102 protein-coding genes and 2 tRNA genes (1 of these 104 running past the window's edge) are annotated in these 115343 nt (G+C 71.5%); 70 read left to right on the top strand and 34 right to left on the bottom strand.

What is annotated here, in order from left to right:
• On the top strand, nt 1-2067 hold the 3' portion of the coding sequence (gcvP, locus tag IFT36_RS02315) for an aminomethyl-transferring glycine dehydrogenase (RefSeq protein ID WP_249408433.1). The gene continues 753 nt to the left of window position 1, outside the view; only the last 2067 of its 2820 coding nucleotides appear in the window; the start codon falls outside the window, past its left edge; its stop codon occupies nt 2065-2067.
• 279 nt (nt 2068-2346) lie between these two features.
• On the opposite strand, the gene IFT36_RS02310 is transcribed toward gcvP, so the two are convergent.
• Nucleotides 2347-3174: a CPBP family intramembrane glutamic endopeptidase gene (locus tag IFT36_RS02310; protein WP_374058365.1), complete on the bottom strand. Its 828-nt coding sequence runs from the start codon at nt 3172-3174 to the stop codon at nt 2347-2349.
• 288 nt (nt 3175-3462) lie between these two features.
• Here IFT36_RS02310 and IFT36_RS02305 point away from each other — a divergent pair, with 288 nt between their 5' ends.
• The 6 genes from IFT36_RS02305 (at nt 3463) to IFT36_RS02280 (ending at nt 11555) form a co-directional block, all read left to right on the top strand.
• Entirely contained in the window at nt 3463-5085 is a 1623-nt protein-coding gene (locus tag IFT36_RS02305; RefSeq protein ID WP_056048711.1) for a peptide ABC transporter substrate-binding protein, read from the top strand.
• A gap of 149 nt (nt 5086-5234) precedes the next feature.
• The gene (locus tag IFT36_RS02300; RefSeq protein WP_043595472.1) at nt 5235-6164 is read left to right on the top strand and encodes an ABC transporter permease; all 930 of its coding nucleotides are present in this window, start codon (nt 5235-5237) and stop codon (nt 6162-6164) included.
• On the top strand, nt 6154-7107 hold the full coding sequence (locus IFT36_RS02295; RefSeq protein WP_056048708.1) for an ABC transporter permease: 954 nt from the start codon (nt 6154-6156) through the stop codon (nt 7105-7107). The genes IFT36_RS02300 and IFT36_RS02295 overlap by 11 nt, the downstream gene beginning before the upstream one ends.
• Nucleotides 7104-8861: a dipeptide ABC transporter ATP-binding protein gene (locus tag IFT36_RS02290; protein ID WP_123571558.1), complete on the top strand. Its 1758-nt coding sequence runs from the start codon at nt 7104-7106 to the stop codon at nt 8859-8861. The genes IFT36_RS02295 and IFT36_RS02290 overlap by 4 nt, the downstream gene beginning before the upstream one ends.
• A gap of 146 nt (nt 8862-9007) precedes the next feature.
• Nucleotides 9008-10918 (top strand): translational GTPase TypA, encoded by a 1911-nt coding sequence (typA, locus tag IFT36_RS02285; RefSeq protein WP_043595466.1) that lies wholly within the window; start codon nt 9008-9010, stop codon nt 10916-10918.
• 121 nt (nt 10919-11039) lie between these two features.
• Nucleotides 11040-11555 (top strand): hypothetical protein, encoded by a 516-nt coding sequence (locus tag IFT36_RS02280; protein WP_200412320.1) that lies wholly within the window; start codon nt 11040-11042, stop codon nt 11553-11555.
• A 73-nt stretch (nt 11556-11628) separates the two neighbouring features.
• Here the strand turns inward: IFT36_RS02280 and efeB are convergent, their stop codons facing one another.
• From efeB to efeU, 3 genes are read right to left on the bottom strand one after another with little or no spacing between them, the layout of a single operon-like run.
• Nucleotides 11629-12918, bottom strand: coding sequence for an iron uptake transporter deferrochelatase/peroxidase subunit (efeB, locus tag IFT36_RS02275; RefSeq protein ID WP_200412332.1), 1290 nt, complete (start codon nt 12916-12918; stop codon nt 11629-11631).
• Nucleotides 12915-14111 carry an iron uptake system protein EfeO gene (gene efeO, locus IFT36_RS02270; protein WP_056048703.1) on the bottom strand — a complete coding sequence of 399 codons (1197 nt, stop codon included), beginning with the start codon at nt 14109-14111 and terminating at the stop codon, nt 12915-12917. The genes efeB and efeO overlap by 4 nt, the downstream gene beginning before the upstream one ends.
• A complete protein-coding gene (efeU, locus tag IFT36_RS02265) occupies nt 14108-15007 on the bottom strand; it encodes an iron uptake transporter permease EfeU (protein WP_056048699.1) in 900 nt (299 codons plus the stop codon). The genes efeO and efeU overlap by 4 nt, the downstream gene beginning before the upstream one ends.
• Before the next feature lie 175 nt (nt 15008-15182).
• Between efeU and IFT36_RS02260 the strand changes: the two genes are divergently transcribed.
• Genes IFT36_RS02260 through IFT36_RS02245 form a run of 4 tightly spaced genes read left to right on the top strand, consistent with a single transcriptional unit; the run spans nt 15183 to nt 19275 of the window.
• Nucleotides 15183-16529, top strand: a complete 1347-nt coding sequence (locus tag IFT36_RS02260) for a PIG-L family deacetylase (RefSeq protein WP_192122741.1) — start codon at nt 15183-15185, stop codon at nt 16527-16529.
• Nucleotides 16526-16852: a ferredoxin gene (gene fdxA, locus IFT36_RS02255; RefSeq protein WP_043595461.1), complete on the top strand. Its 327-nt coding sequence runs from the start codon at nt 16526-16528 to the stop codon at nt 16850-16852. Before IFT36_RS02260 ends, fdxA begins: the two co-directional genes overlap by 4 nt.
• A 10-nt stretch (nt 16853-16862) precedes the next feature.
• Nucleotides 16863-17963, top strand: coding sequence for a succinyldiaminopimelate transaminase (gene dapC / locus IFT36_RS02250; RefSeq protein WP_056048692.1), 1101 nt, complete (start codon nt 16863-16865; stop codon nt 17961-17963).
• A 16-nt stretch (nt 17964-17979) separates the two neighbouring features.
• Complete coding sequence (locus tag IFT36_RS02245) at nt 17980-19275, top strand: citrate synthase (protein WP_082460573.1); 1296 nt, start codon at nt 17980-17982, stop codon at nt 19273-19275.
• A gap of 99 nt (nt 19276-19374) precedes the next feature.
• On the opposite strand, the gene dapD is transcribed toward IFT36_RS02245, so the two are convergent.
• The gene (gene dapD / locus IFT36_RS02240; RefSeq protein ID WP_056048688.1) at nt 19375-20349 is read right to left on the bottom strand and encodes a 2,3,4,5-tetrahydropyridine-2,6-dicarboxylate N-succinyltransferase; all 975 of its coding nucleotides are present in this window, start codon (nt 20347-20349) and stop codon (nt 19375-19377) included.
• 76 nt (nt 20350-20425) lie between these two features.
• On the opposite strand from dapD, the gene dapE reads away from it, so the two are divergent.
• From dapE to IFT36_RS02225, 3 genes are all read left to right on the top strand, one after another.
• Nucleotides 20426-21499 carry a succinyl-diaminopimelate desuccinylase gene (gene dapE / locus IFT36_RS02235; RefSeq protein ID WP_056048684.1) on the top strand — a complete coding sequence of 358 codons (1074 nt, stop codon included), beginning with the start codon at nt 20426-20428 and terminating at the stop codon, nt 21497-21499.
• A complete protein-coding gene (locus IFT36_RS02230) occupies nt 21484-22755 on the top strand; it encodes a hypothetical protein (RefSeq protein ID WP_307785000.1) in 1272 nt (423 codons plus the stop codon). Before dapE ends, IFT36_RS02230 begins: the two co-directional genes overlap by 16 nt.
• Nucleotides 22756-22838: 83 nt before the next feature.
• Nucleotides 22839-23009, top strand: a complete 171-nt coding sequence (locus tag IFT36_RS02225) for a DUF3117 domain-containing protein (RefSeq protein WP_071256769.1) — start codon at nt 22839-22841, stop codon at nt 23007-23009.
• Between the two features lie 158 nt (nt 23010-23167).
• On the opposite strand, the gene IFT36_RS02220 is transcribed toward IFT36_RS02225, so the two are convergent.
• Complete coding sequence (locus tag IFT36_RS02220) at nt 23168-23794, bottom strand: O-methyltransferase (protein WP_159827108.1); 627 nt, start codon at nt 23792-23794, stop codon at nt 23168-23170.
• Nucleotides 23795-23863: 69 nt separating this feature from the next.
• On the opposite strand from IFT36_RS02220, the gene IFT36_RS02215 reads away from it, so the two are divergent.
• Nucleotides 23864-24271: a Sec-independent protein translocase family protein gene (locus tag IFT36_RS02215; protein ID WP_056048676.1), complete on the top strand. Its 408-nt coding sequence runs from the start codon at nt 23864-23866 to the stop codon at nt 24269-24271.
• A gap of 117 nt (nt 24272-24388) precedes the next feature.
• Here the strand turns inward: IFT36_RS02215 and IFT36_RS02210 are convergent, their stop codons facing one another.
• The gene (locus tag IFT36_RS02210; protein ID WP_200412319.1) at nt 24389-25303 is read right to left on the bottom strand and encodes a LysR family transcriptional regulator; all 915 of its coding nucleotides are present in this window, start codon (nt 25301-25303) and stop codon (nt 24389-24391) included.
• 188 nt (nt 25304-25491) lie between these two features.
• On the opposite strand from IFT36_RS02210, the gene IFT36_RS16715 reads away from it, so the two are divergent.
• Nucleotides 25492-25614 carry a hypothetical protein gene (locus IFT36_RS16715; protein WP_255350805.1) on the top strand — a complete coding sequence of 41 codons (123 nt, stop codon included), beginning with the start codon at nt 25492-25494 and terminating at the stop codon, nt 25612-25614.
• 175 nt (nt 25615-25789) lie between these two features.
• Here the strand turns inward: IFT36_RS16715 and IFT36_RS02205 are convergent, their stop codons facing one another.
• Genes IFT36_RS02205 through IFT36_RS02195 form a run of 3 tightly spaced genes read right to left on the bottom strand, consistent with a single transcriptional unit; the run spans nt 25790 to nt 28839 of the window.
• Complete coding sequence (locus tag IFT36_RS02205) at nt 25790-26956, bottom strand: Mrp/NBP35 family ATP-binding protein (protein WP_307784999.1); 1167 nt, start codon at nt 26954-26956, stop codon at nt 25790-25792.
• Entirely contained in the window at nt 26949-27530 is a 582-nt protein-coding gene (locus tag IFT36_RS02200) for a DUF1003 domain-containing protein (RefSeq protein ID WP_056048668.1), read from the bottom strand. Before IFT36_RS02200 ends, IFT36_RS02205 begins: the two co-directional genes overlap by 8 nt.
• On the bottom strand, nt 27517-28839 hold the full coding sequence (locus IFT36_RS02195) for a magnesium transporter MgtE N-terminal domain-containing protein (protein ID WP_056048665.1): 1323 nt from the start codon (nt 28837-28839) through the stop codon (nt 27517-27519). The genes IFT36_RS02200 and IFT36_RS02195 overlap by 14 nt, the downstream gene beginning before the upstream one ends.
• A 71-nt stretch (nt 28840-28910) precedes the next feature.
• On the opposite strand from IFT36_RS02195, the gene IFT36_RS02190 reads away from it, so the two are divergent.
• The 4 genes from IFT36_RS02190 (at nt 28911) to IFT36_RS02175 (ending at nt 31792) form a co-directional block, all read left to right on the top strand.
• Nucleotides 28911-29411 carry a YflT domain-containing protein gene (locus IFT36_RS02190; RefSeq protein WP_056048662.1) on the top strand — a complete coding sequence of 167 codons (501 nt, stop codon included), beginning with the start codon at nt 28911-28913 and terminating at the stop codon, nt 29409-29411.
• Nucleotides 29412-29428: 17 nt separating this feature from the next.
• A complete protein-coding gene (locus tag IFT36_RS02185; protein WP_192122739.1) occupies nt 29429-30070 on the top strand; it encodes a hypothetical protein in 642 nt (213 codons plus the stop codon).
• A gap of 118 nt (nt 30071-30188) precedes the next feature.
• The gene (locus tag IFT36_RS02180; protein ID WP_200412318.1) at nt 30189-31016 is read left to right on the top strand and encodes a YcnI family copper-binding membrane protein; all 828 of its coding nucleotides are present in this window, start codon (nt 30189-30191) and stop codon (nt 31014-31016) included.
• Entirely contained in the window at nt 31013-31792 is a 780-nt protein-coding gene (locus IFT36_RS02175; protein ID WP_277959686.1) for a copper resistance CopC family protein, read from the top strand. The genes IFT36_RS02180 and IFT36_RS02175 overlap by 4 nt, the downstream gene beginning before the upstream one ends.
• 77 nt (nt 31793-31869) lie before the next feature.
• On the opposite strand, the gene IFT36_RS02170 is transcribed toward IFT36_RS02175, so the two are convergent.
• On the bottom strand, nt 31870-33390 hold the full coding sequence (locus IFT36_RS02170; RefSeq protein WP_200412317.1) for an aminopeptidase P family protein: 1521 nt from the start codon (nt 33388-33390) through the stop codon (nt 31870-31872).
• 46 nt (nt 33391-33436) lie between these two features.
• Nucleotides 33437-34468 (bottom strand): endonuclease/exonuclease/phosphatase family protein, encoded by a 1032-nt coding sequence (locus tag IFT36_RS02165; protein WP_200412316.1) that lies wholly within the window; start codon nt 34466-34468, stop codon nt 33437-33439.
• A gap of 83 nt (nt 34469-34551) precedes the next feature.
• Here IFT36_RS02165 and IFT36_RS02160 point away from each other — a divergent pair, with 83 nt between their 5' ends.
• Complete coding sequence (locus IFT36_RS02160) at nt 34552-35406, top strand: PHP domain-containing protein (RefSeq protein ID WP_192122736.1); 855 nt, start codon at nt 34552-34554, stop codon at nt 35404-35406.
• 155 nt (nt 35407-35561) lie between these two features.
• Here the strand turns inward: IFT36_RS02160 and IFT36_RS02155 are convergent, their stop codons facing one another.
• Nucleotides 35562-37013 carry a DEAD/DEAH box helicase gene (locus IFT36_RS02155; protein ID WP_192122735.1) on the bottom strand — a complete coding sequence of 484 codons (1452 nt, stop codon included), beginning with the start codon at nt 37011-37013 and terminating at the stop codon, nt 35562-35564.
• A gap of 84 nt (nt 37014-37097) precedes the next feature.
• Here IFT36_RS02155 and IFT36_RS02150 point away from each other — a divergent pair, with 84 nt between their 5' ends.
• Complete coding sequence (locus IFT36_RS02150; protein ID WP_082460613.1) at nt 37098-37817, top strand: ferritin-like fold-containing protein; 720 nt, start codon at nt 37098-37100, stop codon at nt 37815-37817.
• Between the two features lie 106 nt (nt 37818-37923).
• On the opposite strand, the gene IFT36_RS02145 is transcribed toward IFT36_RS02150, so the two are convergent.
• Both IFT36_RS02145 and IFT36_RS02140 read right to left on the bottom strand, forming a co-directional pair.
• Complete coding sequence (locus IFT36_RS02145) at nt 37924-38220, bottom strand: hypothetical protein (RefSeq protein ID WP_056048642.1); 297 nt, start codon at nt 38218-38220, stop codon at nt 37924-37926.
• Between the two features lie 2 nt (nt 38221-38222).
• Nucleotides 38223-38447 carry a DUF3107 domain-containing protein gene (locus IFT36_RS02140; protein ID WP_043595511.1) on the bottom strand — a complete coding sequence of 75 codons (225 nt, stop codon included), beginning with the start codon at nt 38445-38447 and terminating at the stop codon, nt 38223-38225.
• Between the two features lie 131 nt (nt 38448-38578).
• Here IFT36_RS02140 and IFT36_RS02135 point away from each other — a divergent pair, with 131 nt between their 5' ends.
• Together IFT36_RS02135 and IFT36_RS02130 are read left to right on the top strand one after the other, a co-directional pair.
• Nucleotides 38579-41770 (top strand): UrvD/REP family ATP-dependent DNA helicase, encoded by a 3192-nt coding sequence (locus tag IFT36_RS02135; protein WP_200412315.1) that lies wholly within the window; start codon nt 38579-38581, stop codon nt 41768-41770.
• Entirely contained in the window at nt 41767-45120 is a 3354-nt protein-coding gene (locus IFT36_RS02130) for a UvrD-helicase domain-containing protein (RefSeq protein ID WP_374058364.1), read from the top strand. Before IFT36_RS02135 ends, IFT36_RS02130 begins: the two co-directional genes overlap by 4 nt.
• Here IFT36_RS02130 and IFT36_RS02125 read toward each other — a convergent pair.
• Complete coding sequence (locus IFT36_RS02125) at nt 45111-46112, bottom strand: phosphotransferase (RefSeq protein ID WP_056048636.1); 1002 nt, start codon at nt 46110-46112, stop codon at nt 45111-45113. The genes IFT36_RS02130 and IFT36_RS02125 overlap by 10 nt on opposite strands.
• Before the next feature lie 74 nt (nt 46113-46186).
• Here IFT36_RS02125 and nudC point away from each other — a divergent pair, with 74 nt between their 5' ends.
• The 3 genes from nudC to IFT36_RS02110 all read left to right on the top strand — a co-directional run bounded on the left by nudC (nt 46187) and on the right by IFT36_RS02110 (nt 49597).
• On the top strand, nt 46187-47119 hold the full coding sequence (gene nudC / locus IFT36_RS02120) for an NAD(+) diphosphatase (protein ID WP_200412314.1): 933 nt from the start codon (nt 46187-46189) through the stop codon (nt 47117-47119).
• Nucleotides 47116-48828 carry an ATP-dependent helicase gene (locus IFT36_RS02115; RefSeq protein ID WP_200412313.1) on the top strand — a complete coding sequence of 571 codons (1713 nt, stop codon included), beginning with the start codon at nt 47116-47118 and terminating at the stop codon, nt 48826-48828. The genes nudC and IFT36_RS02115 overlap by 4 nt, the downstream gene beginning before the upstream one ends.
• 256 nt (nt 48829-49084) lie before the next feature.
• On the top strand, nt 49085-49597 hold the full coding sequence (locus IFT36_RS02110) for a hypothetical protein (protein WP_200412312.1): 513 nt from the start codon (nt 49085-49087) through the stop codon (nt 49595-49597).
• Nucleotides 49598-49640: 43 nt separating this feature from the next.
• On the opposite strand, the gene IFT36_RS02105 is transcribed toward IFT36_RS02110, so the two are convergent.
• Complete coding sequence (locus tag IFT36_RS02105) at nt 49641-51035, bottom strand: zinc-dependent metalloprotease (protein WP_123571542.1); 1395 nt, start codon at nt 51033-51035, stop codon at nt 49641-49643.
• 122 nt (nt 51036-51157) lie between these two features.
• On the opposite strand from IFT36_RS02105, the gene IFT36_RS02100 reads away from it, so the two are divergent.
• The 5 genes from IFT36_RS02100 (at nt 51158) to IFT36_RS02080 (ending at nt 57587) form a co-directional block, all read left to right on the top strand.
• Nucleotides 51158-52270, top strand: coding sequence for a YlbL family protein (locus IFT36_RS02100; protein ID WP_123571541.1), 1113 nt, complete (start codon nt 51158-51160; stop codon nt 52268-52270).
• Nucleotides 52271-52424: 154 nt separating this feature from the next.
• Nucleotides 52425-55316: a UPF0182 family membrane protein gene (locus tag IFT36_RS02095; RefSeq protein ID WP_056049181.1), complete on the top strand. Its 2892-nt coding sequence runs from the start codon at nt 52425-52427 to the stop codon at nt 55314-55316.
• 136 nt (nt 55317-55452) lie between these two features.
• Nucleotides 55453-55526, top strand: a tRNA-Met gene (locus IFT36_RS02090).
• A 103-nt stretch (nt 55527-55629) separates the two neighbouring features.
• Nucleotides 55630-56724 (top strand): glycerate kinase, encoded by a 1095-nt coding sequence (locus IFT36_RS02085; protein ID WP_200412311.1) that lies wholly within the window; start codon nt 55630-55632, stop codon nt 56722-56724.
• Nucleotides 56721-57587: a carbon-nitrogen hydrolase family protein gene (locus IFT36_RS02080; protein WP_200412310.1), complete on the top strand. Its 867-nt coding sequence runs from the start codon at nt 56721-56723 to the stop codon at nt 57585-57587. The genes IFT36_RS02085 and IFT36_RS02080 overlap by 4 nt, the downstream gene beginning before the upstream one ends.
• Here IFT36_RS02080 and IFT36_RS02075 read toward each other — a convergent pair.
• The gene (locus tag IFT36_RS02075) at nt 57573-58772 is read right to left on the bottom strand and encodes an aminotransferase class I/II-fold pyridoxal phosphate-dependent enzyme (protein ID WP_123571723.1); all 1200 of its coding nucleotides are present in this window, start codon (nt 58770-58772) and stop codon (nt 57573-57575) included. The two genes, IFT36_RS02080 and IFT36_RS02075, sit on opposite strands and share 15 nt — an antisense overlap.
• A 144-nt stretch (nt 58773-58916) precedes the next feature.
• Between IFT36_RS02075 and IFT36_RS02070 the strand changes: the two genes are divergently transcribed.
• The 6 genes from IFT36_RS02070 to IFT36_RS02045 all read left to right on the top strand — a co-directional run bounded on the left by IFT36_RS02070 (nt 58917) and on the right by IFT36_RS02045 (nt 65334).
• Nucleotides 58917-60656: a S1C family serine protease gene (locus IFT36_RS02070; RefSeq protein ID WP_200412309.1), complete on the top strand. Its 1740-nt coding sequence runs from the start codon at nt 58917-58919 to the stop codon at nt 60654-60656.
• Nucleotides 60657-60831: 175 nt separating this feature from the next.
• Nucleotides 60832-61875 carry a glycosyltransferase family 2 protein gene (locus IFT36_RS02065; protein ID WP_200412308.1) on the top strand — a complete coding sequence of 348 codons (1044 nt, stop codon included), beginning with the start codon at nt 60832-60834 and terminating at the stop codon, nt 61873-61875.
• A gap of 6 nt (nt 61876-61881) precedes the next feature.
• Nucleotides 61882-62688, top strand: coding sequence for a CDP-alcohol phosphatidyltransferase family protein (locus IFT36_RS02060; RefSeq protein ID WP_200412307.1), 807 nt, complete (start codon nt 61882-61884; stop codon nt 62686-62688).
• Complete coding sequence (locus IFT36_RS02055; RefSeq protein ID WP_159828665.1) at nt 62685-63572, top strand: glycosyltransferase family 2 protein; 888 nt, start codon at nt 62685-62687, stop codon at nt 63570-63572. The genes IFT36_RS02060 and IFT36_RS02055 overlap by 4 nt, the downstream gene beginning before the upstream one ends.
• A 52-nt stretch (nt 63573-63624) precedes the next feature.
• Nucleotides 63625-64929 (top strand): hypothetical protein, encoded by a 1305-nt coding sequence (locus IFT36_RS02050; protein ID WP_200412306.1) that lies wholly within the window; start codon nt 63625-63627, stop codon nt 64927-64929.
• Nucleotides 64930-65028: 99 nt separating this feature from the next.
• A complete protein-coding gene (locus IFT36_RS02045; protein WP_056048603.1) occupies nt 65029-65334 on the top strand; it encodes a helix-turn-helix domain-containing protein in 306 nt (101 codons plus the stop codon).
• 50 nt (nt 65335-65384) lie between these two features.
• On the opposite strand, the gene IFT36_RS02040 is transcribed toward IFT36_RS02045, so the two are convergent.
• The 5 genes from IFT36_RS02040 to IFT36_RS02020 all read right to left on the bottom strand — a co-directional run bounded on the left by IFT36_RS02040 (nt 65385) and on the right by IFT36_RS02020 (nt 68966).
• A complete protein-coding gene (locus tag IFT36_RS02040; RefSeq protein WP_200412305.1) occupies nt 65385-65666 on the bottom strand; it encodes a hypothetical protein in 282 nt (93 codons plus the stop codon).
• Nucleotides 65667-65819: 153 nt separating this feature from the next.
• Nucleotides 65820-66623 (bottom strand): EcsC family protein, encoded by an 804-nt coding sequence (locus IFT36_RS02035; protein WP_235452818.1) that lies wholly within the window; start codon nt 66621-66623, stop codon nt 65820-65822.
• Between the two features lie 9 nt (nt 66624-66632).
• Nucleotides 66633-67394, bottom strand: coding sequence for an ABC transporter ATP-binding protein (locus tag IFT36_RS02030; RefSeq protein WP_159827051.1), 762 nt, complete (start codon nt 67392-67394; stop codon nt 66633-66635).
• Nucleotides 67394-68191, bottom strand: coding sequence for an ABC transporter permease (locus tag IFT36_RS02025; protein ID WP_173152684.1), 798 nt, complete (start codon nt 68189-68191; stop codon nt 67394-67396). Before IFT36_RS02025 ends, IFT36_RS02030 begins: the two co-directional genes overlap by 1 nt.
• 61 nt (nt 68192-68252) lie before the next feature.
• Nucleotides 68253-68966, bottom strand: a complete 714-nt coding sequence (locus IFT36_RS02020) for a phosphocholine cytidylyltransferase family protein (protein WP_200412304.1) — start codon at nt 68964-68966, stop codon at nt 68253-68255.
• 264 nt (nt 68967-69230) lie between these two features.
• On the opposite strand from IFT36_RS02020, the gene IFT36_RS02015 reads away from it, so the two are divergent.
• From IFT36_RS02015 to IFT36_RS02005, 3 genes are read left to right on the top strand one after another with little or no spacing between them, the layout of a single operon-like run.
• On the top strand, nt 69231-70643 hold the full coding sequence (locus IFT36_RS02015; RefSeq protein ID WP_123571532.1) for an ABC transporter ATP-binding protein: 1413 nt from the start codon (nt 69231-69233) through the stop codon (nt 70641-70643).
• Nucleotides 70619-72184, top strand: a complete 1566-nt coding sequence (locus tag IFT36_RS02010) for an ABC transporter permease (protein WP_123571531.1) — start codon at nt 70619-70621, stop codon at nt 72182-72184. The genes IFT36_RS02015 and IFT36_RS02010 overlap by 25 nt, the downstream gene beginning before the upstream one ends.
• 25 nt (nt 72185-72209) lie before the next feature.
• Entirely contained in the window at nt 72210-72470 is a 261-nt protein-coding gene (locus IFT36_RS02005; RefSeq protein ID WP_056048588.1) for a DUF3039 domain-containing protein, read from the top strand.
• Nucleotides 72471-72483: 13 nt separating this feature from the next.
• Here the strand turns inward: IFT36_RS02005 and IFT36_RS02000 are convergent, their stop codons facing one another.
• Nucleotides 72484-73734 carry a nicotinate phosphoribosyltransferase gene (locus IFT36_RS02000; protein ID WP_207114073.1) on the bottom strand — a complete coding sequence of 417 codons (1251 nt, stop codon included), beginning with the start codon at nt 73732-73734 and terminating at the stop codon, nt 72484-72486.
• A gap of 105 nt (nt 73735-73839) precedes the next feature.
• Here IFT36_RS02000 and murI point away from each other — a divergent pair, with 105 nt between their 5' ends.
• The 3 genes from murI (at nt 73840) to IFT36_RS01985 (ending at nt 76136) form a co-directional block, all read left to right on the top strand.
• On the top strand, nt 73840-74694 hold the full coding sequence (gene murI, locus IFT36_RS01995) for a glutamate racemase (protein ID WP_056049161.1): 855 nt from the start codon (nt 73840-73842) through the stop codon (nt 74692-74694).
• Nucleotides 74695-74766: 72 nt separating this feature from the next.
• On the top strand, nt 74767-75513 hold the full coding sequence (gene rph / locus IFT36_RS01990) for a ribonuclease PH (RefSeq protein WP_043595412.1): 747 nt from the start codon (nt 74767-74769) through the stop codon (nt 75511-75513).
• Entirely contained in the window at nt 75510-76136 is a 627-nt protein-coding gene (locus tag IFT36_RS01985; RefSeq protein WP_200412303.1) for a non-canonical purine NTP pyrophosphatase, read from the top strand. The genes rph and IFT36_RS01985 overlap by 4 nt, the downstream gene beginning before the upstream one ends.
• Before the next feature lie 62 nt (nt 76137-76198).
• Here the strand turns inward: IFT36_RS01985 and IFT36_RS01980 are convergent, their stop codons facing one another.
• The 3 genes from IFT36_RS01980 to IFT36_RS01970 form a co-directional block, all read right to left on the bottom strand.
• The gene (locus tag IFT36_RS01980) at nt 76199-76906 is read right to left on the bottom strand and encodes a DedA family protein (protein ID WP_056048583.1); all 708 of its coding nucleotides are present in this window, start codon (nt 76904-76906) and stop codon (nt 76199-76201) included.
• Nucleotides 76907-77075: 169 nt separating this feature from the next.
• Nucleotides 77076-77157, bottom strand: a tRNA-Leu gene (locus IFT36_RS01975).
• A 55-nt stretch (nt 77158-77212) separates the two neighbouring features.
• Entirely contained in the window at nt 77213-78463 is a 1251-nt protein-coding gene (locus IFT36_RS01970) for an MFS transporter (RefSeq protein ID WP_200412302.1), read from the bottom strand.
• Nucleotides 78464-78502: 39 nt separating this feature from the next.
• On the opposite strand from IFT36_RS01970, the gene mnmA reads away from it, so the two are divergent.
• The 10 genes from mnmA (at nt 78503) to IFT36_RS01920 (ending at nt 90112) form a co-directional block, all read left to right on the top strand.
• The gene (mnmA, locus tag IFT36_RS01965) at nt 78503-79633 is read left to right on the top strand and encodes a tRNA 2-thiouridine(34) synthase MnmA (protein WP_123571527.1); all 1131 of its coding nucleotides are present in this window, start codon (nt 78503-78505) and stop codon (nt 79631-79633) included.
• Nucleotides 79634-79643: 10 nt separating this feature from the next.
• Complete coding sequence (gene ligA / locus IFT36_RS01960; RefSeq protein WP_200412301.1) at nt 79644-81995, top strand: NAD-dependent DNA ligase LigA; 2352 nt, start codon at nt 79644-79646, stop codon at nt 81993-81995.
• 125 nt (nt 81996-82120) lie between these two features.
• Nucleotides 82121-83557 carry an alpha/beta hydrolase gene (locus IFT36_RS01955; RefSeq protein WP_200412300.1) on the top strand — a complete coding sequence of 479 codons (1437 nt, stop codon included), beginning with the start codon at nt 82121-82123 and terminating at the stop codon, nt 83555-83557.
• A gap of 106 nt (nt 83558-83663) precedes the next feature.
• Nucleotides 83664-83963, top strand: a complete 300-nt coding sequence (gene gatC / locus IFT36_RS01950) for an Asp-tRNA(Asn)/Glu-tRNA(Gln) amidotransferase subunit GatC (protein WP_043594160.1) — start codon at nt 83664-83666, stop codon at nt 83961-83963.
• A 2-nt stretch (nt 83964-83965) separates the two neighbouring features.
• Nucleotides 83966-85516, top strand: a complete 1551-nt coding sequence (gatA, locus tag IFT36_RS01945) for an Asp-tRNA(Asn)/Glu-tRNA(Gln) amidotransferase subunit GatA (RefSeq protein ID WP_200412299.1) — start codon at nt 83966-83968, stop codon at nt 85514-85516.
• Nucleotides 85516-87015 carry an Asp-tRNA(Asn)/Glu-tRNA(Gln) amidotransferase subunit GatB gene (gatB, locus tag IFT36_RS01940; RefSeq protein WP_056048565.1) on the top strand — a complete coding sequence of 500 codons (1500 nt, stop codon included), beginning with the start codon at nt 85516-85518 and terminating at the stop codon, nt 87013-87015. The genes gatA and gatB overlap by 1 nt, the downstream gene beginning before the upstream one ends.
• Nucleotides 87016-87052: 37 nt before the next feature.
• Nucleotides 87053-87850 carry a hypothetical protein gene (locus IFT36_RS16315; protein ID WP_200412298.1) on the top strand — a complete coding sequence of 266 codons (798 nt, stop codon included), beginning with the start codon at nt 87053-87055 and terminating at the stop codon, nt 87848-87850.
• Nucleotides 87843-88679 carry a DUF3097 domain-containing protein gene (locus IFT36_RS01930; protein ID WP_200412297.1) on the top strand — a complete coding sequence of 279 codons (837 nt, stop codon included), beginning with the start codon at nt 87843-87845 and terminating at the stop codon, nt 88677-88679. The genes IFT36_RS16315 and IFT36_RS01930 overlap by 8 nt, the downstream gene beginning before the upstream one ends.
• Nucleotides 88680-88815: 136 nt before the next feature.
• Entirely contained in the window at nt 88816-89661 is an 846-nt protein-coding gene (locus tag IFT36_RS01925; protein ID WP_200412296.1) for a spermidine/putrescine ABC transporter substrate-binding protein, read from the top strand.
• A gap of 52 nt (nt 89662-89713) precedes the next feature.
• Nucleotides 89714-90112: a DUF3054 domain-containing protein gene (locus IFT36_RS01920; RefSeq protein ID WP_082460565.1), complete on the top strand. Its 399-nt coding sequence runs from the start codon at nt 89714-89716 to the stop codon at nt 90110-90112.
• A gap of 10 nt (nt 90113-90122) precedes the next feature.
• Here the strand turns inward: IFT36_RS01920 and IFT36_RS01915 are convergent, their stop codons facing one another.
• Nucleotides 90123-91823, bottom strand: a complete 1701-nt coding sequence (locus IFT36_RS01915) for a discoidin domain-containing protein (RefSeq protein WP_200412295.1) — start codon at nt 91821-91823, stop codon at nt 90123-90125.
• Between the two features lie 83 nt (nt 91824-91906).
• A complete protein-coding gene (locus IFT36_RS01910) occupies nt 91907-92233 on the bottom strand; it encodes a DUF7882 family protein (RefSeq protein ID WP_056048554.1) in 327 nt (108 codons plus the stop codon).
• 191 nt (nt 92234-92424) lie between these two features.
• Here IFT36_RS01910 and IFT36_RS01905 point away from each other — a divergent pair, with 191 nt between their 5' ends.
• From IFT36_RS01905 to IFT36_RS01885, 5 genes are all read left to right on the top strand, one after another.
• Nucleotides 92425-93141: a DedA family protein gene (locus IFT36_RS01905; protein ID WP_056048551.1), complete on the top strand. Its 717-nt coding sequence runs from the start codon at nt 92425-92427 to the stop codon at nt 93139-93141.
• Nucleotides 93142-93184: 43 nt separating this feature from the next.
• Complete coding sequence (locus IFT36_RS01900) at nt 93185-94099, top strand: hypothetical protein (RefSeq protein ID WP_307784998.1); 915 nt, start codon at nt 93185-93187, stop codon at nt 94097-94099.
• A 90-nt stretch (nt 94100-94189) separates the two neighbouring features.
• A complete protein-coding gene (locus IFT36_RS01895; protein WP_043594173.1) occupies nt 94190-95200 on the top strand; it encodes an SDR family oxidoreductase in 1011 nt (336 codons plus the stop codon).
• A complete protein-coding gene (locus tag IFT36_RS01890) occupies nt 95197-96660 on the top strand; it encodes a phytoene desaturase family protein (protein ID WP_159827008.1) in 1464 nt (487 codons plus the stop codon). Before IFT36_RS01895 ends, IFT36_RS01890 begins: the two co-directional genes overlap by 4 nt.
• Before the next feature lie 108 nt (nt 96661-96768).
• Nucleotides 96769-97224 carry an SRPBCC family protein gene (locus IFT36_RS01885; RefSeq protein WP_056048541.1) on the top strand — a complete coding sequence of 152 codons (456 nt, stop codon included), beginning with the start codon at nt 96769-96771 and terminating at the stop codon, nt 97222-97224.
• Nucleotides 97225-97307: 83 nt separating this feature from the next.
• Here the strand turns inward: IFT36_RS01885 and IFT36_RS01880 are convergent, their stop codons facing one another.
• Complete coding sequence (locus IFT36_RS01880; RefSeq protein ID WP_200412294.1) at nt 97308-98990, bottom strand: long-chain-fatty-acid--CoA ligase; 1683 nt, start codon at nt 98988-98990, stop codon at nt 97308-97310.
• A gap of 123 nt (nt 98991-99113) precedes the next feature.
• Between IFT36_RS01880 and IFT36_RS01875 the strand changes: the two genes are divergently transcribed.
• The 3 genes from IFT36_RS01875 (at nt 99114) to lepB (ending at nt 101706) form a co-directional block, all read left to right on the top strand.
• The gene (locus IFT36_RS01875; RefSeq protein ID WP_200412293.1) at nt 99114-99932 is read left to right on the top strand and encodes an SDR family oxidoreductase; all 819 of its coding nucleotides are present in this window, start codon (nt 99114-99116) and stop codon (nt 99930-99932) included.
• A 128-nt stretch (nt 99933-100060) separates the two neighbouring features.
• A complete protein-coding gene (locus IFT36_RS01870) occupies nt 100061-100978 on the top strand; it encodes an oxygenase MpaB family protein (protein ID WP_200412292.1) in 918 nt (305 codons plus the stop codon).
• Nucleotides 100979-101064: 86 nt separating this feature from the next.
• Nucleotides 101065-101706 (top strand): signal peptidase I, encoded by a 642-nt coding sequence (lepB, locus tag IFT36_RS01865; protein ID WP_307784997.1) that lies wholly within the window; start codon nt 101065-101067, stop codon nt 101704-101706.
• Between the two features lie 54 nt (nt 101707-101760).
• Here lepB and IFT36_RS01860 read toward each other — a convergent pair whose 3' ends face one another.
• Together IFT36_RS01860 and IFT36_RS01855 are read right to left on the bottom strand one after the other, a co-directional pair.
• Nucleotides 101761-103455: a long-chain-fatty-acid--CoA ligase gene (locus tag IFT36_RS01860; protein ID WP_200412291.1), complete on the bottom strand. Its 1695-nt coding sequence runs from the start codon at nt 103453-103455 to the stop codon at nt 101761-101763.
• 86 nt (nt 103456-103541) lie between these two features.
• Complete coding sequence (locus IFT36_RS01855) at nt 103542-104099, bottom strand: TIGR03086 family metal-binding protein (protein WP_056048524.1); 558 nt, start codon at nt 104097-104099, stop codon at nt 103542-103544.
• A 111-nt stretch (nt 104100-104210) separates the two neighbouring features.
• On the opposite strand from IFT36_RS01855, the gene IFT36_RS01850 reads away from it, so the two are divergent.
• Both IFT36_RS01850 and yidC read left to right on the top strand, forming a co-directional pair.
• Nucleotides 104211-104507: a DUF6412 domain-containing protein gene (locus tag IFT36_RS01850; RefSeq protein WP_056048521.1), complete on the top strand. Its 297-nt coding sequence runs from the start codon at nt 104211-104213 to the stop codon at nt 104505-104507.
• Nucleotides 104508-104585: 78 nt separating this feature from the next.
• A complete protein-coding gene (gene yidC, locus IFT36_RS01845; protein WP_200412290.1) occupies nt 104586-105329 on the top strand; it encodes a membrane protein insertase YidC in 744 nt (247 codons plus the stop codon).
• A gap of 54 nt (nt 105330-105383) precedes the next feature.
• Here the strand turns inward: yidC and IFT36_RS01840 are convergent, their stop codons facing one another.
• Nucleotides 105384-105935 (bottom strand): YceI family protein, encoded by a 552-nt coding sequence (locus tag IFT36_RS01840; protein ID WP_054144994.1) that lies wholly within the window; start codon nt 105933-105935, stop codon nt 105384-105386.
• A 171-nt stretch (nt 105936-106106) separates the two neighbouring features.
• Nucleotides 106107-107111 (bottom strand): aldo/keto reductase family protein, encoded by a 1005-nt coding sequence (locus IFT36_RS01835; RefSeq protein WP_056048517.1) that lies wholly within the window; start codon nt 107109-107111, stop codon nt 106107-106109.
• 183 nt (nt 107112-107294) lie between these two features.
• Between IFT36_RS01835 and IFT36_RS01830 the strand changes: the two genes are divergently transcribed.
• From IFT36_RS01830 to IFT36_RS01805, 6 genes are all read left to right on the top strand, one after another.
• Nucleotides 107295-108734 carry a glycosyltransferase gene (locus IFT36_RS01830; RefSeq protein ID WP_200412289.1) on the top strand — a complete coding sequence of 480 codons (1440 nt, stop codon included), beginning with the start codon at nt 107295-107297 and terminating at the stop codon, nt 108732-108734.
• 85 nt (nt 108735-108819) lie between these two features.
• A complete protein-coding gene (locus IFT36_RS01825) occupies nt 108820-109431 on the top strand; it encodes a GtrA family protein (RefSeq protein WP_200412288.1) in 612 nt (203 codons plus the stop codon).
• Nucleotides 109432-109446: 15 nt separating this feature from the next.
• Nucleotides 109447-110937 (top strand): glycosyltransferase, encoded by a 1491-nt coding sequence (locus IFT36_RS01820; RefSeq protein WP_233568480.1) that lies wholly within the window; start codon nt 109447-109449, stop codon nt 110935-110937.
• Nucleotides 110934-112940 (top strand): ArnT family glycosyltransferase, encoded by a 2007-nt coding sequence (locus tag IFT36_RS01815; protein ID WP_200412287.1) that lies wholly within the window; start codon nt 110934-110936, stop codon nt 112938-112940. Before IFT36_RS01820 ends, IFT36_RS01815 begins: the two co-directional genes overlap by 4 nt.
• A gap of 98 nt (nt 112941-113038) precedes the next feature.
• Nucleotides 113039-113905: a DUF4397 domain-containing protein gene (locus tag IFT36_RS01810; protein ID WP_056048509.1), complete on the top strand. Its 867-nt coding sequence runs from the start codon at nt 113039-113041 to the stop codon at nt 113903-113905.
• Nucleotides 113906-114037: 132 nt separating this feature from the next.
• On the top strand, nt 114038-115207 hold the full coding sequence (locus tag IFT36_RS01805; protein WP_192122702.1) for a glycosyl hydrolase family 8: 1170 nt from the start codon (nt 114038-114040) through the stop codon (nt 115205-115207).
• Nucleotides 115208-115343 lie beyond the last annotated feature (136 nt).

Below are 115343 nucleotides of genomic sequence, written 5' to 3'. Positions count from 1 at the left end.
ATGGGCTTCGGCGGTCCGCACGCGGGCTACATGGCCGTCCGCACGGGGCTCGAGCGTCAGCTGCCCGGGCGCCTGGTCGGGGTCTCGCAGGACGCCCTCGGGCAGCCCGCCTACCGCCTCAGCCTGCAGACCCGCGAGCAGCACATCCGTCGCGAGAAGGCCACGTCGAACATCTGCACCGCACAGGTGCTGCTCGCCGTGATGGCGTCGATGTACGCGGTCTACCACGGCCCCTGGGGGCTGCGGCACATCGCGACGCGCGTGCACGGCCACGCCTCCGACCTGGCGGCCGCCATCGGGGCGAGCGAGCTCGAGCTCGAGCGGGACTCGTTCTTCGACACCCTCCAGGTCTTCGTCCCGGGTCGGGCGGCCGAGATCGTCGCCGCGGCACACGCTCGGGGCTACCTGCTGCACGCCGTCGACGACGACTGCGTCCGTCTCTCGTTCGACGAGACCACGACGCGGGACGACGTCCGGGTCGTCGCCGAGGTGCTCGGCGTCGACCTGCTCGACGATGCCGCGCCCTCAGGCCTGCAGGAGGCGCTGCTGCGGACGAGCGACTACCTCACGCACCCGGTCTTCCGCACCCACCGCAGCGAGACCAGCATGATGCGCTACCTCAAGCACCTGGCCGATAAGGACTACGCGCTCGACCGCGGGATGATCCCGCTCGGCAGCTGCACGATGAAGCTCAACGCGGCGACCGAGATGGCCGCGGTCACCTGGCCCGAGTTCGCCGGCGTGCATCCGTTCGCCCCGGCCGACGACGTGGCAGGGTACCTCGACCTGATCGGTCAGCTCGAGGGATGGCTGGCCGAGGTCACGGGCTACGACACGGTCTCGCTGCAGCCCAACGCCGGCAGCCAGGGCGAACTCGCGGGTCTCCTCGCGATCCGCGGTTACCACCTGTCGAACGGCGACGGCGAGCGGACGGTGTGCCTGATCCCGCAGAGCGCGCACGGCACGAACGCGGCCAGCGCGGTGCTCGCGGGCATGCGCGTCGTCGTGGTGGCCTGTGACGAGGGCGGCAACGTCGACCTCGACGACCTGCGCGCCAAGGTCGAGCAGCACGCGGCCCAGCTCGCGGCGCTCATGATCACCTACCCGTCGACGCACGGCGTGTACGAGCACGACATCGTCGCCCTCACCGACGCCGTGCACGCGGCCGGAGGCCAGGTCTACGTCGACGGGGCGAACCTCAACGCCCTGCTCGGGGTGGCGCGCTTCGGCGACTTCGGCGGCGACGTCTCGCACCTCAACCTGCACAAGACCTTCTGCATCCCGCACGGTGGGGGCGGTCCGGGCGTGGGCCCGGTCGCGGCGAAAGCCCACCTCGCGCCCTTCCTGCCCGGTCACCCGATGGCCCAGCAGGCCGACCGTCGCACGGGTTCGGCCCCCGCGGCCGAGGGGGACCGTCTCGCCCACGCCGGCGTGCCCGTCTCGAGTGCTCCGTACGGGTCGCCGAGCATCCTGCCGATCAGCTGGGCCTACGTGCGCATGATGGGCACCGAGGGCCTCACCCGGGCGACCGGGGCGGCCGTCCTGGCGGCCAACTACGTCGCCGCCCGCCTCCGTGAGCACTTCCCCGTGCTGTACGCGGGCGAGAACGGCCTCGTGGCGCACGAGTGCATCCTCGACCTGCGGCCGTTGCGCGACGCGACCGGGGTCACCGTCGACGACGTGGCCAAGCGCCTCATCGACTACGGCTTCCACGCCCCGACCATGTCGTTCCCCGTCGCGGGCACCCTCATGGTCGAGCCGACCGAGAGCGAGGACCTCGCCGAGATCGACCGCTTCGTCGACGCGATGATCGCGATCAAGGGCGAAGCCGACGCCGTGGCGGCTGGTCGGTACACCGCCGAGTCGAGCCCGTTGCGCGGTGCGCCCCACACGGCCGAGTCGGTCGTCGTGGGCGAGTGGACCGCCGAGTACGGCCGCGAAGAGGCCGTGTACCCGGTCCGCTCGCTCGTGCGCAGCAAGTACTGGCCGCCGGTGCGTCGCATCGACCAGGCCTACGGTGACCGCAACCTGTTCTGCAACTGCCCGCCGGCCGAGGCGTTCGCCTAGATCGCGTCGGGCGCCGACCGCGCCTCGGACGGGAAACCGCCAGCACCCGATCCCGTCGAGTGCTGGCGGTTCCCTCTGGGTCCCTCGGGCGTCGGCCGCCGAGTGTCGCGGAGGGCATTCACGTAGCGGCGACCGTCCCGATCGACGCCCGGGGGACAGCTCACGCTGTGTGGCTAGCTCGGGGTGCTCCGACCCGTGGGTACATCAGACTCGCCCCCCGAACGAGTGTCAAGACCCAGTTCCGCCCGCGAGCGTCCCCGGACGATCCCTCCCGGTGCGTCAGGACGGCAGCCCGAAGAGGGTGGGGAAGGTCGTCGCGGCCCACGGGTAACCCACGAAGACGGCCGCGTCCATCAGGACGTGCGCGACGACGAGCGGCAGCACCCGGCCGAACCGTACGTAGAGCCAGCCGAAGGCGACGCCCATGACCACGTTGCCGACGAAGGCGCCGAACCCCTGGTAGAGGTGGTAGCTGCCGCGGAGCAGGGCCGCCGTCACGATGATCGACCACGTGCGCCAACCGAGGTCGCGGAGGCGCGCGAAGAGGTACGCGACGACGATCACCTCCTCGGTCACCCCCGCGCGCAGCGCCGAGAGCAGCAGCACGGGGACGGTCCACCAGTGCTCGCCGAGGTTCGTCGGCACGACGGTGACCGTCAGGTCGAGCGCCTTGCCCACGAGGTAGAGGCCGATGCCGGGGATGCCGATGGCGAGGGCCAGCCCGACGCCGCCGAGGGTGTCCCGTCCGGCACGCGAGAAGTCGACGCCGAGACGTCCCAGGTGGGGTCGCTCCTCGCGCCACAGCAGGAAAGCCACGAGCACCACCGGCACGAGGTCCACCGCGACGCCGAGCACCTGGTAGGCGAGGTCGAAGAACTCCCGACTGCTCAGTGGTGAGTTCAGCGTGGCGGTCTGCTGCGAGAGGGCGGTCTGCTGGGTGAGCCGGTTGACGATCGAGAGCACCGAGTACACGGCCGACGTGCCGAGCGAGAGGCCGAGGACGATCGCGATCTCGACCCGGAGGCGCGCTCGGGTCAACGGGGCCGGGCGCGGTGCGAGGGCATCACGTGGCGTCACGGCGGAGGCGGGGTCCTGGGGGCGGCTCACGGGGGCGATCGTACGGGACCGGCGTGAGTGGGCCGACCCGCGCCTCCTGCCGTGGCGGAGAACAATACCTGCCAGGTGGCGGATTTCTCGCAGCCGATTCATGCGAACTTCAGGCCCTACGCGCAACGAACCGGGTGCCGACGCAACGATCCGGCGAGTTGGTTTCCGTCGTGTAACCGTTGACGTCGGGGTTTGGTGATGCCCGAACGGGGTGCCTAGGCTCACACCATCCAACGCGGCACGGCCCCTGGGCACAGTGCTGCGTCCTTTCCCGCATCAGGAGGAACATTGAAGAAGACGCGCATGGGCCTGTCGGCCGTCGCCGTCGTGGGGACGGCAGCACTCGTCCTCACCGGTTGCGCCAGCGGCAGCGGGGACGACGACACGTCGTCCGGTGACGCTACCGCGATCATCAAGACGAACGGCACCGAGCCCGAGAACCCGCTCGTCCCGTCGAACACCACCGAGACCGGTGGTGGCCGCATCGTCACCTCGATCTTCGCCGGTCTCGTCAGCTACAACGCCGACGGCACCACCAAGAACGAGGTGGCCGACAGCATCGAGAGCGACGACGCCACCGTGTGGACCGTCACGCTCAAGGACGGCTGGAAGTTCACCGACGGCACCGACGTCACGAGCGAGTCGTTCACGAAGGCCTGGAACTGGGCGGCGAGCTTCGACAACGTCGCGAACTCGTCCGGCAGCTCGTTCTTCGAGAACTTCAAGGGCTACAGCGACACCGAGCAGAGCGACCTCGACCTCACCGTCGAGAGCCCGACCGAGTTCACGGTGACGCTCAACACCCCCGAGGCCGACTTCCCGCTGCGCCTCGGCTACTCGGCCTACTCGCCGCTGCCCGAGTCGTTCTACGCCGACCCCGCCGCGTTCGGCGAGAACCCGGTCGGCAACGGCCCGTACATGCTCGACGGTGAAGGCGCCTGGACGCACAACCAGGGCATCAAGCTCAAGACGAACCCCGACTACGACGGCAACCGCAAGCCGAAGAACGGCGGGCTCGACATCAACTTCTACACCTCGCTCGACTCGGCCTACGCCGACGTGCAGGGTGGCAACCTCGACGTGCTCGACCAGATCGGCCCGGCGGCGTTCCAGACGTACCAGAGCGACTTCCCCGACACGAACGTCAACCAGCCCGCCGCGGTCTTCCAGGGCATGACGATCCCGCAGTACCTCGCTCACTTCGGTGACGACGAAGAGGGCGACCTGCGTCGTCAGGCCATCTCGATGTCCATCAACCGCGACGACGTCACGAAGGTCATCTTCCAGGGCACGCGGACGCCGGCCAAGGACTTCACCTCGCCCGTCATCCCCGGTTACACCGACGAGCTCGAGGGTGAGAGCGTCCTCTCGTTCGACGCCGACAAGGCCAAGGACCTCTGGGACCAGGCCGACGCGATCTCGCCCTACGGCGACACCACGTTCACCATCGGCTACAACTCCGACGGTGGACACCAGGAGTGGGTGGACGCGGTCACCGCGAACATCTCGAAGACGCTGGGCATCAAGGCCGAGGGCAAGCCCTACCCGACCTTCGCCGAGTTCCGCACCGACGCCTCGGGTGGTGCCATGACCGGCGCCTTCCGTTCGGGTTGGCAGGCCGACTACCCGTCGCTGTACAACTTCCTGTACCCGACGATGGCCACCGACGGCAGCTCGAACGACGGCAAGTACTCGAACCCCGAGTTCGACGACCTGCTCGCCGAGGGCAGCGCCGCGAGCGACGTGGACGACGCGAACGCCTCGTACCAGAAGGCCCAGGAGGTCCTGCTCAAGGACCTGCCGATCATCCCGCTGTGGTACGCGAACGTCAACGGCGTCTGGGCCGACACGGTGAGCAACGTCGAGTACGGCTGGGACTCCGTGCCGATCTACGAGAACATCACCAAGTAACCAAGTAAGGTCGTCGCTCACGCGCTCGACCGACGCTCGACGGGGTCCGGGCAGTGTTCGCACTGTCCGGACCCCTTCGGCGGGCCCACCCACCTCTCCCTCCACACGATTGCGATAACGATGCACGCGCAGACGTCCGAGGAAGCCTGATGCTCTGGTACACCGGACGCCGGCTCCTCCAACTGATCCCCGTCTTCTTCGGGGCGACGTTCCTCATCTACTTCATGGTCTTCGCGCTGCCCGGTGACCCCGTGGCGGCGCTGTTCGGCGACAAGACCCCGTCGCCGGCCGTCATCGAGGCCATCCGCGCCGAGTACAACCTCGACCAACCGTTCATCGTGCAGTACCTGCTGTACATCGGCGGCCTGTTCACCGGCGACCTCGGCACGACCTTCTCCGGGCGCCCCGTGGTCGACGAGCTGATCCGCGCGTTCCCGATCACGTTCCGGCTCGCGATGCTCGCCCTGCTCTTCGAGGCCGTCGCCGGCATCGTCGTGGGCCTGATCGCCGGGCTCCGCAAGGGCAAGCTCTTCGACACGAGCGCCCTCGTCGTCAGCCTGCTGCTCATCTCGGTGCCGACGTTCGTCATCGGCTTCCTGCTGCAGTACGTCTTCGGCATCCAGCTCGGCCTGTTCCGCACGACGGTCAGCTCGCAGGCGCCCTGGGACGAACTCGTCCTGCCGGCCATCGTGCTCGCCTCGGTGTCGTTCGCGTACATCGTCCGCCTGACCCGCGCCTCCGTGTCCGAGAACTCGAGCGCGGACTTCGTGCGCACCGCGTCGGCGAAGGGCCTCACCCGTGGCCGCGTCGTCACGGTGCACATCCTGCGCAACTCGCTCGTCCCCGTGGTCACCTACCTCGGCGTCGACATCGGTTCGCTGATGGTCGGTGCCATCGTCACCGAGGGAATCTTCAACATCCAGGGCGTCGGCGGAACCGTCTACCGGGCGATCACGCTCGGCGAGGGCCCCACCGTCGTCTCGTTCGTCGCCGTGATGGTGATCATCTTCATGATCGCCAACCTCCTCGTCGACCTGCTGTACGCCCTTCTCGACCCGAGGATCCGCTATGCCAAGTAACGACTCGTCGGCGTTGTCCGCCGACCACTTCGTCGCCGATCTCGACGAGACGCCCGTCAAGGCCGTCGACGCGATCGACGAGTCCGAGAAGCCCCGCAGCAGCTGGAACGACGCGTGGGACGCCATGAAGCGTCGCCCGACGTTCTGGATCGCGGCGTTCCTCATCGTCGTCGTCATCATGGTGGCGCTCTTCCCGGGGCTGTTCACCAGCGTCTCGCCGACGGCAGCCGACCTGCCCCGCAGCAACGAGGGCCCGTCGGCCGGGCACCTGCTCGGTTTCACCTTCCAGGGAACCGACGTGTTCGCCCGCATCGTCTGGGGCACCCGTGCCTCGTTGACCGTCGGACTGCTGGCGACGATCATCGTCACGATCGTCGGCATCGTCATCGGGTCGCTCGCCGGGTTCTACGGCGGATGGCTCGACGCGATCGTCTCGCGCCTGGGCGACATCTTCTTCGCGATCCCCACCGTCCTCGGTGCCATCGTGTTGATGTCCATCCTGCCGACCAGGACGCCCCTCACCGTGGCCCTCGTGCTGTCGGTGTTCGCCTGGCCCCAGATCGCGCGCGTCATGCGTGGTTCGGTCCTCAGCGCCCGGGCCGCCGACTACGTCACGGCCTCCGCGGCGCTCGGCGTGTCCCGCTTCCGCATCCTGGTCCGACACGTCGTGCCGAACGCCATCACCCCGGTCATCGTCGTGGCGACCGTCTCACTCGGCACGTTCATCGTGGCCGAGGCGACGCTGTCGTTCCTCGGCATCGGGCTGCCGCCGAGCACCATGTCCTGGGGCAACGACATCAACGCCGCACGCAACTCGCTCCGCGTCGCGCCGATGCCCCTCTTCTGGCCCGCAGCGGCGTTGTCCGTGACGGTGCTGTCGTTCCTCCTCATGGGCGACGTCGTGCGCGACGCCCTCGACCCGAAGGCGAGGGCACGTCGATGACCGACACCTCAACCCGACCCGAGACGGCGGGCACCGCGTCGTCCTCGACGCCCCTGCTCGAGATCAAGGGCCTGAAGATCGGCTTCAAGACGCAGGCCGGGTACGTCGACGCCGTGCGCGGGGTCGACCTGACGATCCGCCAGGGCGAGAGCCTCGCGATCGTGGGCGAGTCCGGCTCGGGCAAGTCGACGACCGCCACGTCGATCATCGACCTGCTGCCCGGCACGGGAGAGGTCACCGGCGGCCAGATCCTCTTCGAGGGCAAGGACCTCACGAAGGTCAGCGCGTCCGAGATGCAGGCCATCCGTGGTCGCGACATCGGCTACGTGCCGCAGGACCCCATGTCGAACCTCAACCCCGTCTGGAGCATCGGCTTCCAGGTCGAGGAGGCCATCCGGGCGAACGGCGTCGCGACCGGCAAGCAGGCCGTGCGCCAGCGAGCCATCGACGTCCTGAAGGAGGCCGGGCTCAACGACGCGGGCGACCGCCTCAAGCAGTTCCCCCACCAGTTCTCGGGCGGCATGCGCCAGCGTGTGCTGATCGGCATCGGCCTGTCGTCGCGGCCCAAGCTCCTGATCGCCGACGAGCCCACCTCGGCCCTCGACGTGACCGTCCAGCGCCGCATCCTCGACCACCTCGAGACCCTGACCCGCGACTACGGCACCTCGGTGCTCTTCATCACGCACGACCTCGGCCTCGCCGCCGAACGGGCCGAGAAGCTCGTCGTCATGTACAAGGGTCGCGTCGTCGAGTCGGGGCCGTCCAAAGAGATCCTCGCCAATCCTCAGCACCCCTACACGCAGCGACTCGTCGCCGCCGCTCCTTCGCTGGCCAGCCAGCGCATCCAGTCGAGCATCGCACCCACGCACTCCCACGGGCTCGCGATCTCCGACGAAGGCGCCGACGACGCCGAGCTCATCGCTCGCGCCCGTCAGCGCGAGGAGGCCGGCAAGAAGGACTCCGAGTACATCTCGGTGACGAACCTGTCCAAGGTCTACAAGATCCGCCAGGGCGGCTTCAAGACGACCGAACTCCGGGCCGTCGACGACGTGTCCTTCTCGATCCCGCGGGGCACGACGATGGCACTCGTGGGCGAGTCCGGTTCGGGCAAGTCGACCGTGGCCAAGCTCGTGCTCCAGCTCGAGTCGATCACCTCGGGCACCGTCGCGGTCGGCGGCCAGAGCGTCGGGGCGCTGAAGGGCCGCGAGCTCTTCGACTTCCGTCGTCGCGTCCAGCCGGTCTTCCAGGACCCCTACGGTTCGCTCGACCCGATGTACAGCGTGGGCAACACCATCGCCGAACCGCTCGTCACGCACGGCATCGGCGACCGGGCCAGCCGTCAAGCCCGCGTCCGCGAGTTGCTCGACCAGGTGTCCCTACCCGCGTCGACGGTCAACCGGTACCCGAACGAGCTCTCCGGTGGTCAGCGCCAGCGCATCGCCGTCGCTCGGGCGCTCGCCCTCAAGCCCGACGTCATCGTCCTCGACGAGGCGGTCTCGGCACTGGACGTCCTCGTCCAGGGGCAGATCCTCGACCTGCTCACCGACCTGCAGACCGAACTCGGGCTGACCTACCTCTTCATCACGCACGACCTCGCCGTCGTCCGCCTCATCGCGGACAACGTCAGCGTCATGCAGAAGGGTCGCGTCGTCGAGGCCGGCACCACGGACGACATCTTCGCGAACCCGGCGCAGCAGTACACCCGCGAACTGCTCGAGGCGATCCCCGGCGCGAACTTCGAGTTCGGCCGGTAGTCGACCCGCGCCTCCTGGTGTCGAAGGGGCCCCTCCGCCGTGCCGAGAGCACGGCGGAGGGGCCCCTTTACCACGTGCCGTAGACTATTCCCGCCGGGCTCCGACCCGACCACTTCCCCCTCTCTCTTCTCGTAAGGAATACATCCATGGCGACTGCCATCCGCAGCGACCTGCGCAACGTGGCGATCGTGGCCCACGTCGACCACGGCAAGACGACCCTCGTCGACGCCATGCTCAAGCAGACCAACTCGTTCGACGCGCACTTCGACACCGAAGACCGCATGATGGACGGCAACGAGCTCGAGCGCGAGAAGGGCATCACGATCCTCGCGAAGAACACCTCGGTGCTCTACAACGGTGCCCACGCGACCGACGGCCCCATCACCATCAACGTCATCGACACCCCCGGCCACGCCGACTTCGGCGGCGAGGTCGAGCGCGGCCTGTCGATGGTCGACGGCGTCGTGCTGCTCGTCGACGCGTCCGAGGGCCCTCTGCCCCAGACGCGCTTCGTGCTGCGCAAGGCCCTCGCGGCCAAGCTGCCCGTCATCCTGCTGGTCAACAAGACCGACCGCCCCGACGCGCGCATCGACGAGGTCGTCGCCGAGAGCCAGGACCTCCTCCTCGGTCTCGCCAGCGACCTGAGCGAAGAGGTCGACGACCTCGACCTCGACGCCATCCTCAACGTCCCCGTGGTCTACGCCTCGGGTCGCAACGGCGCCGCGTCGACGAACAAGCCCGACGACGGCTCGCTGCCCGACAACCCCGACCTCGAGCCCCTCTTCGAGGCGATCCTCACGCACGTGCCGGCACCGCGCTACGACGACGAGCACCCCCTGCAGGCGCACGTCACCAACCTCGACGCCTCGCCGTTCCTCGGTCGTCTCGCGCTCCTCCGCGTCTTCCACGGCACCCTGCAGAAGGGCCAGACGGTCGCCTGGGTCAAGTCCGACGGCTCCGTCCAGAACGCACGGATCACCGAGCTGCTGATCACGAAGGCCCTCAGCCGCTACCCCGCCGAGAGCGCGGGCCCCGGCGACATCGTCGCCGTCGCCGGCTTCGACACCATCACCATCGGCGAGACGCTGTCCGACCCGGACGACGTGCGCCCGCTGCCGACCATCACGGTCGACGACCCGGCCATCTCGATGACCATCGGCACGAACACCTCGCCGATCATCGGCAAGGTCAAGGGCCACAAGCTGACCGCCCGCATGGTCAAGGACCGCCTCGACCGCGAACTGGTCGGCAACGTCTCGCTCAAGGTCCTCGACGTCGGACGTCCCGACGCGTGGGAGGTCCAAGGTCGCGGCGAGCTCGCGCTGGCCATCCTCGTCGAGCAGATGCGCCGTGAGGGCTTCGAGCTCACCGTCGGCAAGCCGCAGGTCGTCACGCGTCGTGACGAGAACGGCAAGCTCCAGGAGCCGTTCGAGCACATGACCATCGACGTGCCCGACGAGTACCTCGGCGCCGTCACGCAGCTCATGGCCGCCCGCAAGGGCCGCATGGAGAACATGGCGAACCACGGCTCGGGCTGGGTCCGCATGGAGTTCATCGTCCCCTCGCGCGGCCTGATCGGCTTCCGCACGCAGTTCCTCACCGACACGCGCGGCACCGGCATCGCCAACGGCATCAGCCACGGCTACGGCCCCTGGGCCGGCGAGATCTCGACCCGCACCAACGGCTCGATCATCGCCGACCGCTCCGGCGTGGTCACCCCCTTCGCGATCATCAACCTGCAAGAGCGCATGTCGTTCTTCGTGCAGCCGACCGAAGAGGTCTACGAGGGCATGGTCGTGGGCGAGAACTCGCGCGCCGACGACATGGACGTCAACATCACCAAAGAGAAGAAGCTGACCAACATGCGTCAGTCGACGGCCGACAACTTCGAGTCGATGACGCCCTCCAAGGTGCTCTCTCTCGAAGAGGCCCTCGAGTTCGCCGGTGACGACGAGTGCGTCGAGGTCACCCCCGACGCGATCCGCATCCGCAAGGTCGAGCTCGACGCCAGCGCCCGCCAGCGCAGCACCGCTCGCCTGAAGAAGCAGAACGCCTAAGCAGCACCGCTCCACCGCACCACCCATCGAGGAGGCGGTCCGCACCACTGCGGGCCGCCTCCTTCGTGCATCGTCGGCACGTTCCACGCCCGCCCTCAGCGACCGCGGTTAGCCTCGCGGGGTGCTGATGCAGAAGACGACCCTCGCCCGCTCCGCCGCCACGCTCGCGCTGGCGGCCGGCCTCGTGACCGGCCTCACCGCCTGCGGCGCGGGCTCGCCCGTCGACAACATCGTGGGTGGCGCGGTCGACAGCGGCATCGAGAGCCTCAAGGGCACGGCGCAGAAGGCCGTCGAGGACGCCGCCGGGGAGGCGCTGAACGGTGCCGGCATCACGACCGACGGCACCCTGCCCGCGAGTTTCCCGACCGAGGTCCCGCTCGTCCCCGGGACGACCCGCGGTGGGGGAGCCGGTCCCGACGGCACCGGCTGGGTGGCCCAGATCGCGGTCTCGGGTGCCGACCAGTTCACCGTCGCCCAACAGCAGCTCGAGGCCGCCGGGTTCACGGCCTCCGGGGTCGACACCGACGCCGAGAGCGGCTTCGGCACGTTCACGGGTTCCGCTTACCGCGTCGTGCTCACCGTCTCGACCGACAGCGAGGGCCAGGCGAACGCCACCTACGTCGTCACGTCCGTCTGAGCGACCGCGGCGCATCCCGACGGACTGTGCGAGTCCCGCGGGTCTCGGCGAGTCCCGGGGCCCGACGGTCGCGTCAGGCGAAGAGGGTCTCGCCCACCCAGCCGTCCTGCGACGCCCCCGGCGGAACGGCGAAGATGCCCGATCCGACGTGCTTCACGTACTCGTTCATCCGGTCGTTCCGCGACAGCGCCTGCTGGATGGGCACGTACTGTCGCCGCGGGTCCCGGTTGAAGGCGATGAAGAACAGCCCGGCGTTGAGGCGGCCGAGTTCGTCGTTGCCGTCGACGAAGTTGTAGCCGCGGCGCAGCAGCGTGGCCCCGTCGTTGTTCTGGGGGTGCGCCAGGGCGACGTGCGAGTCGGGTGCGATGGCCGGCCCGCCACCGGTCGGGGCGGACGCGGCGAAGTCGGGGACCGTGAACTCGGTGCCGCCCGAGAGCGGAGCCCCCTCGCCCTTGTCCCGACCCACGACCGTTTGCTGCTCGGCCAGCGAGGCGTGGTCCCACGTCTCGATCGTCATGCGGATCTTGCGCGCGACGAGGTACGAGCCGCCGCTCATCCACCCGGCGCCGTCGGACGCGGTCGCCCAGACGCCGTCCTCCACCGCGGTGACGTCCTCGGCCTTGACGTTGGCCGTGCCGTCCTTGAAGCCGAAGAGGTTGCGGGGCGTCGTCTGGCCACGGGTCGTCGACGAGGTCCGACCGAATCCCAGCTGCGACCACCGCAGGGAGGCGCGGCCGAAGGCGATCCGCGAGAGGTTGCGGATCGCGTGCACCGCGACCTGCGGGTCGTCGCTGCAGGCCTGTACGCACAGGTCGCCGCCGCTCGCGGCCGCCACGAGCTGGTCGCCCGAGAAGTGGGGCAGGTCGACGAGGGCCGGAGGCCGCTTCGAGGCGAGCCCGAAACGGTCGGTGCCGTCGCTCGTGGTGAACAGCGACGGACCGAAGCCGATCGTCACGGTCAGCCCGGCCGCGGGCAGACCCGTGGCCTCGCCCGTGTCGTCCGGCGGCGCCAGGGGGCTGCCGCCCGTGGCGCCCGTCGGGCTGACGTCGAGGCCGGCCGTCAGCCTCGACGCGGCGTAGCTCCAGTCCTTCAGCAGCTCGACGAGTTCGGCGCGGGAGACCCCGTCCGCCACGTCGAACGAGGCGAAGTGCAGGCGGTCCTGCGCGGCGGTGACGATGCCCGACTGGTGCCGACCGAAGAACGGGTACGACGCCGAGGCCCCGGAGGACCCGTCGGCGTGGGCCTGCACGGCTCGGTCCGTGCCGATCCCGACCCCGAGGCCGAGGACGCCGGCTCCGACGCCCGTCCCGACGAGCCCCAGCAGACCGCGGCGCGAGAGGCCGCCTCCCTCCGTCACCGTCAGGCGACCAGCGCGGAGGTCAGCTCGCTGAGCGGCTCGCTGAGGGCGTTGACGGCATCCGACAGCTTCTTCTTGTCGGCGTCGGTCAGGTCGGTGTACGACGGGTACCCCGTGTCGAGGCTGCCGTATCCCGCGAGCAGCGTCTCGACCTTCGTCAGCCGGTCGTCGATGGAGGTCGCCAGCTCGGGGTCCTTCTGGTCGACGATGTCGCGCACGCCGTCGAACGCCACCCGGGCGCCCTCGAGGTTGCCCTGGAAGTCGTAGAGGTCGGTGTGCGACCAGATCTCTTCCTCGCCGGTGATCTTGCCGGTGGCCACCTCGTCCATCAGGCCGACCGCGCCGTTGGCGATCGCGTCGATCCCGACCGTGAAGTCGTCCGCGGTGACCTCGTCGTAGAGGTCCTTCGTGTCGCTCGTCAGCAGGCCGGCGTAGTGGGCACGTTCGTCGGCCGTCAGGGGGACGTACGCCGCGCCTCCGTTCTCGGACGCCGCGGGCTGCCAGAGGTCCTTCTCGATGCGGTGCCATCCGGTCCACTCGGTGCCGGCTTCGACGTCGGCCTCGCGGAAGTCGATCTTCGGGTCGAGGTCGCCGAACGACTCGGCCACCGGCTCGATGCGCTCGTAGTGCGCCCGCGCCGACGGGTAGAGCGACCGGGCCTTCTCGTCGTCGCCGGCGGTGTACGCGGCGAGGAACTCGTCGGTCGCCGTGACGAGCTGCCCGGTCTGGTCCTTCACGTAGCCCACGTAGGCCGTCGCCGCGGCGTCGATCTGCTGCTTCTCGCTGCCCGTCGCCTCGACGGCCGCGCCCGAGTCGGTCACCGTGAAGGAGGCGCGGACGCCTTCTCCGACGAGTCCCGGGACGCAGGCGGTGTAGTAGTCGCCGGCCGGCACCGAGACCGTCATCGAGCCCGTCGTGCCGGGGCCGATGTTCTCCTTCTCGCTGATGATGCGGAGACCGTCGTCGGCGAGCAGTTCGAACTCGCTGTTGTCGCTGCCGGTGTTCGTCATGGTGAACGTGACGGGGCCGCTCGGGACCGAGGTGGTCGAGAGCGAACACGTGTCGTCGGAGCCGTCGACGGTCACGGCGGTGGCCGCGGAGGAGCCGGCGGGAGCGTTCGCGACGCAGCCGGTCAGGGCCAGCGCGAGGGCGGCGACGCCCGAGGCGACGGCGAGGGGGCGGAGGGGGCTGGCGATCATCGTGATGCTCCTGCGGTGCGGGGTGACGGGGTGGTCGAGGGGACGGACGTGCCGAGGGTCGCGGACGAGCCGGACGGGGTCGTGGTGCCGGGTCGACGTCGGCGGGTCGCCCGCACGAAGAGGGGGACGACGACGGCGAGGTAGGCGAGCCAGACGACGACCTGCAGCCAGCTCGGCGTCGGGGTGAAGTTGACGAGCCCCTGGAGCAGGGTGCCGTACCAGCTGGTCGGCGGAACGGCAGCGCTCACGTCGAAGGCCAGGGAGGCACGGCCCGGCAGCACGGACGCCTCCTGCAGGTCGCCCACCCCGTAGGCGAGGACGCCCGCCGCGACGACGACGAGGAAGTAGCCGGTCACCCGGAAGAACCGGGCGACGTCGAGGCGGACCACGCCACGGTAGATCGCCACCTGGACGGCGACCGCCGTGACGATGCCGAGGAGCGCACCCACCAGCGGCGTCGCGCCGCCGCCGGTCGACTGCACGGTGGCCCAGACGAAGAGAGCGGTCTCGATGCCCTCGCGACCGACCGAGAGGAAGGCCAGCGCGACGACCGCCCAGGCGCCGCCCCCGAGGGCTCGCTCGAGGCCCGACTCGAGTTCGCCGCGCAGGCCGCGCGCGGTGCGGGCCATCCAGAAGACCATCCAGGTCACGAAGCCCACGGCCACGATCGAGAGACCGCCGCCGATGATCTCCTGGGCTTGGAAGGTCAGCCCGTAGGTGCCGAAGGTGAGCACGGCGCCGAGGCCGAGCGAGAGGACGACCGCGGCGCCCACGCCCAGCCAGAGGCGGGGGAGGACGTCGCGTCGGCCGACCTTGACCACGTAGGCGATGAGGATGCCGACCACGAGAGCGGCCTCGAGGCCCTCTCGGAGTCCGATGAGGTAGTTGGCGAGCACGGGGACGGCTTTCTCGGGGGAGTGGAGCTCGTCGTCGAGCAGGATGAGGATCAGGGACGCGGTCGACCGGTCGGACCGCAGAGGGACCGAACGGACTGGTATGGTTAGGCTAACCTCACTAAGGGCACCCTGAGCCAGACCGACAGTAGTGCGGCGCGGCATATCCTGTCCAGTGATGAACTCCTCCGCCTCGCCGACGCCCGCGTCGCCCTCGACCGCCGGCGACCCTCGGCTCGAGCGCGTGCTCTTCGTCCACGCCCACCCCGACGACGAGACCATCACCACGGGTGGCACCATCGCCGCGATGGTCGAGGCCGGTGCCGCGGTCACCGTCGTGACCTGCACCCGGGGCGAACTGGGCGAGGTGATCCCCGACGACCTCGCCGCCCTCCGGGTCGACCAGGCCGCCCTCGCCGTCCACCGAGAGGGCGAGATCGCCGCCGCCATGCGAGACCTCGGCGTCGACGACCACCGGTTCCTCGGTTCGGCCGGTGCCCGCACGCCGGGGCTCCCCGAACGGGTCTATCGCGACAGCGGCATGGTCTGGCGGTCGGACGGCGTGGCCGGGCCGACGCCCGACCTGCACCCCGCCGCATTCTGCGCCGCCGAGTTCGGCGAGGTCGTGAGCGACCTGTCGGCCGTCGTCCAGTCCGTGCGCCCGACCGCGATCATCAGCTACGACGAGGACGGCGGGTACCACCACCCCGACCACGTCCGGGCCAACCGGGTCGCCGTACGTGCCGCCCGCCTCGTCGGCGTGCCGTTCTTCGCGATCGTGGCCGGTGCCGAGTCGGCCGTGGGGGCGGAGGCCGAGGCCCTCGCCACCGACGACACCGTGCTGACGACCGACACGCGTCACGTGGCTCCTCGCAAGCTCGCCGCACTCCGCGACCACCGCAGTCAGGTCGAGGTCGTCGACCTCCCGGGTGGCCGGGCCGGCATCCGGTTCCCCCACGGTGCCGTCGAGCCCGTGACCGTCCGCGAGTCGTTCCGCTTCGTGCCCGAGCCGACGGTGGACGAGGGCGATTCCGAGATGGCCCGGATGACGACGGGCGGACGCGTCGTCGCGCTCGTCCTGGCGCTCGCCGCCGGGGCCGTGTTCGGCACCATCGGCACCGTCATGCATCAGTCGACGATCACCGTCGCCGGCTCGCCGTTCTGGTCCGGGCTCGTGCTCGCGTTGCTCATGAGCCTCACGCTCCTCGCCGGTCTCCGCTCGGTCTTCGGCTCGCGGGCGGTGGCCGGGGCCGCCGCCGTCGGTCTCATCGGGGCGCTCGTCGTCCTGTGGCAGGCGAGTCCCGGGGGGTCGATCCTCGTGCCCGACAACACGCCCGCCCTGGTCTGGCTCGGCGGAGTGTTCCTGATCTGCCTCGTGGTGCTCGGGTGGCCGCGATTGCGGGGCCCGGCCGCCGGGGGAGCGACGCCGCCCCGCGACGCGGCCCGCGCCTCCTCGGTCGAGGCACAGCCGGCAGACGATAAGCTGGACGCCCTGCCCGACGCGAAGGGAACCCCCCAGACGTGACGTACGTGATCGCACTTCCCTGTGTCGATGTCAAAGACCGTGCCTGCATCGACGAGTGCCCCGTCGACTGCATCTACGAGGGCGAACGCTCGCTCTACATCCACCCCGACGAATGCGTCGACTGCGGTGCGTGCGAGCCCGTCTGCCCGGTCGAGGCCATCTACTACGAAGACGACCTGCCCGACAAGTGGGCCGAGTACTACAAGGCCAACGTCGAGTTCTTCGACGAGATCGGCTCGCCCGGTGGCGCGGCCAAGGTCGGCGTCATCGCCAAGGACCACCCCGTGATCTCGGCGCTGCCCCCTCAGGGCGCCGGCGCCTAGGACGGCCCCCGTGGCGCTCGACCTGCCCGAGTTCCCCTGGGACGCCCTGGTGCCGTACGCGGCCACCGCCCGGCGCCACCCCGGAGGCATCGTCGACCTCAGCGTCGGTTCGCCCGTCGATCCGACGCCCGAGGTCGTCCGTGAGGCCCTCGCGGTCGCGACCGACGCCCACTCGTACCCGCAGGTCGCCGGCACCCCGGCCCTGCGGTCGGCCATCTCGGAGTGGTACGCGCGCCGCCGAGGGGTGACCGGACTCGGCGACGCGAACGTCCTGCCGACCATCGGCTCGAAAGAACTCATCGCTGGCATGGCTCTCTGGCTGGGCATCGGTCCGGGCGACACGGTGGTCTACCCGACGAACGCCTACCCGACCTACGCGCTCGGCGCCGCCCTCGTCGGAGCGACGGCCCTCGCCTCCGACGACCCGGCCGAGTGGCCCGTCTCGACGAAGCTGGTCTGGTTGAACAGCCCGGGCAACCCCGACGGGGCCGTGCTGGGCTTCGAGGCTCTCCGCGCCGCCGTTGCCCGTGCGCGTGAACTCGGTGCCGTGATCGCCGGCGACGAGTGCTATGCCGAACTCGGGTGGACGGGCGAGTGGGCCGACCGCCCCACGCCCTGCATCCTCGACCCACGCGTGGTCGGCGACGACCTCCGCGGCGTCGTCTCGGTCTACTCGCTCAGCAAGCAGTCGAACCTCGCCGGGTACCGCGCGGGCTTCGTCGCGGGCTGCGACCACGTGCTCGGGCAGCTCCTCGCCGTGCGCAAGCACGCGGGCCTCATGCCGCCGGCCCCGGTGCAGCAGGCCATGGTCGTCGCCTTGGCCGACGAGGCCCACGTGGTCGAGCAGAAGGCGCGGTACGCGGCCCGCCGAGCGCGCCTCCTGCCCGCTCTCGAGGCAGCGGGGTTCCGCATCGACCGCAGCGAGGCCGGCCTGTACCTCTGGGCCACGCGGGACGAGGACGCCTGGGCCTCGGTGTCCTGGCTCGCCGAGCGTGGCGTGCTCGTCGCCCCGGGGTCGTTCTACGGGCCCGCCGGTGATCGCCACGTCCGCGTGGCACTCACGACGACCGACGAGCGCATCGACGCCGCCGTGGGGCGACTCGGCGGCTGACCGCTAGGCTGACCGGGTGACTGACACTGCCAACGACGCCCAGAAGGCCACGCTGCAGTTCCCGGGGGGAACAGCCGAGTTCCCGATCGTCGCGAGCACCGAGGGTGCCTCGGCGATCGACATCTCGACGTTCACCAAGCAGACCGGTTACACGACCCTCGACACGGGCTTCGTGAACACCTCCAACGCCCGAAGCACGATCACCTACATCGACGGTGATCAGGGCATCCTGCGCTACCGGGGCTATCCGATCGAACAAGTCGCCGAGAACTCGACCTACCTCGAGACGGCCTGGCTGTTGATCTACGGCGAACTGCCCACCCCCGACCAGCTCGCCGACTTCGACGCGCGCATCCGGCGGCACACGCTGCTGCACGAAGACCTGCGCCGCTTCTTCGACGCCCTGCCGCACAACGCCCACCCGATGTCGGTGCTGTCGAGCGCGGTCGGCGCACTGTCGACGTTCTACGAAGACAGCATGAGCGTGCACGATCCCGAGCAGGTCGAGCTCCAGACCGTCCGACTGCTGGCGAAGCTGCCGGTCATCGCGGCGTACGCACACAAGAAGAGCCTCGGCCAGGCGTTCCTCTACCCCGACAACTCGCTCAGCTTCGTCGACAACTTCCTCAAGCTGAACTTCGGCACGATGGCCGAGCCGTACGAGGTGAACCCCGTCCTGTCGAAGGCGCTCGAACGCCTGCTCATCCTGCACGAGGACCACGAACAGAACGCGTCGACCTCGACCGTGCGTCTCGTCGGCTCGACGCAGGCCAACATGTTCTCGTCGATCTCGGCGGGCATCAGCGCCCTCTACGGGCCGCTGCACGGCGGGGCCAACGAGGCCGTCCTCAAGATGCTCGCCGAGATCCGCGACAGCGGCCAGGGTGTCGAGCGATTCGTCGAGCGGGTCAAGAACAAAGAGGCCGGCGTCAAGCTGATGGGCTTCGGCCACCGGGTCTACAAGAACTACGACCCGCGCGCCAAGCTCGTCAAGGAGAGCGCCACCGAGGTGCTCGAATCGCTCGGCGTGAAGGACGACCTGCTCGACATCGCGATGGAGCTCGAGGGCATCGCCCTGGCCGACGACTACTTCGTCGAGCGCAAGCTCTACCCGAACGTCGACTTCTACACGGGCGTCATCTACAAGGCGATGGGGTTCCCGCCCCGCATGTTCACGGTGCTCTTCGCCATCGGTCGCCTCCCCGGCTGGATCGCCCACTGGCGCGAGATGAACACCGACCCGACGACCAAGATCGGCCGCCCCCAGCAGTTGTACCTGGGCGCGACCGAACGCGATTGGCCGCAGCGCTAGTCCGCCGGATCGATCGGCACGACGCGAGGGGGTGGGCACGACGCCGGGTTCAGACCTGGGGTCGTGCCCACCCCTTTCGTCGTGGTGCTCGTCGAAGACCTATGCGTGCAACTGCGAGTTGAGCGTGATGCCGTGGCCCTTGCGGGGCAGCACCTCGACGGCGCCGGTCAGCGAGTTGCGGCGGAAGAGCAGTCCGGGCTGGCCCGAGAGCTCGACGGCCTTGACCGTCTGCGGCGAACCGTCGTTGGTCGGGGTGCCGCCCACGACGACGACCTTGGTGCCCGCCGTCACGTAGAGCCCGGCCTCGACGACGGTGTCGTCGCCGATCGCGATGCCGATGCCGGCGTTGGCGCCGAGCAGGGCGCGGGCGCCGATCGTCACCCGCTGGGTGCCGCCGCCCGACAGCGTGCCCATGATCGAGGCTCCGCCGCCGATGTCGGACCCGTCACCCACGACGACGCCCTGGGAGATGCGGCCCTCGACCATCGACGACCCGAGCGTGCCCGCGTTGAAGTTCACGAACCCCTCGTGCATGACCGTGGTGCCGGGGGCCAGGTGGGCACCGAGCCTCACCCGCGACGCGTCGGCGATGCGGACGCGGTCGGGCGAGACGTAGTCGAGCATGCGGGGGAACTTGTCGATGCCGGTCGCGACGATGCCGGCACGCTGCAGCCTCGGACGGAGCCGTGCGAAGTCGTCGGGGTGGACCGGCCCCGCGTTCGTCCAGGTGACGATGGGCAGGTGCGCGAACACGCCGTCGAGGTTGACCGTGTTGGGCTCGACGAGGAGGTGGCTCAGCAGGTGCAGTCGCAGGTACGCGTCGGGCGTGGACGCAGGAGGCGCGCTCAGGTCGATCTCGACGGTCACCGGGACGAGGTCGACCGCGCGGCGCTCGTCGGGTCCGGCCGCGTCGGCCAGCTCGGCCGGGACGATCTCGGGGTCACGGTCGGCCGGGAGGGTGCCGAGCCGGGGGGAGGGGAACCAGGTGTCGAGCGTGGTGCCGTCGTGCGAGACGGTCGCGAGGCCGTACCCGTAGGCGTGGGTCGGGGCGGTGGCGGTGGCGTCGGAAGTCATGGACCCGAGCGTATCGGCAGCCGCCGACGGACCGCTTCGGAGGTGACCCGTGCCCTGGCCCCGTAAACTCGCCCGCATGGCACCGATCGACCTCTCCGTCTCGCCCGTGGACGTCACCAGGCAGCTCTGCGACATCCGATCGGAGTCGGGCGACGAACGCCTCGTCGCCGACGAGATCTGGTCCACGCTCGACGGTTGCGACCACCTCGAGTTGTTCCGTGACGGCGACGCGATCGTCGCCCGGACCCGGCTCGGCCGGGCCTCGCGGGTCGTCATCGCCGGTCACATCGACACGGTGCCGATCAACGACAACGTGCCCACGCGCTACGAGACCGAGGACGGGGTCGACTACCTCTGGGGTCGCGGCACCGTCGACATGAAGGCCGGCTGTGCCGTTCACCTGAGGCTCGCGGTCGAGTTGACCGAGCCCGGCGTCGACGTCACCTGGGTCTGGTACGACCACGAAGAGGTCTCCGACGCCCTGAACGGCCTGGGCCGCCTCGCGCGGGCCCGACCCGACCTGTTGGCCGGCGACTTCGCCGTCCTGGGCGAACCGAGCAACAGCGGGGTCGAAGGGGGCTGCAACGGCAACCTGCGCGCCGAGATCCGCACCTTCGGCGCCCGCTCGCACAGCGCCCGCTCGTGGGTCGGCGACAACGCCATCCACAAGGCCGCGCCGATCCTCGACGTGCTGGCGGCCTACGAGGCGCGAGAGGTCGAGGTCGACGGGCTCGTCTACCGCGAGGGCCTCAACGCCGTGGGCATCACGGGCGGCGTGGCCGGCAACGTCATCCCCGACGAGTGCATGGTGCACGTCAACTACCGGTTCGCCCCGAGCCGCAGCGGCGACGAGGCCGTCGCCCACGTCCGCGAGCTCTTCGAGGGCTTCGACGTCACGATCGTCGACCTCGCCCCCGGGGCCCGGCCCGGTCTGGACGCCCCGCTGGCACAGCAGTTCCTGCGTGCCGTGGGCGGCGAGGCCAAGCCTAAGTACGGGTGGACGGACGTCGCGCGGTTCTCCGCGCTCGGCGTCCCCGCGGTCAACTACGGTCCGGGTGACCCGATGCTGGCCCACCACGACGACGAGCGGGTGCCCGTGCAGCAGATCCTCGACAACGAGCGCGGACTGCGGGCGTGGCTGACGGCCTGACCGTCGACGACGCGAGTCGCGCCTCCTCGTCCCCGTCGACGCGGCACGATCCCCGACGACCGACCTCGGCGTCGCGGCGCCTCCTGTTGCGCTACCGGCTCACGCCGTGGTGGGCCCGGGTGCTCGTGGTGTTCGTCCTGTCGCGCGCCGTCAGCACGATCGCGCTGCTCACCTTCGCCGGTGCCCAGCAGGCCAACGCGTGGACCCTCGCGAGCCCGGACTACGGCAGCTTCGCCACGATCTGGGACGGTCACTGGTACAACATCATCGCCGTGGTGGGGTACCCGCGCGACCTCCCCATCACCGGCGACGGCCACGTCGGAGAGAACGCCTGGGCGTTCATGCCCGCCTACCCGTTCGTCGTCCGTGGGCTGATGGGCCTGACGGGCCTGTCGTTCGCGGCGCTGGCCGTCGTCGTGTCTGTCGCCTGTGCCGCGGGGACGGCCCTGTTGTTCTACCGCCTCATGCGGCACGCGCTGCCCGAGTCGACCTCGTTGTTCGCGGTCGTCCTGTTCTGCGTGGCGCCCCTGTCGCCGCTGCTGCAGGTGGCCTACGCCGAGTCGATGTTCCTGCTGCTGCTCTGCGCGAGCCTGCTCATGCTGGTGCGGCGGCAGTACCTGGCGATGCTGCCGGTCGTGCTGATCATGTCCTTCACGCGGCCCGGAGCCCTTCCGCTCGCCCTGGCGATCGGTCTCCACGGGGTGCTGCGCTGGTGGCGCCGGCACGACGATCCCTTCCCGGTGCGCGAGCGCGTCCGGGTGGCGGTGTCGACGGCGGCCACGGGCGTGTTCGGCGTCGCCTGGCTCGTCGTCGCCGGCGCGGTCACGGGGGTGCCGGGGGCGTACACCGAGACCGAACTCGCCTGGCGGGCGCCCTACATCGGCTTCGGACCGCTCGTGCCGTTCACCCCGTGGGTCGACGGGGCGAACTGGTGGTTTCCGGGTGGTTCCGGCATCGCCCTCCTCGTGGTCACGCTCGTGGCGTTCGGAGCCCTGCTGCTGTCGCCGTGGGCACGCCGGACGAGCACCGACCTGAGGCTGTGGGGCGTCGCCTACGGGCTCTACCTGCTGGCGGTGTTCTTCCCGCAGTCCAGCACCTTCCGGCTCCTGATGCCGCTCTTCCCCCTGCTGGGCGTCCTCGCGGTGCCGCGCTCGAAGGTCTACCGGGCGCTGCTCGTCGCCGTGTTCGTGGCGGCACAGTGGGTGTGGCTCTACTACTGCTGGTGGGTGAACGGGTACGACTGGACGCCGCCGTGATCGGCCGGGGAACGGCGTCGTTTAGGTCGGGGGCCCGAAATCACGGATAATGGGACCAGCAACTTGCGAAAGGGGACTATCTGATGGCAGCCATGAAGCCGAGGACCGGCGACGGGCCTATGGAAGCCGTTAAGGAGGGCCGTCTCATCATCGTGCGTGTTCCGCTCGAGGGTGGGGGACGCCTCGTGGTGTCGGTCAACGACGACGAAGCCAAAGAGTTGCACGACGCCCTCGCCGGCGTCGTCAGCGCCTAGTCGGCCGCCTCCTTAATAACCCCGGACGCCCCGCCCGCCGCACCTGCGGCGCGCGGGGCGTCCGTGCGCGTGCCCGCCTCCGTGCGCGTGCCCGCCTCCGTGCGCTGGCTACCGCGCCGGTTGCCTGCTGCACGGGCAGGGAGCCCGGCGGGGGAGCGTCACCGCTTGATCAGCGAGAGCAGCCCGTCGCCCGCCGTCGAGAGCGAGCTGATCACGGCCGGTGAGGTGGACACCTCGGTCAGCAAGGTGCGGAAGCCCGTGGTCGTGCTGTCGCGGACGGCGGGATTGGCCACCCGTCCGTGCCAGAGTGCGTGCGCGACGAGGACGAGTCCGCCCGGGCGGGCGAGGCGCAGGCCGTGCTCGACGTACTCGATGACCGAGCCGGGGTCGGCGTCGACGAAGACGATGTCGTACGAGTTCTCGTTCATCCGGGGCAACACGTCGGCGGCACGGCCGGCGATCATGCGGAAGCGGCTGGCAGGGATGCCCGCCTGCAGGTAGGCGTCCCGGGCGGCCTGCTGGTGCTCGATCTCGCGGTCGATGGTCGTCAGGACGGCCGCGGGGGCGCCCGAGAGCAACCAGAGCCCGCTGACGCCCAGGCCCGTACCGACCTCGATGATCGACGAGGCGTTCGAGGCGGCGGCGACGACCGCGAGCTGGGCGCCGACCGCCGGCGAGACGGCCTCGACCCCGACCTCCAACGAATGCTGTCGAGCCTCGGCGATCGCGTCGCTCTCGGTGACGAGTTCTTCCGCGAACTTCCAACTTGACTCTATCTGCGACACACCCACTCCTCGAAAGGCCAACTCTAGGGGGTTCCCCGAGTCGTCACCGGTTAGTCTGCTTGCGTGTCCATGTTCGGTCTGACGTTCGACAAGCTGCTCATCATCGGTGTGCTCGCGGTCTTCCTGCTCGGTCCCGAACGACTGCCCGGCTACGCGGCGAAGCTCGCCCAGCTCGTCCGGACGGTGCGCGACATGGCCAACGGCGCGAAGACGCGCATGCGCGACGAGATGGGCCCCGAGTTCGACGATGTCGAGTGGCAGAAGCTCGACCCCCGTCAGTACGACCCGCGGCGCATCATCCGCGACGCCTTGCTCGACGGCACGGATGGCGCCCCCAAGCCCTCGGCGCCGAGCATGGCGACGGCCGGTGCCGCCGCCGCGGCTGTGTCCGCAGGGTTGCCGGGGGGTCGTTCCCCCGCGCAGGTGGTGCCGCTCGCGACGGGCGAGGTGCCGCCGTACGACTCCGAGGCGACCTGACCCGCCTGCGGCACCGCGCCTCCTGACCTCGTCGCCCGCCTCGTGGTCTGCCGTCCCGTGGCTCCTCGCCCCCAGCTCCTCACTCGGTTGCCACGCGGCCCGCGGGCGGCGTGGTGGTCAGACGCCTCCGTGCAGTGCCGCCACGCGTGAGGCCTCGGCCCTGAGCGCGTCGACGACCCGTCGCACCGAGGGACGCTCGGCCCGGTCGCGCCGCATCACGGCGGACACCCAGCGCACGGCCCGGATGCTCTCGAGCGGCACGAGCACCATGTCGTCCCGGGCGTCCTTGGCGGTGAAGCGCGGCAGCACGGCGATGCCGAGGCCGGCCCCGACGAGCGACTCGGTCACCTTGGTGTCGCTGAAGCGCTGGGCGACGCGGACGGGGCTGCCGGTCACGCGCTCGATCTCGCGGTAGACCCACTCGAACGGGAATTCGTGCGGGACGCCGATCCAGTTCTCGCCCTCGAGGTCGCCGGGTGCGAGCGAGGCGCGACCGGCGAGACGGTGGTCGGCGGGCAGGGCGATGTCGAGGGGCTCGGTCAACAGGGGGACGGTGACGAGTCCGCGTCCGGGCCACGGCTTGTCGTCGGACGAGTGCGCCACGACGACGTCGTGGTCGGCGGCCAGCTCGGGGAACTCGCGGATCGACGGGTCGTGGTCGCTCGCGACGACCACCAGGCCGGGGGTCTCGGCCACCGTGCGCAGCAGCCCCGGCAGCAGCATCTGTCCGCCCGTGGGGAAGGTGGCCAGCGTGACCTCGCCCTGGGGGGTGGCGACGAAGTCGTCCCAGACCGCCTGGGCTCGCTCCAGTGCCACGGCGACGTCGGTGGCCGTCTGGGCCAGCACGCGCCCGGAGCCGGTGAGCACGATGCCGCGTCCCACCCGCTCGGTCAACGCCACGCCCGCCTCGCGCTCGAGCACCTTGAGCTGCTGCGAGACGGCACTCGGGGTGCGGTGGGTGGCCCGGGCGACGGCGGCCACGCTGCCTCGTTCGGCGAGTTCGCGGAGCAGTTCGAGACGCTTGACATCCATGTAGCAAATCTACGCTGTTTCGGTAGAAACGTGAGATTGATCTACCGCTTCTCGGGGCGCATCATTGAAGAGTCCCCGGAGCGCGTCGTAGCGCTCCCGAGCTCCGGTCGACCTGGTCCCGGGCTCGGTGGCGAATCCATCCCACCACGCAGAATCGCGCGTCGAACCGCGCCAGAAAAGAGTCCCCCATGCTCACCGGAATCATCGTCCTCGCCATCGCCGCAGTCGTCGGAATCGCCGGCTCGCTCGTCTCGGTCGCCCGAGACGGTTTCCGCGCCATCCCGACCAAGACCTACAACCGCTGGTCCTAGTCCGCTTCGCGGTGGTCGGCGCGTCTCCCTCCTGAGCGTGCCGTCACCGTGTGTGCCGCCTCCGTGCTGGGGTGCGGCACGAGCACGTCGCCGCCCCTCGGGCGAGACGCTGTGACGAAAGGGCACCTCGCCACGCGAGGTGCCCTTTCTGCACGTGCGGGGTGCTCGACCCCGGTCAGGTGACGCTGAGTCCGAGCTTCCGGCCGGCCAACCCCCGGGCCCGCACCGCCAGTCGGCCCGCCAGCTCGTCGATGGCCGTGGCCGCAGGATCGTCGGGAGCGGCGAGCACGACCGGTACGCCGTCGTCGCCCCCCTGGCGCAGGCCCAGACTGAGCGGCACGCTGGCGAGCAACGGCACCTCGGCCTCTTGACCGGACGACAGTCGGCGGGCGGTCTCGACGCCACCACCGGAGCCGAAGAGCTCGAGGACGCTGCCGTCGGCCTGGGGCAGACCTGCCATGTTCTCGACGACCCCGAGCAACCGCTGACCCGTCTGGCGTGCCACGAGCCCGCTGCGCTCGGCGACGTCGGCGGCGGCCGGTTGAGGGGTCGTGACGACCAGCACCTCGGCGTGCGGCAGCAACTGCCCCACCGAGATGGCGACGTCGCCCGTCCCGGGCGGCAGGTCGAGCAACAACACGTCGAGGTCGCCGAAGTACACGTCGGTCAGGAACTGCTGGATCGTCCGGTGCAGCATCGGCCCGCGCCAGGCGACGGCGGTCGAGGCGTCGTCGACGAACATGCCGATCGAGATGACCTTCACGCCGTGGGCGACGGGCGGCAGGATCATGTCGTCGACGCGGGTGGGCTTCACCGAGGCGCCGTCGGGGCCGACGAGGCCGAGGAGTCCGGGGATGCTGAAGCCGTACACGTCGGCGTCGACGACGCCGACGGCGAGACCCCGGGCCGCGAGGGCGACCGCGAGGTTGGCGGTCACGGTGGACTTCCCCACCCCGCCCTTGCCGCTCGTGACGGCGTACACGCGCGTCAGCGTGTCGGGGCCGAACTGCATGCCGCGCGCCGCCCGGCCCGCCCGCAGCTTCTCGGTGAGGGCGTGTCGTTCGTCCTTGGTCATGACGGTCACGTCGACGGTAACGTCGGTGACGCCGGTCACCGAGGCCGTGGCCTCGCGGACGTCGCGTTCGATCGTGTCGGCTGCCGGGCACCCCACGATCGTGAGCTTGACGGCCACCGTCGCCGCGCCTCCTGCGTCGACGACGACGTCACCGATCATGTCGAGTTCGGTGACGGGCTTGCGGATCTCGGGGTCGAGCACCCGCGCGAGCGCGCGACGGACGTCGTCCGGCGTCGCGGGGCGGGTGGCGGCGACCGGCTCAGCCACGGTGGTGGCCGTCGCGCCGGGCGTCGCGTCGTGACGACGAGGAGGTGCGGGTCGGCTCGACCGCGGGGCTCTCGTCGTCGTCGCGCCGGTCGAGCTCGTCGAGCAGCGAGCGGAGCTCGGCTCGGATGAAGTCCTTGCTGGCCATGTCGCGGATCGCGATCCGGAGCGCGACGACCTCACGGGCCAGGTACTCGGTGTCGGCCAGGTTGCGTTCGGCGCGCTGACGGTCCTGTTCGAACTGCACGCGGTCGCGGTCGTCCTGCCGGTTCTGCGCGAGCAGGATGAGGGGAGCGGCGTACGACGCCTGCAGCGACAGGATCAGCGTCAGGGCCGTGAAGCCGATGGCGGCGCTGTCGAAGCGGATGTCGATCGGGGCGACCGTGTTGTAGATCATCCAGACGACGCAGAACAGGGTGAGGGCGATCAGGAAGTAGGGCGTGCCCATGCCCCGGGCGATGGACTCGGTCGCCCGACCGAAGCGGTCGCTGCTGACCCGCTTGCGCCCGGGCAGCACGCGGGGGCGCAGACCCTTGGGGGCGTCGAGGCGGACGTCGTTGCGGTTATCGCGGGCCATCGTCGCTCCTCGTGCTCTGGCCGATCGCGGGGCGACGGGCGCGGCCACGCGGTCGGCTCGGGGTCAGCGGTTGGTCGGGGTCCTGACTGCGCCAGTCGTCCGGCAGGACGTGGTCGAGGACGTCGTCGATGGTGACGACGCCGACGAGGCGGTGCGCCGAGTCGACGACGGGGACCGAGACGAGGTTGTAGGTCGCCATGACCCGCGTGACCTCGAGGGCCGTGGCGTCGACGCGGACCGGTTCGGTGGTCTGGTCGAGGATCGTGCCCAGGCGCTCGTTCGGCGGGTAACGGAGCATCCGCTGGAAGTGCACCATGCCGAGGAACCGGCCGGTGGGCGGTTCGTAGGGTGGCAGGACGACGCAGACCGCCGCGCCGAGCGCCGGGGCCAGTTCGTGACGACGGATGAGGGCGAGGCCCTCGGCGACCGTGGCGTCGGCCGAGACGATGACGGGCTCGGTCGTCATCAGTCCGCCGGCGGTGTCGGAGTCGTAGCTGAGCAGCATGCGCACGTCGTCGGCCTCGTCGGGCTCCATCAGCGTGAGCAGCTGCTCGGTGCGTTCGTCGGGCAGCTGGGCGATGAGGTCGGCCGCGTCGTCGGGCTGCATCTGGTCGAGGACGCTCGCCGCACGGTGGTCGTCGAGGCCCGTGAAGATCTCGACCTGCTCGGCCTCGGGCAGCTCTTCGAGCACGTCCGCGAGGCGGTCGTCGGACAGTTCGCCGGCGACCTCGAGCCGCCGCTCGGGCGTGAGGTCGAGCAGGGTGTTCGCGAGGTCCGCTGGCACGAGGTCGGAGTACGCGGCGATCAGGTGCTCGGCGCTCTGCGCCTCGCCCGGTCCGGCCTCCTCGACGACGTCGTCCCACGCCGCGAACGCCGTCGGCGCCTTGACGAACGGCGACGGCGACGTCTTGGGCTTGCGCAGGAAGAGCTGGCCGACCTCCCAGTCGCCCTCGCTCACCTCGTCGATCGCCACGTCCTCGATGGTGGCGTGGCCGCCACCGTGCCGGAACGACACGCGACGACCGAGCAGGTCGGCGATGACCCGGGTCTCGCCGCCACGCTGCTCGAAGCGGCGGAGCGTGATGACGCCGTTCGTGATGATCTGGCCCGAGCCGATGCTCGTGACGCGTCCGATCCCCACGAAGACCCGGCGCTTGCCGGGGACCTCGACCACGAGGCCCACCACGCGCGGCGCCCCGGTGCGGCGGTAGACCACCAGCACGTCGCGCACCTTGCCGACCTTGTCGCCCGCAGGGTCGAAGACGGAGCAACCGGCCAGCCGGGCGACGAAGACTCTGGTTGCACTCACGCGTCCAATTTAGTCGCTCGCGGGGTCGCCGCCGACGGGTGCCCGGCAGGGGCACCGTGTTTAATGCTGGGATGACGAACCCGGGCCCCGTGGGCCGCCGCCCGCCGATGGTGCCCACCCTGCCGCGGGGCGACGTCCTCGGCACCTACGACACGTATCCCGAGGCGCAGCGCGTGGTCGACCGGCTGTCACAGGCCGAGTTCCCGATCAAGCGGCTGGCGATCATCGGCAACGACCTCAAGACCGTCGAACGCGTCACCGGTCGCCTGAGCTACGGGCGTGCCGCGCTGGCCGGGGCCGTGACCGGACTCTGGCTCGGCGTCTTCTTCGGGCTCGTCATGCTCGTCTTCGCGACCGAGACCGCCACCGCGGCCACCGTCGGGGCGGCGGCCCTGCTCGGAGCCGGCTTCGGCATGCTCTACGGCATCGTCAGCTTCGCGATCACCCGTCGCCGCCGTGACTTCACCTCGACGCACCAGGTGCTCGCGTCGAACTACCAGATCGTGGTCGACCCCGAGGTCTCCGGGCGGGCGCACGAGATCCTCGCGCGTCCCGAGACCCCGCGCCGCTGACGTACCCTGGTGTCGACATGGCACCCCGCGACCCCTCCACGACGGCCACCCGGGCCGAGCGCTTCGCGCGTGGTTGGCTGACCGCCGGTGCGTCGACCCTGGTCGCGGCCTTCTCCCACGTGGCCGGCGGTGGCATGGAGCCCGGACTGCTCGGCGTCGTCCTCGCCCTGGCCGTGGCCGTGCCCGTCTCGATCGCCCTGGCGGGCGTGCACCTCTCGACCGTGAGGCTCGCGGTCGCGGTCGCGCTCAGCCAGGTCGCGTTCCACCTGCTGTTCTCCCTCGGAGCCTCGGACGGCGGGGGCGCCTCGGCGACGGGCGGGCACCACTCCGCACTCGTGATCTCGACGATCGCCGACGGCGCCGCGTCCGGTGGCGGCGTCGGCCAGGCCATGGTCATGGGTGGCCCCGCCATGTGGCTGGCCCACGCGCTCGCGGCCGTGGTCACGATCGTCGCCCTGCGGCGTGGCGAGGGCGCCGCGTGGGCCCTCGTCCGACTGGCCATCCGCGGTCTGGCCGTCGCGCGCCTCCTGACCGCCGGGCACCGGCCCGAGGCGCCCGTCGTCCGGCGCCCGCCGACTCCGGTCGGCGTCCGTCCGCGCCCGCCCGGCCGACGACACCTCACGGCCCGACCCCGTCGCGGTCCGCCCTGCCCTGCCTGACCCCGCACACCGCCGACCTCCGTCGCCGGTGACCCCGTCGGACGCGCCCGTCGCGCCGTCGGGCCCCATCGTCATGCACCGCAGACCGATCGCACTCGCGATCGAGAGGACCAGATCCATGAACCGCAGCACCAACCCCATTTCCGTCGCGTCCCGCCGTCCCCGGTCGTCCGCCGTCGTCGCCCGTTCGGCAGCGGCCCTCGGCGCCGCCGCCCTGCTCGCGTTGGCCGCGCCCCTCGCGGCCTCGGCCCACGTCCACGTCGAGCCCGGTCAGGCCGAGGCCGGGTCGTACGAGACGTTGACCTTCAAGGTGCCGAACGAGTCGGCGACCGCGGGCACCGTCGGGCTCGTCGTCGACCTGCCCACCGACACCCCGTTCACCTCGGTGTCGTACGAGCCCCTCCCGGGGTGGACCACCGAGGTCACCACCAGCACGTTGCCCGAGCCGGTCGAGCTCGACGGCACGACGATCACCGAGGCGCCGACGCAGGTGACCTGGACGGCCGAGGGCGACACGCAGATCGCACCCGGACAGTTCCAGCAGTTCGTCATCTCGGCCGGTGCGGTGCCCGACACCGGGTCGATCGCGCTGCCGGCCCACCAGCGCTACTCGGACGGCACGGTCGTCGACTGGGCCGACGCGACTCCCGCCTCGGGAGAAGAGCCCGAGCACCCCGCACCGACCCTCTACGTCAACGACGCGCCGCCGGCCGACGAGCACGCCGGCCACGCGACGGACGACGACACGACGACCGCGGGCGTCGGCACCTCCGGCGACTCGGCGTCGGGCTCCGGCGACGGCGCGGTCGGACCGCTCTCGATCGGCCTGGGCATCGGTGGTCTCGCCCTGGGTGCGCTGGCGCTCGTCGTCTCGGTCGTGGCGCTGACCCGTCGGCCCCGGGCGACCGCGTCCCGCACCTCGACGAACGGCGGGGTGGACGCGTGACGGCCGCACGCTCGCGGACACCGCGCCTCCTCGGCGTCCTCGTGACGGCCGGGCTGGGTGCCGCGGTCGGTGCCCTCGCCCTCGTACCGGCGGGATCGGCCGCTGCCCACGACTACGTCGTGAGCAGCGCGCCGGCCGCGGGCTCGACCGTCGACTCGTCCCCGGCGACCGTGTCGATCACGTTCAACGACGTGATCCTGGACCTCTCGGGCACCGGCAGCTCGAACGTGCTCGAGGTGACCGACGCCGCCGGCCTGCACTACGAGGACGGCTGCTCGACGACCTCGGGACCGACGCTGACGACCGGTGTCGCGCTCGGGTCGCCCGGCGCCTACACGATGACCTACCAGGCCGTCTCGGCCGACGGCCACACCGTCTCGGACGCCGTCCCGTTCACCTACGCCCCCGCCGCGGGCACCGCGGAGGGGGCGGGCTCGCCGACCCGTCCGAGCTGCGGCAGCGCAGGAGGCGCGGCTGGCGGTGCCGGCGCCCCTACCGGTGACGAGACCGAGGCGGCCTCGCCCTCGGCCTCGTCCGAACCCGAGATGACGACCATGGCGACCCCGGGTGACGACACCGTGGCGACGCCGTCGGCTGCGCCCGAGTCGGGCTCGGTGAACGCCGGACTCGTCATCGGCATCGCGGTCGCGATCGTCGTGCTGGCCGCCGCCGGTGTGGTCGTGGCCATCGTCACCGGCCGGCGACGTGACGGGACACCGTCCGAGACCGACGACACGTCGGCCCCGGACGGCGACTCGTCGTCCGACGGTCGATGACCCTGCCTCGCTGATCGGGGTGTGAACGGGCGAAGGGCCCCGGGTGCGATGCACCCGGGGCCCTTCGGTGTCGGACCTCAGTCGCGGGAGATCCACGCCTCGACGTCGGCGACCGTGCGGGGGATGCCCACCGAGAGGTTCTCGGCCCCGTCGGCGGTCACGAGGATGTCGTCCTCGATGCGCACGCCGATGCCGCGGAACTCCTCGGGCACGGTGAGGTCGTCGGGCTGGAAGTACAGGCCGGGTTCGATCGTGAACACCATGCCGGGCTCGAGCACGCCGTCGAGGTAGAGGTCGCGGCGGGCGGCGGCGCAGTCGTGCACGTCGATGCCGAGGTGGTGGCTCGTGCCGTGCACCATGTAGCGACGGTGGTACTGGTGGTCGGGCTTCAGCGACTCCTCGGCGGACACCGGCAGGAAGCCCCATTCGGCCGTCCGTTCGGCGATGACCTTCATGGCCGTCGCGTGGATCTCGCGGAACGCGATGCCCGGACGCACGATCGCGAACGCCGCGTCGGCCGCCTCGAGCACGGCTTCGTACACGAGACGTTGCACGTCGGTGAACCGGCCCGAGACGGGCAGCGTGCGGGTGATGTCGGCCGTGTAGAGGCTGTCGAGTTCGATGCCCGCATCGATGAGGATGAGGTCGCCGTCGCGGACGACGCCGTCGTTGCGGGTCCAGTGCAGGACGCAGGCGTGGTCGCCCGACGCGGCGATCGTGTCGTAGCCGACCGTGTTGCCGTCGGCGCGGGCCCGACGGTTGAAGGTACCCTCGACGAGCCGCTCGCCGCGCGGGTGCGCGACGATGTCGTCGAAGTCGGCGATCACGTCGGTGAACCCCTTGCCCGTCACCGTCACGGCCTGGCGCATCTGCGCGACCTCGTACGCGTCCTTGACGAGACGCAGCTCGCTCAGGTCACGGGCCAGGTCGGCGGAGGTCGCCCGCTCGCGGGGGCGGTCGTCGTCGGAGGTCACGACGGCCGTCGTCCCCGCCGAGACGGGGGACTGCTCGGCGGCGGCCTCGACGACGGCGTCGAGACGGCGGGTCAGGTCGGGGTCGGCTTCGCGGACGACGAGGGTGCCGGCGTCGATGGTGCCGACCACGGCCTCGAAGTCGGCCAGGTCACGCGTGGCGAGACCCAGGTCGGCGGCGACCTGCGTCAACGAGGGGCGCGGGCCGATCCAGAACTCGCCGATCTCGGGGTTGGCGTAGAACTCGTCCGAGTCGCGCCCGGCGCTCGCCCTCAGGTACAGGGTGGCGTCGTGGCCCTCGGCCGTGGGCTCGAGCACGAGCACCGAACCGGGCACGGTGTCGGAACCCCAGCCCGTCAGGTGCGAGAACGCCGAGTGCGCACGGAAGGGGTAGTCGCAGTCGTTGGACCGGACCTTGGCGGAGCCGGCCGGCACGACCAGGCGGGTGCCCGGGTGCAGCGCGGACAGCCGCGCGCGACGGTCGGCGGCGAACGGCGCCTGCTCACGCGGCTCGGGGAGGACGTCGGGGCGGTCGGCCCACTGCGACGAGATGTAGTCCTTGAACGTGTCCGACCCGGGGGTGGTGGAGCGGTTGGTGGTCGCGCGCGGCGCCTTCTGATCTGCCATGCCCACCATTCTCCCGCCAAACGGGCCGGACGCCCAGTCGGTGGGCTCAGGCTCCCGTGCGACTGAGCTGGGCGACGACCGCCCGGTGGTCGCTGCCGGCGTCGTCGAGCTCGGTCACGACCCGGAAGCCGGTCGGCAGCCACTGCTCGGTGGCCATGACGTGGTCGATCGGCGCACCGAGGAGGGGAGGGACGTCGGTCGGCCAGGTCCCGACGCCGGCGTTCGCCGTCGCCTCGGCGGCGTCGCGGCAGGCACCGAGCGCCCCACCGTCGGTGCCGAGCCCGGCCATGTGGTCGAGGGTGGCGTTGAAGTCACCCGCCATGATCACGTCCCCCGACCGGCAGACGTCGGCGAGGTACCCCAGGCCGGCACGCCACTGCCCCATGTGCTCGGGCGTCGGCGACACGGGATGGGCGGCGACGATCGTGGGGCCCTCGCCCGACACGGGTGTCGCGACGACCGTCGGGAGGACGGGCGTCGTCCGTGCGTCGGTGGTGCCGTCGTCACCGATCGCGACCTGGTAGTCGCCCAGCGCGGCACTGATCAGGAGGGTCGTCGAGCGGCCGCTCGCGATCTGGTCGTAGGCCACCGTGTGCACCCACATGGGCTTGCCGGCGGCGGCCATGGCCTCGGCGACGGCGACGCCGACCTCCTGGCGGGTCTCGGGCAGGGCGATCACGTCGGCACCGACCTCGGTCGCGAGGGCGACGACGGCGTCGGCCCCGGTCGCCGCGCCGAGGGTGTTCCACGACAGCACGGTGACGTCGGTGGGCGTCTTCTCGACGAAGTCGGTGCGGCCCAGGCCGCGAGCCGTCACGACGCCCGCCGAGAGGACGCCGAACACGAGCAGCAGCACGGCCGCGCTCGCCGTGAGCGACCGGATCGGCCGTGCGACCAGGCCCAGCACGAGCAGCAGCACCACCAGGACGATCGCGACGGCCCCGGCGACGAGGCGGAACGACACCACCTGACCGACCGGGAAGACGCGCTGCAGCCCGACGGCCTGGGGCCAGAGGGCGGCCAGGAGCACCGCGGCGACGGCGAGGACGAAGACGAGGGCGACGAGACGACGGATCATGGCCCCTGGAGCCTAGGGGAACCCCCGACCGCACGTCGGGCGCCGCACGGACGGCTCGGATGCGCGCCGCCTACGATGGAGGGATGCCCACGCGCCTGGTCGACCTGCACACTCACTCGAGCGTGTCGGACGGCACCGAGGCGCCCGCCGCGCTGGTCGCGTCGGCCGTGCGCGCGGGGCTCGACACCGTCGCCCTGACCGACCACGACAGCACGGCCGGGTGGTCCGAGGCCACGGCCGCCGTCGCCGGCACCGGTCTCACCCTCCTCCCCGGCATGGAGCTCAGCACCCGGCTCGGACTGAACAGCGTCCACATGCTCGGCTACCTCTTCGACCCCGCCCACCCGGGCCTCGTCGCCGAGACGGCCCGCCTGCGCGACAGCCGTCTGCACCGGGCCGAGCGCATCGTCGAGCGCATCGCCGCCGACTACGACCTGACCTGGGGCGACGTCCTCGCCCAGGCCAGCTCGGGGGCGACCCTGGGACGGCCGCACATCGCCGACGCCCTCGTCGCCAAGGGCTACGCGCCCGACCGCAGCGCCGCCTTCGCGGGCATCCTGCACTGGCGGTCCGGGTACTACGAGCCGCACGAGGCACCCAGCCCCCTGATCGGCGTCCGCCTGATCCGGGAGGCCGGGGGCGTCCCCGTCATCGCCCACCCGGCGACGCGGGGTCGCGAGCCGAACGTCTCCAGCGAGGGCTTCGAGGCCCTCGTCGACGCCGGGCTGCTCGGCGTCGAGATCGACCACCGCGAGAACACCTCGGCCGGCAAGGCGCGACTGCTCGAGCTCGCCCGACGGTACGACCTCATCGTGACCGGGTCGAGCGACTACCACGGCGACGGCAAGCCCAACCGGTTGGGCGAGAACACCACGGCTCCCGGACAACTCGACCGGATCGTCGACGCGGCGACCGGGTGGGTGCCCGTCCGGGGCTGAACCGGCCCGCGCCTCCTCGTCCGCACGGCTCCCTGCCGGGCGATGACGTGCCGGACGGCGGCGTTCCGGACGGTGACGTGCCGGACGGCGACGTGCCGGACGCACGAGACCCCCTCGCCGCGGACGGTCGAGAGGGTCTCGCGCTGGATCGGTCGTCAGCCCTGCGGCTGTGACGACGAGTCGCCGGCGGGACGACGGCGACGGTTGCGGCTGCGCTTGCGCGGGGCCTCACCCGTGCCCTCGCCGGCCGAAGCCGCCGCGTCGGGCGCCTGTGCGGCGCCGCGGCCCGTGGTCGAGGGCTCACCGGAGGCCCGCACGGGAGCGTCGCCACGACCGCGACCGCGACCCCTGTCACGATCGCCCTGGGGGCCGCCGGTGCGCTCGCGCGAGCCGACCGAACCCGCCTTGACAGCTGACAAGGAGCTCGCGCGCAGGCGTCCCTTCGTCCCGGCGGGGATGTCGAGGTCGGCGAAGAGGTGCGGGCTCGACGAGTAGGTCTCGACCGGCTCGGGCTGGCCCATGTCGAGGGCCCGGTTGATCAGGGCCCACTTGTGCAGGTCGTCCCAGTCGACGAACGTCACGGCGATGCCGGTCTTGCCGGCGCGGCCGGTACGGCCGGCGCGGTGCAGGTAGGTGTCGTGGTCGTCGGGCACGGTGTGGTTGATCACGTGCGTGACGTCGTTCACGTCGATGCCTCGGGCCGCGACGTCGGTCGCGATCAGGATGTCTTTCTTGCCCGCCTTGAACGCGGCCATCGCGCGCTCGCGCTGCTCCTGGTTGAGGTCACCGTGGACGGCCGCCGCGTTGAAGCCGCGGTCGTTCAGCTCTTCGACGAGCTTGGCGGCCGCGCGCTTGGTCCGGGTGAAGACGACGGTCTTGCCACGCCCCTCGGCCTGGAGGATGCGCGCGATCACCTCGTCCTTGTCGAGCGAGTGGGCCCGGTAGACGACGTGCTTGATGTTCGCCTGCGTGAGGCCCTCGTCGGGGTCGGTCGCGCGGATGTGGATCGGCTTCGACATGAACCGGCGTGCCAAGGCCACGATCGGGCCGGGCATGGTCGCCGAGAACAGCATGGTGTGACGGGTGGCCGGCACCTGCTGGAAGATCTTCTCGATGTCGCTGAGGAAGCCCAGGTCGAGCATCTTGTCGGCCTCGTCCAGCACGACCTCTTGCACCTCTTTGAGGTTCAGGAGGCGCTGGCCGGCCAGGTCGAGGAGGCGCCCGGGGGTGCCCACGACGATCTGCGCGCCGGCCTTGAGTTGCTCGACCTGGCCCTCGTAGGCCTTGCCGCCGTAGATGCTGACGATCTTGGTCGCCCGGTTCGAGGTGGCGAGCTCGAGGTCGTCGGCCACCTGGACGCAGAGTTCGCGGGTCGGGACGACGACGAGCACCTTGACGCCGGGGGCCGGGTCGAGGCCGATGCGCTGGATGATCGGGAGGCCGAAGCCGAAGGTCTTGCCGGTGCCCGTCTTGGCCTGGCCGATGATGTCCTGCCCGGCGAGGGCGAGGGGGATGGTCTGCGTCTGGATGGGGAAAGGTTCGAGGATCCCCTTCGACGCCAGAGCGTCGACCATGTCGGGGTCGATCGCGAGGTCAGTGAATGTCAAAGTGTTGCCCTGTCTCATATAGGGGGATGCGTCGAGTTTAGCCCGTCGCGACGGGCGGCCCCTCGGACCCCGTAAGATGTGGGCGTGGTGTCCTGGCCCGGTCGAGGTGCGAAACGCGGCGTCCCGTCCCTGCAGTGGCCGCGGCCCGCGGCGAAGCCGACCCCCGCGGCCCGGGTCGAGCTCGACCAGTTCACCCCCGACCTGTTGGTCTTCCTGGGGCACGCGGCCTACCTCGAACTCGCGCTCTTCGAGACGCTGGGCCGCTCGTCGGCCTTCGCCCCCGACGTCCGTGCGAAAGAGACCACCGGCCGCATCGCCGAGACGACCTTGGCCCGACACCGCGGCCTGGTGGCCGAGATCGAACGGTCCGGCCACGACGCCACCGAGTCGATGGAGCCCCACATCGCCGCCATCGACGAGTTCCGGGCCCGGACCGGAGGCACGGACTGGTACGAGGCGATCGTCGCGGACTACGTCGCGGCCGGCCTGCTCAACGACGTCTTCGTGCGGTTGGCGGCCGGACTGCCGGCGGACCACCACAAGCGGATCGTGGCGGTGCTCGAGGCCCACGACGATGCACCGCTCGTGGTGCGAGAACTCTCCGCGGCCATCGAGGCCGACCCGCGGCTCGCGTCACGGCTGGCCCTCTGGGGGCGCAGGTTGGTGGGAGACACCCTGTTGGTCGCTCGCGCCGCGGTGTCCGCGTCGCACGTGTCCGCCGACGACGAGCGTCTCGAACCCGTCTTCACAGAACTCATCGCCGCCCACACGCGCCGCATGGACGCCCTCGGACTCACCGCCTGAGCGCTGACCGCTGGTAGTCCTTCGGCTGGCGGGACCGTTCTCGGCGACCTGGCGTGGCCGCCCTGGGCGACCGGCCGTGCATCGAGGGCATGGCGGAGGCGCGGCGTCAGGAGGCGGAGCGCACCAGGCGGGCGAAGTGCTCGCTGTCGTGAGCCCGGCGGCGGGCCGCCGCGACACGGCAGACCACGAACGCGACGACGGCGGGGAGGACGAGTGCTGCCACCCAGATCCATCCGCCGTCGGCGGGCCATCCGGCCCAGGTCAGGACCTCCCACACGATCGCCGCCACGACGGCGCCGGACGCGGGCGCGAGCAGGACGCCGCGGGTGTCGCCGTCGGGCAGCGCGTAGTGGAGGACGAACCCGAGGATGGCGCCACCCAGGACGACGAAGAGGAGTTCCACGACTAGCTGACGAACCCGACCTTGCGGCTCTCTTCGCTGCCGACCTCGACGTAGGCGAGCGATGCGGTGGGGACCAGGTAGGTCTTGCCCTTGGAGTCGGCGAGGGTGACGTACGACTTGCCGCCGTCGAGCGCGTCGCCGACGACCTTCTCGACCTCGTCGGCGGTCTGGGCCGTCTCGAAGCTGATCTCACGGGGGCTGTTGGTGATGCCGATGCGAATGTCCACGAGGTCACGATATCCGACCTCGCCGTCCCGGCTCTGCACGTTCTCTGTCGGCGCACACGGGGTGGCCCGTCGGGCCGTCGACGGTCCACGCGACCGACCTCGATGTCGGTGCCAGCCGGTAGCGTCGGGACATGGCCTCGACCGTCTCACCGCCCCTCTCGAGTCCGGCCCGAGCCTCGGTGCCGCCGGTGCTCGACGACTCGCAGCGGGCCGTGCTCGACCTGGCCGACGGGCGGTCGGCCGCGGTCCTGGGTGCCCCGGGCTCGGGCAAGACCCGCACGCTCGTCGAGTTCGTGGTCGACCGCGTCGAAAGGCGCGGTTGGGGTCCGGCCGCCGTCATGGTGCTCGCACCGACGCGCTCTACGGCGACGACGCTCCGTGACGTCATCGCGTCGAGGCTCACCGTGCCGACCCCGGGGCCCCTGGCCCGCACCGTCTCGTCCCTGGCATTCGACGTGGTCGGCCATGCGGCGCGGCTCGTCGGCCTGCCCACGCCGACCCTGCTGACGGGCGGCGACCAGGACAGCATCGTCCGTTCCCTCCTCGAGGGGCACGAGGTCGACGGCACGGGCCCGTCCTGGCCCGAGGGGCTCGGCCCGACCGTTCGTCGACTCCGCGGCTTCCGCACCGAACTGCGCGAAGTCCTCATGCGGTCGACCGAGCACCGCATCGGGTCCGAGGGGCTCCGACGAGCCGCCGAGAGGGCCGACCGGCCCGAATGGGCGGCGGTGGCCGACTTCCGCGACGAGTACCTGAGCGTCCTCGACGCCGCACGGGGGCGGCACCTCGACTCGGCGGACCTGGTCGACTACGCCGTCGCCGCCCTCGACCGCGGCGAGACCTCCCCGGTCGTCGAGGGGCTGAGGGTCGTCCTCGTCGACGACGCGCAAGAAGCGACCGAGTCGACCCTGGCGCTGCTCCGCGCCCTGACGCGGCGGGGTGTCGCCGTGGTCGCGTTCGGCGACCCCGACCTGTCCACCAGCGCATTCCGCGGGGGCACGCCCGACGTGCTCGGTCGTCTCGGCCCTCGGCTCGGCCTGTCCGACGTCGAGACCCTGTACCTCTCGACGGCCCATCGGCACCAGCCTCCGTTGCGTGATCTCGTGCAGCGGGTCACGTCGCGCATCGGGACGGCCGGTGCCGGGCGCCAGCACGCCGCGGTGGCGGCTCCGGCGCTCGAGCCCTCCGAGGCCGGGGGAGCGGCGGACTCCGTGGCGGTCCCGATCGTGACCGTCCGGGCCGACAGTCCGAGCCACGAAGTGGCGTCGGTGGCCCGCCTGCTGCGCGAGCACCACCTGGTCCGCAGGGTGCCGTGGTCGCGCATGATGGTGGTCGTCCGCAGCGGTGGACAGGTGGCCGGAGTCGCCCGGGGGCTGCAGCTCGCCGAGGTCCCGACCCGCACCTCCGTCGCCGGACGCGCGGTGCGCGACGAACACGCGGCCCGCCACCTGCTGCTCGCCGCCGCCGTCGCCGTCGGTCGCGACGAGCTCACCGTCGAGCTCGCGACCGAGCTGCTGCTGGGGCCGCTCGCCGGCTTCGACGCGTTGTCGCTCCGACGCCTGAGGCTCGCCCTGCGAGCCGACGAGCTCGGCACGGGCGGCGTCCGCTCGGCCGACGACCTGCTCGTCGAGGCGCTCGAGGGGGCCGGTCGCTTCGTCACGATCGACTCGAGGTTCGCGGCCCGAGCCGGGCGTTTCTCGACCAGTCTCGACGCGGCCCGCCGTGCAGCCGCGACCGGCGCGAGCATCGAAGAGGTGCTCTGGGGCCTCTGGGAGCGCAGCGGACTCGCGGCCGAGTGGTCGGCCCAGAGCGACGGTCGCGGCATCGTCGCCGCCGAGGCCGACCGTCACCTCGACGGTGTCGTCGCCCTGTTCACGGCCGCCAAGCGCTTCGTCGAACGCACCCCCGAGGCACCCGCCGGTGCCTTCCTCGACTCGCTGCTCGGGGCCGAGGTACCCGAGGACACCCTCTCGCCGCAGGCGACGGCCGAGACCGTGCTGGTGTGCTCGCCGTCGAACGCCGTGGGCATCGAGGTCGACGTGGTCGTCGCCGCTCGGCTGCAGGACGGCGTGTGGCCGAACCTCCGGGTCCGGGGCGGCCTGCTCGCCCCCGACGAGCTGGTCGACCTCGCCGAGCGCGGCCTGCTCCGCGGTGGTCCGGTCGACGACCACGAGGACGAGCCGGCAGCCCCCTCCGACGCGCGGGCCACAGTTCTGTCCGACGAACTACGCATGTTCGCCCTCACCGTGTCGCGGGCCACCCGACAGGTCGTGCTCTCCTGCACCTCGAACGACGACGAGGGGCCCTCGCCGTTCTTCCGGCTGCTGCCCGACGGCTGCCCCGAGGCACCCACCGGGCACCCCCTGTCGCTTCGAGGACTCGTGGGGCACCTCCGTCACGTGCTCGTCTCGTCGCCTCACGGACCACGGGCCGACGACGCGGTCGACGCGTTGGCCCGACTCGCCGGCGAAGGCGTGGCGGGGGCGTCGCCGGACGACTGGTACGGGTTGCTCGACCCGAGCACCGTCGAGCCGCTCATCGACCTGGAGGCTCCCGAGGCCCACGTGCCGGTCTCGCCGTCGCAACTCGGGTCGTTCGAGGAGTGCCCCCTGCACTGGTTCGTCGACCGGTTCGGCGGGTCCCCTCCCAACGCGGCGATGGGTCTCGGCACGGTGCTGCACGACGTGATGGAGCACGCCGAGGGCACCGACGTCGACTCGCTCTGGCAGTCCGTCGAGGGGCGCTGGCCCGAGCTCGAGTTCGAGTCGGCCTGGATCGCAGAGGCCGAGAAACGCCGGGCGCGCGACATGACCGAGAGCCTCTCCTCCTACCTGCGGGACTTCGAGGCGTCGGGCGGGAGCCTGCTCGGCGCCGAGTCCACCTTCAGCCTCGACATCGGGCCGGCGCGTCTGCGCGGGTCCATCGACAGGGTGGAGCGCACCCGCGAGGGCGCCGCCGTGATCGTCGACCTCAAGACGGGCCGGTCGGCCCCGACGTCGCCCCAGGCCGTCGCCGAACACCCCCAGCTGGGCAGCTACCAGGTCGCCCTCGCCGATGGTGCCGTCGAGGCCGTGCCCGAGGGCACACCTCCCGGCGGGGCGAAGCTCGTGATCGTGTCGTCGGGCGTCCGGGGCAAGCTCTACCGGGAGCCCGCCCAGGGGGCGTTCGACGGCGACCGACTCGCGGCCTTCCGTGCCCGAGTCGTCGACGCGGCCGAGCACATGGCGGGCCGGGTGTTCGTGGCCCGCCTCGACGACCACTGCGAAGGGCGGCACGGCGGATCGTGCCGCATCCACGTGGTGGGCGAGGTGAGCGGCTCGTGACGGCCGGAGGCCGCGCCGCCGACGGGGGTGGCGCCGCGGGCACGCGTGACGGGGTGGACGGTCGTGGCGTCGACGGCACGACGCGCGCCTCCTCGTCCCGGCTCAGAGCAGCCGAGATATCCGAGGCGCTCGGGCTCCCCACGCCGACCCCCGAGCAGCAAGCCGTCATCGAGGCCCCTCTCGAACCCGCCCTGGTCGTCGCGGGCGCCGGCAGCGGCAAGACCGAGACCATGGCCAACCGCGTGGTGTGGCTGCTGGCCAACCGTCTCGTCGGCGTCTCGCAGGTGCTCGGCCTGACCTTCACCCGCAAGGCCGCCGGCGAACTCGGTGAGCGGATCGAGCGGCGCATCGGCCAGCTCGCCGCCGTCGGACTGCTCGGCGACGAGGCCGATCCCTTCGACGTGCCCACCGTCTCGACCTACAACGCCTTCGCCAACGCGATCTTCCGCGACAACGCCCTGCGGGTCGGTCGAGAGAGCGAGTCGCAGGTGCTCGGCGATGCGTCCGCCTGGCAACTGGCACGCTCACTCGTCGTGGGCAGCCACGACGAGCGCCTCGCGGGGCTCGGTCGAAGCGTCGACGGCATCACCGAGGCCGTCCTCCGCCTGAGCCACGCCCTCAGCGAGAACGTCACCGGGCCCGAGCCCGTGGCACACCTGGCCGACCGGTTCCTCGACCTCGCGAGTCTTCCGTCGACCAAGGGCAGCGCCTACAAGTCGGTCGTCGACGCCGTCGGCGCGGTGTCGGCGCTCCCGCCGCTGCTCGACCTAGCCGTGGCCTTCGCCGACGAGAAGGCCCGTCGGGGCCTCGTCGAGTACTCCGACCAGGTGGCCCTGGCCCTCGAGGTGTGCGACACGGCGCCGAACGTCGTGGCCGAGTTGCGCGACCGCTACCGCGTCGTGTTGCTCGACGAGTACCAGGACACCAGCGTCGTGCAGACCACCTTGTTGTCCCGCCTCTTCGAGGGCACCGGGGTGATGGCGGTCGGGGACCCCCACCAGTCCATCTACGGGTTCCGGGGTGCCAGCGCCGCGAACCTCGGACGGTTCCCGGTGGACTTCGGAGCCCGGCCCGATGCGGTGTTCAGCCTCTCGACCAGCTGGCGCAACGCGTCACGAGTGCTCGACGCCGCGAACACCGTCGTGGCCGAACTCGCGCGGTCCTCCGGGGCGGTCGTGGGCGAGCTGCGAGCCCGGCCGGGTGCGCCCGAGGGGCGCGTCGAACTGCTCTTCGACCAGACGCTGCCGGGCGAGGCCGACCAGGTCGCGGCCTGGCTGCAGAGCGAGCTGGCCGTGCCCACGATCGTCGACGGCGAGCCCGCCCGCCGAACGGCGGCGTTGCTCTTCCGATCGAAGAAGACCATGCCCGTCTTCGTCGAGGCCCTCGCCGCTCGCGGCGTCAGGTACCACGTGCTCGGCGTCGGTGGTCTCCTGCAGCGGCCCGAGGTCGTCGACCTCGTGTCCTGCCTCCGGGTGCTGCACGACCCGTCGGCCGGTTCCGAGGCCATCCGTCTGATGGCCGGTGCCCGATGGCGGATCGGCGTTCGAGACATCGCCCGGTTGCGCGACGTCGCCTCGTGGCTCTTCTCGCACGACCACGCCCAACAGCGCCTCGACGACGAGGTCGCCGCCGGGTTCCGGGCGTCGGTCGCCGCGGGTGAGCACGGGTCGATCGTCGACGCCCTCGACTTCGTGGCCACGGCGCCCGTCACGCATCGGCAGCTCTCCGAGTTCAGTGACGAGGGGCTCGTCCGCCTGAGGCGGCTCGGCTCGCAGCTCGCCTTCCTCCGGGCCCGCACCGGTCTCGATCTCGTCGACCTGGTCACGCTGGTCGAGCACGAGATGCTGCTCGACGTCGAGGTGGCGGCGGCCACCGGCGCGCCGTCGGGGGGCGCGTGGCTGCAAGCCTTCGAAGACGAACTGGCAGGGTACGTCGCGACCGACGAGAACGCCGGCCTCGGAGGCTTCCTGTCGTGGCTGGCAGCCGCCGAGCGGCGTGACGACATGGGTCCGCGGTCCGAGCAGGCCGAGCGGGGCACCGTCCAACTCCTGACCATCCACGGCTCCAAGGGGCTCGAGTGGGACGTCGTCGCGGTGCCACGACTCGTCGAGGGCGAGTTGCCCGGCACCTCCCGCGAAGGCGTGGGGTGGCTCGGTTTCGGCGAACTGCCGTACGAGTTCCGCGGCGATGCCGCCGAGCTGCCCGTGCTCGGCTGGCGGGGCGTGGCCGACCAGAAGGAGTTCGACCAAGCGCTGAAGGCGTTCAAGGACGAGTTGGTCGTCCGGCACCAGGCCGAGGAACGGCGGCTGGCCTACGTCGCACTCACCCGGGCCCGAGACGCCCTGCTCGTGAGCGGCTCCTTCTGGACGAGTGCCGTCCGCCCCCGCCCTGCCAGCCGGTTCGTCGTCGAATTGGCCGAGCGTGGGCTCGTGCCGACCGGTGACCTCCCCGAACGACCCGACGACGACGAGAACCCCCTGGCCGCCGCATCCCGAGAGCTCAGCTGGCCGCTCGACCCCTTGGGGCAACGCCGCGCGGTGGTCGAGGACGCCGCTGCACGGGTCACCACGGCCGTCGACCGGCGCTCACGAGACGAGCCCGCCGACACGCAGCAGCCAGGCACCGCGTCGAGATGGTCGTCCGACATCGACCTGCTGCTGCTCGAGCGCGACGCCGCGCGAGCGGGCGCCGGGGCGGTCCCCCTTCCCCAGCGCATCCCGGCCTCGAGGTTCAAGGACTACGTCGACGACCCCGCCGCGGTCGCCGCCGCGCTCCGTCGTCCCCTGCCCGAACGGCCCTACCGGGCGACCCGCCTCGGCACGCTGTTCCACGAGTGGGTCGAAGAGCGCTTCCGGCCGACGGGTCGTGCCGAGACCCTCGACGCCTGGGGTGACGAGAGCGATCTCGACGACGAGCGGGTCGGCTCACCCGGGTCGGGGCCGATCGATCCCGACGACGCGAGGCGGTTCGAGCAGCTGGTGACGACCTTCGAGCGCTCGGCCTGGGCGTCTCTCGAACCGACGGACGTCGAGCTCGAGATCCACCTCCCCCTCGGCAGTCGCACCGTCATCTGCAAGATCGATGCCGTCTTCGAACGCGACGGCCGGTTCGAGGTCGTCGACTGGAAGACGGGCAAGGCACCCACCGACGACGCCGACCTCGAGCTCAAGCAGCTCCAGCTGGCGCTCTACCGCGAGGCCTACGCGCGATTCAGGGGTGTCCCGGCGGACACGATCGACGCGGTCTTCTACTTCGTCGCCGACGACGTGGTGCTGCGGCCCCGGCACGTGGCCGACCGCGACGAGCTCGTCGAACTCTGGCAGCGGGTCGAGGCGTCGACTCAGACGTGACGGCGCTCGGTGGCCTCGAGCAGGTCCTCGACGCCGTCCACGTCCAAGGCCGCGGTCGAGCCCGAGCCGATGCCGGCCCGTCGGTCACCGGGCAAGGAGTCGACCAGCTTCGTCATCATCTCGACGGCGTCGTCGACCACCGACGTGTTCTTGGTGCCGGTGCCGTGCAGCAGCCACTTCGCCAGGTCGAGTTCGCGGTAGAGGGTCGCCCGGTGCCGCAGCTGGTGGTCGCTCGTGCCGCGAGCGGTGTTGTAGGCGTCGAACGCCGTGTCGACCGCCGTCGGGCTCGGGGCACCCAGCAACCAGGCGAGGTCACGGGCGGGGTCACCGACCTGGAGGTCGTGCCAGCCGAGCACACCGCTGACCGTGTCGCCGAGGACGAGCACCGAACCGGCGTCGAGGGAGCCGTTGACGACCGTGGGCTGGAACTGCCACAGCACCGAGTCCTGGATCGCGGCTTCCCATCGCTCGAGCAGCGCGGCCGGCAGGAGGCGGGTCGAGGCCGCACGATCGACCAAGGCCGCCGACGAGCGCATGGCCTCGAACGGGGTGTGACTGATCAGCCCGGCGTCGGTCACGAAGCTCGTCGGCAGCGAGTGGATCGCCGCCACGGCACGGCCGAGTGCCGTCGGGAGGTCGCTGGTGGCGGTCAGTCGCGAGATCGACAGGTGCTCGCCGGGGACGACGTCGTAGACGATGCCGCGAGTGCGGCCGATCGGGGCCTGACCCCGGTAGGCCGGCACGTCGAACGAGAGCCGCCCTCGGACGCCTGCGCTCAGGGCACGGAGGGCGACGAGATCGGCCGACTGCTCGGCCTCGGCCCGTTGCGAGCGAGGGACGCGGACGATGCAGTGCTCTCCGCCACGGCCGTCGACGAGTGCGGAGTCGAAGTCGCCGCCCGTCTCGCTGCCGTGGCGTGACGCACGCGTGACGTCCAGGTCCGCGACGGCGGCCGTGGCCAGCGCGGCTAGAGTGAGATGAGATCTGGCCATGCCCTCAGGGTAGGCCGCCGCACGCGATGCCCTGCCGTGCGCCACGCTGTCAACTCGCGATGATTGGTCGTCCGATGTCCTCGCCTCTCACGTCCCGGCTCCCGCTGTCCCGACACCAGGTCGACCGGGACTACCTCACCCGTGAGCGTGACGGAGTCGTCGACGAACTGCTCGCGTCGGAGGTGACCCGTGTGCTCCCGGTCTGGCGGGGGCGGACGTTGATGGCCTCCCCGGATTCCCTCGCGCTCCTGCCGGCTGCCGCGGTGCCGGCCGCCGACGACTACGTCTACCTCGGTGTCTCGAAGGACCCCTCCGCCGTCGAGCCGGTGGGCACACCCCTCCTCGCTGCGCTGCTCGACGACGAGCGCGCGCGGTCGCTCTCGTCCGACGACTCCGCCTGGGGCAGTCCTCGCGTCTCGGGAACGGCGTTGAGTGACCGGGACGCGGGCCTCGCCGTCGAGGCCGTCGCCGTGGCGAACTGGCACGACTCGCACCGGTTCTCGCCGCGCACCGGCCGCCGCCTGGTCACCGACAAGGCGGGCTGGGTCCGTCGCGACCCGGACGACGGCCACGAGGTCTTCCCCCGGACCGATCCTGCGATCATCGTCGGCGTCACCGACGCGGACGACCGACTCCTGCTCGGCTCGAACGCCCTGTGGGAGCAGAACCGGTACTCGTTGCTCGCCGGCTTCGTCGAGCCCGGCGAGTCCCTCGAGCACGCGGTGCAGCGCGAGATCTTCGAGGAGTCCGGCATCAACGTCGTGTCGCCTCGATACGTGGGCTCGCAACCGTGGCCGTTCCCGGCGAGCCTCATGCTCGGCTTCCGGGCCGAGGTCGACGCCGACGACCCGGGGATGCTCACGCCTGACGGGGCCGAGATCCTCGACCTGCGCTGGTTCAGTCGTGACGACCTGGTCGCCGGCCTGGGCGAGATCGTCCTGCCCGGACGGACGTCCATCGCCCGGGCGATCATCGAGGACTGGTTCGGCGGCGAGATCGACCAGTGACCGAGGCCGCCGACCTGATCGCGGGGCTCGACGAACAGCAGCGCCGTGCGGCGTCGAAACTGCTCGGCCCCGTGTGCCTCCTCGCGGGTGCCGGTACGGGCAAGACCCGTGCCATCACCCATCGCATCGCCTACGGGGTCGCCACCGGCGTGTACGCCCCCAACCGCGTCATGGCGCTCACCTTCACCTCACGCGCGGCCGCCGAACTGCGCGGCCGTCTGCGTCACCTGGGCGCCGGGGGAGTCTCTGCACGGACCTTCCACGCCTCGGCCCTGTCCCAGCTGTCGTACTTCTGGCCGCAGACCATGGGTGGTCAGATGCCGCGGCTCCTCGACAGCAAGGCCAAGGCGCTCGCCCACGCCGCCGAGTCCCTGAGGCTCAAGATCGACACGGCGGCGTTGCGCGACCTCGCGGCCGAGATCGAGTGGCGGAAGGTCTCTCGGCTCACCCTCGAGGACTATGCCGAGGCGTTGCCGAGCAGGTCGTTGCCGCCGGCCATCAGCGTCGAGAAAGCCGTCGACCTGCACCGTGCCTACGAGGCCGTCAAGGACGAACGGCGACAGCTCGACTTCGAGGACGTCCTGCTCGCGACGGTCGGCATGCTCGAGCTCGAGCCGCGGGTGGCCCAACAGGTGCACGAGCAGTACCGCTTCTTCGTCGTCGACGAGTACCAGGACGTCTCGCCCCTCCAGCAGGACCTGCTCGACCTGTGGCTCGGCGGCCGGAACGACCTCTGCGTGGTCGGCGACGCCAGTCAGACCATCTACTCGTTCGCGGGTGCGTCCTCGGACTACCTGCTCGGGTTCGGTTCACGATATGACGACGCCACGGTCGTCCGTCTCGAGCAGAACTACCGCTCGTCGCGGCAGATCGTCGACACGGCGAACCAACTCATGCGGGGCCGTCCGGGTGCCCTGCACCTCCACCCGGCCGTCGAGACGACGGGCCCGGTGCCGCCCGTGACCGAGTACGCCAGCGATTCGGCCGAGGCTAGGGGCATCGCCGAGACCATCGCCGACGAGATCCGGTCGGGAGTCGCGCCGGAGGAGATCGCGGTGCTGTACCGGGTCAACGTCCAGGCGGCGGCGATCGAGCGCGCACTCGCCGACGTCGGCGTGTCGACCCGCATCCACGGCGCGACGCGCTTCTTCGAGCTCCGTGAGGTGAAAGAGGCCCTGATGATGATGAAGGGCGCGGCGGTGAGCATCGTTGGCGAGCCGCTCTTCAAGACCGTCAGCGACGTCCTCCGGTCGCTCGGCTGGACCCAGGACGCACCCGACCAGAGAGGCGCGATCCGCGACCGCTGGGAGTCCTTGAACACGATCATGGGCCTGGCCGAGGCATCACCCCCCGGGACGACCCTCCGCCAGTTCGTCGACGAGCTCTTCGCCCGCCAGGCCGGTCAGCACGAGCCGACCATGGCCGCGGTCACCCTGGCGACGTTGCACTCCGCGAAGGGCCTCGAATGGCGCAGCGTCTACCTGATCGGCCTCAGCGAGGGCCTCGTCCCGATCAGCTACGCGAAGGACGACGCGGCGATCGACGAGGAGCGCCGCCTCTTGTACGTCGGCGTCACGAGGGCGCGTGAGCGGCTCCGGTTGTCGTGGAGTCGCTCGGGGCAGGGGCGCGGCGGCGAACGGCGGGTGAGCCGGTTCGTGGAAGAGCTGCGCACCCGCACTCCGGGTGCGGCGGCACGTCCGCGCGAGTGACCAGCCCGTCGGCGATCGAGATCGACTCGACCTCGGAGTCCTCGGGGGCGCCGTCCGCGCCGGTCAGACGGGACCACAGCCGGCGGGCGGCTCTCGTGGCGACCTCATGGACGGACAGCAGCGGAGGCGCGGTGAGGGGACGGGCGCTCAGCTGACCGGCGATCGCGGGCCAGGCACGGTCGGCCTCGCCGGCGTGGAGGTCGAGACACCGGGCGCAGGCCGTCGAACCGGGCACCGTCACGGGGCCGATCCGCGCGTGACGATCGCCCACGCGTACGACGAGGTGCGTCAGGTCGGACCTCACCCACTCTCGGACGACCCCGGGGTCGAGCACGTGCCCGCCGACCAGGACGCCCGTGGCGTGCCGCGGCGGAGCCAGGTCGGCGTCGGCCCGTCGGACGTCGGCACCGCAGGAGCCGAGGAGGCGCGCGACGGCATCGGCGACGGGGCCCGGCCCGCCGACGACGACGGTCGGCGGGACGACCGACCGGGTGTCGCCGCCCAGCGCGGGTCGCAGGCGCTCGACGGAGGCTTCGACCGCGGCGCGATCCAGGCCGAGGTGGGCGACGAGGGTGGGCAGGCCCCCCGCGCCGTGCCCCGCGGCGAGGGCCGCGACCACCCGCTCGTCGAGCCTGCTGACCGGACTCAGGACGAGCGTGGGGCGGTCGACGCCGACCTGGAGGGTCGACGGATCGCGCCAGACGACGGGGATGCGGGGATCGAGGACGAGGGGCATCGTCCGATCATGTCGTGGGGCCGGGGCGGATGAGGAGTTGTCCACAGGTCCGCCCGGGCCCCGGTGACGGTGTCCGTCAGGACCGGGGGGCGTCCTGGTCGGGCCCGGACTCGCCGGGCTCGGTCGCCGAGCCGTCGTCCCCCTCGCGGGGGCGGTCGTCGGTCGTGTCGTCGAGCAGGTCCTGGATCGCCTGGTCGACGTCGTCGAAGGTGGGCACGTCCGACGTCAGGCGGGCCACGAGGGCCTGCGGGTCGTCGACGTCGGCGCTGGTGGGCACGATGTCCGGGTGCGACCAGAGGTCGTCTCGGCGCTCGGCACCGACGGCGTCGGTCACGGTCTGCCAGAGGACGGCCGCCTCGCGGAGGCGCCGCGGCCGCAGTTCGAGGCCGACCAGGGTGGAGAAGGCCGACTCGGCAGGTCCGCCGGCGGCCCGGCGGCGGCGGACCGTCTCGGCGATCGCCGCGGACTTCGGGAGGCGCGCCGTGGCCTGGGCGGTCACCACGTCGACCCAGCCCTCGATCAGGGCCAGGGTGGTCTCGAGCCGGGCGAGGGCGGCGAGCTGCTCGTCGGTCTTCGGGGGGATGAGGGCCCCGCTCTTCATGGCTTCCTGGAGTTCGCCGGGGTTCGAGGGATCGAAGTCCACCGCGAGTTCTTCGAGCCGGGAGGTGTCGATGCGGATGCCCTGGGCGAACTCTCGGATGGACGAGATGAGGTGCAGGCGCAGCCATCGGGCGTGCCGGAACAGGCGGGCGTGCGCGAGTTCGCGGACCGCCAGGTAGAGCTGTACCTGGTCGGCCTCGATGTCGAGGCCCTCGCCGAAGGCGGCGACGTTCTGGGGGAGCAGCGCCGCCTGCTGCTCGTCGAGGAGCGGGATGCCGACGTCGCCGCCGGACACGACCTCGGTCGAGAGCTGGCCGACGACCTGTCCGAGCTGCATGGCGAAGAGCGTGCCGCCGACGCTGCGCATGACCTGGCTGGCCCCGGCGAGCATCGAGCGCATCTCTTCGGGAGCCTGCTCGCTGAGCACGCCGGTCAGGGAGTCGGCGATCGACGTGGCCACGGGCTCGGCGAGCTGGCTCCACACGGGCATGGTGAGCCGGGCCCACTCGGCGCGGGTCACGAGGCGGGGCGTGGCGGTGAGCTCGGCCACGAACGTGACGTCGTCGAGCCACAGCGCGGCGACGTGGAAGGCCTGCTCGAGGGCGGCGGTCTCGGCCGCGGTCGGCACGACGGCGCTCTGGGCGCCCACGGCGGTCGCCTGTTCGGTGGCGATCGACCAGTCGATGCCGTCACCGCTGCTGTTGACGGCGTTCTGCAGCTGACTCATGAGTCGCGCCACGAAGGCCGGGTCGTCGGGCAGCCCGGCGGCCCCGGCGAGCTGCGACGGATCGATCTCGGAACCGCCGGACAGGAACTGCCGCAGCATGTCACGGAACTCGTCCTCAGGCCCGCGCGGCGAATCATCGGTCATGCTGACTACGCTAGCTGCTGGCCGCACGAAGATCCTGGGATTCGGCCACCGCTCCGGGGGCGTCGCTCCGCTCGTGGCGAACGCGACCCGCGCCTCCCCGGCCGATCCCGAAAGGACCCTCCGTGGCCTTCTTCACGCCCCCGCGCACCGCCCCCTCGTCAGCACGCCGAGCGAGCAGGTTCGGCTGGCCCCTCCTGGGTGTCGCCGTCGTCTCGGCCGTGGTCCTGAGCCTCCTCCCGGGGCCCTACCTGATCGAACAGCCCGGCCCCGTGTTCGACACCCTGGGCAGTGCCGAGTACGAGGGTTCGTCCCAACCCCTGATCACCGTGTCGGGCCACGAGACCTACCCCACCGCGGGCACCCTCGACCTGCTGACCGTGAGCGTGCAGGGCAACCAGGACGTCCGGCCGGGCTGGGTCGACGTCGTCCGCGCGTGGGCGGACCGTAGCCGTTCGGTCATCCCGGTCGAGGCCGTGTACCCGTCGGGGGTGTCGAACGACCAGGTCGACGAACAGAACGCCGTCGACATGCAGAACTCCCAGAAGTCCGCGATCGCCGCGGCGCTGATCCACGAGGGATACGCCGTCCCCAGCGCCGTGACCGTCAGCCAGGTCTCCGAGGGGAGCCCTGCCGAGGGCGTCCTGCGCGAGGGAGACGTCCTGGTCAGCGTCAACGGCACCAGTCTCGCCACCGATGCGGACGTGGACGTCCTCCGCGGCCTGGTGGCGGCGAACGGGGCGTCGACGCCGGCGGAGGTGGTCCTCGAACGCGCGGGGACGAGCATGACCGAGCAGGTCACCCCGCAAGAAGTCGACGGCACGCCGCTCCTCGGCGTCGGGGTCAGCGTGGACTACACGTACCCCTTCGACGTCACGCTCAAGCTCGACCAGGTCGGCGGACCGAGTGCCGGCATGATGTTCGCGCTCGGCATCATCGACAAGACGACACCCGGCGAGCTCACCGGCGGCGCGAAGGTCGCGGGCACGGGCACGATCACGGCCTCGGGCGAGGTGGGTGCCATCGGCGGCATCCGACAGAAGCTCTACGGCGCTCGCGACGCCGGGGCGACCGTCTTCCTGGCACCGTCTACGAACTGTTCCGAGGTCGTCGGGAACGTGCCCTCCGGGCTGGACGTCTACTCGGTCGCCACGTTGGACGATGCGGTAACGGCGCTCGAGACGGTCGCGGACGGCGGCGACACGTCGTCCCTGGCCACCTGCACGGCCGGTCGATAGCGTTCGTGCAGCCCGCGCAAAGCTGAGAAGGGGACGCTGGGTCGGCCAGGCTCGACACGTAGGATGGCCGTCCACGTCCCCGTCAGCCAGGAGTCCACCCTTGACGTCACCCGCATCGTCGCGAACCGCACGACGCTCGCCCCGATTGCCCGTCCTGGTCACGGTGGCCGTCCTCGCCGCCCTGGTCATCGCCTTCTTCATCTTCTCGTCGCTGCTGACCGACTACCTCTGGTACCAGCAGCTCGGGTTCACGGGAGTGCTCACGACACAGTGGATCTCCCGCCTCGTGATGTTCGCGGTGGGCTTCGTGGCCATGGCGGTGCCGGTGTACGTCAGCATCGAGGTGGCCTTCCGGTTCCGGCCGGTGTACGCCAAGTTGAACTCTCAGCTCGACCGCTACCAGCAGGTCATCGAGCCCCTGCGTCGGGCCGTCGTCATCGGCGTCCCCGCCGTCCTCGGCCTCTTCGCCGGCATCGCCACGTCGACGCAGTGGCAGACCGTCCTCGAGTGGATCAACCGCACCCCCTTCGGTCAGACCGACGCGCAGTTCGGGCTCGACATCGGGTTCTACGTCTTCGAGCTGCCGCTCTACCAGGCCGTGGTCGGCTTCGCCTCGGCCGTCGTGCTCATCGCCGGCATCGCCGCCGTCGCGACCAGCTACCTCTACGGTGCCCTGCGCTTCACCGGTCGCGAAGTGCGCATCTCGAAGGTCGCGCGCATCCAGTTGGCCGTCACGGCCGCCGTCTACCTGCTCCTCCAGGGCGTGAGCCTCTGGCTCGACCAGTACGCGACCCTGTCCGACGGAACGAACAAGCTCCTCACGGGTGCCACGTACACCGACGTCAACGCGGGCATCCCCGGCAAGCAGATCCTGGCCGGGATCGCCGTGGTCGTGGCCGTCCTGTTCATCGTGACCGCGATCGTCGGCCGCTGGCGCCTCCCGGTCATCGGTACGGCCGCGCTCATCATCATCAGCATCATCGTCGGGGGCATCTACCCCTGGATCGTCCAGCGCTTCACGGTCGAGCCCAGCGAGCGGACGGTCGAGTCGCCGTACATCGAGCGCAACATCCAGGCGACGCGTGAGGCGTACGGCGTGGCCGACGTCGAAGAGCAGACCTACGATGCGAAGTCCGACGCCGAGGCCGGTGCCCTGGCCGGTGACGCCGTCACCACCGCGAACATCCGCATCATCGACCCCGCTCTCGTGACCGACGCCTTCGCCCAGCTGCAGCAGTACCGCCAGTACTACAGCTTCCCCGAGCAGCTCGCGGTCGACCGGTACACGATCGACGGCAACGTGCAGGACACCGTCATCGCCGTGCGCGAGCTGAACACCTCGCAGCTCGGCAACTCGGCGACCCCCTACAACACGACCTTCGTCTACACGCACGGCTACGGCGTGGTGGCGGCCTACGGCAACCAGCGGTCGGCGGACGGCCAGCCGGTCTTCCTCGAGTCCGGCATCCCGGTGACGGGTGCCCTCGGCGACGCCGGCGACTACGAACCGCGAATCTACTTCGGCCAGGAGTCGCCCACCTACTCGATCGTGGGTGGCGACGGCGGCAACGACATCGAGCTCGACTACCCGTCGGGCAGCAACGACAACGGCACCAACGAGACGACGACCTTCGAGGGCGACGGTGGGCCCAAGCTCGACAACGTCTTCAAGAAGCTCATCTACGCCATCAAGTTCCAGTCCGAGCAGATCTTCCTGTCCGACGCGGTGAACGACCAGTCGCAGATCCTCTACGACCGTGACCCCACCGAGCGCGTCCAGAAGGTCGCTCCCTACCTCACCATCGACAGCGCGCCGTACCCCTCCGTCGTCGACGGCAAGGTCGTCTGGATCGTCGACGGCTACACCACGACCAACGAGTACCCGTACTCGAAGCCGCAGGCGTTGTCCGACGCGATCGCCGACACGTACAACGACCGCCCGGTGTACGCCTCGAACAACATCAACTACATCCGCAACTCGGTCAAGGCCACGGTCGACGCGTACGACGGCTCGGTCAAGCTCTACGCGTGGGACACCAGCGACCCGATCCTGCAGACCTACGACAAGATCTTCCCCTCCACCCTGTCGCCGCTGAGCGACATGTCGGCCGAACTGCTCCAGCACGTCCGCTATCCGCAGGACATGTTCAAGGTGCAGCGGGCGATCCTCGGCACGTACCACGTGACGGACGCCGACTCGTTCTACTCGAGCGACGACGCGTGGGTCACGCCCAACGAGCCGACGAGCAACGCCCAGAACCCGCCGTTGCAGCCTCCGTACTACCTGACGCTGCAGCTGCCCGATCAAGACCCTGCGTTCTCGATCTACTCGACGTACATCCCGCAACAGTCGGGTGAGAACGCCCGGAACGTGCTGACGGGCTATCTCGCGGCGAATGCCGATGCCGGGTCGACGCCGGGCGAGATCTCGTCGGACTACGGCAAGCTGACGCTGCTGGCCCTGCCGCGCACCGACACGCTGCCCGGTCCCGGACAGGTGCAGAACAACTTCAACACCGACACGGCCGTGGCCAACCAGCTCGCTCTCCTCACCCGGGGTGACACGAGCGTCGTCCGAGGCAACCTGCTGACCCTGCCGGTCGGCGGTGGTCTGCTCTACGTCCAGCCGATCTACGTGAAGTCGAACTCCGAGACGTCGTACCCGGTCCTGCAGCGCATCCTGGTCTCGTTCGGAGACAAGATCGCCTTCGAGGACACCCTCGACGGCGCCCTCGACTCGCTGTTCGGTGGCAACTCGGGTGCGACCGCCGGAGACAACGGCGTGCCGACCACGGGTGACGGGACCGACGGCACGGGCACCGGCACCGGCGACGGAGCGACCGACGGTGGCACGGCGACCCCCGACACCGGCGGCACCGGATCGGGTACCGACAACGCGGCGCTCGACCAGGCCCTGGCCGACGCTCAGCAGGCCCTGACCGACCGTGCCGCGGCCTATGCCGACAACGACCTGGTCGCGGCGGCGGAAGCCGACACGCGCCTCCAGACCGCCCTCGAGGACGCGGTCGCCGCCAGCGGTCAGTAGGCCCGACCGGTGTGACGTCGACCCCCCTTCCGGCATGCCGGGAGGGGGGTTCGTCGTCGATCAGGCGTCGTGGGTGCCTCTTCCGGTGGCCCGATTGGACGGGGGCCGAACGGCGTGCTAGAGTCATCTCTTGTGCCGCGGGGTGGAGCAGTTCGGTAGCTCGCTGGGCTCATAACCCAGAGGTCGTAGGTTCAAATCCTGCCCCCGCAACAAGAACGAAGAAGGCCCCGGTCGAATGACCGGGGCCTTCTTCGTGTCCTCGTGCGCGTGATCGGGTCTGTGCCCCGGCCGCCGATCATGCCAAGGTTGAGGCATGTCGAGACTCCGGGTGGTCATCGCGCCCGATTCGTTCAAGGGAACCCTCGGCGCACCAGAGGTGGCGGCAGCACTCGCCGCCGGCTGGTCACGATCACGGCCGGACGACGTCGTCGTCACCCTGCCCTTGGCGGACGGTGGCGAGGGCACCCTCGACGCGTTCGAGCGGGCGTGCCCCGGGAGCGTTCGCCACGAGAGCGTCGTGGAGGGCCCTGACGGCCGCCGGGTCGACGCCCCCTGGCTCACGCTGCCCGACGGCACGGCCGTCGTCGAGCTCGCCTCGTCCTGCGGGCTCGGCCTGCTGAGCTCGCCTGCGCCGCACGACGCGAACACCCGCGGCCTGGGTGGCGTCATCCGTGCGGCCGTCGACGCCGGAGCCACCCGACTCGTCGTCGGCCTCGGAGGCAGCGCGTCGACGGACGGGGGAGCGGGCGCTCTGACGATCCTCGGTGCCCGCATCGTGGATTCCCTGGGGGAGCCCGTCGCCTCGGGCAACCATGGCCTCACGACAGCCGCCCGGGTCGATCTGTCGGGTCTCATCGCCCTCCCGCCCGACGGCGTCACCCTGTTGGTCGACGTCGACAGCCCCCTGCTCGGTCCCGACGGTGCCGCGGCCGTGTTCGGGCCGCAGAAGGGTGCCTCCGTCGACGACGTCCTCGCACTCGAGCAGGGTCTCGAGCGTTTCGCGAGCCTCGTCGACGTCGATCCCACGACGCCCGGGGCCGGGGCCGCAGGAGGAACGGGTTTCGGTCTGCTCGCCTGGGGTGCCCGTCTGCAACCCGGAGCGGTCGCCGTCGCCGAGACGGTCCGTCTCGCCGAGGCCCTGGCCCACGGTGACGTCGTCGTCACGGGAGAAGGATCGTTCGACGGTCAGACCGCCGCCGGGAAGACCGTGTCGCTCGTGCGTCGGATGGCCGACGCCGTCGGAGTACCGGTCGTCCTCGTCGCCGGTGCGGTCGACGCGCCTGCGGACGGCTTCGCGGACGTCGTCTCGACCACGCAGGTGGCCGGGGGCGTCGCCGAGTCCGCGACCCGCGCCTCCTACTGGGTGGGCGAGGCCGCCGCCCTGGTGGCGGGGCGGTGGGCGCGATGAGCGCCGGCAGGACGCCCGAGGTCGTCGTCGCGGTCGTGCAGACCGCGCCCGGCGACGACCCGGCGCGCAACCGGCGGACCATCACGGACCTCGCCGAGGAGGCGGTCCGCCGCGGAGCACAGGTGGTCGTCTTCCCCGAGTACTCGTCGTATTTCTCTCCCGACCTGGGCCCGGCGTACCTCGAGGCCGCGGAACCCACGGACGGGCCCTTCGTGCGCCACCTGACCGCGCTGGTCGACCGGCTCGGCGTCGTGGTCGTCGCCGGCCTCGTCGCCGTCTCGCCCGACCCGGCCCGGTTCGAGAACCTGCTCGTGGCCGTGGCGCCCGGTCGGGGCGTCGTCGCCCGCTACTCGAAGCAGCACCTGTACGACGCATTCGGTGGGCAGGAGTCCCGGTGGATCGTGCCGGGCCCGTTGGCCGTCGCCGCGACCTTCGAGGTCGGCGGGCTCGTCTTCGGTCTGCAGACCTGCTACGACCTGCGGTTCCCCGAGGTCACGCGGACGCTCGTCGACGCCGGGGCCGACGTCGTCCTGATGCCGGCCGAATGGGTGCGCGGTCCGCTCAAGCAGCACCACTGGACGACCCTCCTGACCGCTCGTGCGCTCGAGAACACCGTGTACGTGGCCGCCGCGGACCACGCACCGCCGATCGGCGTGGGCTGCAGCACGATCGTCGACCCGACGGGCGTGGCCGTCGCCTCAGTCGGGGACGAGGTCGACGTCATGGCAGTGGCCGGGGTCTCGGCCGACCGGATCGCCGCCGTGCGGCGCCTGAACCCGTCCCTGGCCCTGCGTCGGTACGACGTGGTCCCGCGCCGCGTGGGGGCCGGCGAGATCTCCACGGAGCGCTCAGACCGAGAGTGACGCGAGTCGGGCCGCGGCCTGCTCGAGCACCTCGACGCGCTTGCAGAAGGCGAAGCGGACGAGGGACGACTGCTCGGCGGCGAGCGCCGGGTGGCAGAAGGCGCTGATCGGCAACCCGACGACTCCGACCGATTCCGGGAGGCGCCGGCAGAGCTCGGCCGCGTCGTCGAACCCCAGCGGAGCGGCGTCGGCGACCACGAAGTACGAGCCGCGGCTCGCGCGCACCGCGAAGCCGGCCCGACGCAGCCCGTCCGACAGCACGTCTCGCTTGTGGGCCAGCGTGCGAGCGATCCCGTCGAAGTAGGCGTCGGGAAGTCCGAGTCCGACGGCGATCGCGGGCTGGAAGACCGAGCCGTTCACGAAGGTCAGGTACTGCTTGACGGCGACGATGCGGTCGACGAGTTCGGCCGGACCGGTCAGCCAGCCGATCTTCCACCCCGTCGTGTTGAAGGTCTTGCCTCCCGACGAGATGCTGATCGTCCGGGCCGCCGCTCCGGGCAGAGTGGCGAACGGCACGTGTGCCGCTCCGTCGAAGAGCAGGTGCTCGTAGACCTCGTCGGTGACGACGAGCGCGTCGTGCTCGACGGCGAGTTCGAGCAGGAGGCGCCTGGTCGCGTCGTCGAGGACGCTGCCCGTGGGGTTGTGCGGGTCGTTCAGCACGACGAGGCGGGTGCGCGGTCCGAAGGCCCGTCGGAGTTCGTCCGGGTCGACGACCGAGTCCGGACCCCGGAGCGGGACGGTGACGTGGACGCCGCCCGCGAGCCCGATGACGGCTCCGTACGCATCGTAGAAGGGCTCGAGCGTCACCACCTCGTCACCGCGGTCGACGAAGGCCAGGATCGTGGCCGCCAGCGCCTCGGTCGCCCCCGCGGTCACGAGCACCTCGCGTCGCGGATCGAGGTCGATGCCGTAGAACCGCCTCTGGTGGGCGGCGACGGCGTCGAGGAGGACGGGCATGCCCCGGCCCGGCGGGTACTGGTTGAGGCCCGAGCGCAGTGCCTCGTGCGCCGCCTCGAGGACCTCGACCGGGCCGTCCTCGTCGGGGTATCCCTGCCCGAGGTTGATGCTGTCCGTCGCCGTGGCGAGCGCCGACATCTCGGCGAAGATGGTCGGGGCGAGTCGACCGGCGGCGTCGAGGAGCATGGCGCCGCTCGCCGCGCGTTGCCAGGGTGCTTGAGGAGTCATGATCCCGTCACCGTAGCCGCGGTGGAGGGGCTCTGGGGAGGTCCCGTCCAGCCGCCGCATAAGCTGGGCGCAGTCCGCTCACAGGCTCGCCGTATGATCCGCCCAGCTTGGGCGACCAGGCTGTCAGGGCTTGGAAGGAGCACCATGACCGACACCCCCCGCCACGACGACGCCGACGACGGAGCACCGCGCACGCCCGAGGGCACCGCCGACGGTTCGCAGGGCGTCCCGGGCACCGACCGGGCCACGAACGACGGTGCCCAGCCCACGACGCCGTACCCGGCGGACCAGGGCGTCACCTACGGTGCTCCGCCTCTCCCCGGCAGCACGCCGCGAGCGGGCGAGTTCGAGTCCGGCCCCGACGGGCGCCGGAACGACGACTCGCAGCCTCGACCCGGCTCGTTCCCGCATCCGTCGTCTCACCAGCAGGCGGGTCCCTACCAGCAGCCCGGTTCGTACCAGCAGACGGGTTCGTACCAGCAGTCCGGGGACCCTCAGCAACCCGGTTCCTACCAGCAGCCCGGTTCGTACCAGCAGCCGTCCTCCTACCAGCAACCCGGGTCGTACCAGCAGCCGTCCTCCTACCAGCAGGCCGGGACCGACCCCTATCGGCAGCCGGACTCCGACCCGTCGGCGTTCGCGTACGACACGACGAACTCGTACGCAGCGGCTGGTTGGCGGGCGCCTGCGGAGAAACCGAAGAAGAGCCGGCGTGGTGCGGGGTCCGTCGCGGCGGCCCTCCTGGTCGGCGTCCTTGTCGGAGGTGCGGCGGGCGGCGGCGTCGCCGCGGTGCTGTCCCGCGACTCCGGGGCCGGCGTCTCGGCCACGGGTCAGTCGCGAGACCTGACGGTCAACGACTACGACGACGCGACGGTCGTCACGGCGGTGGCGGCGAAGGCCACGAAGTCGGTCGTCACGATCAACGTGACGGCGGGCGAGTCCGGCGGCACCGGCTCGGGCGTCATCCTGAGCGACGACGGCTACATCGTCACGAACACGCACGTCGTCACCCTCGACGGGGCGAGTGCGTCGGGTTCCGTCACCGTCACGCTCAGCGACGGCAGCATCCTGCCGGCCGAGGTCGTGGGCCTCGACCCCACCGTCGACCTCGCCGTGCTGAAGGTCGACGCGACCGGGCTCACCCCCATCGACTTCGCCGACTCGTCGGAGCTGAACGTCGGCGACACCGCCGTGGCCATCGGCGCACCGCTCGGTCTGTCTAACACGGTGACCGACGGCATCGTCTCGACCCTCAACCGCAGCATCACCGTGCAGTCCTCGGCCGCCCCGACGGACGGCAGCGACCAGGGCCAGCAGAACGACAACAACGGCCAGGGGCCCTTCTCCTTCAACAACGGCGACGGCGGCACGCAGAACCAGGCCAGCTCGGTCATCTCGCTGCCGGTCATCCAGACCGACGCGTCCATCAACCCGGGCAACTCGGGCGGTGCGCTGCTCGACTCGCAAGGAGAGCTGATCGGCCTCAACGTCGCCATCGCCAGTTCCGGAGAATCGTCCGGCAGCATCGGCGTCGGGTTCTCGGTGCCGTCGAACCTCGTGCAGCGCGTCGCCAAAGAGATCATGGCGAACGGGAAGGCCAGCCACGGCCTCCTCGGCGCCAGCGTGAACGACGCCACGAGCGACGCGGCCGCCACCCGGGTCGGGGCGCTCATCGTCCAGCTCAGCCCCGGTGGTGCGGCGCAGAACGCCGGCCTGCGGCAGGGCGACGTCGTGACCGAGTTCAACGGCGTGCCGATCAGCGACCGGACGGACCTCACGGCGCAGGTCCGGTTCCTCGCCGGTGGCGCGACGGCCGACCTCACCTACGTCCGGGACGGGAAGACCGACACCACGAAGGTGACCCTCGACACCCTGACCTCCTGAGGCTCTGCCCGGTCGGTGCGGCGGGGTGGGGACGCGACGGCGTCCCAACGGGGGTCGGGACGCGACGGCGTCCCGGCCCCCGTTGGCGTGTTGCTAAGCTCGCCACGATCCCTGCGGCCGTCCGCAGTCCCGACCCGCGCCTCCCCGGCGCTCACGAGCCCGAGGAACGCGATCCATGCAAGCAGGCGACGCCACCCGACCCGGTGTCTCGTACGTCATGCCCGTCCTCAACGAAGAGCACGAGATCCGGGCGGCGGTCGAGAGCCTGCTCGACCAGGACTACGAAGGCCCGTTCGAGGTGATCCTGGCCCTCGGTCCGAGCGTCGACCGCACGAACGAGGTCGTGGCCGAGATGTCGGCGGCCGACCCGCGTGTCCGCAGCATCCCCAACCCCGTCGGTTCGACGCCTGCCGGGCTCAACGTGGCCATCCGGGCTTCGGTCCACCCCGTCACGGTCCGCGTCGACGCCCACTCGGTGCTGCCTCGCGACTACACGCGCATCGCGGTCGAGACCCTCGAACGCAGCGGGGCCGACAACGTGGGCGGCATCATGGCCGCCGTCGGGCGCACCCCCTTCGAGAAGGCCGTCGCCCGCGCCTACGGCAGTCGGGTCGGCCTCGGTGGGACGCCGCACCACGTCGGTGGGGCCGAGGGGCCGACCGACACGGCTTACCTGGGGGTGTTCCTGCGGCACCGTCTGATCGAGGTCGGCCTCTTCGACGAGGGCGTCAAGCGCGGTCAGGACTGGGAGCTCAACCGCCGGCTCCGGGCCACGGGCGGCATTGTCTGGTTCACCCCTCGGCTCGTGGTGACCTACCGTCCGCGACCGAGCCTGCGCAAGCTGGCGCGCCAGTTCGTCGCCACCGGGCTCTGGCGGGGCGAACTGGCCCGACGCTTCCCCAAGGCGAACACCGTGCGGTACCTGGTCCCTCCCGCCATGGTGCTCGGCGTGGCGCTCGGCCTGGTGGTCGGCCTGACCGGCCTGGTCGGCCTCGCCCTCGGCACCGCCCTCGGGTGGGCCACGCTCGCCCTCGTCGTACCCGGTGTCTACGTGGTCTTCGTGCTCGCGGCCGCTCTGCTCGCCGCCCGCGGCGACGACCTCCGCACCCGGCTCTGGTTTCTCGTAGTCTTGCCTTCCATCCACTTCGGGTGGGGCGTCGGCTTCGTGCTCGGCTTCCTCGACCTCACGAAGAACATCACCGCCCAGACCGGAAGGTAGCCGCCGATGACCGCGCTGCCCACCAGACCGAGCTCGATCGCCGAGCTGCGACGCGTCGCCCAGCCGCCCGAGGTGCGCAGCCGCGCGAACGCCGAGCACTGGACGGCCTCCCTGTACCTGCGCGACGTCTCGCCCTACCTGACCTGGTGGTTGCTCAAGACCAGCGTCTCGGCGAACGGCGTGACCGGGTTGATGATCCTCGTCGGCTGGTGCACCGCTCTGTCGCTGCTCGTGCCGGGCATCACCGGTGCCCTGCTCGCCCTCGTGCTGGGCCAGCTGCAGATGCTCGTCGACTGCTGTGACGGCGAGGTGGCCCGCTGGCGCGGAACGAGTTCGCCGGCCGGGGTCTTCCTCGACAAGGTCGGCCACTACTCGACCGAGGCGCTCATCCCGATCGTGCTGGGCGTCCGTGCGGCCGGGTTCCCCTTCGACACCCCGGAGGACTTCCTCTGGACGACCGCCGGCTTCGCCCTGGCCCTCGTGATCGTGCTCAACAAGGCCCTCAACGACATGGTCCACGTCGCCCGGGCGAACGCGGGCCTCGCCCGGCTCGAAGACAAACGAGGAGGCGCGACCCAACCGAGCGGGCGCCTCCTGTCCCGACTGCGCAGCGCCGCGCGCTTCGTGCCGTTCCATCGGCTGTACCACTCGGTCGAGCTGACCATGCTCGTCTTCCTGGCCGCGATCGTCGGCCTCGTCGTGGGCGGTGTCACCGCCGACCGCGTCCTGCTCGTCGCCCTGCTCCCGTTGTCGGTGCTGGCGTTGGTCGGCCACTTCGTCGCCATCATGGCGTCGAAGCGGGTGCGCTCCTGAGCGAGGTCCGGCCCCGGGTCGGAGTCGTGAGCCTGACCCAGGGGCGACGTCCGCGCGACCTGGCTCGGGGGTTGGCCACGATGCTGGCCCAGCGCGACGTCGAGCTGGACGTCGTCTGCGTGGTGAACGGACGAGACGCCGCGACCGCCGAGGTCGAGGTCCCGACCGGGGTCCGCCTGCTCGAACTCGCCGAGAACGTGGGCATCCCCGCCGGCCGCAACCGGGGAGCCGAAGCGGTCTCGGGCGAGTGGATCTTCTTCCTCGACGACGACGCGAGCCTGCCCTCCGAGCGGTTCCTCGCCGACGCCGTCGCGTTGATGCGGGCCCGACCCGAGATCGGGCTCCTGCAGCCGCGGGTCGTGGACCCCGACGGCGCCGCGAACCCCCGCCGCTGGACGCCTCGACTGCGCAAGGGCGACCCTCGCCGCTCGAGCGACGTGTTCTCCGTCTGGGAGGGGGCCACCCTGCTGCCGCGCGACGTCTTCGACGCCTGCGCCGGCTGGGGGGAGCCGTACTTCTACGCGCACGAGGGCATCGAGCTGGCGTGGCGGGTCTGGGCCCAGGGCAGGCGCACCTGGTACGAGGGCTCGCTCGTGGCGAACCACCCGGCCATCGACCCGGCGCGGCACGCCGACTACTACCGTCTGAACGCCCGGAACCGGGTCTGGCTGGCCAAGCGCAACCTGCCCTGGCCGTTGGTCCCCGTCTACGTCGCCTCCTGGACGGGGGTCCAGCTGCTGCGCTGGGCACGCACCCCGCAGCGCCTGCGGCCCTGGTTCGCGGGCTGGGTGGAGGGGTGGCGAGAGGCGCCGGGCGGTCGACGCTCCATCGGTTGGGTAACGGTCCTCCGCATGTCCAGGGCCGGTCGACCTCCGGTCCTCTAGGCTTTCCGGGGTCCGGCGCCGATCGGGTGACGGACCGACCCGAGGAGGGCATGTGCCGCTGACCCGAGACCTGGGGCTCGCCTGGAGCCTCGCCCGCCGGGCCGTCCGTTCCCGCAGCAGTCGACGTCGGCTGGAGCGCGACCCGCGGGTCGCGGTGACGCCGGCTCCGGGCACCGTGCGCGTCGCCGTGTACTTCGCCGACACGGCCGTCAACATGTACCAGATCCGCCAGTGGTACGCGCCTCTCGCCCACCTGGCCGAGACCTTCCCCGTCGCCATCGTCGTCCGTTCGCCGGGCACCATGGTGACCATGCTCGACGAGAGCCCGGTACCGCTGGTCTACGCCCGCAAGGTGGCCGACCTCGAGGACTTCGTCGCCGCTCAGCCGCTGGCCCTGACCCTGTACGTCAACCAGAACGCCAAGAACTTCCAGATGATGCGGTACGGCCGCATGTGGCACGTCTTCGTCAACCACGGCGAGAGCGACAAGATGTACATGACGACGAACCAGTTCAAGGCCTACGACTACGCCTTCGTCGCGGGCGACGCCGCCAAGGACCGCCTCGCCGCCAAGCTCTGGGACTACGACCTAGAGAAGCGCGCCGTGCCCATCGGACGCCCGCAGGCCGACCACTTCTCGGGCGAGGTGCCCTACCCCGACGACGACCGCCTCGTCGTGCTCTACGCCCCGACCTGGGAGGGTGACCGTCCCGCGGCCGCGTACGGGTCGATCGCGACGCACGGTCTCGCCCTCGTCAGGGCCCTGCTGGCCTCGGGGCGTCACCGGGTCGTCTACCGGGCGCATCCGCGGAGCGGCGTGCTCGATCCCGAGTACCGGCGAGCGCACGAGGCGATCATCCGGGCCCTCGGCGAGGCGAACGCGCGTGATCCCGACGCCCACCACGTCCACGACGTGGGGCCCGAGCTCGGCTGGCAACTGGCGGCGGCCGACGTCGCCGTGACCGACATCTCGGCGATGGTCTACGACCGCCTCGCCACGGGCCGTTCCCTCGTCGTGACCCGTCCGGTCGCCGTCGAGGCCGACGTCGACGAATCGGGCTACCTCGGTGACGCCGAGTGGTTGACGGCCGATGGTGCGGGCGACATCGTCGCCCTCGTCGATCGGGTCGTCGACGATCCTGAGGCGCGGGGGCGCCTCGAGCACTGGGTCCGGCGTCACTTCGGTGACACGTCGCCCAGAGCGGCCACGCATCGGTTCGAGAGCGCGGTGGCGCGCCTCGTGCAGCTGCGTGACGACTACGCGGCGCGCCGACCGTCGATCGACGACCCACGTTCGACCGGTTCGGCGGGCGACGCCGACCAGGAGGCTGGCGACGCGGAGGCGTCCGACCTCTGACCCCCGGCACCAGACTCGAGGGGTCTGGGGCACCAGGGCTTTCATGTCTCGGTGCCGTGGACTCTGGATGTCAGACGCTGAGCAGCGTATCCATGAGGCATGCCTGAACCGACGTCCGCCGCCGCCCGCCTCTTCGGAGAACGCATCCGTGACGAGCGTCTGCGCCTCGGGCTGAGCCAGGACGAGGTGGCGCACCTGGCGGGCATGAACGTGTCCAACTACGGAAAGATCGAGCGCGGCATCGGCAACCCCGTGTTGCACACGATCGTCCGTCTCGCCGTCGTGCTCGGGGTCGACCCGGGCGTGCTGGTCACCGACCTCGGGGCCGATCACCTGCCGCCCGTCCTCGAGGCCTTCACGGCCGCGGACTACGTCGCCGAGAGACGCGCTCGGCTCAGCAGCTGACCCGCCACCTCACGGGAAGGGCTCGTCGGCCAGGGTTCCGTCGACCAGGCTCAGAAACTGAACCGCCAGAGGTACTCGTCGCCGCCGGGCCGGAACCATCGCACGACGGCGATCGCACTCCGGCTCAGTTCGACGCCCAGCACGCAGAGGTCGACGGACTGGGCGGGGTCGAGACGGGTGGTCGCGACGGGGACGAGGAGCCCGGTGCCCACGAGGGTGACCCTGACGCCCGTCACGGTCTCGGGGGAGTCGTTGACCAGCCGGTAGACGCGGGGTGCGCGGGAGCGGTCGAGGCTGAAGGGGACGGTGTAGGCAAGGGTCGACGTCGTCATGTCGTCGACCCTAGGAGCGACCGACGCGGGTCGACGCGCGTTCTTGTGGACGACGGCTGACTGGGGAGGACCCGTCGCGGGACGGGTCGCCGCCTCACTCGAGGCCCGCATGGCCGCCTCGCGGACGCCGGGTCGCCCTGGCGAGGGGAACGGTCAGAGCGACAGGTCGAGGGGGAATTCGGCAGGGGCCGCACCGAACGCCGTGCGGGCCGTCGTGACGACCTTGCGTCCGAGGAGGTGGTTGCCCGTCCCTCCCACGACGGCACCGATGCCGAACGGAAGGGCCCTGCCGAGGACCGAAGCCCCCTGCGACGCGGCGAACCGTCGGATGAACTGCTTGCGGATCGTGTCGGTCAGGCCGCTCATGGCCGCCTTGGGGAGTTTCGAGGTCACGAGCTCACCCCAGAACGCTGTTCTGGCCGGGGCCGTCCCCATGGCCTCGCCCGCGAACTGTCGGACGAGGCTGGCACCCGGGCCGCCGAGCAGCATCGCCATGACGAGGGCCCGGGCGCGGTCGGGGTCCGAGACGGCGATGCCGTGGACCTCGGTCACGGACTGCGCGAAGAGGGCGCTCGCCTCGAGGAAGCCCGCGGTCTCGACACCCGAGAGGGCCAACGACACGCCCCAGCCGACACCGGGGATCACGGCGCTGGCCCCGACGGCGGCCCCGCCGGTCGTCACCGCGGCGAGGTACTCGCGTTCGAGGATGGTGATCAGCTTCTGTGGCGTCGCCTTCTTGTGCCGACGGCGCAGCGTGGCGACGTGCTTGACGACCACCGGACGTTGTACGGCCAGCAGCTTGTCGAGACGGCGCACCCAGGCGGTGTCCTCGGACCTGTCGGGCGCGGACGTCTGGTAGTGGTACTCCGTCGAGTTCCCGGCGTCACGGGCGACGAGTCGTCCGTCCGCCGTCGAGGCGTCGTGGTCGGGGCTGTGGGGCTGACTGCGTTCGGGCACGCCTCGACCCTACGCCGAGGGGCGGGGAGGGTGATCGGTGGCGTACCGGGCCAGGGCGTCGTCGAGTGGGCCGTCGAACACCAGGGCGCCCTTGTCGAGGTAGAGGCCCCGTCGGCAGAACCGTTTGAGGTCGCGTTCGTTGTGCGACACGAGGAAGAGCGTCCGACCGTCGGCGAGCATCTCGCCGATCCGGGCGTAGCACTTCTCACGGAACGCCTTGTCGCCCACGGCGAGCACCTCGTCGACCAGCACGACGGGCTCCTCGAGCCGCGAGATGACGGCGAACGCGATGCGGACCTTCATTCCGCTCGAGAGGTGTTTGTAGGGCGTGTCGACGAAGTCGCCGATCTCGGCGAACTCGATGATCTCGTCGAAGCGCCGGTCGATCTCGGGGCGGGACATGCCGTGCAGGCCGGCGGTCAGGTACACGTTCTCCCGGACGGTGAGATCGGCGACGAAGCCACCGGTGATCTCGATGAGCGGCGCGACGCCGCCCGTCACCTCGACGGTGCCGGTGTCGGGCAGGATCACCTCGGCCACCAGCTTCAGCAACGTCGACTTCCCCTGGCCGTTGCGTCCCACGACGCCGATGGCCTCGCCCGGCTGCACCTCGAAGCTGATGTCGCGCAACGCCCAGAACTCGCCCGGCCGCGACCGCCTGCCGCTGTCGGCGAAGAGGTCCTTGAACGACCGTCGGCCACGTCGGTTGCGGCGGAAGCGGATGCCGACCCCGTCGACGCGGATCACGGGGCGAGGTCCGGTGACGGTCATCAGATCTCCTTCAGGACGGCACGTTCGCTGGCCCGGAAGACGAGCAGCCCGACCGCCAGGACCACGACGCACACGCCTCCGCCGACGAGCACCTCGGTGAGGTCGAACTGCTCAGGGAAGAACGCCGACCGGTAGAGGCCGAAGATGCCGCTCAGCGGGTTGAACGCCGCCAGCAGGTGGAGGCTCTCGGGGAGGTCCTGGGTGCCGTAGATGATGGGCGAGGCGTAGAAGGCGAACCGGAGGGCGAGCTTCGTGGCGCGCTCCAGGTCGCGGAAGAACACGACGAGCGGCGCGACGATCAGCCCCACACCGGCGACGAGCACGGTCTGCATGACCATGGCCAAGGGGAAGAACACCACCTGCCACTGCAGGTGCGCGCCGCCCACGACGGCGAACAAGGCCAGGACGGGAAGGCTGAGGGTGAACTCGATTCCCTTCGAGCCGACGAGCCGGAACACCCAGATCGTCCGGGGGATCTTGGTCGACCGGACGAGCTTCGCCTCGCGGATGAACGCCCGGGTGCTGTCGGACACCGCCCCGTTGAACCACATCCAGGGCAGGAGGCCCGAGAGCAGGAAGACGATGTACGGCTCGTCGCCGACCGACCGCTTGAACACGACCGAGAAGACGAAGAAGTAGATGCCCGACATGACGAGCGGGTCGAGGATCGACCAGAAGTAGCCGAGCTTCGACGTCGAGTACCGGACCTTTAGGTCGCGGCTCGTCAGCAGCCACAGCGTCTGTCGGTACCGCGCGAAGCCGCTACGACGGGGCCGTTCGGCCAGGTCAGTGCTCACGGACGTCCTTCTCGTTCAGGACACCAGGCACCGGCGCGCAGCCGTCGGGAGACGGCTCGGTTCAGACGAACAGGTTCGCGCGCTCGAGGTCTTCGGCGAAGTCGACCTCGACGGCGTAGAGGTCGGAGATGTCCACGGGCTCAAAGCGTAGCCCGTCCTGGCCGATGGCCAGTTCGATGCCACGCTCGAAGTAGTCCTGGTTGTCGACCTTCGAGAGCTGGTGCATAAGCGTCGCCTTGTCGGCCTTCGACACGAAGTTGATGCCGACGGCCTCGCCCAGACCACCCTTGACCTGCTTCGACAACTCGGCGATGTAGCCCTCGGCGTCGGTCGTGTACTTGACCTCTTCGTCGGACACCTTCGAGGTGTTAACGGTGACGAACGACTGGTCGTCGCGGACCAGGCGGGCCGCGCGAGTCAGGGCCGTGGGGTCGAAGACGACGTCGCCGTTGATCCACAGGACGCCACCGGAGGCGCTGGCCCGCAGGGCGCGGAGCAGGCTCTTCGACGTGTTGGTCTGGTCGTACATCTCGTTGTAGACGAACGAGGCCGACGGGAACGCCTCGACGATGTGCTCGAACTTGTAGCCCACGACGACGGTCACCCGTGCGTCGGGCCCGAAGGCGGCCCGGATGTTGTCGAACTGCTGCTGCATGATGGTGCGGCCGTCGTTGAGCTCGGTCAGTGCCTTGGGCAACGAGCGGCCAAGGCGGCTGCCGAGCCCGGCGGCCAGGATGACGATCTGCTGGCGGTGGTTCGTGTCGTTCTTGCTCACGCTGGTCTCCTCACAAGGGGCGAGCCCATGCGGGACGGGCTCTGCGGTGGCCCCGGCGGTGCGGACCGGACCCGTCTCTGGGTGCGATTCGCCTCGTGTTCGAGCGGTGTTCACCGCGGAGCATCGATCTGGACACGTCGTCGTGCTGTTGCAGACTACCCGATGGGGCCAGGAGCGGCCAGGGACCGTGCCCGAAGCGTGTCCGTTTCGTGATATGAGTCACCCGTCGACCGGTCGGCGTCGCGGCCTTGGTACGGTGGGGCGATGGCTGGACGGCGCGAGGACGAAGTGGGTGACATCGCCCCCGACTCGACACCGGGTGACGACACGGTCGGAGCGGTGGGCGCGTCCGACCAGGGGGAGAACACAGTGGACGACGACTCGACGACCGCGGGGGACGTGGCCGAGGGGACGGCTGAGTCGACGGAGGCCGCGACGCCCCGCGTCCCGGTGACGAAGTCGTCGACCGCGCGCAAGCCCCCGGCACCCCGGAAGCCCGCGTCGCCCCGCAAACCCTCTCAGCGCACCGCCGCCGACCGGTCGGCGGCGGCCAAGAAGGCAGCGGCGACCCGTGCCGCGAACGCGCGCGCCCGGGCCGAGGCGGCGGCCAAGGCCGCGGAAGAAGAGGTCGTCGCCGAACTCGCCGACGCGGGTGCCACGACGGACGGTACGGTCGTCGTCCCCGTCTCGGCCGACGACTACTTCGGCGACGCCCTGACGGCCGAGGAGGAATCGGCGGTCGCCCCGGACGACGCGCTCGCCGCCGACGCACCGACGACCGCCGGCGCGACCGCCCCGGACGACGAGGCCACCGTCGAGGTCCCCGAGGCCGAGACCGAGGCCGACGACGTCGAGGCCGCCGAGGCCCTCGACAGCGAGGGCGACGTCCGACCGACCCGTCAGGTCGACGTCGAGGCGCCCGTCGTGCTGTCGATCTCGGGGCTCATGAAGCGCTACGGCGGCACGGTCGCCGTCGAGAACGTCGACCTCGAGGTGCGGGCCGGGTCGTTCTACGGCATCGTCGGTCCGAACGGGGCCGGCAAGACGACGACCCTGTCGATCGTGACCGGTCTCCTGCGTCCCGACGCCGGCACCGTGACCGTCCTCGGGGCCGACGTCTGGCGCGACCCGGCCGCAGCGAAGCGAAGCCTCGGCGTCCTCCCCGACCGCCTGCGGCTCTTCGACCGGCTGACGGGTGCCCAGCTCCTCTACTACTCCGCGACCCTGCGGGGGCTCGACGGCGTGACGGCGCGCAAGCGCTCCTCCGACCTCGCCACCGCGTTCGGGCTCCACGACGCGCTCGGTCGTCTCGTCAGCGACTACTCCGTGGGCATGACGAAGAAGATCGCCCTGGCCGCCGCGATCATCCACTCGCCCCGGGTCCTCGTCCTCGACGAGCCCTTCGAATCGGTCGACCCCGTCTCGGCCGCGACCGTGACGGACGTCCTGCAGCGCTACGTGGCCGGGGGCGGGACGGTGCTGCTCTCGAGCCACAGCATGGACCTCGTCGAGCGCATCTGCGACAGCGTCGCGGTGATCGTCGACGGCCACGTGCTCGCCAGCGGCACGGTCGACGAGGTGCGGGCCGGACGCTCCCTCGAGCAGCGGTTCGTCGAGCTCGCCGGCGGGCGCGCGGTCACGGAGGGCATGGAATGGTTGCAGAACTTCTCCGACTGAGGCTCCAGACGATCGGCAACACGGTCCGCTTCGGGCCCCGCCGACTGACCGTCGCCGTCGCGTCCGTGCTGGCCGTGTTGATCGCGACCATCGCGGTCGCGAGCCTCGTGAGCGGCCTGCGTGATGCGCCCCTCGACGACGTGCGCGCCCTCGCGGTCGGCGGGGGAGCCCTCCTGCTGGTCGGATTCGCCGTCGTCCCCTTCGCGACCGTCCGTCCTGCCTGGAGCGACCCCCGCCGCCTCGCCGTCCTCGGCGTGCCCGAGGGGCGGGCGGCGATCGGACTCGCGCTCGGTGCCGCGGTCGGACTCCCCACGCTGGCCCTGCTCGTCCTCTCGACCGGATACGTCCGGGCCTGGGGCGAGGGCACCGGCGTCGCCGCCGTCGCGGTCGTGGGGGCACTCGTCGCCGGCGTCACCGCGCTGTTGCTGGCCCTCGTGGCCTCCACGCTGAACAGCGTCGTCCTGACCTCCCGACGCGGTCGCGAACTCGCACTCGTCGGTGCCGTGCTCGTCGTGCTGCTCGCCGTGCCCGTGATCGTCGACCTCGTCCGTCTCTCGCTGCCCGGCCGTTCGGGCACCGGCGTCGTCGCGGACGCCCTCGCCTGGACGCCCTTCGGAGCCGCGCTGGCGCTCCCCGGTCACGTCGCCGCAGGTCAGACCGGTCGCGTCGTGGCCGACGTCGCCATCGCCGCCGTCACGCTCGTGGCGCTCTGGCTCGCCTGGCGGGCACTCGTCGCGCGCGCGTTCGTCGACCGACCCGAGCCCGAGGAAGTCGACGACGGCGACGGACTCGGGTGGTTCGAGTACGTCAGGGCCTCGCCGACCGGGGCCGTGGCGGGCCGCAGTCTCACCTACTGGATGCGCGACGCCCGCTACCGCATGTCGCTCGTCATCATCCCGTTCCTTCCGTTGCTCGTCGTCCCCCTCGGCATCGCGGGTGTCAGCTGGAACTGGCTGGCCCTCGTCCCGGTGCCGATCATGTGCCTGATACTGGGGTTCCTGCCGCACAACGACGTGGCCTACGACAGCACGGCGCTCTGGATGCACGTGGCGTCCGACACGCGGGGTCTGGCGGACCGGGTGGGTCGACTCGCGCCTCCTCTGCTGATCGGCGTCCCGCTCGTGGTGCTCGGCTCGGTCGTCGCCACCTGGTTGTTCGGCGACTGGCAGGCCCTGCCGTCCGAGCTGGGGGTCAGCGCCGGCTTCCTCCTCAGCGGCCTCGGTCTCTCGAGCCTGGTGTCGGCCCTCCTGCCGTACGCCACGGTCCGACCGCACGACGACCCGTTCCAGCAGCCGCAGTCGAACGGCGCGACCGCGGCCTGGGCCCAGACCGTCATGATCGGGGGAGCCGTCCTCGCCACCGCACCCGCCCTCTGGTTCGCCGGTCGCGGGCTCATCACGGGCTACCCCGCGGGTGGCACGTGGGCGCTGGTCCTCGGCGTCGGCATCGGACTCGTCGTGCTGGTCGCGGGTGTCGCCCTGGGTGCCCGGGTCTTCTCGCGGCGGGCTCCCGAGCTGCTGGCGTTCGCCCTCCGCAGCTGAGCCGAGGTCGACGTACGATGTCTGCATGACTGACACGCAGACGGGCGGCGGCCTCGACGTCATGGACCGCGAGCTCGAGAAGCTCCTGAACGACGAGGCGATCGACCCGGGCGACCACGAGCGCTTCTCGCACTACGTGAAGAAGGACAAGATCATGGAGTCCGCGCTGAGCGGCAAGCCCGTCAAGGCGCTCTGTGGCAAGAAATGGACGCCCGGTCGCGACCCCGAGAAGTTCCCGGTGTGCCCGACCTGCAGGGAGATCTACGAGAAGATGACGTCCGAGTGAGCTCGGCGCCTGATCACGCGTAGACGGTCGGCACGACCGGCTCGCCACGACCGAGCCGCAGCGCCTGGTCGGGTAGCTCGGCCACGGCCGCGGCTCGGTGGAGGCGCGCGCGAGCGACACCCTCCGGCCCGGTGTGCCGGGCGTCGATCTCGCCGGCCGTGACGAGCGGGACGTGCAGCGACCGTTCACCGGACGCCGTCTCCGACGACCCGACGCGGATGAGTTCGCGGGTGGCGACCCCGTCCACGATGACGCGCACGGGGGACTTCCGTCCACCCACGGAGGCCTTGTCGGCCGACTTCTTCGCCACGGAGACCCACTCGCCGTCGTCGCCGCGACGGGCGACCAGTTTGAAGACCATGCCGGCGGCCGGGTGGCCCGATCCCGAGACGACCGAGGTGCCGACGCCGAACGAGTCGACCGGGGCCGCGCGCAGGGCGGCGATCGTGTACTCGTCCAGGTCGTTCGTGACGGTGATCTTCGCCGCCGTCGCGCCGAGCTCGTCGAGCTGAGTGCGGACCTGGCCCACCAGCGACGGCAGGTCGCCGCTGTCGATGCGCACGGCCCCGAGCGACGGCCCGGCGACCCGGACGGCCGTGGCCACGGCTTCGGGGATGTCGTAGGTGTCGACGAGCAGGGTGGTGCCCGGCCCCAAGGTGTCGACCTGGGCGCGGAAGGCGTCCTCCTCGGTGTCGTGCAACAGGGTGAACGCGTGGGCGGCGGTGCCCATCGTCGGGACGCCCCACGACCGGCCGGCCTCGAGGTTGCTCGTGGCACCGAAGCCCGCGATGTAGGCGGCCCGGGCCGCGGCCACGGCGCTGCGTTCGCCCGTCCGCCGTGAGCCCATCTCGGCGAGCGGGCGACCGTCGGCGGCCGAGACCATGCGCGCCGCCGCGCTGGCCACGGCCGAGTCGTAGTTGAAGACGCTCAGCGCCAGGGTCTCGAGCAGCACGGCCTCGGCGAACGTCGACTGGATGACCAGCAGCGGCGACCCCGGCAGGTAGACCTCGCCCTCGGCGTAACCCCAGATGTCGCCCGAGAACCGGTAGTCGGCCAGCCAGTCGGCGGTCGTCGCGTCCACGACCCCCGCCTCGCGCAGCCAGGCCACCTCGTCGTCGCCGAAACGGAAGTCGGCGAGCAGCTCGAGGAACCGACCGGTGCCCGCGACGATGCCGTAGCGCCGCCCCTCGGGCAGGCGTCGCGCGAACACCTCGAACACGCTGTCGCGGTGGGCCGTGCCCGCCTTGAGGGCGGCCTCCACCATGGTGAGCTCATACCGGTCGGTCAACAGCGCGCTGGTCACTCCGCCAGCCTAGGCTCGCCCGGTCGTCGAGGGGGTCGCGGCTCGCGCCGGGTAGGCTTCGTGGTCGTGACGGACGCACCCATCGGAGTCTTCGACAGCGGCGTCGGCGGGCTGACCGTGTCGAGGGCGATCATCGACCAGCTGCCCCACGAGTCGATCCGGTACGTCGGCGACACGGCCCATTCGCCGTACGGGCCGAAGCCGATCGCCCAGGTGCGCGGCTACGCCCTCGCCGTGATGGACGACCTCGTCGCCCAGGGCGTCAAGTTGCTGGTCATCGCCTGCAACACCGCCTCGTCCGCGGTGCTGCGCGACGCCCGGGAGCGGTACACGATCGGCGCGGGCATCCCCGTCGTCGAGGTGATCCAGCCCGCCGTGCGCGCGGCGGTGCAGCAGACGCGCAACGGCCGCATCGGCGTCATCGGCACCGAGGGCACGATCAACTCGCGTGCCTACGAGGACGCGTTCGCGGCGGCCGCGGGTCTCGAGCTGATCACGCAGGCCTGTCCCCGCTTCGTCGAGTTCGTCGAGGCGGGCGACACGTCGAGCCCCGAGCTGCGGGCAGTCGCCGAGGGGTACCTCGCCCCGCTGCGCGACGCCGGCATCGACACCCTCGTCCTGGGCTGCACGCACTACCCCCTCATGTCGGCGGCCGTCCAGTACGTCGTGGGCCCCGACGTCCGTCTCGTGTCCAGCGCGGAAGAGACGGCAGCCGACGTCTACCGCACCCTCGTCCAGCACGGGCTCGAGCGCACCGACCGGGGCGAGCCGCACCACGAGTTCGAGGCGACCGGGCCCGACGAGAAGTCGTTCCTGCGCCTGGCCCGCCGGTTCCTGGGTCCCGAGGTCTCGCGCGTCGGGCACCTCGAGACGGGGGCGATCGAGTTGCCCCCGGGCCGCCGCACCGTCGAGCGGACCTGACCCGCGCCTCCTGCGCCCGTGGGGTCGACGACCCCGCCCGCCACCGTCCATCCCCAGCCGAGAGAAGGCACCATGACCGACACCACGAGCACGACCGTCCGCGCCGACGGGCGCAGCACGACCGACCTGCGCCCCGTCACGATCGAGACCGGGTGGAGCGCCCACGCCGAGGGCAGCGCCCTCATCACCTTCGGCGGCACGAAGGTGCTCTGCACGGCGTCCTTCACGAACGGCGTGCCCCGCTGGCTGACCGGCAAGGGCAAGGGCTGGGTCACGGCCGAGTACGCGATGCTGCCCCGGGCCACCAACTCGCGCAACGACCGCGAGAGCGTCAAGGGCAAGATCGGCGGTCGCACGCACGAGATCTCGCGCCTGATCGGCCGCAGCCTCCGCGCCGTGGTCGACACCAAGGCCCTCGGAGAGAACACGATCGTCCTCGACTGCGACGTCCTGCAGGCGGACGGCGGCACCCGCACCGCCGCGATCACGGGTGCCTACGTCGCCCTCGCCCAGGCGATCGAGTGGGGGCGCGAGAAGAAGTTCGTCGGGCAGAAGGCCACGCCCCTGACCGACAGCGTCTCCGCCGTCTCGGTGGGCATCATCGACGGCGAGCCGATGCTCGACCTCGCCTACGTCGAGGACGTCCGGGCCGAGACCGACATGAACGTCGTCGTCACGGGCAGCGGATCGTTCGTCGAGGTGCAGGGCACGGCCGAGGGCGCGCCGTTCGACCGTCGCGAGCTCGACTCGTTGCTCGACCTCGCCGTCGCCGGCGCCGTCGACCTGAGCCGCTTCCAGCGCGAGGCCCTCGGCCGATGACCCGCGTCGTCATCGCCACGCACAACCAGGGCAAGGTGGCCGAGCTCCGACTGCTGCTCGCCGAGACGGCGCCGGGCGTCGAGCTGGTCGCCTACGACGGCCCCGAGCCGGTCGAGGACGGTGAGTCGTTCGCGGCCAACGCCCTGATCAAGGCGCGTGCGGCAGCACGTCACACCGGGCTGCCCGCCCTCGCCGACGACAGCGGGATCTCGGCGGCGGCCCTCGGCGGGGCTCCCGGCATCCACTCGGCGCGCTACGCCGGCACCCGCGACGCGGACGACAACATCGACAAGCTGCTGGCCGAGCTCGACGGGGCCGACGACCGCTCGGCGTGGTTCTCGTGCGCCGCCGCCCTCGTCGTGCCGCCGCCCGTCGGTGCCGAAGGCCCCGACGGGCCGCCCGAGGCGAGCGCGTGGATCGAGCACGTCGAGTACGGCGAATGGCACGGCGAGGTTCTGGAGGCGCGGGTCGGCTCGAACGGGCACGGTTACGACCCCGTGTTCCGCCCCGCGGGCGAGAGCCGCAGCGCGGCCGAGCTCACCGCGGACGAGAAGAACGCCGTGAGCCATCGCTCCCGGGCGTTCCGGGCGATCGCGCCCCGGGTGGCCGCGCTCGCGCACTGAGCCGCGCGCGCCTCCTCGGGGCCTCGGCCATCGGCCGACGGGCGCCTGGGTGCCCGCGGTGGTCAGGCGTCGTGCGGCGCGGACGACACCTGCGGCGTCTCGACCTCGCCCGAGGCCTCGGCCTTCTTGGCCTGGTGCACCCCGTGGAAGTAGTGGATCGCGATGGGGATCACCGTCGCCAGCACGGCCCCGAGCAGGATGAGGTCGATGTACGAGCTGACGAAGTCCGCGACGGGCGGGATGTGCCCGATGCCGAAGCCCGCCAACGTGATGCCCATGCCCCAGACGACGGCGCCGACGGCGTTGAACAGCGAGTACCGCCGGTAGCTCATGTGGCCGACTCCGGCCATGATCGGAGCGAAGGTGCGGATCACCGGGACGAACCGGGCGATGATGACGGCCATCGGGCCGAACCGCTCGAAGAAGGCGTTCGTGCGGTTGACGTTCGCGACGCTGAACAGCCCGCTCTCCTTCCGCTCGAAGATGCGGGGGCCGACCTTGTGGCCGATGAGGTAGCCGAGCTCCCCGCCGGCGAACGCGGCGATGCTGATGAAGATCGCGATCAGCCAGATCGGCAGGCCGAGGGCGCCGGGGTTCGTCGCGGCGAGGATGCCCGTGATGATCAACAGCGTGTCACCCGGGAAGAGGAAGCCGATCAGCAGGCCCGTCTCGGCGAAGACGAGCAGGCAGACGCCGAGCACGGCCCACGGTCCGAAGGACGTGAGCAGGTACTCGGGGTTCAACCAGGGGATGGAGACGAGGGGCAGCATCGGGTGTTCTCCGGTCGTGGTGGCCGGCCTGCCGGTCTCGCTCAGGGTACCCGTGCGGGTGGAGGGACGTGAACCCTGGCGGGAGGGGGCACGTCGTTACGGCGCTCTGTGTGCGGGAGAAGGGACGTGAACCCTGGCGGGAGGGGGCACGTCGTTACGGCGCCCTGTGTGCGGGAGAAGGGACTTGAACCCTCACGCTCGAAAGCACAGGAACCTAAATCCTGCGTGTCTGCCAATTCCACCACTCCCGCGGCAGCACCGAGTGTACCGACGGCGACCCTCGGCGGGAACGGGGACGAGGAGGCGCTAGCGCTGCGAGCGGGGCACGTGCGGTGAGTAGCGGGGCACGTAGCGCACGAGGATCGCCGCACCCACGACGCCGAGGACGCCCATCACCCCGCTGGCGAGCGAGATCGACACGACCGCGGTGACCCCGGAGATGAGCAGGGGCGCCGCAGCGCTGCCCGCGTCGCCGGTGAAGCGCCAGGCGCCGAGGAAGGGTGCGGGGTCGCCTTTGTCGGCCAGGTCGGCACCGAGCGTCATGAGGATGCCGCTGCCGACCCCGTTGGCGAGGGACATCAGGATCGCGACGGCGACGAACCATCCGACCCTGGCGTCGAGGTCGTGCGTGACCGACAGGGCGAGGTACGAGAGTCCGAGGCCCACCATGCAGGGGACGGCGCTCCAGAGGCGCCCGAAGCGGTCCATGATCTGTCCGCTCGTGTAGAAGAGCGCGAAGTCCACGGCGCCGGCGATGCCGATGATGATCGCGGTCTCGGACGCCCCGAGGCCGATGCTGACGGCCCAGAGGGGCAGCATGACCTGGCGACCGGAACGCATGGCGCCGATCAGGGCCGCCCCGCTGCCGAGCTTCAGCAGCACGCCTCGATGACGCCAGAGGGTCGCGAAGAGGCCGTGTGCCTCCCGGGCGACGAGGTCGGCGCCGTCCTCCGTGCCGCTGCCGGGCCGGACGCCGAAAGCAGCCGACGGGTCGCGCAGGACGAGCAGCGCGATCGCCGCGCCCAGGCAGCCGACGATGTGGACGACGAAGGCCGATTGCACGGACCCGGTCAGCTCGATGACCCCGGCCGAGAGGAACGGGCCGACGAAGTAGCCGAGTCGGAAGACTCCGCCGAGGCTCGACAGCGCCCTGGCGCGGATCTCGACGGGCACGAAGCTGGTCATGAAGGCGTGCCGTGCGAGGGCGAAGACCGCGGTCGCGAGGCCGATCACCAGCACGCCGACGGCGAGGACGATCTCGTTCGGCGCCAGCAGACACGTGACGAGTCCGCCGATGCTCACGAGCGAGGCACCGATCATCGCGGTGCGCTCGCCGATGCGGCTGACGAGCCATCCGCTCGGGATGTCGCCGATCAGCTCGCCCACGAGGATGAGCGCGGCGACGAAGCCGGCGAAGGGGAGCGAGGCACCGAGCTCGCTCGCCACGACGGGGATGATCGGGATGATGGCCCCCTCGCCGATGGCGAAGAGCGCCGCGGGCAGGAACGCCGCGAGGGCCACCGACCGCATGCTGAAGGCGGGGGAGGAGGAAGACATGTCGCTCGCCACCCTAGGCCCGCTGCGTACACTTGTCGGATGAAGGTCTTGGCAGCGATGAGTGGTGGAGTCGACTCGGCGGTGGCCGCGGCGAGGGCGGTCGAGGCGGGCCACGACGTGGTGGGCGTGCACCTGGCGCTCAGCCGGATGCCGGGGACGCTCCGAACGGGCAGCCGTGGCTGCTGCACCATCGAGGACTCGATGGACGCCCAGCGCGCCGCCAACAAGATCGGCATCCCGTATTACGTGTGGGACTTCTCCGAGCGCTTCAAGCTCGACGTCGTCGACGACTTCGTCGCCGAGTACACCGCGGGCCGAACACCGAACCCCTGCATGCGCTGCAACGAGCGCATCAAGTTCGCCGCCCTGCTCGAGAAGGCGCTCGCGCTCGGCTTCGACGCGGTCTGCACGGGTCACTACGCGACCATCGTCACCGACGACCGGGGCAACCGAGAGCTGCACCGCGCCTCCGCCTGGGCGAAGGACCAGTCGTACGTTCTGGGCGTGCTCACCGCCGAGCAGCTCGCGCACTCGATGTTCCCGCTCGGGGCGACGCCCTCCAAGGCCGAGGTGCGGGCCGAGGCCGCCGAGCGCGGCTTCAGCGTGGCGTCCAAGCCCGACAGCCACGACATCTGCTTCATCCCCGACGGCGACACCCGCGGGTGGCTCGCCGAGCGGGTCGGTGCCGAGACGGGTGAGATCCTCGATCGCAGCGGTGCCGTGGTCGGGTCGCACGAAGGGGCGCACGCCTTCACGGTCGGCCAGCGGAAGGGCCTCAACATCGGCTTCCCGTCCGACGACGGGAAGCCGCGCTTCGTGCTCGAGGTGCGGCCGGTCGACAACACGGTCGTCGTCGGACCGAAGGAGGCCCTGGACATCGCCGAGATCGCCGGCGGCTCGTACACCTGGGCCGGGCTCGCCCCGGTCGACCCGACGGTCGCGTTCGACTGCGACGTGCAGATCCGTGCCCACGCCGACCCCGTACCCGCGGTCGCGCGGGTGTCGGAGGTCGAGGGTAAGAAAGAACTCGTGATCACACCTCGCGAACCCCTCAACGGCGTCGCCCCCGGGCAGACCGCCGTCGTCTACGTCGGCACCCGCGTCCTCGGTCAGTGCACGATCGACCGCACGGTCAGCGCCGTGCCCGTGCCCGCAGTCGTCACCGTCTGAGGCGACCACGATGAGCGAGACCGGCGACGACGCCTCCGCCTCCGGGCCCGCGGTCGAGACCGACGGCGTCCCCGGCGACCTGTCCCAGGCGCGAGACGAGGCCGAACGTCTGACGACCCGCATCCTCGAGCTGCGTGACCAGTACTACGAGGGCAACGGCTCGACCGTCACCGACGCCGACTACGACGGCCTCGTGCGACGCCTCGACTCCCTCGAGCGGGCGCACCCCGAGCTGCAGAAGCCCGACAGCCCCACGCAGACGGTCGGCGGCCGGGCCGAGACCACGCAGTTCGCCCCGGTCGAGCACGCCGAGCGCATGCTCAGCCTCGACAACGTGTTCAGCGACGAAGAGCTCGCCGAGTGGGCGGGCAAGGTCCAGCGCGACGCCGGGGCCGAACGCGTGCGGTTCCTCACCGAATTGAAGATCGACGGCCTGGCGATCAACCTGCGGTACGAGGACGGCGTGCTCGTCACCGCCGCCACCCGCGGCGACGGCGTCGTCGGTGAGGACGTGACCGGCAACGTGCTCGCCATGGGCACGATCCCCGAACGGCTCGAGGGCACCGGGCACCCGCCGCTGGTCGAGGTGCGAGGCGAGATCTTCTTCCCTGTCAGCGAGTTCGACGAACTGAACGCCCAGCAGCGCGAGGCGGGAGAACGCGTCTTCGCGAACCCCCGCAACGCCGCCGCCGGCTCGCTGCGTCAGAAAGAAGAGGGCAAGAGCCCCGAGAAGCGCGAGTTGATGCACGCACGCCTGCGCCGCCTGCGGATGCTCGTGCACGGCATCGGCGCCTGGCCGGTTCGCGAACTCGAGCGGGCGACCGAAGTCCGGTCGCAATCCGAGGTCTACGACCTGCTGGGCGGGTGGGGCCTGCCCATCTCGACCCACTACCGCGTCTTCGACACCGTCGACGAGGTCGAGGCCTTCATCCACGACTACGGGGTGCGGCGCTCGTCGGTCGAGCACCAGATCGACGGCATCGTCGTCAAGGTCGACGACCTGGCCCTGCACGAAGAGCTCGGAGCCACGAGCCGGGCTCCTCGGTGGGCGACGGCGTTCAAGTACCCGCCCGAAGAGGTCAACACGACGCTGCTCGACATCGTCGTGAGCGTCGGACGCACGGGTCGGGCCACGCCCTTCGCCGTCATGGAGAAGGTCGAGGTCGCCGGCAGCGAGGTGCGCCAGGCGACCCTGCACAACCAGCAGGTCGTCAAGGCGAAGGGCGTGCTGATCGGCGACACCGTCGTGCTGCGCAAGGCGGGCGACGTCATCCCCGAGGTGCTCGGCCCGGTCATCGAGCTGCGCGACGGCACCGAACGCGAGTTCGTCATGCCCGTCGACTGCCCCGAGTGCGGCACCCCGCTCAAGCCCGCCAAAGAGGGCGACATCGACCTGCGCTGTCCCAACGCCGAGAGCTGCCCTGCCCAGGTCCGCGGACGTGTCGAGCACATCGCGTCCCGCGGCTCGCTCGACGTCGAAGGCCTCGGCGAGGTCGCGGCGGCCGCGCTGACGCAGCCCGTCGAGCCGGCCACGCCGCCCCTGCGCACCGAGGCCGGCCTCTTCAGCCTGACGATGGCCGACATCTTCCCCGTACGGGTCGTCGTCCGCGACACCGAGACCGGCATGCAGAAGCTCGAGGCCGACGGGCAGCCGAAACTCGTCACCCCGTTCCGCCGGAAGCGCGCCAAGCGCGACGGCGCCTTCGACCCCTCGGCCGCCGAGTTCTCGGGTGACGAGACCTCGGTGCCGTCCAAGACGGCGATCGAGATGCTCGCGAACCTCGAGAAGGCGAAGACCAGCCCGCTGTGGCGGTTCCTGGTCGGTCTGAGCATCCGACACGTCGGGCCGGTCGCGGCTCGGGCGCTGGCCAACCACTTCGGCTCGCTCGACGCCATCCGAGCCGCCTCGCGGGACGAGCTCGCGGCCGTCGACGGCGTGGGCGGCATCATCGCCGATGCGCTGCTCGCCTGGTTCGACGTCGACTGGCACGTCGAGATCATCGATCGGTGGACGGCGGCGGGAGTGCAGTTCGCCACACCCGGTCATCCCGGACCGGGTGCCGCCGAGGCGGCGGGTGGCGTGCTCTCGGGCGTGACAGTCGTGGCGACGGGGAGCCTCGAGGGATTCACACGCGAGGGCGCACTCGAGGCCATCGTCGAGGCCGGTGGCAAGGCGGCGAGCAGCGTCAGCAAGAAGACGGACTTCGTCGCGGCCGGACCCGGCGCCGGATCGAAGTTGACGAAGGCCGAGCAACTCGGGGTACGGATCATCGACGCGGAGCAATTCGCTGTCCTCCTTAAGGAGGGCCCGGCGGCTCTCGTTGTCCCCCAGGTGGGGGACGAGGAGGCGCCTGAATCATGATTTCCCTGGTCAGGGGCACTTTCGTTTCCTAGGATGTGAGGACGTGTCGTTCTCCAGCAGTAGGGAGCCGGGGTACAGGCACGTGACTAGGGGGAAGACCCGACGTGCTGTTCCTCGCTGCAGCAATGCTTTCTGCCTCGGTGCACCTCGCCGGGGTGGCCGACGCTCCGACCGTGCCGTCGGCGACCGACGTGACGCTCGACCGCCCGGCCACCGGGCCACTCGTCGGGGCGTCGCCGGGCCACGTCCCGGGGGTCGCACCGGTACGGGACGGTCGTGCCGTGCCCGAGCTCGACGGCTGCCGGGAGGTCGAGGCGACCGCCTTCTCGGCCGAGGCCTGCCTCGACCAGCTGGCCCGCGCCTCCTCGGCCGGGGTCGAGCGTTTCGCCGACACCCTCGACGCCGACGGTGACGACGCGACGGCGCTGACGGCGGCGCTCGGTGAGCAGGTCGCACCCGAGGTCACGGCCGCCTGGTGGTCCGGGCTGGACGACGGTCGGCAGGCGGTCCTCGCGCGCAGCGTGCCGGGCGTCGTCGGCAACCTCGAGGGCGTCCCGTACTCGGTGCGCGACACCGCCAACCGGCAGCTCCTGCGGTACGCGACGGTCGCCGTCTCGCAGCGGATCGGTTCGGTCGACGAGGAGCCGGGTGACGCCCGTCGCCTGGCCATGCTGCAGCAGGTGCGGGCGACGCTCGACGGGGCGACGAACGACGTCCCCTTCGCCGGGGCGGCCGACCGACACCTCGTGGCGCTCGACACGGTCCTGCCCGGACGCGCGGCCGTCACCGTCGGCGACCTCGACACCGCCGACGACGTCAGCGTGCTCGTCCCCGGCATGCTGTTCACGGTGTCGGACCAGCTCGTGGACTGGACCAACACCGCCGGCGCCCTCCACGACGAGCAGGCCACCTGGGCGACGTTGCTGGGCCGCGGCGGCCCCGGCCCCGTGCCGACCGTCGCCGTCGTGGCCTGGATGGGCTACCAGACGCCCGACCTGACCAACTTCTACGACCTCGGCCTCGCTCGGCAGGGTGCGTCCCACCTCGTGGACGCGCTCGACGGGCTCGATGCGGCCCGGGCGGACGACGAGCCGCGGGTGTCGGTCATGGCGCACTCGTACGGCTCGACGACGGCGACGATCGCCCTGTCGTCCGGACGCGTGTCGGTCGACTCGCTGGTGCTGCTGGGATCGCCCGGCAGCGTCGTGTCCGACGCCGGGGAGCTCGCGGTCCGCGGTCACGACGTGTACGCCGCCGCCGGCAGCTTCGATCCCGTGGCAGGAAGCGGCTTCTTCGGGGCCGACCCGGCGACGGGCGCCTTCGGCGCCGTCGTGCTGCACCTGAGCGGTGGAGCCGATGCGGTGACGGGACACGCCCTGGCCTCCGCCCTCGGTCACAACGACTACTTCCGGGCCGGCACCGAGTCGATGCGCAGCCTGGCCCTCATCGGGCTCGGGCACGGCGCACTCGTCGACGGTCGCACCGGCCAACCGGGCGAGGGCGGTCCGGAGGCGCCCGCCCTCACGCTCGTGCGGCCGCAGGACGTCTACTTCCGCGACTGAGGGTCCGACGCCGCGACCCCCCACGACCCCGCGCGTCGGTGCCGCCCCGTAGAATCGTGCGGTACCGCCGCCGCGGTACCCCCGCACGACCACGTGAGAGAGAAGCATGTCCGAAATCACGCGCGAGCAGGTGCAGCACCTCGCCGGTCTCGCCCGCATCGCCCTCACCGAGGCCGAGATCGACACGATGACCGCCGAGCTCGGCCACATCGTCGACAGCGTCGCCAAGGTCCGAGAGGTCGCGACCGACGACGTCCCGGCGACCAGCCACCCGATCCCGCTCGAGAACGTGTTCCGGCCCGACGTCGTGGGCGAGACGCTCACGGCCGAGCAGGCCCTGTCCGGCGCCCCCGACCACGACGGCTCGCGCTTCCGGGTGAGCGCGATCCTGGGAGAAGAGCAGTAGCCATGACCGACACCACCTCGCTCGTCCACCTGTCCGCCGCCGAGCTGTCGACCCGCCTCGCCGCCGGCGACGTGTCGTCGGTCGACGTCACGCGCGCCCACCTCGACCGCATCGAGGCGGTCGACGGGGACGTCCACGCCTTCCTGCACGTCAGCACGGCCGCACTCGACACGGCGGCTGACGTCGACCGCCGCCGCGCCGCGGGCGAGGCACTCGGCCCGCTCGCCGGCGTCCCGATCGCCATCAAGGACGTCCTCTGCACGATCGACATGCCGTCGACCTCCGGCAGCAAGATCCTCGAGGGTTGGGTGCCGCCGTACGACGCCACCGTCGTCGCCAAGCTGCGCGCGGCCGACCTCGTCCCCCTCGGCAAGACCAACATGGACGAGTTCGCGATGGGCTCGTCGACCGAGTTCTCGGCCTACGGACCCACGCACAACCCCTGGTCGCTCGACCGCATCCCCGGTGGCTCGGGTGGCGGCTCCGCGGCGGCCGTCGCCGCCTTCGAGGCGCCCCTCGCCCTCGGCAGCGACACCGGCGGGTCCATCCGCCAGCCCGGTGCCGTCACCGGCACCGTCGGGGTCAAGCCGACCTACGGGTCGGTCAGCCGCTACGGCGCGATCGCCCTGGCCAGCTCGCTCGACCAGGTCGGCCCGGTCAGCCGCACGGTGCTCGACAGCGCCATGCTGCACGACGTCATCACGGGGCACGACCCCCGCGACTCCACCTCGCTGCGCGACGCCTGGCCCTCGTTCACCGAGGCGGCCCGCACCGGTCTCGCCGGCGGTGCCCTGCAGGGCGTCCGCATCGGAGTCGTCCGCGAGCTGAACGGCGAGGGCTTCCAGGCCGGCGTCAAGACCCGCTTCGCCGAGGCCCTCGAGCTCATGAGCGCGGCCGGTGCCGAGATCGTCGAGATCTCGGCCCCCAGCTTCGAGCACGCGATCAGCGCCTACTACCTGATCCTGCCGGCCGAGGCGTCGAGCAACCTCGCCAAGTTCGACTCGGTGCGCTTCGGCCTGCGGGTCGTCCCCGAGGGAGGCGGCACCGTCGAGGACGTCATGGCCGCCACCCGCGAGGCCGGCTTCGGCCCCGAGGTCAAGCGCCGCATCATCCTCGGCACCTACGCGCTGAGCGCGGGCTACTACGACGCCTACTACGGCAGCGCGCAGAAGGTGCGCACCCTCGTGCAGCGCGACTTCGCGGCGGCGTTCGACCAGGTCGACGTCCTCGTCTCGCCGTCCGCGCCCACCACGGCGTTCCGGCTCGGCGAGAAGATCGACGATCCGCTGGCCATGTACCTCAACGACATCACGACGATCCCGGCCAACCTGGCCGGCATCCCCGGCATCACGGTGCCGATGGGCCTGGCCGCCGAGGACGGGCTGCCGACGGGGTTGCAGTTCATGGCCCCCGCGCGCGGCGACGCCCGCCTCTACACCTACGGTGCCGCCCTCGAGCAGCTGCTCGAGCAGGGCTGGGGCCACACGCTCATCTCGCGCGCGCCCGACCTGAGCGCGACCGAGCAGACCGCCGCCACCGAGGGAGTCATCTGATGGCCAAGGCAGACCTGATGGACTACGAGAAGGCCCTCGAGCAGTTCGAGGTCGTCCTCGGCTTCGAGGTCCACGTCGAGCTCGCGACCAAGACCAAGATGTTCTCTGACGCCCCGAACTTCTTCGGTGGCGAGCCCAACACCAACGTCACCCCGGTCGACCTGGGTCTGCCCGGGTCGCTGCCGGTGGTCAACGAGCAGGCCGTGCGCTACTCGATCAGCCTCGGCTTGGCCCTGGGCTGCTCGATCGCCGAGAGCTCGCGCTTCGCCCGCAAGAACTACTTCTACCCCGACAACCCCAAGAACTACCAGGTCAGCCAGTTCGACGAACCCATCGCGTTCGAGGGCGAGGTCGAGGTCGAGCTGCCGGACGGGACCGTCTTCGCGATCCCGATCGAGCGCGCCCACATGGAAGAGGACGCCGGCAAGCTGACGCACGTCGGCGGGTCGACCGGTCGCATCCAGGGCGCCGAGTACTCCCTCGTCGACTACAACCGCGCCGGCATCCCGCTCGTCGAGATCGTCACCAAGCCGATCATCGGCGCGGGCGCCAAGGGTCCCGAGCTGGGCGCGGCCTACGTGTCGACCATCCGTGACATCGTGCGGGCCCTCGGCGTCAGCGAGGCCCGCATGGAGCGCGGCAACCTGCGCTGCGACGCGAACGTCTCCCTGCGTCCGCACGGGCAGGAGAAGCTCGGCACCCGCACCGAGACCAAGAACGTCAACTCGTTCCGTTCGGTCGAGCGCGCGGTCCGCTACGAGATCCAGCGTCAGGCCGCGATCCTCGCCGCGGGCGGCACCATCACGCAAGAGACGCGCCACTGGCACGAAGACACCGGTCGCACCTCGGCGGGCCGCCCCAAGAGCGACGCCGACGACTACCGGTACTTCCCCGAGCCCGACCTGCTGCCCGTCGTCCCTCCTCGCGAGCTCGTCGAAGAACTGCGTCTGGCCCTTCCCGAGGCGCCGGTCGCCCAGCGTCGCCGGCTCAAGTCCGAGTGGGGGTTCGCCGACCTCGAGTTCCAGGACGTCGTGAACTCCGGCCTGCTCACCGAGCTCGTCGAGACCGTCGCCGCGGGTGCCTCACCCCAGGCCGCACGCAAGTGGTGGACCGGCGAGATCGCCCGCCTCGCCAACGCGCAGGGCGTCGAGGCCTCGAGCCTCGTGTCGCCCCTGCACGTCAGCGAACTCATCGCGCTCGTCGAGAGCGGCGAGCTGACCGACCGACTGGCCCGTCAGGTGCTCGAGGGCGTCGTCGCCGGCGAGGGCAGCCCGTCCGAGGTCGTCGAGGCCCGCGGGCTGAAGGTCGTCTCGGACGACGGCGCGCTCATCGCCGCCATCGACGAGGCCCTGGCCGGTCAGCCCGACGTGCTGGCGAAGATCCGCGACGGCAAGGTCCAGGCCGCCGGTGCCGTCATCGGCGCCGTCATGAAGGCCATGAAGGGGCAGGCGGACGCCGCGCGCGTCCGCGAGCTGGTGCTCGAGCGGGCGCAGGCCTGATCGACGTGACCACGGCCGCGGCAGGGAGCGGCGCACGATGAACCTCGTCGCGCGTCTGCGCCCCGCCGTGCCCGTGGCCGTCGCCCTCGTCGGCGTGCTCGTGACGCTCGCGGTGGCCTGGCGCGTCCTGCCCGGCCGGGTCGTGATGGTCCACCTCAGCGAGACGGGTGGGTCGGCGTTCGCGGCGAGCCGTGACGACCTCGTCCTCCTCGGCGCCGTGCTCGTGGTCGGCATCGTCGTGACCTGGTCGGTGTCGGCTCTGTTCCTCGCGGTCACGCCCGCCCGCCACGTGCTCGTCCCGCACGCCGCGTTCTGGAAGAACCCGGCCAACCGGGCCGAGATGAGGCGCCGATACCAGCGCTACCTCGCGGTGGCGACCAGCGCCTCCCTGTGGTTCGTCGCGGCGCTGTTCGTCCTGGCCCTCGTCTCGCAGGGTGGGCCCCTCGCGGCCTGGTGGCTGCCCGCGGCCGTGTCGGCCGCGTTCGTGCTCTTCGTCCTGGGTGGTCTGATCTGGGTTTTCACGGTCGGCTTCACGCCGACCCCGGCGGGCGTCGCGGTCCGCACGGCCGCATCCGACCGCGAGGCGCGGGTCGCGTCGTCACCGTCCTCCACCCGCGTCGCGCTCCCGAAGCCCGACGCGTCGGCGGCGCGTCCGCCGAAGGTGAGCCAGCGCCCGACCGAGGCGACTCCACGGAGCGGCACCGCGCCTCCTGCTCCGTCCCCCCGGCCGGGCCGCACGTCCGGGCGTCCCGAGACCGCACCCGCCGACGGCCCGCGAAAGGGCCCACCCCGCCCCTACCAACCCCGACCACGCTCCGGAGGCCCCCGTGGATGACGACCGGTACGGTGCCGACGTGCTCGCCGGCGACTGGAAGCGCTCGACGAAGCCGGCGCCGAGGCCGACCGACGCGGTCCGCGACCTCGTGGTGGAAGAGGTCCGGTCGGGCTTCACGGGCGCGATCGTCCGCGTCGAGGCCGGCACCGTCGAGCTCGAGGACTGGAAGGGCCGGGTGCGGGCCTTCCCGATGTCGGGCTCGTTCTCGATCGACGGCGCCCCCGTAGCGCTGCGGGTGCCGCGGGCGGCGCCTCAGGGTCGGGCGCGCACGGCGTCCGGCTCGTTCGCCGTCGAGGGGGCCAAGGCCCGGGTCGCCCGTCAGAGTCGCATCTTCGTCGAGGGGCGGCACGACGCCGAGCTGGTCGAGAAGGTCTGGGGCTCCGACCTGCGGGTCGAGGGCGTCGTCGTCGAGTACCTCGAGGGCGTCGACCACCTGGCCGACGTGCTCCGCGACTTCCGGCCGGGGCCCGAGCGACGCGTCGGCGTGCTCGTCGACCACCTGGTGCCGGGCTCGAAAGAGAGCCGGGTCGCCGAGGGCATCGCCCGCAGTCCGCTCGGCCGCCACGTGTTGGTGGTCGGGCACCCGTTCGTCGACGTCTGGCAGGCCGTCAAGCCCGGGCGGCTCGGTGTCGAGGCCTGGCCGGTCGTGCCCCGATCCGTCGAGTGGAAGCACGGCGTGTGCGAGGCCATGGGCTGGCCGCACGAGGACCAGGCGGACATCGCGCGGGCCTGGCAGCACATCCTGTCGCGCGTGCGGAGCTATGCCGACCTCGAGCCGTCGGTGCTCGGCCGGGTCGAGGAACTCATCGACTTCGTCACGTCGGGCTGAGTCCCGGCGTCGACGAGGGTGACGCGGCCCGAGTCGTGCACCGCCGTCGGCTCCGCGGGCTGCTCGGACACCTCGATCCCCGGGAATCGCCCGGGCGTGTCGGCGTCCCGGCCGCTTTTCGCCCTAGATTCGAGGCATGGCCGAGCAGATCGAGGGACGCGTGAGCTCTGCCGTCGACGCCTGGCTGCGCTGGCTGCCCCGGTGGCACATCGGCACCGCCCGCGGTCGCACGCGACCGTGTCGGATGTGCCTCGGCTCGCCCGTCGCCACCGCCGCCGGGTTCGACCACGACGTGCCGCACGCCGTGCAGCACGCGCTGCTGAACCGGATGCGGCAGATCGTCGACGACGACGTCGACGAGTACACGGCCCGCAACCTGCCGCTCGTCACGCGCGAGCTGCGACTCGCCGAGGCCCAGGAGGCGCGGGGCTACCGACCCGAGCAGGGTCTCGACCCCGAGTTCCAGGGTCTCGATCTCGACCCCGAACCCGAACCGGGCCAGCCGTTCCTCTTCACGCTCGCCGGGCTCGCGGGGATGCCGGCCGACGCCGGCATCGTCCCGCCCGACCCGACCGTCGTGGGCGGGTCCACCGGAGCCACCTCCACGACCGAGCCCGACGTCGCGGCCGCGTCGTTCGACCCCGACGACCTCGACGGCTGGCTGCTGCCGCCCGACTCGGCGACGCCGACCGACGCGCCTCTGCCCGACGAGCCTCGTCCGGCCGCCGGATCGGAACACCGACCGGGTCCTGCCCCGCGACCCGAGCCCGAGCCCGAGTACTCGGACGAGGCCAAGGCCGCACTGCGACACGAGATCACCCTGGCGGGCGACCACGCCGAGTCCGTCGGCACGAGCCTGTGCCTGGCCCTGGTGCAGCACCGTCCGCGCATCGCCGAGGCCCTCGACCGCCTCGTGGCCCCCCAGGTCGACGAACTGCTGGCAGAGTTGTCGCGCGCACTCGAGCAGCCGCGGTCGCGCTGAACCCGAGCGACCCGGTCCGCGGCGCGTGCCGACGTCACGAGAGGACACCGAGATGACCCGCCCCAGCCCGACCTCGTCCCCGACGACCCGGCGGCGGGAGGTCGGCCCGGCCTGGTGGCCGATCGTCGTCGACCTCGTCGCGGTCCTGGCCTTCGTCGTCATCGGCCGTCGCAGCCACGCCGAAGGCCTCGACCTGCCCGGCCTGCTCGGCACGCTGTGGCCGTTCGTGGTCGGCTCGGTCGTCGGCTGGGCGAGCGTGACCGGCGTCCGCTGGCCGCTGTCGGCCGTCCGCTCGGGAGCGGTCGTCTGGGTCTCCACCGCCGTGATCGGCGTGCTGCTCCGTGTGGTGAGCGGTCAGGGTGTGCAGGTCAGCTTCGTCGTCGTGACCGTCGTCGTGCTCGGTGTGTTCGTCGTGGGGTGGCGAGCGGTCGCCGCACTCGTCCGCCGCTGACGCGGGGACGTCAGACGACGCGGACCGAGCGGGCCTCGATGCCCACGTTGCCCCGGCCGTCGAGCGCGTAGACGTAGATCTTCCACACCCCGGGGCGGGACGGGGCCTGCACCGTCATGGTCCCCGGCCCCGTGGTGGTCGCCGGCATCGGCCGGAGGGACTCGTCCCCGTCGACGTACCGGCTCGTGGCGTAGACCCGGTAGGTCACGGGGTCGCCGTCGGGGTCGGTCACCGAGGTCGCCAGCGTGACGGGTGTGCCCGGGCGCACTCCCGAGGCCGGGGACAGCGTCATGGAGCGCACGACGGGCGACGTATTGGTGGGCGCCTCCCCGCCGTAGGCGCGTTGGACCGCGAAGTACGACAGCCGACGGAGACCGTCGGTCCGGAGGTTCAACCAGACGCCGGGCTCGTCGTTCTCGAGGCCGTAGTTAAAGACGGTGGCCCCGAGGGCGACGCCGGGATGGGACTGGACGGCCTGCCACGCGGCGGTGTATGCCCGGGCCTTGGCCTCGTCGCCGGGTTCGAGCGGGATGCCGTTCGCGTCGTCGGGGACCTCCCACGAGCCGGCCGGACCGGTCTCGGTCACCAGGTAGGGCTTGGTGTACCCGCTGGAGATCCACCCGTCCTCGAGGTACCCGACACCGCCGTACGAGTTGACCGAGTAGAAGTCGAGCGACGGAGCGTGCTCCTCGTAGTACGAGAGGGCGCCGATCCAGGCGTCGGTCGAGGTGACGGGGTGGCCCGGGTCGATCGAGTGGATCGTCCGGGCGACCTGGTCGACGAAGCGGGCGTAGGCGACCCGTTGGGTCTCGCCCTGCCCCAGCATCACCTCGTTGCCCACGTCCCAGGCCAGGAGGCTCGGCCGATCCCGGTAGGCGGCCACGGTCGAGCGGATGCTCGCCAGGGTGGCCGTCTTGTAGGCGGTGTCGCCGACGTAGTCGACGCCGTGGTCGAGCCACAGGCCGGCGACGACGTGGAGACCGGACGCCGACGCGGCGTCGAAGAGGCGCCCCGAGCCCGTGTCGGTGCCCCAGGTGCGGACCGTGTTGGCGCCCATCGAGGCGATGTCGGGGAAGTGGGTGGCCGCCTCGGCGGCCGGGGCGCCGTAGGTGACCCCCTCGACCGTGAAGGGCCGCCCGTCGACCTCGAGGTGCCACGAGCCGGCACCACCGGCGAGTCGGACGCCCGGGGTGGCGGACGACGACCCGGTCCGGGACCCACGCACCGTCAGTTCGGACAGCGAGTACCCCGTGCCCGTGGCCGAGACCGTCGCGAGCACCCGGACGTGCCTCCCCGTCCCGGCCACGTCGTACGTGTCCGTGCCGCCGTCACCCCGGGTCGTCGACGCCAGCGTGCGCCAGGTCTTGCCGGTCGACGAGATCTGGACCTCGTAGGCCGTCGCCGGGGCGTCACCCCACTGCAGCGAGACCTGCGACACATCGACCTGCGGTCCGATGCTGACCTGCAACCACTGCGAGCCCGCCCGCGCGCTCCTCCAACCCGTCCGCCCGTCGCCGTCCACCGCGGCCGCTGCCGGGGTGGACCGTGAGGCGACCGAGGAGGCCCCCGCACTGCGTCCCTGCGAGAGGACGGCGTCCGAGGCCCGCGCCGCGACGGGGGCCTGGGCCGTCACGAGGGCCGCGACCAGGCCGGCCGTCACCATCGTGGCGATCGCGAGTCGGCCCGCGCTCGCGCGCCTGGCACCCTGCATGACCGCCCCCTCCGTCGCCGTCGGGCCCACGGTACGGAACGGACCCGAACCGGGTCAACGCCTCGAAAGGGGGGAGGCGCGGGTCAGCCGCGTCGTTTGGCGCTGTTGTCGAGACTGGGCTCGTCGGTGAGGACGAGGCCGGACGAGCTGTTCGACGAGGCCGTCAGCTCGGTGAGCCAGTCACGGTTGATCGACGGCACCCGGCCGCCGGAGTACTTGAAGTAGAGCGGGATGCCGGCGTCCAGCCAGATGCTGCTGCGACCGTCACCGACCTTCTGCGTGTCGCGCCACGAGAAGAAGAACGACTCGCGGCGACGCAGCTTGGTGGCGATGACGATCTGGAGGTGTTCGAGCACGCGGTCCTCGAACTCGACCTCGATGCCCGAGGTTCCGTAGATGAGCGATCCCATTGGGGTCCTGTTTCGTGAGTGTGTCCGGCGTCGGAAACCAAGCCGACACAGGTCAATGTAGCAAGCGATGCGGTGTTCCCCGTCAGGCGCAGCCCACCCGGGCGTTGTGGGCGGACGCGCAGGCTGCCCCGCCATACTCGGGGCTGCCGATCCGTTGCGCCCCCGAGCGCCCGACCGACCACCTGGGACCCATGACCTCGACAGCCCTCGTCCTCCGCGCCTCCTCGTCCTCGAGCCAGGACGTCGTCGCCGACCTCGACGGCCTCGTCGGGTTCGCCGCCCGCGTCATCGACGCCCTCGGCGAGTGGGGCGTCGCCCTGCTGACCTTCGTCGAGACCGTGTTCCCGCCGATCCCCAGCGAGGTCATCCTGCCGCTGGCCGGGTTCCTGGCCGGCGCCGGGTCGATGAACATCGTGCTGTTGATCGCGCTGAGCACCTTCGGCGCCTACCTGGGCGCCCTGGTCCTCTACGGGCTCGGGGCCGGTCTCGGCCTCGACCGCAGCATCCGGTGGCTGGCCAAGCTGCCGCTGGTCGACCGCCACGACTTCGAGAAGGCGGCCGGCTGGTTCGAGCGCCACGGGCGGTCCGCGGTGTTCTTCGGCCGGTTCATCCCGGGCGTGCGCAGCCTCATCTCGCTTCCCGCCGGTGCCGAGCGCATGCCCCTGCTGGTCTTCTCGGTCTTCACGATCGTGGGCAGCGGCCTCTGGAACGGGCTGTTGATCGGGTTGGGCGCCGCCCTCGGCACCCAGTACGAGCTCATCGACCGGTACGCGAAGTACCTGGACTACGTCGTGTACGCCGCCATCGCGGGCGTCGTGGTGTTCCTCGTCGTCCGGTCGGTGGGCCGCCGTGGAGCCGGCGTCGACGACGCGTCGCGTGACGCCGTCGATCAGGACGTTCGCGGCTGACGTTCCGTCGCCGTCCAGGCGGCGGGCCGGGACGATCCGTACCGTGGTGGGCAGACCGACGTCGCGCCCCGCGCGCGGCACCGAGCACACGATCCGACAGGACACCACCATGGGATTCCTCGACCGCCTCCTCGGCCGCGAGCCGCAGCAGGGCCAGCCGCAGCAGCCCTCCGCTCCGCAGGGCTACCGGTACGGGCAGCAGAGCTACGAGCAGCCCGCCGCCCCGCAGCAGGGGTACGGCCAGCAGGGGTACGGCCAGCAGGGCTACGGCCAGCAGTCGTCGGTCCCGGCCTCGTCGGCCGGCACCGGCCCGGCCCGCAGCGACGACGAGATCGCCGTCGAGCGGTACCGCTACCTGCTGAAGACCGCCCCGCCCGAGACCATCGAGCAGGTGCACGCCGAGGCGTTCGCGAAGCTCAGCCCCGAACAACGCCGTCTCGTCTTCGACCAGCTGACGGCCGAGTCGAGCCCCGGCGAGGCACCGCGCGGCGACGACGCCGGCTCGCTCGCCCAGGCCGCCACCCGGTCCGAGCTCCGACGACCCGGGACCCTCGAGCGCACCCTCGGCGGCGGCCCGGACGGACGGCAGCAGGTCGGGCCGAACGGCCAGCCCCTCCGTCAGGGCCCCGGCATGGGTTCGATCATCGGCGGGTCGATCCTGGGCACGGTGGCCGGTTACGTCATCGGGTCGACCCTGATGAGCGCGTTCCTGCCCGACGCCGGGGCGACGGCGGACGGCGGCGCGGGTGACGACGCCGGCGGCGACCAGGGCTCCGAGGGCGAGGGCGGCGCGGACGGCGGTGCCGACGCCGGCACCGAGACGGCGAGCGACGGCGGCGGCGACTTCGGTGCCGACGGGGCCGGCGACTCCGGCGGGGGTTTCGGGGACTTCGGGGGAGGCGACTTCGGCGGAGGGGACTTCGGCGGAGGCGACTTCGGCGGAGGCTTCGACATCTGACACCTGGGCATCACCCCCGGGACGGACCTCCGGTCGCGGACTAGCGTCGGGGGTCCGTCCACGATCCGCCGAGAGGCCCGAGGTAGCACCATGACCAGCACGAGAACCGCCGTCGTCACCGGAGGGTCCGCGGGACTCGGCCGGGCCACCGTCCGAGAGCTCGCCGCGCGCGGATGGGACGTCGCGATCCTCGCTCGGGGACAGGACGGCCTCGACGGGGCCGTCCGCGACGTCGAGGCCGCCGGTCGCCGTGCGCTGGGCATCTCGACCGACGTGGCCGATCGCGCCCAGGTCGAGTCGGCCGCCGATCGCGTCGAGGCCGAGCTCGGGCCGATCGACCTCTGGGTCAACGACGCGATGGTCGGTGTGTTCGGCGAGTTCCTCGAGACGGACCCCGACGACTTCGAGCGGGCCACGGCCGTCAACTACTTCGGCTTCGTCAACGGCACTCGTGCGGCCCTGTCGCGCATGGTGCCCCGCGACCGCGGGCAGGTCATCCAGGTGGGATCGGCGCTCGCCCACCGAGGCATCCCGCTCCAGGCCTCGTACTGCGGTGCGAAGCACGCCGTCCAGGGCTTCACCGAGTCGGTGACGACCGAGTTGATCCACAACAAGAGCTCGGTGCGGATCAGCACGGTCGACATGCCGGCCCTCAACACCATCCAGTTCAACTGGGTGCGCTCGACCCTGCCCGAGCACCCCCAGCCCGTGCCGCCCATCTTCGAACCCGAGGTCGGGGCCCGGGCGATCGCCGACGTCGCCGACAAGCCGCGTCGCCGGACCTGGCTCGGCGAGCCCACCGTCATGACGGTGCTCGGCAACCGGTTCGTCGCGAACTTCCTCGACGTCTACCTCGCCAAGAGCGGGTACTCCGGCCAGCAGGCTCCCGACAAGAGCGAGCCCATGCTGCCCGACAACCTCTACGAGCCCACGGCCGGTGACCACGGGGCTCGCGGCATCTTCAGCGACCGCGCGCGCACCACGAGTCCGCAGGTCTGGTACACCCGCAACCGTGCCCTGACCGTGGGGGCCGTGGTGGGGGCGTCCGCGGCCGCCACCGCCGCCGTGGTGGGTCGGGTGACCCGCGGGCGTCGGGCATGAGCGCCGCGCCCGAGGTGGACGCGGTCGTCGTCGGTGCGGGGCCCAACGGTCTCGCGGCGGCCGTGGTGCTCGCTCGGGCCGGTCTCCGCGTCGAGGTCGTCGAACGGGCGGACACGATCGGTGGGGGAGCGCGCACCCAGGAGGCGACCCTACCGGGCTTCCGCCACGACATCTGTTCGGCCGTGCACCCCATGGCCCTCGCGTCGGGGTTCTTCCAGCGGTTCCAACTCGACCGCCGGATCGAGCTGACGGTCCCCGACATCTCGTACGCCCACCCGCTCGACGGCGGACGTGCCGGCATCGCCTACCGGGACCTCGACCGGACGGCGGACGGGCTCGGTGCCGACGGTGCCGCCTGGGCGCGCCTCCTGCGGGGTCTGGTCGAGACCGAGCCCCGCATGGCGAAGTTCACGATGCGCGAGCTCGTCCGGGTGCCGGACGACCCGGTGACCCTCGCACGCTTCGGTCTGGCCGCCCTGTCACAGAGCGGCCCCTGGTGGAACGCCGGGTTCTCGGGTGACGAGGCCCCGGCCATGCTCGCCGGGGTGATGGCCCACGCGATCCGCCCGATGCCGAGCCTGTCGACCTCGGCCGCCGGGCTCGTCCTGGCCGTCCACGCGCACGCCCGGGGCTGGCCGGTGCCGACCGGTGGCAGCCAGTCGATCGTCGACGCCATGGCCGACGACGTCCTGGCCCACGGAGGCACCATCACGACGGGCGTGGACGTCACGTCGATCGACGAGCTGCCGAGGGCGAAGGCCACGATCTTCGACACGAGCGCCCGTGCCCTGGCCGACATCGCGGGCAGTCGTCTGCCCGACCGGTACGAGCGCGCCCTGCGGCGCTTCCGGTACGGGAACGCGGCGGCCAAGGTCGACTTCGCGCTGTCGGGGCCGGTGCCCTGGGCGAACGACGAGGCCCGGCGCAGCCCCACGCTGCACCTCGGGGGGACGCGGGCCGAGATCGCCTCGGGCGAGCACGACGTCGCCTCGGGTCGACACGCCCGCACGCCGTACGTCCTGGTGGCCCAGGCGGGCGTGGTCGACGGCACGCGCGCCCCCGACGGTCAGCAGGCCCTGTGGGCGTACACGCACGTCCCGCGCGGGTCCACGGTCGACCAGACCGAGACCGTCATCGCCGGCATCGAGCGCTTCGCGCCGGGGTTCCGTGACACGATCCTGGCCACGAACAGCCGGACGGCGGTCGACCTCGAAGCGCACGACCCCAACTACATCGGCGGCGACATCGCCGCCGGGGCCCCGAGCGTCTGGCAGCTGGCAGCACGGCCGACGCTGTCGACCGAACCGTGGCGCACGCCGACGCCGGGCCTCTACCTGTGCTCATCCTCGACCCCGCCGGGCCCCTCGGTGCACGGGCTGGGTGGCGCCTACGCCGCGCGCAGCGCCCTGAAGCACGAGTTCGGCATCGACCGGCTGCCGTACCTCGGCGTCGACTCCTGATCGCGTCGACTCCCGACGGGGGAGGCGTCCGACGCCCGATCTGATCCACGGCGGCAGGGGCGCGTCAACGGGGTGCGCGGCGCGCGGGGACCGTGCCAGGATCGACGGATGAGCACCACGCACCGCTTCATCGAGGCCTCACCCCACGACGTCTTCGACGTGCTGAGCGACGGGTGGCTCTTCACGAGCTGGGTCGTCGGGTCGGCGCGCATCCGCGAGGTCGAACTGACCTGGCCGAGCGTCGAGGCCAGGGTCCACCACTCGTTCGGGGTCTGGCCGTTGGTCATCGACGACGTGACGACCATCCTCGAGTGGGACCCTCCGGTCCGGGCCGTGTTCCACGCCAGGGGCTGGCCGATGGGCGAGGCCCGGGTCGAGATCGACGTGCGCAACCGCATGGGCGGCTGCTTCGTCACGATGACCGAGTACGCCGTCGCGGGCCCCGGTCGGCTGGTGCCGAAGGCCCTGATGGACCCGCCGCTGCACTGGCGCAACAGAGAGGCGCTGCAGCGACTGGCCTGGTTGGCCGAGGGTCGCATGACGGATCGCGTCTCGCCCAGCTGAGCGGCACCTCCTGAGCCGCGGCCGGGGGTGGACCGACCCGCACCTGCCGACCGTCGTCCGGTCGAGGAGGCGCGGGTCCGGTCTCAGCGCTCGGCCAGCGAGTCGCGTACCTTGCGGCGCAACACCTTGCCGATGAGCGACCGGGGGAGGTCGTCGACGACGACGATGCGCCGCGGCACCTTGTACGGCGTGAGGTGCTTGCGCGCGAACGCGCGCAGGGCCGCGACGTCGACGTGGGCGCCCGGCTTCACGACGATCGCGGCGGCCACCTGTTCGCCGCCGGGGGTGGGCAGACCCACGACCGCGGCTTCGGCGACGCCCTCGAACCGGGTCAGGACCTCTTCGACCTCGGACGGCGAGACGTTGAAGCCGCCGGTGATGATGAGTTCTTTGATGCGGTCGACGATGCGGACGAACCCGTCGTCGTCGATGGTGACGATGTCGCCGGTGCGGAACCAGTCGCCGTCGACGAAGACCTCGCCCGATTCTTTCGGCTTGCGGTAGTACCCGCTGAAGACCTGCGGGCCACGGACGATCAGCTCGCCGCGTTCACCGGCCGCCACGTCGACCGTGGGGTTCTCGGGGTCGACGACGCGCACCTCGGTGCCCGGCAGGGGCAGACCGACCGTGCCCGCGCGGCGCGTCGGACCGACGGGGTTGGCCATGAGGACGGGCGAGCACTCGGAGAGCCCGTAGCCCTCGACCAACCAGCCGCCGGACTCGGCCTCCCACGGCTCGACGACGTCGGCCGAGAGCGGCATGGCCCCCGAGATCGCGACGTCGACGCCCTTCAGCGAGACGCCGGCGTCGTCGGCGGCCTTCTGCAGACGGGCGTAGATCGGGGGGACCGCGGGCAGGAAGGTCGGCGGGTGCTTCTTCATGACCTTGAGCACCAGCGCCGGGTCGAAGGCCGGGAAGAGCACGAGTCGGGCGCCCATGCTCATCGCGAAGGTGAGGCAGAGCGTCAGGCCGTACGCGTGGAACATCGGCAGCACCGCGTAGACGACGCAGGTGCCGCGTTCGATCGTCGGCACCCAGGCCTGGGCCTGCGCGGCGTTCGACAGGAGGTTGTGGTGCGTCAGCTGGGCACCCTTGGGCGCGCCCGTGGTGCCGCTCGTGTACTGGATGACCGCCAGGTCGTCGGTGGTCGGTCGCGGGTGCCTCGCCTTGATGCGCGACGAGCCGACGACCTTCTCCCACGGCGTGGTGCCCGTCACGGTCGTCGTGAGGCGTTCACGGGACTGGCGGGCCTTCTTGATCGGCAGGGCCAGGGCCGCCCGCGTGGTGAACGGCATCGCCCGGGTGACGTCGACCGAGACGAGGTGTTCGACGGCCACGTCGTCGGGGAAGGCCTGGATGGTCTCGACCACCTTGTTCCAGGCGATGGCCACCTTGGCGCCGTGGTCCTCGAACTGGTGACGCAGCTCGCGCGGCGTGTAGAGCGGGTTGTGCTCGACGACGATCGCGCCGAGGCGCAGCACCGCGTAGAACGCGACGACGTGCTGCGGACCGTTCGGCAACACGATCGCGACGGTGTCGCCGTGCCCGACCCCGAGCTTGCGCAGCCCCTCGGCCGCCCGCGCGATCTGGTCGACGAGCTCGGAATAGGTGGTCGTCGCCCCGAAGAATTCGAGCGCCACCGCCCTGGGGTACCGCGCCGCGGAGGCCTCGACCAGGTCGAGCAGCGAGCCGTCGACCGGTTCGAGGTCGTGCGGCACGCCGGGTGCGTAGGAGTCGAGCCAGGGACGAGCGCTGTCGGTGGTCACCGGGCCACTCTATCGACCGCCGGGCGTACCCCGTGGGCTCGGTGCCGGCTGGCAACCTGACCGCGGACGAGGAGGCGCGGCGCAGCATGGTCCTCGACATCACGAAGAGAGGAACGACACATCGTGAGCAAGGTCTGGTTCATCACCGGTGCATCCAAGGGCTTCGGCCGCGAATGGGCCGAGGCGGCCCTCGAACGCGGCGACATGGTCGCGGGCACCGCACGGAAGATCGACGACGTCACGCCCCTCGTGGACGCGTACGGCGACTCCTTCCTGCCCCTCCAGCTCGACGTCAACGACCGTGCGGCCGACGTCGCCGCGGTGCAGAAGGCCGCCGAGCACTTCGGACGGCTGGACGTCGTCGTGAACAACGCCGGCTTCGGCCACTTCGGCATGATCGAGGAGATCACCGAGGACGAGGCCCGTGCCCAGCTCGAGACGAACCTCTTCGGCGCCCTCTGGGTGTCACAGGCGGCGCTCCCGATCATGCGCGAGCAGGGCTCGGGTCACATCGTCCAGGTGTCGAGCATCGGCGGCATCAGCGCCTTCCCGACGGTCGGCATCTACCACGCCTCGAAATGGGGGCTGGAGGGCTTCAGCCAGTCGCTGGCCCAGGAGGTCGCGGGCTTCGGCATCAAGGTGACCCTCGTCGAGCCCGGCGGCTACTCGACCGACTGGTCGGGCCCCTCCGCCTCGCGCAGCGACGAACTCGAGGCCTACGCCGACGTCCGTGAGGCCGCGTCGAAGCGTCCCTCGGCCGCCGACCCCGGCGACCCCACGGCCACCCGTTCCGCGATCCTCACGGTCGTCGACGCCGACGAGCCGCCGCTGCGCGTCTTCTTCGGCAAGGCGCCGCTCGAGATCGCCACGAAGGACTACGAGTCGCGTCTGGCGACCTGGAACGAGTGGCAGCCCGTCTCGATCGAGGCTCACGGGAACTGAGACCCACCCCGAGTCGCACGCCGCGCCTCCTGCCCCTCCCCGGGACGCAGGAGGCGCGGCGTGCGTCCGGCGGGACCGCCGACGGCGTCCGCCGCGAGCGTCCAGCCACCGCGGCGCATGATCGAGGCATGCCCGCACTGACCGAACCGCTCCGCGCCCGCCTGCAGTACACCTTCAACGGGCAGTACACGGGCACGCCCGAGTGGGTCACCGACCTCGAGAAGGGCGACGACGAGGGGTTCTTCCTGCCGGGCTCGGCGGTGTGGGCCGTGCACGGCGCCATGTCGACCATCCCCGCCGGCGTGCGGGCGCTGCTCGTCCAGGCGCTGCACCCGGGGGCGCTCGCCGGCGTCCACGACCACTCGCGCTTCCGCGAGGACCCGCTCGGCCGTCTCGCCGGCACCATCCGCTGGATCTACACCGTCTCGTACGGCAGCCGCGAGGCCGCCACCCACGCGTCGAACTGGGTGTCACGCCTGCACACGAAGGTCGTCGGCACGTACGACGACCGGAACGGCGTGACCCACGACTACGCCGCCAACGACCCGGAGCTGCTCAGCTGGGTGCACATGGCCTTCGCCGACTCGTTCCTCGCCGCCTACCTCGAGTGGGGCCACGAGCCGATCCCCGGGGGACCCGACGCCTACGTCCGCGAGTGGGCGACGGCCGGCGAGCTGATGGGCGTGCCGAACCCGCCGCGCAGCGTCGCCGAGATGCAGTCACAGCTCATGGACTTCGACCGCCGGGGCGTGCTCGAGCGCACCGCGCGCACCGACGACGTCGTCAAATTCATCAAGCGACCGCCGCTCTTCCCCGCTCTCAAGGTCGGTTATCCCGTGCTCTTCAACGGCGCGGTGGGCACGCTGCAGCCGCGCTTCCGCGAGTTGCTCGGGCTGCGCGCGCCGCACGTCGGCCCGATCGGCATCCCGACCCGGGCGCCGGCGCAGGCCATGCTCGCGGGCGTCGGGGGAGTCCTCGGCAAGCGACCCGTCGCCGAGGAGCACGCCCTCGCCCGGCTCGACCGCATCGGGTGGACGGCCGCCTGACGGACGACCCGGGGCAGCGGGACCGTGGCCCCACGGCCCCCTGACCGGGGAGGGCGGGCGCGGGCACGCGCTGACAGGATGAGCCGGTGACCGACAGTAGCCCCCTCGCGGACGCGACCGACGAGGGCGAGGGGACCCGCGCCTCCGGGGTCCGCCGGAACCCCACGGGCCGGTGGCTGCTCGAGTTGCTCGCGATCGTCCTGGTGGGGCTGTTGCTGTCCTGGGGCGTGCGGACCTTCCTCGTGCGCAGCTTCTCCATCCCGTCGGGATCGATGGAACGGACGCTGATGATCGGCGACCGGATCATCGTCAACGAGCTGGCACCCGGACTCCTGCCGTTGCACCGCGGCGACATCGTCGTCTTCGAGGACCCGGGCGGGTGGCTCGGCTACGGCGACGACGCCGGTCAGGACCTCGTCAAGCGCGTCATCGGCCTGCCGGGCGACCACGTCAGCTGCTGCGACGCGGACGGCCACGTGCTCGTCAACGGCCTGGCCCTCGACGAGCCGTACCTCACGCTCGCCGACGGCGGACCCCGCGCCTCGGCGACCGACTTCGACGTGACCGTGCCCGAGGGGGCGCTCTGGGTGCTCGGCGACAACCGCGACCGGTCGGCGGACTCCCGCGCCCACCAGACCGGGCCCTACGCGGGCTTCGTGCCCGTCGACGACGTGATCGGGCGGGCGTTCGTGGTCAGCTGGCCGATCGACCGGTGGCAAGGTCTCTGACCGCGCCGACCGGACACGCCGACGGGGCCCCGTCGGCAGGACCCGCCCGGAGGGTCAGCCCGCGGCGATGAGCCGGTCGCGCACCTCGCGCCGCAGCACCTTGCCGATCAGCGACTTGGGCAACTCGTCGAGCCGGACGACCCGCCGCGGCACCTTGTAGGCCGCCAGCTGGCCGCGTGAGGCGTCGCGGATGGCCTCGGCGTCGAACTCGGCACCCGGCTCGAGCACGACGGCCGCCACCACGTCCTCGCCGCCGCCCGACCGGGGCAGGCCGACCACGGCCACCTCGGCCACGCCGGGGGCGTTGCGGACCGCCTCCTCGACCTCGGAGGGGGCGACGTTGAAGCCACCCGTGACGATGAGCTCCTTGATGCGGTCGACGATCGTGACGTACCCGTCGGTGCTCATCGTGACGATGTCGCCGGTGCGGAACCAGCCGCCCTCGAGGAAGGCCTCGGCGGTCTCGTCGGGTCGGTTCCAGTAGCCGCGGAACACCTGCGGGCCCCGCAGCAGCAGTTCTCCGGCGGCCCCGGCGACGACCGGGCGGCTCGGATCGGGGTCGTCGCGGTCGACGACCAGGGCCTCGGTCGACGGGAACGGCACGCCCACGGTGCCGACGCGACGGGTCGGACCGATCGGGTTGCCGAGGGCGACGGGCGAGGTCTCGGTCAGTCCGAACCCCTCGACCAGCATGCCGCCCGTGACGCCCTCCCAGGCCTGGACGACGGCGGTCGGCAGGTTCATCGCGCCCGAGATCGCGAACCGTGCCGACGACAGGTCGACGCCGCGCTCGCGGGCCGCGTCGGCGAGGCGCTGGTAGATCGGCGGCACGGCCGGCAGGAAGGTCGGCGGGTGCTTCTTCGCGGCCTTCAGCACGAGGTCGACGTCGAACTTGGGGAAGAGGACGAGGCGCGCCCCGATGCTCATCGCGAACGTCAGGCAGAGCGTGAGGCCGTAGGCGTGGAAGAACGGCAGCACGCCGTAGACCGTCTCGTCGCCGTCGACGAGTCCCGGCACCCAGGCGCGACCCTGCGCGGCGTTGCTGCGGAGGTTGCGGTGGGTGAGGATCGCGCCCTTGGGCGAGCCCGTGGTGCCGCTGGTGTACTGCAGCAGGGCGATGTCGTCGACGTCGGGTCGGGGGTGCTTCTTGCGCAGCGGACGGTTCGCGAGCAGCCCTTGCCAGGTGACGTCGCCCTCGGCTCCGTCGGTGAGGGCCGCGCGGCTCTTCTTCGCGGCGGGCACCGGCAGCTTGAGGGCGAGGCGCGTGCCGAGGGGCATGCCCTTCGTCACGTCGACCGAGACCACGGTCGAGAAGCCGATGTCGGCGGGCAGGGAGCGCAGTCGGTCGACCAACTTGTCCCAGGCGATGGCGATCGTGGCGCCGTGGTCCTCGAAGAGGTGGCGCAGCTCACGGTCGGTGTAGAGCGGGTTGTGCTCGACCACGACCGCGCCCAGGCGCAGCACCGCGTAGAACGCCACCACGTGCTGCGGGCTGTTCGGCAGGATCAGGGCGACCCGGTCGCCGCGACCCACGCCGAGCCTCCTGAGGCCCTCGGCCGCGCGGGCGACCTGGTCGCCCAGGTCGCGGTAGCTCGTCTCGCGTCCGAAGAACTCGAGGGCCGGCTTCTGCCGGTACGTCGACACGGCGTCGTCGATGAGGTCGACGAGGCTGCCCGTCACGGGCTCGATGTCGGCGGGGACGTCGGGGGCGTAGCTGTGCAGCCACGGGCGATCGATCGGGGCGGTCATGCCCCCACCTTGGCAGGGCCGGGTGATGAACCCCCGGGAGGCGCGGGTCGCGTCGCCGAGGACGCCCACCCGGGTGGGCGGACGGCTCAGCGGGCGTCGCGCCCGGTGAGGGCGAGCAGGCGGATGCGCAGCGGCGCGTCGTCGTCGACCGGGACGGGGGACGCGAACAGGCCCGAGGCCTCGAGGGCGTCCTTCTGCGGCGCGAACACGCCCCAGACGGCCTCGACGAGCGCGTCGTCGAGCTCTTCGTCGGTCCCCACGGCGCGGGCGAGGTCCCAGGTGTGGATCGTCACGTCGGCGACCTGCTCGGCGAGGTACTCGTGGACGGGCACGACGTCGGCGCTCAAGCGCACCTCGGCGTGGGGGTCGGCCGCGCTCCAGGCGGCGGTGGCGGCACCGGACCACCGGTGCCAGGCCTCGACGAGGTCGTCGCCGAGCGGCTCGATGGAGTTCTCCGCCTCGGAGGGGTCGCCGCCCTCGAGCAGCAGCGGCACCCACTGCTGCTCGCGCGTGACGTGACGCACGAGGTCGCGGACCTTCCACTCGGTGTCCGGCGTCGGGGCGTCCCAGTCGGCCACGGCCTCGACGCGACGGGCGAACTCGTCGTGGGCGGTCTTCTGCAGGGTGATCCAGTCGACGGTCATCGGGAGTCCTCTCGGGGCGGGGCGGTGGCTCTCGGCGTCAACCGCGTGGGACGGCACGGTGTTCCCGAGGGCACTGCCCCGATGGTAGGACCGTCGGCTAGGGTCGTCGGCATGACCCTCGGCCTCTCGATGCTGGCGCCCCTCGCGGCGTTCGTCGAGGCCGTGCTCTCGTCCGGCGGAGCGCCGCTGTCCGCGGTCGTGCTCGTCGGCCTGCTCGGTGCGGCCACCGCGGTGGCCGCGCTCGGCGTGGCCCGGGTCGTGCTCACGCTCTGCGGGCTGGCCGGGGCGGTGCCCGAGGTGACGCTCCGTGAAGAAGCCGGCACGCGCCTCCTCGTCTGGCGACGCGACCCGGACGCCCGCGGGCACGTGCGGTCCCGGGCTCCCGGGCGGGCCGTCCCGGCCGCCTGAGCGCACCCGTGCCCGCGTCGACCCGACGCCCCTCGGCGGCCAGAAGACACCCACCGTCTCTCTGACCGAGGAGTCCGCATGGACCTGTCCACCTTCCCCCCGATCGCCGTCGTCCTCGGCGGTCTGCAGTCGCTCGTCACCACCCTCGGCGTGCTCGTCGAACCGGTGGCCGGGTCGTCCGCCGCCGCCCTCGGCGTCGTGCTGCTCACCCTGCTCGTCCGGCTCGTGCTCGTGCCCGTGGGCGTCTCGCAGGTGCGCGCCGAGGTCGCCCGTCGCCGCCTGGCCCCCGCGATCGCCGACCTGAACCGCCGGATCACCGACCCCGCGGCCCGCAGCAAGGCGCTGATGGCGCTGTACGCGTCCGAGAAGGCGTCCCCGCTGGCCGGCTGCCTGCCGACGCTCGCGCAGGCACCCGTGCTCACGGCGGTCTACTCGCTGTTCGCGCACTCCGAGATCGCCGGGCACGCCAACGCCCTGTTGACGCACACCCTCGGCGGGGCCGCCCTCGGCGCCAACCTGTTCGCCTCTCTCGCGGTGGGGCTCCCGGCGGTCTGGCCGTACCTGGTGCTGCTCGCGCTGCTCGCCGTCGTGGTCGAGACGAGCCGGCGCGCCACGCTCCGCTTCACCGGCACGGTCACCGTCCCGACGGCCGGGCCGGGGCAGGAGGCGCTCCCGGGCATGGCGGGCCTGGTGCGCTGGCTGCCGTTCGTCAGCGTGCTGTTCGCGGCGTTCGCCCCGCTCGCGGCCGCTCTCTACCTCGTGACGAGCGCGGCCTGGACGCTGGGGGAGCGCGCCGTGCTGCGGCGCGTCCTCGCGGGATGACGCGGAAGGGCCCGCCCTCGCCGAGCGAGAGCGGGCCCTTCGTGGTGCCGGTGCCTACGCGGCGAGCGTGAACTGGATCTCGAGCGTGACGGTGACGTCGTTGCCCAGCGTGAAGCCGCCGGCCTCGAGGGCCGCGTTCCAGGTGACGCCGAACTCGGTGCGGTCGATCTTGGTGGTCGCCGAGAAGCCGAGCTTGGTCTGGCCGTAGCCGTCGACGACGAGGCCGCCGAACTCGCTCTTCAGGGTGACGGGCTTGGTGACGCCGCGGAGGGTGAGGTCGCCGTGCACGAGGAACGCGTCGTCGCCCTTCTCCTCGATGCTGGTCGACACGAAGGTCATCTTGGGGTGCTCCTCGGCGAGGAAGAAGTCGCCGGTCTGCAGGTGGCCGTCGCGGTCCTTCTGGTTGGTGTTGACCGAGGCCACGTCGATCGAGGCGGTGACCTTCGAGGCGGTGTGGTCCTCGGCCGTGACCAGCGAGGCGTCGAAGGACTCGAACGAGCCCTTGACCTTGCTGATGGCCAGGTGGCGGACGCTGAACGAGACCTCGCTGTGGGTGGGGTCGAGGTTCCAGGTGCCGGCGGGGATCTTCTCTGCGGTGATGGTCATGGTGTTCTCCTGAATCTGTGAGGTCGAGGTCGATGACGTGTCATCGAAGCTGGTACGAGTATATGCAAGCGCATCCAGCGGGACAACATTCCCGGGGTGTCCGGACGATGTCGAGGGGATGTCCTGCGGACCGGCCGGGTCGGGCCGGACGGGCGTCGGGCCGGACGGGCGTCAGGCCGGGCGGCGCTCGGGGGAGACCGTCTTGCCGGGGTCCTTCTCGGCGAGGTCGCCGAGCGCCTCGTCGATGCGGGCCATGACGTCGGCGGGCACCGTGACGCCCGCCGCCTTGACGTTGTCGGCCACCTGCTCGGGGCGCGAGGCCCCGATGATCGCGGAGGCCACGTTGTCGTTCTGCAGCACCCACGCGATGGCCAGTTGGGCCATCGAGAGGCCGAGGTCGGCGGCGATCGGCTCGAGCTTCGCGACGCCGGTGAGCACCTCGTCGGTGAGGAAGCGCTTGATCGTGTCCGCGCCTCCCTTGTCGTCCGTCGCGCGGCTGCCCGCGGGCAGCTCGGCTCCGGGCTTGTACTTGCCGGTCAGGACGCCCTGGGCGACGGGCGACCAGACGATCTGGCCGAGGCCGTGCTGCTTGCTCGCCGGCACGACGTCGGACTCGATGACGCGCCAGAGCATCGAGTACTGGGGCTGGTTCGAGATCAGCTGCACGCCGTGCTTCACGGCGAGCTCGTGGCCCGCCCGGATCTGCTCGGCGGTCCACTCGCTGACGCCGATGTAGAGCGCCTTGCCGGCGCGGACCACGTCGGCGAACGCCTGCATGGTCTCTTCGAGCGGGGTCTCGTGGTCGTAGCGGTGGGCCTGGTAGAGGTCGACGTAGTCCGTGCCGAGGCGGCGGAGCGACCCGTCGATCGACTCGAGCACGTGCTTGCGGCTGAGGCCGACGTCGTTGTGCCCGCGGGGGCCGGTGGGCCAGTAGACCTTCGTGAAGATCTCGAGTCCCTCGCGACGCTCACCCTTGAGGGCGTCGCCGAGGACCTGCTCGGCCGCGGTGTTCGCGTAGGCGTCGGCGGTGTCGAAGGTCGAGATGCCGGCGTCGAGGGCCGCACGGACGCACTGCGTCGCCACGTCGTTCTCGACCTGGGACGCGTGCGTCAGCCAGTTGCCGTAGGTGATCTCCGAGATCTTGAGTCCGCTGTCGCCGAGGTGTCTGAATTCCATGACCCCACGCTACGCGTCGCAGGGGACGCGGCGAAGGCCCGTGCGGTCGGCTGAGGAGGCGTACAGTGACGATTCATCAGATCATGTCCCCCGGCTGGGGGACACGATCCGTCGGACGTCGCGGTCCCCTGCGGGACCGGACGTCCGAGGCTCCCACTGCCCCGACCCGACTGGATCACCACCGTGACCTCCGCACCCGCCTTCGCGGCGCCCGGCCCCGTCCTGACGCCGACGCTGCCCGCGACGCCGACACCGTTCGTGCCGAACCGGGGCGGCCTGCCCTCCGTCCCGGGGGAGGACGTCTCGGCCGCCCTGCCGTGGGCGGACTGGTCGAGCCTGCAGTGGGCCGGCACGGTGCTGCTGGCCGTGCTCGTCGCGCTGGTCCTGACCGTCACCATCGGTCGCATCGTGCGCAGGCTCTACCTCGTCCGCGAGCAGGAGGAGCTCGGCCACGGCGACCTCGACGGCCCGGTGCTGCCCCCGGCGCACGCGTTCACGGCCCTGGTGCCCGCGCACGGGCCGGCCGGCCTGGCCGTGACGCTCGACCTGCTGGCCCGGCAGCGGCACCCCGACGTGCGCGTCCTCGTGGCCGTCGACGCGGACGACGCCCTGACCCTCGACGTCGCCGCCTCCGCCGTCCGGCGTCACCCGGAGCGGGTCCGGATCGTCAGGACCGGCCCGCTCGCCGGGCGGACGCCCGTGGCCGCCTCCTCCCTCGCGGACGAACTCGCCCCCGACGGTGACGGCATCGTCGGCGTCTTCTCCGCGGGCGACCGGCCGCACCCCCGCCTCTTCGCCCTGGTCGACTCGGTGCTGACCCGCACGGACGCCGACGCGGTCCAGCACGCCAGTCGCCCGGCGCTCGCGGCGACCCCCTGGTGGACGCCCCGGTCGACCGTCGACCGCTGGTGGTGGTCCCGGTCGGTGGTCCGCTCCCACGGTCGCGCCGGCTTCGTGCCGCTGTCGGACAGCACGCTCTTCGTGCGTCACGCGTGGCTCGCCTGGGCGGGGGGCTGGGACGCCTCCCGCGTCGAGGCGGGCCTGGCCCTCGGCGTGCGCATGACGGCGGCCGGTGCCCGGATCGTCATCGCGACCTCGGCCGAGGCGACCACGGTCGAGCGGTCGCCGGGTGGGCTCCGCGACCTGGCCCGCGCCCGGGCGACGTGGGTCCGCGGCTGCCTGCAGGTGCTGGGGCAGGGCGACTGGCGTCGGCTCCGGCCGGGCGCGCGGCGCCGCGCCCTCGGCGTCCTCACCGAGCCGCTGGTCGACGCCGCCGTGACGGTCCTCACGGCCACGACGGTCGCCTCGACGGTCCTGGTCGGTGCACCCGTCCTCGTCGTCGCGCTCGCGGCGCTCCCGGTGCTGCCCTGGATGCTCTCGCAGCTCCTGGACGTCGGGGCCACGACGGAGGCGGCTGCGGAACAGGGGCGGCGTGCGACGAGCCGGGAGCGCCTCCTGGTCGTCGTCGGTTCGGTGCCGGACCGGCTGGTCACCCTCTGCGCGGTCGTCACGGCGGTCGCGGCGGAACTCGCGATCGTCCGCCCGCGGGTCGTCGGCCCCTCGACGAGCGCCCCGGTCCTCGCCGGGCGACCCGTCGGGCTCGACGAATCCGCCGTCGGATGACCGGCAGATGTCGCCTGTCTGGCAGTTGGCCCAGATCTGCGTACCCCGACCAAACCGATCCGGCGACGTCCCCCGAACCGGTGTCATGCCCGAACCAGAGTCCCCCGTCCAGGGGGCACGTCCCGACCGTGCCGCCACGACGAACCCGACGCCACCCCTGCGCCTCGTCGCACGGGTGAAGGAGCTCGCGACGTTCGGCGCCGTGGGCGGGATCGCCTTCGTCGTCGACGTCGGCGTGTACAACCTGCTGCGCGCCACCCTGCTCGACGACAAGCCCATCGGGGCCAAGGTCGTCTCGGTGATCGTCGCGACGGCCGTCGCCTGGCTCGGCAACCGGTACCTGACCTTCCGGGAAGGACGCAACCAGGCCGTCGTCCGTGAGGCCGTCACCTTCGGCCTCGTCAACGTGGGCGGCCTGTTGATCGCCTCGGCCTGCCTCTTCGTCTCGCACTACCTGCTGGGCTTCACGAGCCAGCTCGCCGACAACGTCGCGGCCAACGGGGTCGGTCTCGTCCTCGGGACCGCCTTCCGCTACCTGGCCTACCGCCACCTCGTCTTCCGCGGCTCGCCCGCGGTCACCACCACGGCCGACACCCCCGACCCGTCGGCCGCGCTCGCCACCGTCATCGGCCCCCGGCCGACCGACGACCCCATCCCGAAGACCACCTCGCAGGCCCACCTGCACCCGACCCCCTGACTGGAGAGTGATCCTGTGTCGACTGACCCGACCCAGATCCCGACATCACATCTCGCAGCGGGCGAACCCGCCCCGTTGCTCACCCCGCAAGCCCCCGCCGACCCGTCGCAGTTCGTCCCGAACCGTGGCTCGACCGGTGCCGCCGACTCGATGATCGGCTTCCAGCTGCCCGACTGGTCGCCCCTCGAGTGGATCGGCTACTCGTCGCTGATCGTCGTGACGATCCTGCTGACCGCGGTCGCCGTGTCGACCCTCTGGTGGATGCTGCACGCCTGGCGGTCGAAGGACAACCTCGACGACAGCCAGTTCAGCGAGAACCCCCTCGACGCCGCCCACTCGTTCACCCTGCTCGTGCCCGGCCGGCACGAGGAGGAGGTCATGGGCCAGACCCTCGACCGCCTCGCCCAGCAGGACCACCCCGACTTCGAGATCATCGCGATCGTCGGCCACGACGACCCCGGCACCGAGCGGGTCGCCCGTGAGGCGGCCGCCCGTCACCCCGAGCTGATCCGCGTGGTGGTCGACTCGAGCGTGCCGAAGAACAAGCCCAAGGCGCTGAACCTGGCCCTCCAGTCGTCGCGCGGTGAGATCGTCGGCGTGTTCGACGCCGAGGACGAGGTGCACCCCCGCCTCCTGACGCTCGTCGACTCCCGGTTCACCGAGACCGACGCCGACGTGGTGCAGGGCGGCGTCCAGCTGATGAACTTCCAGAGCAGCTGGTGGAGCCTGCGGAACGTGCTCGAGTACTACTTCTGGTTCCGGTCGCGCCTGCACTTCCATGCCAAGGAGAAGTTCATCCCGCTCGGCGGCAACACCGTCTTCGTGCGCAAGGACTGGCTCGACTGGTCCGAGGGCTGGGACGCCGAGTGCCTCGCCGAGGACTGCGAGCTCGGCGTCCGCCTCTCGAGCGCCGGGGCCAAGGTCGTCGTGGCCTACAGCCCCGAGGTCGTCACCCGCGAGGAGACCCCCGGCACCTTCGTCTCGCTGCTCAAGCAGCGCACCCGCTGGAACCAGGGCTTCATGCAGGTCTACGGCAAGGGCGAGTGGAAGAAGCTGCCCCGCCTGCGCCAGCGCCTCATGGCCCGCTACCTGCTGACCATGCCGTTCATCCAGGCCGCCACCGGTCTGCTCATCCCCGTCTCGATCGTCCTGATCCTGACCACGAAGGTGCCGACCGCCATCGCACTCGTGTCGTTCGTGCCCCTGGCGCCGACGCTCGTGCTGTTGGCCGTCGAGTTCACCGGCCTGCGCGAGTTCGGGCGGGTCTACGGCCAGAAGGTCCGGGCCCGGGACTACTTCCGCCTCGTCTGGGGACTGCTGCCGTACCAGATCTTCCTCGCGCTCGCCGCGGTCCGGGCGGTCTTCCGCCAGCTGCGCGGCCTCAACGCCTGGGAGAAGACCGAGCACACCGGCGCGCACCGCGACGAGGTCGCGACCGAACCGCAGGAGGCGCCCCGCGCCTCCTCGACGGAGCCCGCCCTGGCCATGACCGGAGGTGACCGATGACCAGCACGCTGAACCGCCCCCGCGCGGCCGGCACCACGGTGTCGAACGGACCGGGAACCCCCGTGGTCCCCACGAAGGACCCGAGGGGCGCCCGGCCCGCGTCGTGGTTGCGTCGACACGGCGCGAGCCTCGCCTGGCTGCTGCCCGTCCTCGCCATCGCCGCGGTCGTCATGGCCTTCAACATGGACGGCTCGCCGCAACGCATCGACGACGAGGGCACCTACGCCGCCCAGGCCTGGGCCATCCAGAACCTCGGCGAGATCACCCACTACACCTACTGGTACGACCACCCGCCGGTCGGTTGGCTGCAGATCTCGGCCTACACGGCCCTGACCGGCGCCTTCTCGCGATACGACGTCGCCGTGCTCGCCGCTCGCGAGGCGATGCTGTTCTTCACGGTCGTCTCGGTGGCCCTCGTCTGGCTGCTCGGCCGCAAGCTCGGCCTCAGCCGTCCCGCGGCCGCCGTGGCCGGTCTCGTGTTCGCCGTGTCGCCGCTGGCCCTGCAGTTCCACCGCACGGTCTACCTCGACAACGTCGCCACCCCGTGGCTGCTGGCCGCGTTCGTCTTCGCCCTGAGCAAGCGCTACCAGCTCGCCGGCTTCGCGGCGGCGTCCCTCTCGTTCGGCATCGCGGTGCTCTCGAAGGAGACGTACCTGCTGGCGCTGCCCTTCCTGGCCTGGATCATGTGGCGCGGGGCCGACAAGTCGACCCGTCGGTACACGTTGTCGATCGCGGGCAGCCTGCTCGTGCTCGTCGGCCTCGGCTACGTCGCGCTCGCCGCGGTGAAGGGCGAGCTGCTGCCCGGTGCCGGCAGGGTGAGCCTGCTCGAGGGCATCCAGTTCCAGCTCGCGACCCGTGAGGCGAGCGGCTCGGTGTTCGACACCGGCAGCCTCTTCTTCGCGACCGTGTCGCAGTGGTGGCAGCTCGACCAGGTGCTCATCGTGCTCGGCACGCTGGCCTCGGTCGTCGCGGTCTTCGTCAAGAGGCTGCGCCCGCTCGGCGTGATGATGGTGTTCCTGATCGCCTTCATGTTCCGTCCCGGCGGCTACCTGCCGGTGCCCTACGTGATCATGCTGCTGCCGTTCGCGGCGCTGCTCGTCGCGGCCGTCACCGACCACGCGGTCCGGGCTTTCCGTGCCCGTCGGGCCGGCGCGCTCTCGACCGCGGCGTCCCGCACCGGTTCGGTGGCCTGGCTCGCCCTGACCCTCGCGGCCGTCGTGGCGATCGTCCCGCTCTGGGCCGTGCAGTTGCGCGGCTTCCTGGACAGCGACCTCGACGCGCCCATGCGCAACGCCGAGAGCTGGGTCGAGACGAACGTGCCGAAGGACAGCCGCCTGCTGGTCGACGACGCGGTCTGGGTCGACCTCGTCAAGGCCGGCTTCGCCCGCGACAACGTGATCTGGTTCTACAAGATCGACACCGACGGTGCCGTCCAGGCGCAGTCGCCGAACGGCTGGCGCGACTCGGACTACCTCTTCGAGACCGAGTCGGTCCGCACCTCGGGGCCGACCTCGCCCGAGATCCGCGAGGCCCTCGCGAACTCGACCGTGATCGCCTCGTTCGGCGACGGCGACCAGCAGGTCAACGTCCGGCAGATCGACAGCCAGGGGGCCGCGCAGGCGCAGACCGAGGCGGACGACGCCGCGTCGGCCCGTTCGCAGGCCGGTGCCGAACTCGCCCAGAACCCGAACCTGCAGATCTCGTCGACCCTGTCGACGGCGCTCTCGGACGGCCGCCTCGACCCGCGCGCGATCATCGTGCTCGGTCAGCTCGCCGCCCTCGGGCCGATCTCGGTCGCCGACCCCGCGGCCCTGCCGGGCGAACAGGACGCCCTGTTCCGGCAGTTCGACGTCACCCCGCAGGGTGGTCAGTCGGTCGACGAGGTGCGGACCACGCTCGAGGGCCTGGGCAGCGTCTACGTCCCCGAGTCGGTCGTCCCCTCGGGCGACGGACTGCGCGTCACCTTCTCGGCCGTCGCACCGACGGGCGTCCTCTCGAACTGATCGCCACGCCGGCGTCCGTCCTCCCGCGGGCGCCGGCACCTCCTCACCGCGTCCCACCCGTCCCGGGTGGGACACCCGACCGGAAAGGACCAGCCATCGTGGCTTCCCTCTCACGCACCACCACCGCACCCGCCGCCGTCACCGGCGTCCCGTCCCGACGCCGCCGTCTCGCGACGGTGCTCGCCCTCACCGCCGCCACCGGGGTCGCCCTCGCCGGCGCCCTCGTGGGCACGTCGCCCGCGCACGCCGCCGACGGGGACGGCTGGGTCCGCGTCGGCCACCTCTCGCCCGACACGAAGGCCGTCGACGTGACGCTGACCTCGCTCAAGGGCGGGCAGGTCGTCATGGACCTCGACGACGTCACCTACGGCCAGGTCAGCCCCTACCAGGCGCTGGCGGCGGGCACCTACGTGGTCTCGATGACGGCCGCGGACGCACCCACCAGTGCCAAGCCGGTCATCACGTCGAACATCACGGTCGACAGCGGCCAGCCGATCACCGCCGTCGCCTACGGCCCGAACGACGACCTGAAGACCCAGGTCTTCACGGACGACCTGACGGCCCCGGCCGACGGCCAGGCCAAGGTCCGCCTCGTGCAGGCCGCGAACGTCAGCAAGACCGTGACGGTCGCGACGAGCACGGGCACCACCATCGCCGAGGACGCGCCCTTCGGCAGCGCCAGCGGCTACGCGCAGGTCGCGGCCGGCCCCTGGACCCTCGACCTGACCGGCAAGAAGGTGACCGGCACGAGCGACGTCGACCTCGCGGCGGGCAGCATCAACACGCTGTTCGTGCTCGACAACTCGACCGGCGGTCTGACCGTCGTCCCGGTCGTCGACAGCGCGGCCACGGCGCAGGCGCCCGTCGGTGGCGTCCAGACCGGTGGCGGCTACCTCGCCGAGCACCCGCAGAAGAGCGAGACCAAGGGCCTCTGGGCCACCGTGCTCGGCTGGTTCGGGGCCTGACGCCCGGCACCACCCGACAGGACGAGGAGGCGCGGTGAGCGACCCGTCGCACCGCGCCTCCCCGGCCCCGATCGCGTCCCGTGCGTCGACCGGGTCGACCGACCGCAGCACCGAGCAGGAGAAGAGAACGACATGACGAAGAAGACGAAGGCGCTGCTCGCAGCGGCCGTCGTGGTGGCCCTCGCCATCACCGCCGGCATCGCCTCCCTCGTCGTCGGAGGGGCCGGCGGCCCGTCGACGGACCAGGCGGGCGCGAACGCGACCGGCACCCCCGGGACGGGTACGGCCACTCCTCAGCCACGGACGGCCGCCGAGATCGGCAAGGACTTCCTCGACGGGTACGTCGACGACGACGGCCGCGTCGTGCGTCGCGACCAGGGCGACGACACCGTCAGCGAAGGGCAGGCCTACGGGATGCTCATCGCCGTCGGAGTGGGCGACGAGGACCGTTTCGATGCGATCTGGGACTGGACGAAGAGCAACCTGGTGCGCCCGGACGGCCTGCTGGCCTGGCAGTGGAAGGACGGCGAGGTCGTCGACGACATGCCGGCCAGCGACGCCGACGTCGACGCGGCTCGGGCCCTCGTGCTCGCCGGCTCGACCTTCGACCGCTCCGACCTCACGACCGAGGGCGTCGACCTCGGCACCGACGTGCTCGACGAGATGACGGTCTCGACCGACGTCGGCCGCATCCTCTTGCCCGGACCGTGGGCGATGGGCTCCGGCCCGTGGTCGTACAACCCCTCGTACGCGTCGCCCGCGACCTTCGCGCAGCTCGGCGAGGCCAGCGGCGACCCCCGATGGGCCGAGCTCGAGACCGGCTCGCGAGCCGTGACAACGAACATCCTCGCCTCGACGGCCCTCCCGAGCGACTGGGCCCAGGTGCAGCAGGACGGCACGACGGTCCCGCTGCCGAGCGCCGACGGGTCGTCGGGCACCGTGCAGTACAGCTACGACGCCGGTCGGCTCGCCCTGCGCTACGCCGAGTCGTGCCAGCCCGAGGACGTGGAGCTCTCGGCGTCGATGGCCTCCGTGCTGCAGCGCTACGACGAGCTGCCCATGCAGCTCGACCTCGGCGGGCAGTCGGTCGGTTCGGACCAGAGCCCCCTCGCCTACGCCGCCCGTGCCGCCGCCGAGGCCAGCGACGGCCAGCACGACCGGGCGACGGCCGACCTGCGGACCGCCGACTCGCTGTCACAGTCGACGCCGACCTACTACGGCAGCGCCTGGGCGGCGCTCGCCGCCCTGCAACTCGAGGGTTCGAGCCTCGGCGCCTGCACCCCCCTGGTGGTGAACGGATGAGCCTCTCGACGTTCGTCGCCGGTCACCGCGCGGCGGTCCTCGCCGCGGTCGCCGCCGTCGTCCTCGTGGCCGGTGGCGTGACGGTGGCCGCCGTCGCCGCCCGGACCGACGCGGACGCACCCGGCTCCGTCGCCAC

Origin of the sequence: Frigoribacterium sp. CFBP 13605 (assembly GCF_014839405.1) — a bacterium.
Lineage (GTDB): Bacteria > Actinomycetota > Actinomycetes > Actinomycetales > Microbacteriaceae > Frigoribacterium.
The sequence above is the reverse complement of the archived record's forward strand: the minus strand, read 5'-3'. Positions and strand labels throughout refer to the sequence as shown.

Coding starts and splice junctions, on each gene's coding strand:
- IFT36_RS02300 (WP_043595472.1), top strand. CDS start 5,235: ATGCTCTGGTACACCGGACGCCGGCTCCTCCAACTGATCCCCGTCTTC.
- IFT36_RS02295 (WP_056048708.1), top strand. CDS start 6,154: ATGCCAAGTAACGACTCGTCGGCGTTGTCCGCCGACCACTTCGTCGCC.
- IFT36_RS02290 (WP_123571558.1), top strand. CDS start 7,104: ATGACCGACACCTCAACCCGACCCGAGACGGCGGGCACCGCGTCGTCC.
- typA (WP_043595466.1), top strand. CDS start 9,008: ATGGCGACTGCCATCCGCAGCGACCTGCGCAACGTGGCGATCGTGGCC.
- efeO (WP_056048703.1), bottom strand. CDS start 14,111: ATGATCGCCAGCCCCCTCCGCCCCCTCGCCGTCGCCTCGGGCGTCGCC.
- IFT36_RS02260 (WP_192122741.1), top strand. CDS start 15,183: ATGAACTCCTCCGCCTCGCCGACGCCCGCGTCGCCCTCGACCGCCGGC.
- dapD (WP_056048688.1), bottom strand. CDS start 20,349: ATGACTTCCGACGCCACCGCCACCGCCCCGACCCACGCCTACGGGTAC.
- dapE (WP_056048684.1), top strand. CDS start 20,426: ATGGCACCGATCGACCTCTCCGTCTCGCCCGTGGACGTCACCAGGCAG.
- IFT36_RS02225 (WP_071256769.1), top strand. CDS start 22,839: ATGGCAGCCATGAAGCCGAGGACCGGCGACGGGCCTATGGAAGCCGTT.
- IFT36_RS02215 (WP_056048676.1), top strand. CDS start 23,864: ATGTTCGGTCTGACGTTCGACAAGCTGCTCATCATCGGTGTGCTCGCG.
- IFT36_RS02210 (WP_200412319.1), bottom strand. CDS start 25,303: ATGGATGTCAAGCGTCTCGAACTGCTCCGCGAACTCGCCGAACGAGGC.
- IFT36_RS16715 (WP_255350805.1), top strand. CDS start 25,492: ATGCTCACCGGAATCATCGTCCTCGCCATCGCCGCAGTCGTCGGAATC.
- IFT36_RS02200 (WP_056048668.1), bottom strand. CDS start 27,530: ATGGCCCGCGATAACCGCAACGACGTCCGCCTCGACGCCCCCAAGGGT.
- IFT36_RS02190 (WP_056048662.1), top strand. CDS start 28,911: ATGACGAACCCGGGCCCCGTGGGCCGCCGCCCGCCGATGGTGCCCACC.
- IFT36_RS02185 (WP_192122739.1), top strand. CDS start 29,429: ATGGCACCCCGCGACCCCTCCACGACGGCCACCCGGGCCGAGCGCTTC.
- IFT36_RS02180 (WP_200412318.1), top strand. CDS start 30,189: ATGAACCGCAGCACCAACCCCATTTCCGTCGCGTCCCGCCGTCCCCGG.
- IFT36_RS02170 (WP_200412317.1), bottom strand. CDS start 33,390: ATGGCAGATCAGAAGGCGCCGCGCGCGACCACCAACCGCTCCACCACC.
- IFT36_RS02165 (WP_200412316.1), bottom strand. CDS start 34,468: ATGATCCGTCGTCTCGTCGCCCTCGTCTTCGTCCTCGCCGTCGCCGCG.
- IFT36_RS02160 (WP_192122736.1), top strand. CDS start 34,552: ATGCCCACGCGCCTGGTCGACCTGCACACTCACTCGAGCGTGTCGGAC.
- IFT36_RS02135 (WP_200412315.1), top strand. CDS start 38,579: ATGGCCTCGACCGTCTCACCGCCCCTCTCGAGTCCGGCCCGAGCCTCG.
- IFT36_RS02125 (WP_056048636.1), bottom strand. CDS start 46,112: ATGGCCAGATCTCATCTCACTCTAGCCGCGCTGGCCACGGCCGCCGTC.
- nudC (WP_200412314.1), top strand. CDS start 46,187: ATGTCCTCGCCTCTCACGTCCCGGCTCCCGCTGTCCCGACACCAGGTC.
- IFT36_RS02105 (WP_123571542.1), bottom strand. CDS start 51,035: ATGACCGATGATTCGCCGCGCGGGCCTGAGGACGAGTTCCGTGACATG.
- IFT36_RS02085 (WP_200412311.1), top strand. CDS start 55,630: ATGTCGAGACTCCGGGTGGTCATCGCGCCCGATTCGTTCAAGGGAACC.
- IFT36_RS02080 (WP_200412310.1), top strand. CDS start 56,721: ATGAGCGCCGGCAGGACGCCCGAGGTCGTCGTCGCGGTCGTGCAGACC.
- IFT36_RS02075 (WP_123571723.1), bottom strand. CDS start 58,772: ATGACTCCTCAAGCACCCTGGCAACGCGCGGCGAGCGGCGCCATGCTC.
- IFT36_RS02070 (WP_200412309.1), top strand. CDS start 58,917: ATGACCGACACCCCCCGCCACGACGACGCCGACGACGGAGCACCGCGC.
- IFT36_RS02065 (WP_200412308.1), top strand. CDS start 60,832: ATGCAAGCAGGCGACGCCACCCGACCCGGTGTCTCGTACGTCATGCCC.
- IFT36_RS02060 (WP_200412307.1), top strand. CDS start 61,882: ATGACCGCGCTGCCCACCAGACCGAGCTCGATCGCCGAGCTGCGACGC.
- IFT36_RS02045 (WP_056048603.1), top strand. CDS start 65,029: ATGCCTGAACCGACGTCCGCCGCCGCCCGCCTCTTCGGAGAACGCATC.
- IFT36_RS02040 (WP_200412305.1), bottom strand. CDS start 65,666: ATGACGACGTCGACCCTTGCCTACACCGTCCCCTTCAGCCTCGACCGC.
- IFT36_RS02030 (WP_159827051.1), bottom strand. CDS start 67,394: ATGACCGTCACCGGACCTCGCCCCGTGATCCGCGTCGACGGGGTCGGC.
- IFT36_RS02015 (WP_123571532.1), top strand. CDS start 69,231: ATGGCTGGACGGCGCGAGGACGAAGTGGGTGACATCGCCCCCGACTCG.
- IFT36_RS02010 (WP_123571531.1), top strand. CDS start 70,619: ATGGTTGCAGAACTTCTCCGACTGAGGCTCCAGACGATCGGCAACACG.
- IFT36_RS02005 (WP_056048588.1), top strand. CDS start 72,210: ATGACTGACACGCAGACGGGCGGCGGCCTCGACGTCATGGACCGCGAG.
- IFT36_RS02000 (WP_207114073.1), bottom strand. CDS start 73,734: ATGGTGGAGGCCGCCCTCAAGGCGGGCACGGCCCACCGCGACAGCGTG.
- rph (WP_043595412.1), top strand. CDS start 74,767: ATGACCGACACCACGAGCACGACCGTCCGCGCCGACGGGCGCAGCACG.
- IFT36_RS01985 (WP_200412303.1), top strand. CDS start 75,510: ATGACCCGCGTCGTCATCGCCACGCACAACCAGGGCAAGGTGGCCGAG.
- IFT36_RS01980 (WP_056048583.1), bottom strand. CDS start 76,906: ATGCTGCCCCTCGTCTCCATCCCCTGGTTGAACCCCGAGTACCTGCTC.
- IFT36_RS01970 (WP_200412302.1), bottom strand. CDS start 78,463: ATGTCTTCCTCCTCCCCCGCCTTCAGCATGCGGTCGGTGGCCCTCGCG.
- mnmA (WP_123571527.1), top strand. CDS start 78,503: ATGAAGGTCTTGGCAGCGATGAGTGGTGGAGTCGACTCGGCGGTGGCC.
- ligA (WP_200412301.1), top strand. CDS start 79,644: ATGAGCGAGACCGGCGACGACGCCTCCGCCTCCGGGCCCGCGGTCGAG.
- IFT36_RS01955 (WP_200412300.1), top strand. CDS start 82,121: ATGCTTTCTGCCTCGGTGCACCTCGCCGGGGTGGCCGACGCTCCGACC.
- gatC (WP_043594160.1), top strand. CDS start 83,664: ATGTCCGAAATCACGCGCGAGCAGGTGCAGCACCTCGCCGGTCTCGCC.
- gatA (WP_200412299.1), top strand. CDS start 83,966: ATGACCGACACCACCTCGCTCGTCCACCTGTCCGCCGCCGAGCTGTCG.
- gatB (WP_056048565.1), top strand. CDS start 85,516: ATGGCCAAGGCAGACCTGATGGACTACGAGAAGGCCCTCGAGCAGTTC.
- IFT36_RS16315 (WP_200412298.1), top strand. CDS start 87,053: ATGAACCTCGTCGCGCGTCTGCGCCCCGCCGTGCCCGTGGCCGTCGCC.
- IFT36_RS01925 (WP_200412296.1), top strand. CDS start 88,816: ATGGCCGAGCAGATCGAGGGACGCGTGAGCTCTGCCGTCGACGCCTGG.
- IFT36_RS01920 (WP_082460565.1), top strand. CDS start 89,714: ATGACCCGCCCCAGCCCGACCTCGTCCCCGACGACCCGGCGGCGGGAG.
- IFT36_RS01915 (WP_200412295.1), bottom strand. CDS start 91,823: ATGCAGGGTGCCAGGCGCGCGAGCGCGGGCCGACTCGCGATCGCCACG.
- IFT36_RS01910 (WP_056048554.1), bottom strand. CDS start 92,233: ATGGGATCGCTCATCTACGGAACCTCGGGCATCGAGGTCGAGTTCGAG.
- IFT36_RS01905 (WP_056048551.1), top strand. CDS start 92,425: ATGACCTCGACAGCCCTCGTCCTCCGCGCCTCCTCGTCCTCGAGCCAG.
- IFT36_RS01895 (WP_043594173.1), top strand. CDS start 94,190: ATGACCAGCACGAGAACCGCCGTCGTCACCGGAGGGTCCGCGGGACTC.
- IFT36_RS01890 (WP_159827008.1), top strand. CDS start 95,197: ATGAGCGCCGCGCCCGAGGTGGACGCGGTCGTCGTCGGTGCGGGGCCC.
- IFT36_RS01885 (WP_056048541.1), top strand. CDS start 96,769: ATGAGCACCACGCACCGCTTCATCGAGGCCTCACCCCACGACGTCTTC.
- IFT36_RS01870 (WP_200412292.1), top strand. CDS start 100,061: ATGCCCGCACTGACCGAACCGCTCCGCGCCCGCCTGCAGTACACCTTC.
- IFT36_RS01860 (WP_200412291.1), bottom strand. CDS start 103,455: ATGACCGCCCCGATCGATCGCCCGTGGCTGCACAGCTACGCCCCCGAC.
- IFT36_RS01855 (WP_056048524.1), bottom strand. CDS start 104,099: ATGACCGTCGACTGGATCACCCTGCAGAAGACCGCCCACGACGAGTTC.
- IFT36_RS01850 (WP_056048521.1), top strand. CDS start 104,211: ATGACCCTCGGCCTCTCGATGCTGGCGCCCCTCGCGGCGTTCGTCGAG.
- yidC (WP_200412290.1), top strand. CDS start 104,586: ATGGACCTGTCCACCTTCCCCCCGATCGCCGTCGTCCTCGGCGGTCTG.
- IFT36_RS01840 (WP_054144994.1), bottom strand. CDS start 105,935: ATGACCATCACCGCAGAGAAGATCCCCGCCGGCACCTGGAACCTCGAC.
- IFT36_RS01835 (WP_056048517.1), bottom strand. CDS start 107,111: ATGGAATTCAGACACCTCGGCGACAGCGGACTCAAGATCTCGGAGATC.
- IFT36_RS01825 (WP_200412288.1), top strand. CDS start 108,820: ATGCCCGAACCAGAGTCCCCCGTCCAGGGGGCACGTCCCGACCGTGCC.
- IFT36_RS01815 (WP_200412287.1), top strand. CDS start 110,934: ATGACCAGCACGCTGAACCGCCCCCGCGCGGCCGGCACCACGGTGTCG.
- IFT36_RS01805 (WP_192122702.1), top strand. CDS start 114,038: ATGACGAAGAAGACGAAGGCGCTGCTCGCAGCGGCCGTCGTGGTGGCC.